Here is a 91,193-nt window from a genome sequence, read left to right on the forward strand (position 1 = left end):
CGACCCGCGTAAAGCCGCGGTGGAAGCCGCTATCGCCCGCGCCAAAGCGCGCAAAACTGCACAGCAGGCCGCGCCGGCGGAAGCCCCGGCGGCCGAGCCGGCCGACCCGCGTAAAGCCGCGGTGGAAGCCGCCATCGCCCGCGCCAAAGCGCGCAAAGCCGAACAGCAGGCCGCCCAGGCGGAAATCGCGTCAACCGCAGCCAATGACGACCCACGCAAAGCGGTCGTCGCCGCGGCGATCGCCCGCGTTCAGGCGCGCAAAGCAACACAGCAGGCAGTTAACGAGGAATAAATGGTTTTCAGAATCGCAAGCTCCCCCTATACCCACAACCAGCGGCAGACCTCGCGCATTATGCTGCTGGTGCTGCTCGCCGCCGTGCCAGGAATTGTGGTCCAGACATGGTTTTTCGGCTGGGGCACCGTCCTGCAGATTGTCCTCGCCGCTCTGACGGCCTGGGCAATGGAAGCCGCTATTCTCAAACTGCGCAAACAGCCTGTTGCGTCCACCCTGAGGGATAACTCCGCCCTGCTCACTGGCCTGCTGCTGGCGGTGAGTATTCCGCCGCTGGCCCCCTGGTGGATGGTGGTGCTCGGCACCGCCTTTGCCATAGTGATCGCCAAGCAGTTGTACGGTGGACTCGGCCATAACCCCTTCAACCCGGCGATGATCGGCTACGTCGTGCTGCTGATTTCCTTCCCGGTGCAGATGACCTCCTGGCTGCCTTCATACGAGATTGCCGCCCATATCCCGGCGTTCAGCGATACGCTGCAGATGATCTTTACCGGTCATACCGCCGCCGGAGGCGACATGGCCAGCCTGCGGCTGGGTATCGACGGCATCAGCCAGGCAACCCCGCTGGATACCTTCAAAACCTCCCTGCATGCCGGACATAGCGTCCAGCAGGTACTGCAGTTGCCGGTTTACGGCGGCGTTCTGGCGGGCCTGGGCTGGCAGTGGGTGAATATCGCCTGGCTGGCGGGCGGACTGTTTCTGCTGTGGCAGAAAGCGATCCGCTGGCATATCCCGGTCAGCTTCCTCGTCAGCCTTGGCCTGTGCGCGACCCTCGGCTGGATCTTCTCGCCGCAGAGTCTGGCCTCGCCGCAGATGCATTTGCTCTCCGGGGCCACCATGCTTGGCGCCTTCTTTATTCTGACCGACCCGGTGACGGCTTCGACAACCAACCGCGGCCGTCTGATCTTTGGCGCCCTCGCCGGCCTGTTGGTGTGGCTTATTCGTAGCTTCGGCGGTTACCCGGACGGCGTGGCGTTTGCCGTTCTGCTGGCGAATATTACCGTGCCGCTGATCGATTACTACACCCGTCCGCGCGTGTATGGCCACCGTTGAGAGAGCGAAGATGTTAAAAACCATGCGAAAACACGGCGTCACGCTGGCGCTGTTTGCCGCCGGCTCCACCGGGCTAACGGCGGCGATCAATGAGTTGACCAAAAGCACCATCGACCAGCAGGCGGCCCAGCAGCAGAAAGCGTTATTCGACCAGGTTTTACCTGCCGACCGCTATAATAACGATCTGCTCAAGAGCTGCTATCTGGTCAGCGCCCCGGCGCTGGGCAAAGGCCAGCATAAAGTGTGGATTGCCAAAAATAACGACCAGCCGATCGGCGCGGTCATGGAAGCCACCGCGCCGGATGGCTATTCCGGAGCGATCCAGCTGCTGGTGGCCGCCGATTTTAGCGGCACGGTCCTCGGCACCCGCGTGACCGAGCATCATGAAACCCCGGGTCTTGGGGATAAAATCGAGCTGCGCCTGTCGGACTGGATCACCCATTTTACCGGGAAAGTCATCCACGGCCAGGGCGACAGCCACTGGGCGGTCAAAAAAGACGGCGGCGATTTTGACCAGTTCACCGGCGCCACCATCACCCCCCGGGCGGTGGTCAATGCCGTTAAGCGCGCAGGCCTGTATGCACAAACGCTGCCTGCGCAACTTCCTGAATTCAGCGCCTGTGGAGAGTAACCATGAGCGAAGTTAAAGACGTCATCGTCCAGGGTCTGTGGAAAAACAACTCCGCTCTGGTTCAGCTGTTAGGGATGTGTCCCCTGCTGGCGGTCACCTCGACCGCCACCAACGCCCTTGGGCTGGGTCTGGCGACGACCCTGGTGTTGACCCTGACCAACCTGACCATCTCCAGCCTGCGCCGCTGGACCCCGGCGGAGATCCGGATCCCGATCTACGTGATGATTATCGCCTCGGTGGTGAGCGTGGTGCAGATGCTGATCAATGCCTATGCGTTCGGTCTGTATCAGTCGCTGGGGATTTTTATCCCGCTTATCGTCACCAACTGCATCGTGGTGGGCCGCGCCGAAGCCTTTGCCGCCAAAAAAGGACCGGCGCTGTCGGCACTGGACGGCTTCTCTATCGGTATGGGGGCCACCTGCGCGATGTTCGTGCTGGGCTCCCTGCGCGAAATCCTCGGCAATGGCACGCTGTTTGACGGCGCCGACAGCCTGCTTGGCAGTTGGGCAAAGGTCCTGCGCATCGAGGTTTTCCATACAGACACTCCTTTCCTGCTGGCTATGCTGCCTCCCGGCGCCTTTATTGGCCTCGGCATGATGCTGGCGGTAAAATACCTTATCGATGAACGTAGCAAGCAGCGGAAGGCGCAGGCGGCCCGGGCCGACTCTGTCGCACCGTCTGACGCGACAGGGAAAGCGTAATATGAACAAAGCCAAACGCCTGGCGATCCTTACCAGGCTGCGGGACAACGATCCCCACCCCACCACCGAGCTGCACTTCAGCTCGCCGTTTGAGCTGCTGATTGCCGTCCTGCTCTCGGCGCAGGCGACCGACGTGAGCGTCAATAAAGCGACAGCCAAACTCTACCCGGTGGCCAATACGCCTGCGGCGATGCTGGCGCTGGGGGTGGAGGGCGTGAAATCCTATATCAAAACCATCGGCCTGTTTAACAGCAAAGCGGAAAACGTCATCAAAACCTGCCGGATCCTGCTGGAGCAGCACAACGGCGAGGTACCGGAGGACAGAGCGGCCCTGGAGGCGTTGCCCGGCGTGGGCCGCAAAACCGCCAACGTGGTGCTAAATACCGCCTTTGGCTGGCCGACGATCGCCGTAGACACCCATATCTTCCGCGTTTGCAACCGCACGCAATTTGCCCCAGGGAAAAACGTCGAACAGGTGGAAGAGAAGCTGCTGAAGGTGGTTCCCGCCGAGTTTAAGGTCGACTGCCATCACTGGCTTATTCTGCACGGCCGTTACACCTGTATAGCTCGCAAGCCGCGCTGTGGCTCCTGCCTGATTGAAGACCTTTGCGAATTCAAAGACAAAGTTTACGCCTGATCGTCTTACTCACGACCATAGCCTAACTTTAGGTTATGGTCCGCATTTACCTATTTAACCCGCCGCTAACACCACATAAACCGCATTTTCATGGGCTATTATCCGGTTATATAACAAACAACCAGCTCATTCATTTTTTAGCGGCGCAAAATTTCTATACATTTGTGATCCAGATCATGCTCGCAACTCGATGTTGAAAGAATGTTATTAAAATGGAAATAAAAGTCAGGCAATACAACGGCTGTTCAAGGATTGCCAGGATAATAAGCCATGAATTTTTAGGATAATGGACCATATCACTACTTTAGTGCGCAATCAGTAGAATATATCGCCTTTACGGGAAAAATGGGCGAATCAAAAAGATAAAAATAGCAGCGATAACGTAACGGTGAAATTTAACTCTGGATAACATTCATATGACCGGAGCATTATACCGCCCTGATTATGTGTAACAGATTATTACAAAGGCCTTGCCTGATGCGCCAGGATAGTGAACATTACCTGCCGTTTTCCCTCCAAGAATAACTATAAAGGCGGCGGTCCAACGAGATTGCGCCCCGAACACCCCCCAGTAAATATGGGATGTAAAAAAAGAGGTATATGTGTCTACTGCAAACAATAAACCAGCAGAAAGCGTGAGTCTGAACGCTTTCAAACAACCACGCGCGTTCTATCTCATTTTCTCGATCGAGTTGTGGGAGCGTTTTGGTTACTACGGCCTGCAAGGGATTATGGCCGTTTACCTGGTAAAACAGCTGGGTATGTCGGAAGCGGATTCCATTACTCTGTTCTCCTCCTTTAGCGCGCTGGTTTATGGCCTGGTCGCCATTGGCGGCTGGCTGGGCGATAAAGTGCTGGGTACCAAACGCGTCATTATGCTGGGCGCTATCGTGCTGGCCATCGGCTATGCGCTGGTCGCCTGGTCCGGTCATGACGCCGCTATCGTCTATATGGGTATGGCGACTATCGCCGTCGGTAACGGCCTGTTTAAAGCCAACCCGTCTTCCCTGCTTTCTACCTGCTATGACAAAAACGATCCGCGTCTGGACGGTGCATTTACCATGTACTACATGTCCATCAACATCGGTTCGTTCTTCTCGATGCTGGCAACTCCGTGGCTGGCCGCGCGTTTCGGCTGGAGCGTCGCCTTCGCCCTGAGCGTGGTGGGGATGGTGATCACCATCATTAACTTCGCCTTCTGCCAGAAATGGGTGAAACAGTACGGTTCGAAACCGGACTTTGCCCCGGTGCATATGGGTAAACTGCTGGCGACCATCGCTGGCGTGGTGGTGCTGGTCGCTATCGCTACCTGGCTGCTGCACAACCAGGGTATCGCACGCATGGCGCTGGGCGTCATCGCGCTGGGTATCGTGGTGATTTTCGCCAAAGAGGCGATGGGCCTGAAAGGCGCCGCGCGTCGCAAAATGATCGTCGCCTTCCTGCTGATGGTAGAAGCGATCGTCTTCTTCGTACTGTACAGCCAGATGCCGACCTCTCTGAACTTCTTTGCTATCCGCAACGTGGAGCACTCGATCCTCGGCCTCGCCTTCGAGCCGGAACAGTATCAGGCGCTGAACCCGTTCTGGATCATGATTGGTAGCCCTATTCTGGCCGCCATCTATAACAAGATGGGCGACCGCCTGCCGATGCCGCACAAGTTCGCTATCGGTATGGTGCTGTGCTCCGGCGCATTCCTCGTCCTGCCTTTAGGGGCGAAGTTCGCCAGCGACGCCGGTATCGTCTCGGTTAACTGGCTGATTCTGAGCTACGCGCTGCAGTCTATCGGTGAGCTGATGATTTCCGGCCTCGGCCTGGCGATGGTCGCTCAGCTGGTTCCCCAGCGTCTGATGGGCTTCATTATGGGCAGCTGGTTCCTCACCACCGCCGGTGCGGCAATCATCGCCGGGAAAATCGCCAACCTGATGGCGGTACCGGAAAACGTCACCGATCCGCTGGTGTCGCTGGAAGTGTATGGCCACGTGTTCCTGCAGATCGGTATCGTCACCGCGGTCATCGCCGCCCTGATGCTGCTGACCGCGCCGAAGCTGAACCGAATGACTCAGGACGACAGCGCGGACGTAAAAGCACGCGAAACCGCGGCAGCCTGACGCCGCAGGGAAAACCAATTATTTTTAAGCCGCTAACGTTAGGTTAGCGGCTTTTTTTTTACCCCTGGCGGGACTAACATACAGAAAACTGCAGCCACGAGGAGTAACGCATGAAACTGTTCTACAAACCCGGCGCCTGTTCCCTCGCCTCACATATCGCCCTGCGCGAAAGCGGCCTGGATTTCACTTTGCAGAGCGTGGATCTGGCAAGAAAAGAGCTGGAAAACGGGGAAGATTATCTGCTGATCAACCCGAAAGGTCAGGTGCCGGCGCTGCTGCTGGATGATGACATCCTGCTTACTGAGGGCGTGGCTATTATGCAGTACATCGCCGATCAGGTGCCGGACCGCCATCTTCTGGCGCCCGTGGGCTCCGTTGCCCGTTACCAGACCCTGGAATGGCTGAACTACGTCGCTACCGAACTGCACAAAGGCTTTACGCCGCTGTTCCGCCCGGACACCCCGGAGGACTATAAGCCCGTTGCGCGCGCGTTGCTCGAGAAAAAACTGCAGTACGTGGATGCCTCGCTGGCGGATAAACAGTGGCTCACCGGCCATCGCTTCACTATCGCCGATGGTTATCTGTTCACGGTGCTGCGCTGGGGCTATGCGATTAAACTGGATATGGCCGCCTGTAGTCATATCGGCAGCTGGATGGCGCAGGTGGCGGCGCGTCCGGCAGTGGCTGACGCACTGGCAGCGGAAGGCTTAAAGTAAGACCAGAGACTGCCCGGCGCTCTGCCGGGCAGAGTCGGAAAGTTACAGTCGGGTGGCGCTGAAGCAGTGCTCCGGCACAGCAATACGATCCTGCGCCGCCACCACCTGCAGTTCATACTCCTGCATGTTTTTGGTGGTCAACATGATCTCGTACACTGCGGCGGTGACGTGCTCAAGCGCGTCGCGCAGGCTGGCGCCCTGCAGCAGTTTCACCAGCAGCAGACCGCTGGTCACATCGCCAACGCCCACCGGCTGACGCAGGCCAAAATCCACCAGCGGCCGGCTGATATGCCAGGCTTCATCTGCGGTCACCAGCAGCATCTCAAAACGGTCCATGCTCATGCCGGCGCGGGAAAGATGCTTAACCAGCACCACCTCCGGCCCCTGGGCAATCAGCTCCCGCGCGGCGGCCACCGCCTCGCTCACGCTGGCGACCGGATGACCGCAGAGGATCTCCAGTTCCACCAGATTAGGCGCAATGATATCGCTTGCCGGCAGCGCATAGCGCACGTGGAACTCCGCCACGCCCGGGGCGACGATGCAGCCCTTCTCCGGATGGCCCATCACCGGGTCACAAAAATACTTCGCCGCCGGATTGGCCGCTTTTACCTGACGCACGATGCCCAGGATTTGCTCGCCCTGTTCAGCAGAGCCGAGATAGCCGCTCAGTACCGCATCGCAGGTCTGCAGCTTATCGATAGCGGCGATGCCCTGGACGATCTCCGTCAGGTGCGAAGGCGGCATCACACAGCCGGTCCATTTGCCGTACTGCGTGTGGTTAGAGAACTGTACGGTATTGAGGGGCCAGACATTGGCGCCCAGGCGGCGCATCGGGAACTCGGCGGCACTGTTGCCGGCGTGGCCAAACACAACGTGAGACTGAATGGCGAGGATGTTCTTCATTTTCTTACCACAACCCTAAAAAGAAAAAGGGCGTGGTTTCCCACGCCCTGGTAGTATTTTTTTATTTCCAGCAGACCAGGCAGTAATTCTTCTTACCGCGGCGCAGCAAGGTGTAGCGGCCGAACAGGCGATCGCTGTCGGCAAAAACATATTCCGGATCGGCCTGTTTTTCACCGTTGATGGTCACTGCGTTAGAGGCGACGGTTTTACGCGCCTGGCCGCGGGACGGCTGCAGTTCGGAATCCACCAGCGCCTGCAGCAGATCGGCGCCCTTTTCCATCTCAATCATCGGCACGCCGTCCTGAGCCAGCTGTTCGAAGTCAGCTTCGCTCAGGTCGCTCAGGTTGCCGTTGAACAGGCTCTCGGTAATGCGTTTCGCCGCTTCCAGGCCCTCTTCGCCGTGCACCAGACGCGTCACCTGCTCTGCCAGCACGTACTGGGCGCGCGGCGCTTTACCGCTGTTTTTATCTTCTTCTTCCAGGGCATTGATCTCTGCGATGTCCATAAAGGTGAAGAACTTGAGGAAGCGATAGACATCAGCATCCGCGGTGTTGATCCAGAACTGGTAGAATTTGTACGGACTGGTCTTTTTCGGATCCAGCCACACGGCGCCGCCCTCGGTTTTGCCGAACTTGGTGCCGTCCGCTTTGGTAATCAGCGGCACGGTGAGGCCAAACACCTGGTTCTGGTGCAGACGACGCGTCAGATCGATACCGGAGGTAATGTTGCCCCACTGGTCGGAGCCGCCAATCTGCAGCGCCACGCCGTGCAGCTTGTTCAGGCAGGCGAAGTCGTAACCCTGCAGCAGATTGTAAGAAAACTCGGTAAAGGAGATGCCCTGATCGTCACGATTCAGGCGCTGCTTCACCGCTTCTTTGTTGATCATCTGGTTAACAGAGAAGTGTTTACCAATATCGCGCAGGAAGGTCAGCACGTTCATGCTGCCAAACCAGTCATAGTTGTTCGCCGCGATCGCCGAGTTGTCGCCGCAGTCAAAATCAAGGAACGGGGCTACCTGTTTGCGGATTTTATCCACCCACTCCTGCACGGTATCCTCGGTATTAAGCTTACGCTCAGCGGCTTTAAAGCTTGGGTCGCCAATCAGACCGGTAGCGCCGCCCACCAGCGCCACAGGTTTATGACCTGCCTGCTGGAAGCGTTTCAGGCATAACAATGGAACAAGATGCCCCAAATGCAAGCTGTCAGCGGTAGGATCGAAGCCGCAATAGAGCGCGATCGGGCCTTGCGCCAGTCGCTCTGCTAACGCTTCCTCGTCCGTCACCTGGGCTACCAGCCCCCGCTCTTGCAATTGTTTAATCAAGTTACTGCTTGCCATCAAATTCTCCATGTATAAACGACTGCACCTCTGCCGGTACACGACTTTTCGCCAGATGCGAAAAGTACATAGAATAAAGCGCCGGCCCTTTCAGCGCCAGCGCTTCGATAACTAATTTCGGCAATTACGGTGCCAGGCGGTCGATTTTCCAGGCGCCGTTATCGCGCTGGTATAAAAAGCGATCGTGCAGGCGATGTTCACCCCCCTGCCAGAACTCCATCTGCTCGATGCTGACGCGGAATCCGCCCCAGAAACTCGGCAGGGGCACTTCACCCTGCTGGAATTTCTGCTTCAGCTCGAGGAATTTGCTCTCAAGGATACCGCGGGCAGAGATCCGGCTCGACTGTTGCGAGACCCAGGCGCCGATCTGGCTGTCACGCGGGCGGCTGTGGAAATATTTGACCACCTCCAGCGTCGACAGGCGTTCCGCTTTGCCGATCACCATCACCTGGCGCTCCAGCATATGCCACGGAAACAGCAGGCTGACCTGCGGGTTATTTTCAATCTGATGGGCTTTGCGGCTGCCGAGGTTGGTATAAAACACCAGCCCTTTTTCGTCGTAATGCTTAAGCAGCACAATGCGCTGATAGGGTTGGCCGCGCTCATCGACGGTGGCAACCACCATGGCCGTTGGGTCGGCGAGTTTCGCGTCGCAGGCCTGACGCAGCCAGCGCTCAAACAGCGGCAGAGGTTCAGCAGGAAGATCGTGGCGACGCAAACCGCCACGGGTGTATTCACGGCGCAAGTGCGCGATTTGCTGGAGTTCGTCGTTATCAGACATGGCCATTGAGGATATAGTCAAAAGGTGGCGTTATTGTGCGCCCCCCGGACAGAAATCTCAACGTTTGGCGGTCTGCAGCTGGCAGTTATCAAGGACGATGCGGTCGCGCTTATAGACGGTGGCGGTATCGCCTTTCGACCAGAAGACATAGACGCCGTCGGTGTAGCGCGCGCCGGAAGCCGACAGCCCCTCTGACAGATTCAGCTGCTGATTGTCATAGATAAAACTAACCTGCTGGCGTTGGTTATTGCGATGGACCGTCAACGGTTTCTGGTCGCATTGATACTCCAGCGTGTCCGTCTGCATCCGCTCGACAAACTGGTTGTAGTAGCTACAGCCCGCCAGCATAAAAGGTACAACTGCGATAAGAATTTTTTTCATTCGTTTGCCTTCGACTTTCCCGGTCACGGAGGGCACTCCGCCCTCCGCTTAACTTGTCCAGTTTACCGGTCGCGTCGTCTTTAAGATTTCAGTTAACTCCGATTCTGCGGCGGGTTAGCAGGGAAAATAGCGCCCAGCACCGTGGCTTCGCTGGCGCCGGTCACGGAGGGCAGATTACCCGGCAGGCCGGCGATCGTGCGCCAGGCCAGCCAGGCAAAGGCCAGCGCTTCCATATCATCGCCGCTGATCCCCGTCTCATCGGTGGTGGAGACTTCGGTTCCCGGCAGCAGGGCCGCCAGACGCGCCATTAACAATGGGTTACGCGCGCCGCCGCCGCACACTAACAAACGCTCGCAGCCGCCGCTTAACAATACCTGCTCACTGATGGTCACGGCGGTTAATTCCGCGAGCGTTGCCTGCACATCCTGCCCGCGCAGCCCAGGATAACGAGCCAGATGCTGCTCCAGCCAGCCGTAATTGAAATATTCCCGACCGGTGCTTTTCGGCGCCGGCAGGGCAAACCATGGATCGCTCAGCATATCCTGCAGCAGCGGCAGGAGCACTTTGCCTTCGCTGGCCCATTGGGCGTCCTTATCGTACGGTTTGCCCTGCTGGCGCCAGATCCAGGCGTCCAGCAACATATTTCCCGGTCCGGTATCATAGCCCCGCACCGGCTGGCCCGGCACCAGCAGCGATACATTAGCGATCCCGCCGATATTGAGCACCATCCGCCGCTCAACGGGGTGCGCCAGCAGCGCATGATGGAATGCCGGCACCAGCGGCGCCCCTTGCCCGCCAAGCGCCATATCCCGGCGACGAAAATCCCCCACCACGGTGACGCCGGTGTGGGCGGCGATCTGGTTGTTATCGCCAATTTGCATCGTATGCGGCGCGTCGCCCTGGGGTTCATGCCATACGGTCTGTCCATGGCAGCCGATGGCAATAACGTCGGTGGGTTTGAGCTTTTCCTGACGCATCAGCGCCAGCACGGCATCGGCAAACAGCCGCCCCAGTCGGGTGTCCAGACGACCTAGCTGTGAAAGGGTCAATGACTGGCCCTGGCAAATCGCCAGAATCTCTTCTTTTATCGCGTGTGGGATGGGCCAGGTGAGACTGGCCTGCTGCGCCACCATGTTTTCATTGATGGCAGCCAAAACGACATCGATACCATCAAGGCTGGTACCAGACATAACGCCAATAAAGCGACCCGATCTCATACGTTGTTCCTTCATTCCATGACCCTTGTATATCCTTCACTCCACCATAAAGTGTCCGCTAATGCTATGTTGTAATAATACTTTTTAACAATAGAGCGACAATTCAGAGAACATCGTAAAGAACCGGCGTTTAGTTAAGGTTGAAGCACCATTAATTATTATTTTTTGTATAGTCCGGAGAGAAGCTATGCCCGCCGACGACTAAATGCCATATAATTAACCGCATGGACGTTCAATTGAACACCTTCGGTGAACAGGAGATTCATAAATGATTTTACGTGTTTTGGCTGTATCGATGATTGGTTTCACGCTCGCAGGCTGCGTGAGCAGCAGCGGCCTGTCCGGCGATGTTTATTCCGCATCTGAAGCCAAACAGGTGCAGAGCGTGACATACGGTACCATCGTGCATACCCGCGCCGTACAGATCCAGAGCGGCGACGACAGCAATGCCATCGGGGCGATTGGCGGTGCGGTGCTGGGTGGGTTCCTCGGGAATACCATCGGCGGCGGTACCGGACGCTCTCTGGCCACAGCGGCAGGTGCGGTCGCGGGCGGCGTAGCCGGTCAGGGCGTGCAGGGCGCGATGAATAAAACCCAGGGCGTGGAACTGGAAATCCGTAAGGATGACGGCAATACCATTATGGTGGTGCAGAAACAGGGCAGCACCCCGTTCTCCGTGGGTCAGCGCGTGGCGATTGCCGGCAGCGGCAGCCAGGTCACCGTCTCTCCTCGATAATCCCTCTGACGATGCGGCCAGTTGTGCCGCATCGTATTATTCCTCTGCATTTATTACCCCCTAATAGCTTCGCATTAGCATTCAGACATCTTAATTTTTGAATTGCATTAATCATTGCGCCTGCGCAATATTTTATCAGTCATCCCCGACTACTCTTCTGCACATTACTCTTTTTATGTCGACGCAATATCGTTGCCCTTGCTTTTCCCTGTGGAATATTGTCTATGCCCAAACACATGAATCATGTCGTTAAACGTCTTATCGTTTATATTTGTATTTGTTTACTGGCCGGGGTCGGCATGACCGGGTTGATGGACTTTTTTCACACCAGATTCAACAGCACTTCATCTACACTATTTCCTCTGCTGACCAGTTTTCTGATGGTGTTTCATATCACTATTGCCTGTTTTATGGGCATGAAATACTGGAGCAGCAAGCGTCGCCTGTATCTGACCCCTGTCGCTTTTGCCTTTGCCTGTTCGGCGTTGCTGATGCTGGGCACGCTCAGCAGCTATCCGGACTGGCTCAGCTGCAATCCCTCTCCGGTGGTGAAACAAAACGACGCCGTCATATATTATTTCTTTCGCAATATAATGATGGCCGTCTTATTCATGTCATCAATTATTTTGTATTACTTCCGCCGGCGCATCATGCATTCCTGGAAAGCCCATGTAATGACTTTCGCGGCATGCATTGTTCTTACATTAACCATTATTTTTTTATCATGGCTGTACTCCAGCCACTCGCCGAAGCTGAGCATCAATTTTATCGACGACCTGAATCATACTTTCACCCCGCTGTGGCAAAGTATTATCAGCTGGCTGCTGATGGCAGTCTGGTTTATCACGCTAATATTAATAATTTGCTTGAGCAAACTGCGCAATATTTTCTGGTATAGCGGCGCTTTTTTTTGCAGCGCATATTTGTTCACCCTCTTCCGGCTGCTCTCTACCGTTGGGGAACTCGATCAGGCCTGGTATCAGGCGCGTTTTTTTGAAACGCTGTGCACCCTGTTCCTGATCCTGGTGCTGCTGGTCGACGTCTTTATCCTCTATCGGGAGTCTAACCACAAGTATGTCAACTCCTACCAGAATTCGATCCGCGACCCGCTGACCCGCCTCTATAACCGCAGCTTCTTCTATGACACCCTAAACCAGCAGCTGGCGAAGGTGAAGGCCCAGCATCCGCTGTCGGTGATTATCAGCGACCTCGACCATTTCAAACGCATCAACGATAACTACGGCCACATCGCCGACGACAAGGTGATCCAATTTGCCGCATCGGTGCTGGACAGCCATTCGCGCAAGGATGATGTCGCCGCCCGCATCGGCGGTGAGGAGTTTGCCCTGCTGCTGGTCAACACCTCAGAGAACGAGGCGCAGGCGATCGCCGAGCGCATCCGTCTGGCGGTCAGCGCCGAGCAGACCGCTCTGCCAGAGCGGATGACCATCAGCATGGGGGTGTATACCTCCCATGACAGAAGTGTGACGGCGGAGGAGTGCGTCCAGCGTGCGGACGAAGCCATGTATGAAGCAAAAAACAGCGGACGTAATCGGGTGGTGATCTGGCGACGCCAGGGTGGGTAAAAAAAGGCCCGGGATAACCCGGGCCGCAAAAGGATTAATCTTTTGCCTGGAGATCGAGGATATTTTGTTCAAGTTTACGAATTAAGTGGAGCAACGTCTCCACTTCCTGCTTCGAGACCCCCGAGAGGATTTCATCGCGGGTCTTGCCTATCACCTCTTCCATCTCATTGATCAGCGGTTCGGCTTTTTCAGTCAACTTGATGCGTTTGGCCCGCCGATCGCTTGCGCAGGTCTGGCGAGAAATAAGCCCTTTCTCCTCCAGCTGATCGAGCGTACGTACCAGCGACGGTTGTTCAATACCGATGGCTTTCGCCAGCTGGATCTGCGACTGCTCAGGCGGCAGCTGGTGGATGTTATGCAGCGTGACCCAGTGAGTCTGCGTTAACTCCAGAGGTTTCAGGCGATGGTCGATTAGCGCGCGCCAGACGCGAACTAAACGTGCCAGATCAGAACCAAGTGGCGATTCCAATTTCATCTCCTTATAATTAGCTTGCTAAGTTATTATACTGATTTTAGAATAGTGTGCAGCATTTGAATAATCAAAACAAATGAATTACTTGATTCAACAAAAACCAAAACAATGATTTACACTGTTAAAGAGTAGCACGTCCTGAGGTTATCCCTGTTATGGCAAAGGATTTTTGCTTGTGAAACTGAGTCTTAATTCATCCGGATTGCCGCTGCAGGACCTGATGTTCGGCGCATCCGTCTATTTCCCTCCGTTGTTCAAAGCCGTCTTGCTGGGCTTCTTTATCTGGCTGTTTTTACATCGCCAGCTGCGTGACTGGATGTATGCGGGCGACATCTGGCATCCCCTGCTGATGGATCTCTCCCTGTTCGCGCTCGCGGTCTGTCTGGCCCTGCTGTTATTGATTGCCTGGTGATCTACCTGCTATGAAAAAATTAAAATATTTGTCAACGCTGTTGGTGGCGGCCATCGCACTGGTTGCCGCGTGGTTGTTATGGAATTTCTACACTCAGTCCCCCTGGACCCGCGACGGGAAAGTGCGCGCCGAGCAGGTCGGGATCACCCCTCAGGTCTCCGGCAGTATTCTGCAGCTTAACGTGGCCGATAACCAGCGGGTCAAGGCCGGTGAAGTATTGTTTACCATCGACGACACCCCCTACCGCATTGCGGTGCTGAACGCCCAGGCGCAACTGGCGAAAGCGCAAGCTGAGGTGGCGAAAGCGCAGGCGGAGCAAAGCAAAGCCGCCAGCGAGGCCCGCCGTCGCAGAAACCTGTCGCAGAATGCCATCTCGGCTGAAGATCTTGAAAACGCCAATACCGCCCTGAATACCGCCACCACCACCCTGGCGGCCGCCAGAGCGGGAGTCGGTGTCACCGAGGCGGCGCTAAAGCATGCGCAGTGGCAGCTCAGCCAGACGGTAGTTAAAGCGCCGGTGGACGGCTGGGTGACTAACCTCTCCACCCGGGTCGGCGATTACGCCACCACCGGCCATCCGGTCTTTGCCCTGGTGGACAGCCATTCGTTCTATGTGCTGGGCTACTTTGAAGAGACCAAACTGCGCCATATTCGCATCGGCGATCCGGCGCAAATCATTCTCTACAGCAATCAGCAGACGCTGCAGGGGCATGTCGCCAGCATCGGTCGCGCGATTGTTGACCAGAGCGTGGAACAGGGAAGCGGGCTGGTGGCCAATATCAAACCGAATATCCCCTGGGTCCGCCTCGCCCAGCGCGTCCCGGTGCGGATTGCCTTTGATAGCTTGCCGGCCGATGTCACTCTGGTCTCCGGCACCACCTGCACCGTCTCGATCGGCGGACAGTGATGAATCTGCAGACCCTGTCATGGCGCACGCTGCCCTGGGTTAAAGCCACCCGACCGCAGTGGCGATACGCGCTGCGTAACGGCATCGCCATGTGTCTTGCGCTGAGCATCGCCTACGCGCTGGATCTGGATGAGCCCTACTGGGCGATGACCTCCGCGGCGGTGGTCAGCTTTCCCACCGTCGGCGGGGTGATCAGTAAAAGTTTCGGCCGCATTGCCGGCAGCCTGCTCGGCGCCTGCGCCGCCCTGCTGCTGGCGGGTCATACGCTCAACGATCCCTGGCTGTTCCTGTTCAGTATCTCCGGCTGGCTGGCGCTCTGTACCTGGGCCTGCGCCCTGTTCACCAACAACGTGGCCTACGCCTTTCAGCTGGCGGGCTATACCTGCGCCATCATCGCCTTTCCGGTGATTAATATCAGCGACAGCTACGAGCTATGGGTGATTGCCCAGTCGCGCGTCTGCGAAGTCATCGTCGGGATCCTGTGCGGTGGGTTGATGATGATGATTCTGCCCAGCACCTCCGATGGCAGCAACCTGCTGACGGCTCTGAAAACCATGCACGCCCGCCTGCTGGAGCACGCCAGTCTGCTGTGGGTACCGGAAACGACGGATGCTATCCGCACCGCCCATGAAAGCGTAATTGGCCAGATCCTGACCATGAACCTGCTGCGCATCCAGGCCTTCTGGAGCCACTACCGCTTCCGTCGGCAGAATCCCCTGCTGAACTACCTGCTGCACCAACAGCTCCGAATGACCAGCGTCATTTCCAGCCTGCGGCGTATGCTGCTGAACTGGCCTGATGCCCCGGCCAATACCCGCCAGGTGCTGGAGTCGTTGCTTGCGGAGCTCGCCACCGCCCATGCTGACAGCTATCACGTCGCCCGCATTCTGGCGCCGCTGGCGCCGCCGCCGGGCGCGGATTACCGCCACCTCGCCTTCTGGGCGCGGTTACGCTATTTCTGTCGCATTTATCTGGAAAGCAGCCGCTGGATCCGCCGGGTTGAAAATGCCTCAGCGATCGCCGAGTTCAATGTTCCTTCCGCACCCGCGCTGACCCGCCACACGGACCAGGCGGAAGCCCTGCTCAACGGCATTCGTACCTTTTGCGCCCTGGTGGCGATAGGCGCGTGGGGGATCAGTACCCAGTGGACCAGCTGCGCGGCGGCCCTGACCCTGGCCTCCATCTGCTGCGTACTCTACTCGGTGTCGGCCTCGCCGTTTCGCTCGCTAACCCTGCTGATGCAGACCCTGGTCCTGCTGTCGGTGTTCAGTTTTGTGGTGAAATTTGGCCTGATGGTGCAGATCACCGACCTGTGGCAGTTCCTGCTGTTTCTGTTCCCGTTGCTGACCACCATGCAGTTACTCAAGCTGCAGTGGCCAAAATTTGCCGGCCTGTGGGGGCAGCTTATCGTCTTTATGGGCTCGTTTATCTCCGTCACCAACCCACCGGTGTACGACTATGCGGCCTTTTTCAATGACAATTTAAGCAAGATTGTCGGCGTGGGCTTTGCGTGGCTGGCTTTTGCGGTGCTCAGTCCCGGCTCGGACGCCCGCAAAGGGCGACGGCACATCAGAGCGTTACGGCGTCACTTTGTCGATCAGCTCAGCCGCCGCCCCCAGCACAGCGAGCACGAATTTGAATCGCTGGTATATCACCACGTCAGCCAGCTCAGTCAGAGCCAGGATGCGCTGGCCCGCCGCTGGCTACTGCGCTGGGGGGTGGTCTTACTGAACTGCTCCCACGTGGTCTGGCAGCTTCGCGAGTGGGAAACCCGCTCCGATCCGCTCGCCCAGGTGCGCGATCTGTGTATCAACCTGCTGCGCGATGTCATGAGCGAGCGCGGCGTGCAGCAGCGGCCGCTGGCCACCACGCTGCAGGAGCTGCTGCGGATCTGCGAGGTTCTGAACCACCATCATCAGCCGGCGGCCCGGGAGCTGGCCGCCGCGATCTGGCGACTGTATTGCGCGCTATCGCAGCTGGAACAGGCTCCGGTCGCCGGAACGATTGGCGAAAAGATTACTTAATCACCCCGCAGGCAAACCGTTCGCCGCCGCCGCCCAGCGGCTGCGGACTGTCGGCCATATTATCGCCGCCGACATGAACCATCAGCGCTTTGCCTTTCACTTCCGCCAGCGTTTTCAGACGCGGAGCGATAATCGGCTGGTCAGCCACGCCCGCGTCGTTGACCACCAGCAGGGGCAAATCGCCAAGATGTCCGGTGCCCAGCGGCCCTTCATGTTTACCGGTATGTTGCGGATCGTAATGTCCGCCCGCCGCTCCGGCGGCTACGGCTTTGCCCTCTTTCATCGCCGGCTGGCAGCTGCCTTCAGCATGGATATGAAAGCCGTGCTTGCCCGGCGGCAACGCTCGCAGATCGGGAGCAAATTCGAGTCCGCGGTCGGTTTCAGTGATTTTTACACTGCCGATGGATTGACCAACGCCCTGGCTGGTCACGAGATTAAGTTGCACATCTTCACTAACGGCCTGCGCGCCAGCGCAAAATGCGAGGGAAAGGATAGCGAGAATACATCGTTGCATAACACCTCCGGATGGCTGTCTCCCTGTTAAGTGTAAACCAGGAACAGGTTTCCGGAGGCGAAATGCCGGTTATGGCACGTCGTAACCGAGCGCGGCTTTGCGGATACGGAACCACTGCTGGCGGGTCATACTCAGCTTTTCAGCCACAATCGCCGAGCGCACGCGCTCAATTTTGCCCGAGCCGATAATCGGCAGCGGTTGCGATGGCAGGCGCAGCACCCAGGCATAAACCACCTGCTCGATGCTGTCGGCGTTAAGCTCGTGGGCCACCTGGGCCAGCTCGTCGCGCAGCGGCTGAAAGCCCTCTTCATTAAACAGGCGGCCGCCGCCGAGGCAGGACCAGGCCATCGGGCGAATACGCAGCTGCTGCAGCTGATCGAGGGTACCGTCGAGCAGCAACGGCTGATGCACCGGCGAGATCTCCACCTGGTTGGTAGCAAGCGTAAACGGCAGGCGCGACTGCAGGAGGGTGAACTGGGCAGGGGTAAAGTTCGAGACGCCGAAATGACGTACTTTGCCGCTGTGATGCAGCGCGAGGAAGGCTTCAGCCACCTCGTCCGCGTCCATCAGCGGATCCGGCCGGTGGATCAGCAGCAGATCGAGATGGTCCGTCGCCAGATTACGCAGCGATTGCTCAGCGCTGAGCACGATGTGGTCCCGGTCGGTAATGTAGTGACCGATGGTGTTTTCAGCGCGCGCCCGGGTGGCAATGCCGCATTTGCTGACAATTTCCATTCGGCTACGCAGATGCGGCGCCAGCTTCAGGGCTTCACCAAAGGCGGATTCGCACTGGTAATCACCATAGATATCGGCGTGATCGACGGTGGTAATGCCTAAATCGAGATGCTGTTCGATAAAGCCGACCAGCTCGCCTGGCGACATTTTCCAGTCCATCAGACGCCAGTAGCCCATCACAAAACGCGAAAATTCCGGCCCCTGGGGAGCCATAGCAATACGCTGAACCATAACCGCTTCCTCAATAAAAAAGTGCTCTGAGTATACGTAATTTTTGGCTTAAAACAGTGAGGGTTGCTGCGGTTCTTCCGCCGCCTCTGGCCTGTTTGCGCGGATTTTGCGCAGCAGGCGTTGACGGCACAGACGCAATACCTCCTGTTTCTGCGCATCGCTCATCGTTTGCCAGTTAAAACGTTCCTCACGGCTACGGAAACAGCCGCGACAGTAGCCGCGCTCATCGGTCTGACAAATTCCCCGGCACGGGCTCTGCACCGGGAAAAACTCTAACTGCTCTGCCACCACACGCCTCCTGTCCCCTCATCTCCTTTCATTGAAGACGTTTCCCCGCGCTGACGCAAATTTTGTTCACTACGTGCTGCGCCAGCTAACATTTTTGCGCCGGGTCTTGCATTAGACCAATCGGTCTACTACAGTGTGCCCCATGAACAGACACAGCGATTGCGATACCCGAGAACATATTCTGGCCACCGGCGAGCGGCTTTGCATGCATCGCGGTTTTACCGGCATGGGCTTGAGCGAACTCCTGAAGACGGCGGAAGTGCCCAAGGGCTCTTTCTATCATTACTTTCGCTCTAAAGAAGCCTTCGGCGTCGCCTTGCTGGAAAACCATTTCGCCGGATATCTGCAGCGCCTGGTCGAGCACTTCGCCCATGGCGACGGCAACTATCGCGATCGGCTGCTGGCCTACTATCAGCACACGCTGAATCAGTTTTACCAGCAGGGAATTATTAGCGGGTGTCTTACCGTCAAGCTGTCGGCAGAGGTCTGCGATCTGTCGGAAGACATGCGCACCGCCATGGACCACGGCGCCAGCCAGATCATCGCCCTGCTGGGCGACGCGCTGGAGAAAGGACGTCAGGAAGGCAGTCTGACATTTAACGGCGAGGCCATGACCCTGTCGCAGGTGCTCTATTCCCTGTGGCTCGGCGCCAACCTGCAGGCCAAAATAACGCGTAGCGCAACGCCGCTGGAGAGCGCCCTCGCCCACGCGAAACAGATTATTGCGGCGCCTGCTGTTTAACAGGCGTTTTTTTCATCAGTTCCTAGACGACCGGTCTACTCAGGAGTCATTATGTCGGAATCAAAATTATTCACCCCGTTGAAAGTCGGTGCCGTCACCGTCCCTAATCGCGTATTTATGGCTCCACTGACGCGTCTGCGCAGCATCGAGCCGGGCGATATCCCTACCCCGCTGATGGGCGAATATTACCGTCAGCGCGCCAGCTCCGGGCTGATCATCAGCGAAGCGACGCAGATTTCCGCCCAGGCCAAAGGCTATGCCGGCGCGCCAGGGCTGCACAGCCCGGAGCAGATTGCCGCCTGGCAGAAAATCACCGCCGGCGTTCACGCGGAAAACGGCCATATCGCCGTGCAGCTGTGGCATACCGGGCGAATTTCCCATAGCAGCCTGCAGCCCGGCGGCGCCGCCCCGGTAGCGCCGTCTGCGCTGAGCGCCGGCACCCGCACCTCGCTGCGCGACGAAAACGGCCACGCCATCCGCGCCGACACCTCGATGCCTCGCGCTCTGGAAACCGAAGAGATCCCGGGGATCGTCGATGATTTCCGTCAGGCGGTGGGCAATGCCCGTGACGCCGGTTTCGATCTGGTTGAACTGCACTCGGCTCACGGCTATCTGCTGCACCAGTTCCTCTCGCCGTCGGCAAACCAGCGTACCGACCAGTATGGCGGCAGCGTGGAAAACCGCGCCCGTCTGGTGCTGGAAGTGGTTGACGCCGTGAGCAAAGAGTGGAGCGCCGACCGGATTGGCATCCGCGTGTCGCCGATTGGCAGCTTCCAGAATGTAGATAATGGCCCGAACGAAGAAGAAGACGCGCTGTATCTGATTAGCGAGCTGGCGAAACGCGGTATCGCCTATCTGCACATGTCCGAGCCGGACTGGGCGGGCGGCAAGCCGTACAGCGAAGCCTTCCGTCAGAAAGTTCGCGACCGCTTCCCGGGCGTGATCATTGGCGCTGGCGCCTACACCGTTGAAAAAGCCAACGACCTGATCAGCAAAGGGCTGATTGATGCCGTGGCCTTTGGCCGCGATTACATCGCCAACCCGGATCTGGTGGCCCGCCTGCAGAAAAAAGCGGCGCTCAACCCGCAGCGCCCGGAGTCCTTCTACGGCGGCGGCGCGGAAGGCTACACCGATTATCCTACGCTGTAATCCCTCCATTGATAGCGGCGACGTATCGCCGCTATACTCAAGGCTCTGATCTATCAAATAAACTGCATAGGGGACATTATGCGCTTACTCCACACCATGCTGCGCGTTGGCGACCTGCAACGTTCTATCGACTTCTATACCAATGTTTTGGGCATGAAGCTGCTGCGCACCAGCGAAAACCCGGAGTACAAATACTCCCTCGCCTTCGTCGGCTACGGCGAAGAGAGCGATACCGCGGTGATCGAACTGACCTACAACTGGGGCGTGGACAGCTATGAGCTGGGCACCGCCTACGGTCACATCGCGCTGAGCGTCGACAACGCCGCCGAAGCCTGCGAGCGGATCCGCCAGAACGGGGGCAACGTTACCCGCGAAGCCGGGCCGGTAAAAGGCGGCAGCACCGTTATCGCCTTCGTGGAAGATCCTGACGGTTACAAAATCGAGCTGATTGAAGAGAAAGACGCCGGCAAAGGGCTGGGCAACTAACCCCCCGACCATAGCGACTTCATTATCCTCGTTCGCCCGGGCGCTGCGGCGCCCGTTGTTTTCACCCCTGCCTGCTGCAAGCCGTGGCAAAATTTGCCATAATGCGCGCTACTTTTTTCCAGCTAAGAGAATCTGATGTCCGAGAACGCTCAACTGAATGGTCTGTGCGACCGTTTCCGCGGTTTTTATCCAGTGGTGATTGATGTTGAAACCGCAGGATTTAATGCCAAAACCGACGCCCTGCTGGAGATCGCCGCCATTACGTTGAAGATGGATGAGCAAGGCTGGCTGATGCCCGATGAAACGCTGCATTTCCATGTTGAACCTTTCGAGGGCGCAAATCTTCAGCCCGAAGCGCTGGCCTTTAACGGGATTAACCCGCACGATCCTGAGCGCGGCGCCGTTAGCGAATACGACGCTCTGCATGCCATCTTCAAAATGGTACGCAAAGGGATGAAAGAGAGCGACTGCAGTCGGGCTATCATGGTGGCGCACAACGCCACATTTGACCACAGCTTCACCATGGCCGCCGCCGAACGGGCGGGGCTAAAACGCAACCCGTTCCATCCGTTTGTCACCTTCGACACCGCCGCGCTGAGCGGGCTGGCGCTGGGCCAGACGGTATTGTCGAAAGCTTGTATTGCCGCGGGTATGCCGTTCGACGGCGCGCAGGCCCACTCCGCCCTCTACGATACCGAGCAGACGGCACAGCTGTTTTGCGAGATAGTGAACCGCTGGAAGCGTCTGGGCGGCTGGCCGCTGCCGGTGGCGACGCCGGAGTGATAAAAAAAGCGACTTCCAGGAAGTCGCTTTTTTACTGACCGCGGGAATTATTCCGCTTTCGGCTCGTCAGTGTGGTATTTCGCCGCTGTCTCTTTGATCAGCTGCTGCAGTTCACCGCGCTGGTACATCTCGATGACGATATCGCAGCCGCCCACCAGTTCACCGTCCACCCACAGCTGCGGGAAGGTCGGCCAATTGGCATATTTTGGCAGCTCGGCGCGGATATCCGGGTTCTGCAGGATATCAACGTAAGCAAAACGTTCGCCACAGGCGGACAGCGCCTGAACGGCCTGAGCGGAGAAACCGCAGCTTGGCAGCTTCGGCGAACCTTTCATGTACAGCAGGATCGGGTTTTCAGCGATTTGGCGTTGGATCTTTTCTAAAGTCGAGCTCATTGTCGTGCTTCCTTAAACTTCTTTCTACGGCAGTAACTTGTCATTGTAGCGTCCCGAGTGCAGGACCGATAATAACATTTTTTTCACTATTCATATTTTATCTTCTGTTGCGCGAAGTTGCCTTAAAAATATCATTTTGCCGTCGCGGGCAGGCGCGCGTTGCGCATTTTCTGTGCGAGGCGGTCAATGTCTGACGCGTTTTCTTGCAATCGTTAACCAATCGACATTTTTGATACAAAAGAATATTAACTTTCCGGGTTTTTATGCTTTAGAATCGTTCCGGTTTGTCATTCATCGTCAGGCATTTGTACATGTCTGTAATTAATCAGGGGATTGCTCAGTGGCGCGGCTAAACAAAATCGCGATATCGCTCTGTGCATTACTGTTCACATCTATCTCATTCACGCCACTGGCTCAGGCTTCAGGGCATACGCACGCCTCCGCCTCGCCGAAGGCGTTGCCCGCGAAAAGCGGCTCAGAGCGCAAGAAAAAAGCAACCAGTCAAAAAAGTAAAACCACCGCTAAAACCACCAGTAAAAAATCCTCGAGCACCCGGCTCCCTACCCGCTCTACCGCAGCAAGCCAAACCGCGCTTCATCGTCAGGCCGCCGGCGCCACGAAAAAATGCGTGCTGCGTAAAGGGTATAAAAAGCAGTGCGCAAAAACGGTGGCCGCCAGCGCCGAGCCGGCCCTGGCGCTGAACAGCGTCAAAAGCAAATGCGTGGTGCGTAAGGGCTATAAAAAACGCTGTAAACCTGAGGCCAGCGAAGCGAATCTGACGATCGCCGACGCGCATAAGGTCCGGGTGCAAAAAGCGCAGAGTACCGCCATGAACAAACTGATGGGCCAGCTGGGTAAACCGTATCGCTGGGGCGGCACCTCGCCGCGCACCGGGTTCGACTGCAGCGGGCTGGTCTATTACGCCTACAAAGATCTGGTCAAGATTCATATCCCGCGTACCGCCAATGAAATGTACCACCTGCGCGATGCGCGTCCGGTCGATCGTGACGAACTGCAGAGCGGCGACCTGGTCTTCTTCCGCACCCGCGGACGCGGCACTGCCGACCACGTTGGCGTTTACGTCGGCAACGGGAAATTCATTCAGTCCCCGCGCACGGGGCGCGATATTCAAATCACCTCCCTGAGCGAAGATTACTGGGTACGTCATTACGTCGGCGCCCGTCGCGTCATGACCCCGAAAACCATTCGTTGATCCCGGTCTGCCGCTACGGCGGCAGCCCTCTTCACCTGCGCGTTCTCCGCCCCCACCGTCAGGGGAAACTGCATATTCGCCTCTGTGACCGGCGCTTCCCGACGATAGCGGGTGGGCGACATGCCAAAGTGACGGTGAAAGGTACGGCAGAACGCCGCCTGCCCGTCGTACCCCAGACGTTGGGAAATACTCTGCATGGAGGCCTCGGTCTGCGTTAAGTAGATTGTCGCGATGGTCATCTTCCGGCGGCTGACGTAGCTCGCCAGCGTGCAGCCGGTCACCATGGCGAATTGCCGCTGGAAATACCAGTGCGAGTAGCCGGACTTTTTCGCTATCGCGCTTACCGGCAGGGTGTCAAAAATATGTTCTTCGATCCAGTCAACGATCCCCTGCACGACCGGGATCATTTTCGGGCTTACCACTTCATCTGTTTTTGCCATCGTAGCCATCCTGTGGAAATTGCTGCCGGCGGCTATATTTGTCATACAAATATCAAAATAGACAATGAATTATTGGCATAGCGGCGATTACCTGAAAGCATATCGTCATTAATTATTTGATTTAAAATGATTATTTTCACTCAGTCGTTTGCGCTGCGGGGGGCTTCAGATGGCCTGCTGAGAAATTAACCATCGCGGCGAGAGGCTGGAGACCCAGCCTCCTTTTACTTATACATTTTTGCAACATCTGCGGGCGTCTTAACGCGCCGCTCCGCAGAAAACGGTTAAGCCTTCGGCAATTGCGCCGGCGATAATAGCCTTTATCGTTGTAAGGCTTTTCACTGCCTGCGGCAAATGTTAACATTCTCAATACAATAACAGGCCCGGGACGCGACAGCGTCGGGCGGTGAGAACGCGATTCAGGTGAAAACCTCATCTTGTCAATGTGAGATAAAACAAAAAAGTTATAAGGAGAGTAGCAATGTCGTTTGAATTACCTGCATTACCATATGCAAAAGACGCCCTGGCGCCGCACATTTCCGCAGAAACCCTGGAATACCACTACGGTAAACACCACCAGGCGTATGTCACTAACCTCAACAACCTGATCAAAGGCACCGCGTTCGAAGGTCAATCGCTCGAAGAGATCGTGCGCACCTCTGAAGGCGGCGTTTTCAACAACGCGGCGCAGGTCTGGAACCACACCTTCTACTGGAACTGCCTGGCGCCGAACGCCGGCGGCGAACCGGAAGGCGAGCTGGCGGCCGCGATTGCCAAATCCTTCGGCAGCTTCGCAGAGTTTAAGGCCAAATTTACCGACGCCGCGGCGAAAAACTTTGGCGCTGGCTGGACCTGGCTGGTTAAAAATGCCGACGGCAGCCTGGCTATCGTCTCCACCAGCAACGCGGGTACCCCGCTGACCACCGACGCGAAGCCGCTGCTGACCGTTGACGTCTGGGAACATGCTTACTACATCGACTACCGCAACGCCCGTCCAAGCTATCTGGACCACTTCTGGGCGCTGGTTAACTGGAAGTTTGTTGCCGCTAACCTGGCCGCATAAACGACAAACCGCAGCAGAGTGACCCCTGCTGCGGTTTTTTTTACACCCTTCCCCACCGTTTATGACTGGCTGGCAAAGGCCTCCTCCGGCTGCGCTCGTCCGCTAAACCAGACCAGCAGCAACGCCAGACCGGCAATAATCGCGCCCATTACCGGCACAAACGCATATCCCAGTCCGCCGGAGATCACCGCACCGCCGGCGGCGGCGCCCAGCGCGTTGCCCAGGTTGAACGCCCCGATATTCACCGAAGAAGAGAGACCCGGCGCCTCATGCGCCACGCGCATCACTCGCATCTGCAGCGGCGGCACTACCGCAAAGGTGGCTGCGCCCCAGACGATCATACTGATGGCCGCCCCCGCCTGGGATTGCGCCAGCAGCGGTATCGCCAGCATGATCGCCATCAGCAGCAGCAGAAAGCCTTTCAGCGTGCGGGAGACCGACCGGTCGGCGAATTTGCCGCCCAGATAGTTGCCCAGCGAAAAACCAACTCCAATCAGCACCAGCATCGCGGTGATAAACAGCGATGAAGCATGGGTCAGCGAATTCAGTACCGGCGAAATGTAGGTATACAGCGTAAACATCGCCCCGGCGCCCAGCACGGTGGTCAGTAAGGCAGAAAGCACCTGCGGCCGTAACAGGACCGAAAGCTCTTGTTTGACATCCGGCCGTTCGCCCGCGCTGCCCTTCGGCAGGGAGAACCACAGGCTCACCATCGCCAGCAGGCCTAACCCCGCGGTGGCGAGGAAGGACATCCGCCAGCCGATGGTTTCTCCAAGCCAGGTCGCGGCAGGCACGCCGCCGATATTAGCGATGGTGAGGCCCATAAACATGGTGGCCACCGCGCTGGCCTGCTTGTGCTTGGGCACCACGCTGGCCGCCACCACCGACCCCAGGCCAAAAAAGGCGCCGTGGTTGAGGCTGGTAATAATGCGCGACAGCAGCAGCGTGGTGTAATCCGGCGCAATGGATGACAGCAGGTTGCCGACGGTGAAGATCCCCATCAGAAAAATCAGCGCATTGCGTCGGGCGCGATGGGACAGCAGCAGGGTCATCAGCGGCGCGCCGACCATGACGCCGATGGCATACGCACTGATCAGCATTCCCGCTACCGGTATCGAGACGTCCACGCCCTTGGCAATCACCGGCAGCAATCCCATCGGGGAGAACTCGGTAGTCCCAATGCCAAAGGCGCCGATCGCCAGCGCGAGTAAAGGAAAGTTGATTTTCATTCAATGACTCCATCAGACCGTCAGGGAGGACGGCGTAACATCAGAAGCCAAAAGCATGACATCAATCACAAAAAAACAAAAGTGAACGAAATGACAAAAGATTTTTGCAGAATTGATAATAATGGCGGGATACGGGGAGGAAGCCGCGCTCCTCCCTCATCGGAACATTAGTGCAGTATGGCGGTCAGGCTGAATGCGACGATCACGCCGAGGGCAATAATCGTGGTGATCAGCGAAAACTTTAAATTGGTATCCATCATTTTTCCCTCTTGTTATCCCCACACCAAAAGTGAGCTTGCTCATTTTTGCACAAAAAATCGCAAAAATCTTCCGGGATTTAGGGCGATGCACATTTTTGCTCTTCCACTTTGCCCCAAGATCGGACAAAATCCCACGCTAATTTAAAAGCGTATCGGCCATTGACCCCTTCCTGTCGTTCTGTGTCGTTTTCCCGACGTGATGCAATGTTGAAAATTGTATTCAGGGTGTGTGTAGGCAAACGTTTACGTATCGATGATCAGGCGATCAGGTCAAGGCATGGAGTGAGATGTAATGGCAACTATTAAAGATGTAGCGAAGCGCGCAAACGTTTCCACTACAACTGTATCACATGTAATTAACAAAACCCGTTTCGTTGCCGAAGAGACGCGCAATGCGGTATGGGCGGCGATTAAAGAGCTGCACTACTCGCCGAGCGCCGTGGCCCGCAGCCTGAAAGTCAATCATACAAAATCGATTGGCCTGCTGGCGACCAGTAGCGAAGCCGCCTATTTCGCTGAAATCATTGAGTCCGTTGAAAAGAGCTGCTTCCAGAAGGGCTACACCCTGATCCTCGGCAACGCCTGGAACGACCCGGAAAAACAGCGGGCCTATCTGTCGATGATGGCGCAAAAACGCGTCGACGGTCTGCTGGTGATGTGTTCCGAATACCCTGATTCCGTCCTGAGCATGCTGGAAGAGTATCGCCATATTCCGATGGTGGTGATGGACTGGGGCGAAGCAAAAGCCGACTTTACCGATGCGGTAATCGATAACGCCTTCCAGGGCGGGTATATCGCCGGACGTTACCTGATTGAACGCGGTCACCGCGAAATCGGCGTGATCCCGGGCCCGCTGGAGCGCAACACCGGCGCGGGGCGACTGGCCGGCTTCATGCAGGCGATGAAAGAGGCGCATATCAGCGTGCCGGAAAACTGGATTGTACAGGGCGACTTCGAGCCGGAGTCCGGCTACCGCGCCATGCAGCAGATCCTGAGCCAACAACACCGTCCAACGGCGGTCTTCTGCGGCGGCGACATTATGGCGATGGGCGCTATCTGCGCCGCGGATGAAATGGGGCTGCGCGTGCCGCAGGACATTTCGCTGATCGGTTATGATAATGTGCGCAACGCCCGCTATTTCAGCCCGGCGTTAACCACCATTCATCAGCCGAAGGATTCGCTGGGCGAAGCCGCGTTCAATATGCTGTTGGATCGTATCGTCAACAAGCGCGAAGAGTCGCAGTCTATTGAAGTGCACCCTCGGCTGGTCGAACGCCGCTCGGTGGCGGATGGCCCGTTTGTCGACTATCGTCGCTAAAGCACTGGCGGGCGCGGATCACTCCGGCGCCCGCAGCCACTCCCTATTCAGCGTGTCGCTGTCCCCCAGGTAGTCCAGCATCCAGTTTAACGCCGGTGAAGCATCATTCTGCTGCCAGGTCAGACAGCAGGCCGCATCCGGAAACGGATTTTCCAGCGCCAGCGCGGTCCACTCGCCGCGATCCACCCATGGCCGGGCGAAATGGCTTGGCACCATGCCGACGCAGAGCCCTGCCGACAGACAGGTTGCCGACGATTCCCAGTCGGGGACCACCACCCTCTTCTGGTTATCCAGCAGCCACGTTGTCCGTTTGGGCAACGAACGCGAGGTATCTTCCCGCACCAGCGACGGCCAGTTGCGCAGGACATCGTCGCTCAGCGGCCCCGCCATCTTCGCCAGCGGGTGATCGCTCGCCACCACGCAGTCCCAGCTCAGCATCCCCATATCGCGGAACGCATAGCGGCCCCCAACCGGAATAGAGCGCGTTGCGCCAATCGCCAGCTCCACGCGGCCGTCGGCCAGCGCATCCCATACCCCATTGAACACTTCCTGAAAAACGATCAGCTCGACGTCGGGAAAATGGCGATAGAAATCCACGATCATCTGGCGCATCCGCGCGGGTTTCACGATATCGTCCACCGCGATCGACAACTGCCCGCGCCAGCCGTTGGCAATTTGCTGGCACTGCTGGCGGGTGATCTGCATTTTTTTGATAACAGAGCGCCCTTCCTGTAAAAACCAGACCCCGGCGGGGGTCAGCTCCACATCACGATGACGGCGCTCAAACAGCGGGACGGCCAGCCACTCTTCGAGCTGACGCACGGTATAGCTGACGGCGGAAGGCACCCGATGGAGCTCCTGCGCCGCCGCGCTAAAGCTGCCGTTACGGGCAACGGCATCAACCACTTCCAGAGAGTATTCAGACCACATTTTCTGCCTGCAAAATTTTTGAATGCATGTGACAAATATTAGCGTTTCACAAGCCACAATGCACTCCCTACACTCTGCGGCATCGTACCTGTACTCCAAAAATGAGAACGTTATGTCACAACCTGGGAAAGGATTTTTAGTCTGGCTGGCCGGCCTGAGCGTGCTGGGCTTTCTGGCCACCGATATGTACCTGCCGGCATTTGCCGCCATGCAGCAGGATCTCGACACCTCCGCCGCATCCATTAGCGCCAGCCTGAGCCTGTTCCTCGCCGGCTTCGCGCTGGGCCAGCTCTTCTGGGGGCCGCTCTCAGACCGCTACGGGCGCAAACCGGTGCTGCTGAGCGGCCTGGCGATTTTCGCGGTAGGCTGCCTGGGAATGCTGTGGGTGCAAAACGCCACGCTGATGCTGGCGCTGCGTTTTCTGCAGGCGATTGGCGTCTGCGCCGCGGCGGTCACCTGGCAGGCGATGGTGACCGATTTCTATCCCGCCCAGCGCACCAACCGCATCTTCGCCACTATTATGCCGCTGGTAGGACTGTCCCCTGCGCTGGCTCCGCTGCTGGGCAGCTGGCTGCTGGTGCACTTCGAGTGGCAAGCCATCTTCGCCACCTTGTTTGCCATCACTCTGCTGCTGATGCTGCCTGCCCTGCGCCTGAAGGCCGCCGCTAAGTCGGCCACAGTGGCTGAAAAGAAAATCACTTTTCTCGCGCTGCTGCGCTCCCGGGAATACAGCGGCAACGTCCTGATCTACGCCGCCTGTTCCGCCAGCTTCTTCGCCTGGCTTACCGGTTCGCCGTTTATCCTTCATGAGATGGGCTACGGCCCGACCGCCATCGGCCTGAGCTATATCCCGCAGACCATCGCTTTTCTGGTGGGCGGCTATGGCTGTCGCGCGCTGCTGCAAAAATGGTCCGGACAACAGATGCTCCCGTGGCTGCTGGTGGTCTTCGCCGTCAGCGTCGCCGCCACCTGGCTGGTGGGTCTGCAAACGCATGCCTCGCTGGTGGCGTTAATGATCCCGTTCTGCCTGATGGCGGTGGTCAACGGCGGGATCTACCCCATCGTGGTCGCTCAGGCGCTGAAGCCTTTCCCGCAGGCAACCGGCCGCGCGGCGGCGCTGCAGAACACCCTCCAGCTTGGCCTGTGCTTCCTGACCAGCCTGCTAGTCTCCGCGCTGATCGCCACGCCGCTGCTGACCACCACCAGCGTGATGCTGGTCTCTATTTTGTTAGCCGGAGTGGGTTATCGCCTGCAGCAGACGCCAGCGCTGGCGGCCCACTCTTCCCACGCCTGACGCCCGTCGCCAGAGCCCGGACCAGTGGTTAGCACGCTAAGATATTTTTATTGAAAGCCAGTACTTAGCGTCCTATACTGGATCCGGGTTCACATAAATAAAAAATATTTAACAGATTAACGGATGCAGGATGCCTCCGTTTCACCATGGAAGGCCTTTCGGCAAGGGTTATCTCCCTTCCTCTGTTCTACGTCGGATAGCGACTTCACGGATTATCCGTGAGATTTCTCACAAAGCCAAAAAAGCGTCTACGCTGTTTTAAGGTTCTGATCACTTGGGCGTGATGGAGAAGCTATGAGTTCATCGTGTATAGAAGAAGTAAGTGTACCAAATGATGACTGGTACCGGATTGCAGCTGAATTGTTGGGCCGTGCGGGAATTGAAATCAATGGCTCCGCGCCGTCAGACCTGCGGATTAAAAACCCTCTTTTTTTTAAACGCGTATTGCAGGAGGGGTCGCTGGGTTTAGGCGAAAGCTATATGGACGGCTGGTGGGACTGCGAGCGTCTGGATATATTCTTCCATAAAGTGCTCCGCGCCGGGCTGGAAAAACAACTCCCTCACCATTTCAAAGACACACTCCGCATCGCAGGCGCTCGCCTGTTTAACCTGCAAAGTAAAAAACGCGCCTGGATCGTCGGCAAAGAGCACTATGACCTCGGCAACGATCTTTTCAGCCGGATGCTGGATCCCTACATGCAATATTCCTGCGGGTACTGGAAAGAGGCGCAGACCCTCGAAGCCGCGCAGCAGGATAAGCTGGATCTCATCTGCCGTAAGCTGGAGCTCGAGCCAGGCATGCGAGTGCTGGATATCGGCTGCGGCTGGGGCGGTCTTGCCGAATATATGGCGCGGAATTACCAGGTGAGCGTTGTCGGCGTGACCATCTCCGCCGAACAGCAAAAGATGGCCCAGGCGCGCTGCGATGGCCTTGACGTGGATATTCGTCTTCAGGATTATCGCGATCTGCACGACAGCTTCGACCGCATCGTCTCCGTCGGCATGTTCGAACACGTGGGTCCCAAAAATTACGCCACCTACTTTGAGGTCGCCGATCGTAATTTGAAACCCAACGGCCGCTTCTTACTGCACACCATCGGTTCCAAAGTCACCGACCATAACGTTGACCCGTGGATCAATAAATATATCTTCCCCAACGGCTGCCTGCCCTCGGTACGGCAGATCGCCGATGCCAGCGAGAAGCACTTTGTGATGGAAGACTGGCACAACTTCGGCGCCGATTATGACACCACCCTGATGGCCTGGTATGAGCGTTTCCTCGCCAGCTGGCCGGAAATTGCCGATAACTATTCTGAGCGTTTCAAACGCATGTTCAGTTATTACCTGAACGCCTGCGCCGGCGCCTTCCGCGCCCGCGACATTCAGCTCTGGCAGGTGGTGTTCTCGCGCGGGATTGAACACGGACTGCGCGTCGCCCGTTAAAAAACACGCCCCCGCTCACCGGCGGGGGATTTTTTGTCAGGCTTCACTGACCTTAGCCGCGACCTCTTTCGCCGCCAGCACGCGTTCAACCGTATCGACAACCGCCTGGGTTTGCGGGTCGATCTCGATATTGACGCGGTCGCCCAGCTTCTTCGCCCCCAGCGTGGTCCGCTGCAGCGTCTCCGGAATAAGATGCACGCAGAATCGGGTTGCCGTCACCTCGCCTACCGTCAGGCTGATGCCATCGATACCGATGAATCCTTTATAAAGGATATATTTCATCAGCGTCGGATCCTGTACTTTAAACCAGATCTGACGGTTATTTTCGGAAGTGAGGATCTTCACGATTTCCGCCGTGGTCATAATATGGCCGGACATCAAATGCCCGCCGATTTCATCACTGAATTTCGCCGCCCGCTCGACATTGACTTCATCCCCGACCTGAATATCGCCGAGGTTGGTAATCCGCAGCGTCTCTTTCATCAGATCGAAGCTGATGCGCGCGCCGTTGATGTCGGTCACCGTCAGGCAGCAGCCGTTGTTGGCTACCGATGCCCCGGTTTCGAGCCCCTCCAGCATATGCGCCGGCAGCTCCACCACGTGGGTGCGAAAATTGGGTTTATCATCAATGGAGACCACTTTCGCGGTTCCCTGAACAATACCAGTAAACATGTTTGGCTCCTGTTGAAAATCATGACGGTATCATTACCGTTTTCGCTATCGGGAACAATAACAGGAGGGCTGAGCGGTTGCCAGCGCGCTTCGTGCCTCGACTCTTTTTTCACTGGCTTAATGGCTAATCCTCGCTACAATAGACTGGAATTTCCTCATTTTTATCCCCTTGCTGCCAGTTACGGCGGCTTTTTTAGTCTCAAAAAAACAACAATACAAAGGTGTTCACGTGCAGAAGTATTTCATTGAAGCGCGTCAGTTATTAGCTCTGGCTATACCCGTCATTCTTGCGCAAGTGGCGCAGACGGCGATGGGTTTTGTCGATACCGTGATGGCGGGCGGCTACAGCGCCACCGATATGGCCGCGGTGGCCATCGGGACCTCCATCTGGCTACCGGCCATTCTCTTCGGCCACGGGCTGCTGCTGGCGCTGACCCCGGTAGTGGCGCAGCTCAATGGCTCCGGGCGGCGGGAGCGTATCGCGCAGCAGGTGCGTCAGGGCTTCTGGCTGGCGGGGCTGGTCTCGGTGCTGATCATGATCGTGCTGTGGAATGCCGGGTATATCATCAGCTCCATGCACAACATCGATCCGCTGCTGGCGGAGAAAGCGGTTGGCTATCTGCGCGCGCTGCTGTGGGGAGCGCCGGGCTACCTGTTCTTCCAGGTCGCCCGTAACCAGTGTGAAGGGCTGGCGAAAACCAAGCCCGGGATGGTCATGGGCTTTATCGGTTTACTGGTCAACATTCCGGTGAACTACATCTTTATCTATGGCCATTTTGGCATGCCGGAGCTGGGCGGCGTCGGCTGCGGTGTGGCGACGGCCTCCGTTTACTGGGTGATGTTCGCCAGCATGCTGTGGTGGGTGCGCCGGGCGCGTTCGATGCGCGATATCCGCTGCGTCGAGGGCTTCAGCGGCCCCGATTTCGCCGTTCTGCTGCGGTTGGTGCAGCTGGGGCTGCCCATCGCCCTGGCGCTGTTCTTCGAAGTGACCCTGTTTGCCGTCGTCGCGCTGCTGGTCTCTCCGCTCGGGATCATTGACGTCGCCGGCCACCAGATTGCGCTGAACTTCAGCTCGCTGATGTTCGTTCTGCCGCTGTCGCTGGCGGCCGCGGTCACCATTCGCGTCGGCTTCCGCCTCGGCCAGGGCTCAACGATCGATGCCCAGGTTTCCGCCCGCACGGGCGTGGGCGTGGGCGTCTGTCTGGCGGTGTTTACCGCTATCTTTACCGTGCTGATGCGTAAGCAGATTGCCCTGCTGTATAACGATAACCCTGAGGTGGTGATGCTGGCCTCTCATCTGATGCTGCTGGCGGCGGTCTACCAGATCTCCGACTCCATTCAGGTGATCGGCAGCGGTATCCTGCGTGGCTATAAAGATACGCGGTCTATCTTTTTTATCACCTTTACCGCGTACTGGGTGCTGGGTTTGCCCAGCGGCTACCTGCTGGCGCTGACCGACGTGATTGTCCCCCGCATGGGACCCGCCGGCTTCTGGTGCGGATTTATCATCGGCCTGACCTCCGCCGCCATTATGATGATGCTGCGGATGCGTTTTCTGCAGCGCCAGCCCTCCAGCACTATCTTACAGCGCGCCGCGCGCTAACCCTGCCAAAGCCCGCCACCCCGGCGGGCTTTTTCTTTCTTCAATTTTGTTCCGGCGTTGTACATTCCGTTACTCCCCGACACCAAAGACTCACTGATGAGCGCCCCGGAGATGCATATAGTGTGGCCAACAGCCCCGCAGTGGGGTTACTCAGGAAACCAATTCGAGGATTTCAGCATGAAAAAAGTATTAGCTCTGGTTGTTGCCGCTGCTATGGGTCTGTCATCTGTTGCTTTCGCCGCCGATGCCGCGACCACCACCCCGGCTGCCGCAGCCAACCACACCACCGTTCATCACAAGAAACACCATAAAGCGGCGGCGAAACCGGCAGCCGAACAGAAAGCCCAGGCAGCGAAGAAACACCATAAAGCCGCAGCGAAACCGGCAGTAGCGCAGAAAGCCCAGGCGGCGAAGAAGCACCATAAAGCCGCAGCAAAACCGGCTGTAGCGCAGAAAGCCCAGGCGGCGAAGAAACACCATAAAGCCGCGGCGAAACCGGCAGCCGCGCAGAAAGCCCAGGCGGCGAAGAAGCACCACAAAGCGGCGCACCACGCAGCCAAACCGGCGGTACAACCGGCGGCATAACGGTCAGAGCGTTAAGGTGATAAACCGGCGCTGAATAGCGCCGGTTTTTTTCAGGAGGACATCATGCTGCAACGCTATCGCTTCGAATTGCTGTTGGTTCTGCTCATCGTCTGCGCGCTGTTTACCCTTCGCTTGATGTTTAAATAGCGGGCTGCTGAACCCATTTACGCGCCGGCGGCGTATAGTCGCGAAAACCGGCGATAATCTCCTCTGCCGAGGCAGCAAACGGCAGCATCTCCGCGTAGCGCGGGTGCATAAACCCTTCCCGCACCATGTTATTGACCATCGCCTGCAGCGGATCGTAATACCCTTTAATATTCAGAAATGCGCACGGCTTTTCATGGATGCCCAGCTGCGCCCAGGTCCACTGTTCGAAAATTTCTTCCAGCGTCCCCGCTCCGCCCGGCAGAGCAATAAAGCCGTCGGCCAGCGCCGCCATTTTGGTTTTCCGTTCGTGCATATCCTCAACCACATGCAGCTCCGTCAATCCGCGATGGGCAATTTCCCGCTCCACCAGGCCGCGCGGCATCACGCCAATCACCACGCCCCCGGCCTCAAGCGCCGCATCGGCAACCGCCCCCATCAAGCCAACTTTGCCGCCGCCATAGACAACAGCCAGGCCCTGCTGCGCCAGCGTGTGGCCAACCCGTCGGGCAGTGTCGAGATACAGCGGATGTTCGCCAGCAGAAGAACCGCAGAAAATACCTATCGATTTCATCTTCGTTATTACTCCTCTCTTCTGGTGGGCGATAATTTAACACAACGGCAACCTTTGTGCGCAGGTTGAGACCCGCGGAGAAAAGAGAGGCGAGGCGCCTGCTGGCGAAGAAATATCCTTGTGGTTCAGTAAAGTATCGCCGGAATGGGTAAAAGATCCGCAATCGCAAGCAATGTACAAGAAAAGTGACGTTTACCTCTTGCCACATCCCCTGCCTGCCGCTAATATGCGTCCCCGTTGTCACCACAACATTGCGTTCGTAGCTCAGTTGGTTAGAGCACCACCTTGACATGGTGGGGGTCGTTGGTTCGAGTCCAATTAAACGCACCATAATGCGTCTGTAGCTCAGTTGGTTAGAGCACCACCTTGACATGGTGGGGGTCGATGGTTCGAGTCCATTCAGACGCACCAATCTTGTTTCTTATCATTCCCTCTCAACATTACCCTGCAGCATCTTGACCGGAAAACGCACGCCTTCTGCGCTTCCCGCCTGAACGTTATTGAACCCTGCCAGCGACAAAGCTAAAGCCGATTATTCGCGACTCCGACTGGCCTGCGCCATCGCCAGGGCATCTTCCCCTGCCGGCAGCCGCGAAGGGGCATCAGGATCGTTCACCATTCGCCAGACGGCCTGAGCCACATCGACAGCCCGCGTCACGCTGGCGTTTTCCTGGATGCTGTCGAGGATCTGCTGGCCGAGCGCCGCATAGCTCTCCGGGAGCTGGCCCATCGTTCGACGCGCGTTTTCCCCGAAGCGGGTTTGGGGATCGCGTCCCGGCAGGATCACCCCGACGCGAATATTGAAGGGCCGCAGCTCCAGCGCCAGGGACGCCGTGAAGGCGTTCACCGCCGCCTTACTCGCGGTATAGACCGCCAGCAGGGGCATCGGCGGTAGGGTGACCGCCGAGGTGATATTCACGATCGTCCCGCTACGGCGCGCTCTGAACCGGGGAAGTACCGCCTGGGTCATGGCGATAGTCCCAAGAGTATTGGTGGCAAACAGGTTCGCTATCGCCTCGTGCGATGCCCCCTCCAGGGCGTTTAGCATCCCCACTCCGGCGTTATTGACCAGAACGTCAATCTCTCCGGCCTCGGCAATCGCCTCGGCGATACTCTGCGCTGAGGTGACGTCAAGGCGCACCAGCCGCAGACGGTCGCTGGCTGGCAACAGATCCTCTCGCAGAACCCGCATCGTGGCGATAACCTTCCAGCCCTGTTCAAGAAAATAACGCGCCGTCTCCAGGCCAAAACCCGATGAACAGCCGGTGATCATAATCGTTTGCATCTCTCTGTCTCCGATTGGCTTCTTCCTTTTCATCATAGACAGCCCGCTCCGGACGATATAGGGTCAATAATCCATCATTCTTTAGCAGGAGTCCGGAAATGAGCGACCCGCTGGCGGAAATCATTGCGATGCTAAATCTCAGAGCGGTGCTGACCAAAACCATTGAGGGGGCGGGAGAATGGCGCGTCATTCGCTCGGACCAAGGCATGTCGTTCTATGGCGTGGTGCTGGAAGGAGGCTGTCGGCTGGAAATAGACCAGCATCCGCCGCAGACCCTGCGCGCCGGGGATTTTATGCTGATCCCGGCGGCGTACCGCTTCGCGCTTACCAGCCTGACCCCGCCGCCTTCACCGGCGCTGGAGACCACCCCGGTGAAACTGGCGGAGGAACACTTTCGCCTGGGAGCCCTCGACCAGCCGGCGGAGATGCTGGCGCTGATTGGCCACTGCGCTGCCGATTCGGATAACGCCAGCCTGCTGACCTCGCTGCTGCCCGCCCTGGTGGTGGTTCGCGACCAGCCGCGGCTGGCCACCTTTGTCGGACTGCTGAAAGAGGAAGCCCAGGCGGATCGCGCAGGTAAATCTTTCGTTCTGGCGCGGATGGTTGAGCTGCTGTTTATCGAGGCCATCCGCTCCTGCGAAACACTCGCCACCCCAGGCCTGGTGCGCGGCCTGAGCGACCCGCGGATCGCCCAGGCAATCCGTCTGCTGCATGAGGCCCCCGCCAGACGCTGGACCGTCAACGCCCTGGCCGCCGACTGCGCGCTGTCTCGCTCGACGTTGTTTGAACGCTTTACCGGCCTGACCGGAATGACCCCGATGGGCTATCTGTTGAGCTGGCGCATGACCCTGGCGATGCGGTGGCTGGGAGAGCCGGGCATCAGCATGGCGGATATCGCCGAGCGCCTCGGCTATGGCTCGGCCAGCGCGTTCAGCGTGGCTTTTACCCGCTATGCCGGGACATCGCCAGGCAAATATGCCCGCCTGCGGGCGGCGCAGCGTACGCCCGGGCCCGCCTTAAGCTAACCTGCCGCAATCGTCGTCTGCAGCCAGCGCTCAAACGCTTGCAGCGCAGGCTCCCCCTCGCCGCCGCCGGGTTTGATCAGGCAGAAGCGCTTGGCCAGCGTCGGGGAGCCCGGCCACGGGGCGACCAGCGTCCCGTTACGCAGCTCGCTCTCCACATACATCTTCGGCACCAGGGCCACGCCCTGCTGGCTGAGTACCGCAGCGATCGCCATCTCATGCAGATCATAGCGCGGCCCCTGCGCCGGGTTATCCAGCGCCAGACCACACTCCCGGGCATAGTGCAGCCAGGCATCCGGATTTTGCCGCCGATGAATGCGCGGCAGCCGATTCAGCAGCCCCGGGAGATCGTTATCCGTCAGCAGCGCAGCATGACAGACCGGCAGCAGATACTCCGCAAACAAAAACGTCACATCCATTCCGGTCCACGCCGGGTGATCAAAATGGATAGCCGCATCAAATCCGCTGCCCGGCAGAATGAAGGGGTCGCTGCGAGCGGCGATATTGACCACGATATGCGGATGCTGCGCCGTGAACTGCCCGAGGCGGGGGATGAGCCAGCGGCTGGCGAAGGTGGGGAGCACGGCGATCTCCAGACTGCGGCCATCGGCCGGCATCCCGCTGACGTCTAGGGTTTCCCGCTCCAGCCTGCTGAGGATCTCGCGGACCTGTCTGGCATAGCGGGCGCCGGCCGGATTGAGCCGTACCCGGCTCCCGATTCTGTCGAATAGTTTGCTGTCGAGGAGCGCTTCCAGACGGGCGATCTGCCGGCTGATGGCCCCTTCCGTTAACGCGAGCTCCGCCGCCGCGCGGGCAAAGTTGCCGTGGCGGGCGGCGGCCTCAAAGGCCAGTAGCGCAGCGCTGCTGGGAATTTTACGACGCATAGCCAATGCTCCTTGTGCGGGCTGACTGAAAGTCAGTGACAGAATATCACTGAGTCTTGAATAAACATCGTTTTTCAGCGCCATTTTCGCCAGATAGGATGAAGGAAACTCACTGAAGCGCCTTATGCGCTGAATCATCTGTCTCTCGAGGTCACTATGCTCTATGTCGTCGAATGCGCCTACACCGACCCGCAAAGCGAAGCGGCGTGGAATACCTTTTACAATCTGGAAAAATTACCGGCGCTGGTCTCGGTGCCCGGTTTTCATGCCTCGCAGCGCTTCTGCGCGCTCAGCGAGGGCTGCCCTCGCTACCTGGCGCTACACGATATCCGCGATGCCGCCGTCATCGACAGCGACGCCTATCGCCGCAACGGCGGCGGTCATTTTGCCCGCTGGCAATCGGCGATCGCCGACTGGCATCGCCACCTCTATCTCACAACTAACGCGCTGCGGGAGGTTGCTCCGGACGAGGTGCTGCTGCTGAGCGATACCGCGGAAGCCCTGCCCGTCGCTGCGCCGGTCGTCCTGCAGCCCGGCGGTCTGGCCACCCGGCATACCCGCTATGCCGCCATCGTCCCGCGTGACGACCTGCATCACCACGCCGCCACGGCCGCCGTCTTTGTCTATCAGCCCATTACCGCCCGGTTGCGTCACCCGGCGGAGCAAGCGTGAGGTCAACATGACACCAGCTCCCTTTTATTCCCTGACAGCAGGCGACCTGACGATAAGCGCCATCAGTGATGGCCAGATGACGGCGCCGCTGACGTTACTGGCGGGGATTGCCCCTGAAGAGGCGGCGCGTCTGCAGCGCCAGGCCGGAGTAATCTCGCCGGAAACCATCGAGATCGGCGCTTACCTGATCCGCGGACGCGGGCACACGGTGCTGGTGGATACCGGCACCGGCGGGGCCAACGGCGTCGGCGGCGCGCTTATCGCCAATCTGGCGCTGCTCGGCGTCCGCCCTGAGGACATTGACACCATCCTCCTCACCCACGCGCACCCGGACCATATCGGCGGCCTGCTGACCGCCGCCGGTACACCGGCTTATCCCAACGCCACGGTGTTCCTGCCCTCGCGGGAAAGCGCTTACTGGCTGGCGCCGTCGACACTGGACAACGCCAGCGAGCGTGGACAACGCAACGTGCTGCTCGTCCGGCGCGTAATGGCGATCTGCGCGACGCAAATTCGTGCTATCGATGAAAATGAGCGGATCGCCGGGATCCGACCATGTCCCCTGCCCGGCCATACGCCGGGGCATACCGGATATCGCCTCGAGGCGGGCGGAACGTCGCTGCTGATCTGGGGGGATATCGTCCACTTTCCCTCGATCCAGAGCGCCCGGCCAGAGGCATCGGTGGCCTTTGACGTCGATCCTGACCAGGCGCGGCGTACACGGGAAAGTCTCCTGCGCCAGGCCGCCAGCGAGCGGTGGCTCGTCGGCGGTATGCATCTTGGCCTGCCGGGATTCGCCAGCGTGGAGAATACCGCCTCAGGCTACTGCCTGCGCCCGGTGTGACCTTCGCGCAGAACACCGATCACAGCAAAACCCCGGTCGTGGCATTAACGCAACCGGGGCGTGGTGTCCGGGGAAGTGGATTAGCCGTTAACCGCGGCGCTTCCAGCCTTTTTTACTTTTGCAGCTGGCGGTGGTGGCGACCCAGGGGTGACGCAGCTGGGTCAACTGAAGATCCTGAGAGGCCGGGCTGGCGGCCCAGCGTTTGTTGCACAGAGGCTTACGAGTTGCAATGACCATAAAAACGCTCCTGAAAAGTAATGAACAGTTCCCTGGGTAATTCCATAAGTTCAGAATCAGCTTATCATCACTTAAACGTTGTTATTTCAATCTTTGTTTTGCTATGTAAATGGTGATTGCCACCTGAAAGGCATAAAATTGATCTATATCAAGGTAAATGCAATTTTTTGTTTCCACCACCTACATTTTCAACCGTTTAACTTCGCACACCTCTTGATTAAGACTTTTCCTATACCACATAATCCAACAGAAGTGAGCGATTTTATCAGATTTTTATTCTAGTTATGTATGCGAATGTGGTTAATTGTTTTGATTATTCTAGCTCATAAAATTCACTTGGTCAGACCGCCGCAGGCGGGTACTCTGCACCGGCAATACGGGGATTTGTCAGGGAGTGGTGGATGACTACAGGCTATAAACTACTTGGCTATAAGTTAGCGGATAATATTTTCTACTGCCTGCATCATCGGGAAATTATCGCGTTACGTGGGACGCGAACGCAAGTTCAGCTGCGCAGCACCATGGCGTGTTTACTGGAGTATTTGCTGGCACATGGCAGAGAACGTCTGGTCAGTGATGAAGAGTTAATGATTAACGTCTGGGAGAAAAATAATCTCCGTCCGTCCGCGCAGCGATTATGGCAGGTCATTCAGACCTTAAAATCTCGCTTAAACCAGGCGGGGGTTGAAAGCGTGTTAATTATCCGCGTTAAGTGCGCAGGGTATTATATTAATCCTGCTTGCGTAGCCGAAATTTATTCCTTCAAACCGCCGGGCATGATGAATTATATAAACACCTCGCCTGCTGATATGAATAAACTTCTGGTTCGCAGCTAATCTCCTTCCCGCGCCGTTTAGATCGCTTGTAACAGGGTTTATTCTTTGAATATTTTAATTCACAGCAATAATATTTATTTTAATATCGGCCTCGCCCAGTGTTTCAGAGATATTCAGGAAACCTTGCCCGGTCTGAACATTATTCATTCACTGCCGCTCAGCCATCTGCCCGATCCGGCCGGGCTGGATGTGATTATTTTAGCGCTGGAAAACTATCACGATTATCAGGCCGCTGCTGAATTAGCCCAGCGCTATCCCGGCCTGGTGGTCGGATTTACCTCCGCCAACAACGTCAAACGCGGACGTGCCTTTTACGCGGATACCCTCCTGTGGGTCAGCCAGCGGGAAAGCGTTCAGGAGATCCGCCGCCTTCTGCTCCGTCTGGCAGATCGCAGCCGCCCTTTCGCGCCGCGCCATCAGCGTCAGAGTCGCTCCTCCCGGCTGCGAGCCCCACTCAATGACCTGGAGATGCAGATGATCCGTGGCGTGGTCGGCGGACAGTCGATTAATCAGATGGCAGACACGCTGGGCGTCAATCGCAAGCGGGTTTACAACGGACTGGAGCGGATCAAAAGTAATTTTCGCCTCGTCAGCCATACCCATTTTCATCATTTTATGACCGCGGAGGCCACGTTTAGCCGCCTCTGCGCCGATCTGAGTTGCTATAGACCAGGGGTACGGCCAGCCCGGCAACGACGTGCTGCATCGCGACCGGCCGAAAATCATTCATATTATTTGAATGAGTTTCGCAAATTGTTTTGATTTAAACCGCCAGGCGTTGCGCGTATTCTTTATCACATCAGGGCGACAAGCCCTATATCAGACACCAGATTAAGGAATATGACCATGAAATCCATCAAAACTTTCGTTGCTGTTGCTGCACTGTCGCTGTTCTCTTCCGTCAGCTTCGCCCAGAGCGTCAGCGCCACCGCTTCCACCCTGGACCGTGCAGAAGCCAAAATCGCCGCCCAGGCCGCTGAGCAGGGTGCGTCCTATAAAATCACCAGCGCCCAGTTTAATAATCGCGTTCATATGACGGCTGAGCTGAGCAAATAATCTCTTCCCTCTTTCGCGATTAAAAAAGCGCCGTCAAAAACGGCGCTTTTTTTTCGCCTCTTTCTCCGGGCAGTGATTTCCTGACCGACGCGCTATGGCGTTCAGCCGATGACGGGCCAATACTTAGCGCATCCCCTGGAAAAGAGAGCCCCATGATGAAAGCCTGGATCGTCAACAAACCCGGTTCGCTGGATAATCTGCAGCTTGTCGATCTTGCCGACCCCGGCGCGCCGGCGGCAGGCGAGATCCGCGTAGCGCTACACGCCACCGCCCTGAACTATCACGATTTGCTGGTAGCGACGGGGGTGATTCCCACTGCCGATCGGCGGATCCTGATGGCGGACGGCGCGGGGGTGGTCGAAGCGGTTGGCGCCGGGGTCAGCGAGTTTCAGCCAGGCGATCGGGTGGTCGCTGGCTTTTTCCCGCAGTGGCTGGATGGCCGTCCGGGCCCGCAGGTGAAGGACTTCAGCCAGACGCCGGGCGACGGCGCCGAGGGGTTCGCCTGCCAGTATGTGGTCAGACCGGCCAGTCATTTTACCCATGCGCCTGACGGATGGCGCTTCAGGGAGGCGGCGACGATCACCACCTCCGGCCTCACCGCCTGGCGCGCGCTGGTGGTGGAGGGGCGGCTAAAAGCGGGCGATACGGTGCTGACGCTCGGCACCGGCGGCGTGTCGATAACCGCCCTGCAGCTGGCGAAAAGCATGGGCGCGCAGGTCATCGTCACCTCCTCATCCGATGAAAAGCTCGCCCGCGCGCGCGCCCTGGGGGCTGACCATCTCATCAATTACCGCACCACCCCGGCCTGGGGCGCTACGGTGCAGGACATCACCGGTCATCGCGGGGCCGATATTATCCTGGAGCTCGGCGGACCGGGCACCCTGGGCCAGTCGTTCGAGGCCGTCAGTGTTGGCGGACACATCGCGCTGATCGGCGTCCTGACTGGCTTCGAAGGTCATGTGCCCACCCATTTGCTGATGAGTAAACAGGCCCGACTGCAGGGGCTGGTGGTGGGTCATCGCCGGCAACAACAGGACTACGTCAACGCGCTGAACCTGCAGGCGTCGCGGCCGGTCATCGATAAAGTGTTTGATTTTGCGGCCTTACCAGACGCCTTCCGCTATCTGCAAAGCGGCGCCCATTTCGGCAAAATTTGCGTGGAGTGGTAGTGGTGAGGAGATGAGTTGAACAGGGCCTCCATGCCCTGGGAACGGCTTTATTCGAAAAAGACGTCCGGATTTTCCGACAGCGAAACAAAGGATTTGGTGTTTTTATCCAGCGCCTGAATCTCGCCGCTTTCAATGTCATAGAACCAGCCGTGCAGGCGCAGGGTCTGGTCGCGCAGACCGACCGCCACCGACGGGTGGGTTTTGATGTTGTTCAGCTGAGCGATGACGTTTTCCTGCACCATGCCGTTGACCTTATCGGTTTCGCTGGCCCAGGTTTTCTTTTCCACCACCGCTTTCGCAGCATCAGCGTAGCGCAGCCAGTGAGACACCGCCGGCATCGGCTCCAGGCACTGGCAGGTGGCGATCGCTTTCATCGCCCCGCAGTTAGAGTGGCCGCAGATTACGATATCCGTCACGCCCAGCGCAACCACGGCATACTCAATGGTCGCAGATACACCGCCCGGCTCCGGCCCGAAAGACGGCACGATATTCCCGGCATTACGAATAACAAAGAGCTGTCCCGGCTCCTGCTGGGTAACCAGTTCCGGCACCAGACGGCTGTCAGAGCAGGAGATGAAAAGCGCTTTGGGATTCTGGCTGGAGGCCAGGCTGCGGAAGAGCTCTTTACGCTGGGGGAAGATCTCTTTCTGGAAGTTGAGGAAGCCCTCAATGATATGTTGCATAGCAGTGTCTCTTCTCTGTAGTTATTACGGTATGACAAAGATCACAGTTATTCAGTTTACCATCGCTGACAGGAATGGGAATCGTTATTCAAACAGTTGCGCAGAAAACGCGCGCCGCGGATGCCCGTTCAGCCTCGCCTTTTCCACAGGGTTTTCACGTGCTTTCCTGAGCCAGTTTGTTACTCTGTTTGCTCGTACCGTCCCCACGTTGCCGACCGCCTGCCGGCGGCGGACATACCAGGAGTTGCTATGTTCTTATCCAGCCTGATGGCCCTTGCCGCGGTGCTGATCATGGGGGTGATCAGTCCCGGCCCGAGCTTTATTTTTGTCGCGCGCAATGCGGTCGCCCGCTCGCGCCTGCACGGTCTGGTGACCGCCCTGGGCACCGGCGCCGGCGCCGCCATTTTTTCTATTATGGCGATGCTGGGCCTGCAGAAGGTGCTCACCGCGGTGCCGGAGCTGTTTATTGGCTTGAAAGTAGCGGGCGGGCTCTACCTGCTATGGTTGGGCTATAAGATTTTCCGCGGTTCGGCGCAGCCGATGGATTTTTCCGCCAGCGGCATGGACGGCAACCGTTCGTTGCTGAAGACTTTCCGCGACGGGCTGTATACTCAGTTGAGCAATCCCAAAACCGCGCTGGTGTTTGCCTCGATTTTTACCGCCGTGCTGCCGGCGCAGATCCCCACCGCCTTCTATTACATCGTGCCGCTGATGAGTTTCCTGATTGACGTCAGCTGGTATTCGCTGGTGGCGCTGGTGCTCTCCGCTGATCGTCCGCGTCGGGTCTACCTGCGGCTGAAGCGGCGAATCGATATCGCCACCGCGACGGTGCTGGGGGCGCTGGGACTGCGGCTTATCGCCACCTCCCTCACCCGCTAGCGGCTACACGGTATGGATGCAAATATCGTGTTGCTGAAAGGCAACGCGATATTCGCGACTGATGTTCTCCTCCACCACCAGCACATCGATATCGCTGCTCGCGGCCACCACGAATCGCGCCACCGCCGGAATTTTATCCGAGGTCAGGCCGATGATAATTTCGCTGCACTGCTTAATCACCGCTTTCTTAAACTCGCAGTCGGCATAGTCAAAGCCGGTCAGGCCCGACTCTGGCGCCATGGCGCAGCCGCCGATAAACCCCTGGTCGAATAACATTCCCTGCACCTGAGCCACCGCCGCGGCCCCAACGCAGCCCCCGCTCGCCCGCTGCACCTGGCCGCCGAGCATCACCACCTCGTAGAGCGGCTTTTTCACCAGTACCGCGGCGATCTCCGGAGAGTTCGTTACCACAGTCAGCGCCAGCTCGGCGGGCAGCGCCTCGGCCATCGCCAGATTGGTGGTGCCGGTATCAATGAAAAGGATGCCGCCGGGTTTCACCAGCCGGGCGCACTGCTGCGCGATCCTGAGTTTTGTTGCTCGGTTTTTATCTTTCCGTTCACTGTAATCTCCCGCTTCCGGCAGGCTCAACACCGCCCCGCCGTAGACTTTTTTACAGACACCTTCGCGGCTAAGCTCATGCAGATCGCGGCGGATGGTGTGCTCAGACACCTGAAGACGCGCCGCCAGCTCCGCACACACCACCCTGCCGTTTTCCTGCAGGATCTGGCAAATCAGCGCTTGTCGCTGTTGAGGAAAAGCAGCATAATCGAGCAAAGAAACTCCTTAAATCATCATAAACGAGCAACAGCAAGCATGATCGTCTGCCCTGCCGTGATTGTCAATGTTCCTGCCCGGAGGTTTACCATGAAAATTGCCCATTTCGCCCTGTGGACCCAACGGCTTGAGGCTCAGGCCCGCTTCTGGGTCGAGTTCTTTGCCGCCAGCATCAATGAAAAATACCTCAGCCAGACCAATCCCGGCTTTGCCTCCTATTTTGTCACCATCGACGACGAGGTGGTGATCGAGCTGATGACCAAGCCTGGCCTGCAGCAGGCCAGCGCCGATAATAACCATACCGGCTGGGCGCACCTGGCCCTCTCGGTGGGCGGCGCAGAACAGGTCGATGCCCTTGCCCAGCGCGCCGGCGCGGCGGGAATACTGGTTTCACCGCCGCGCACCACCGGCGACGGCTATTATGAGGCGGTGATCGCCGATCCCGATGGCAACCTGATTGAAATCGTCGCATAGTCAGCAGACCGCCAGCCATAAGGAGGCATCCATGGCACATTACCGGATCATCGACACCGCGGCCTGGCCCCGCCGGGACCATTTCACCTTTTACCGACAATTTGCCAACCCCAGCTTTAATCTCTGCGTTCCGATAGAGGCGCAGCGCCTGTACGAATGTGCGAAGGACCGTCGGGTCTCGTTTTTTCAGCTCGCGCTCTATGCCCTGCTGCGCGCGGCCAACGGGGTCCCGCAGCTCCGACAGCGCATGCGCAATGGCGAGGTGATTGAATATGACAGTCTGGCGGTCATGACGCCGGTGATGACCGTCGAGGAGGGCTTCCGCCAGGTATGGTGCGACAACGCCCCCGAGTTCACCACCTTCAGCGCCGCGGCAACGCCAAAGATCGTCGCGGCAAGAGAGACATCGCCTGCGCCGCTCATCGTCGATGGCGAACATTTTATCTGCGCCAGCTGTCTGCCGTGGCTCCACTTCACCTCGATGACCCATGCGGAATACGCAGTGGGCGCCGCGGTTCCGGCGCTCACCTGGGGGAAACTGCAGAACGGCGTGATCCCGGTGGCCGGGCGATTTAACCATGCCTTCGTCGACGGTCTCCATGCCAGCCGCTTTTATGCCCTCATCGAAGGGGGGTTTCGCGACCCCGAGCGGCTCTGGCAGCCGCTAGCCGCAACCGCCCCCTCACTGCTTCCCCCTGCGGCGAAGGAGCGTTAACGTCCGCCCGGAACCGACCGTCACGGTGCCTTACGCCGTACACGGCGGTCGGTACGGGTCCACTCTCATCGTTCTCGCCCATCCGGCGGAAACCGCGCAGGTGTGACGCCTGTTCAGAACCTCGCGATGGAAAGGCAGGGTCGCGGACAGCATGCTGGCCCACTCTCATCGGGCAGCGGAAACCACTGCTTCATAGCCAAAGAATGGGATTATATTGCCGAACCTTTGCTAAGGATAATTGGTTATAAATCATAGCGTTTCAGTGTTAGACAGGGCGAAGTGCGCCTCTTATCTTTCGTCATGAATTGTAAATCACCACGCAATCACTTGATGAGGTAGCACTTTTGTCCAGATTACAACAAGGATTAAAAACCAGAAAAACCCGCTTTGCCCTGGCGCTAAAAGTGGCCCTGCTCGGCGGCGTGGTAGCATTTTCTTCTGCCGTCTTTGCTGAGGGTCTCCTGAAAGAAGGCATCACCCCGGCCGCCGACGCCAGTCAGATCCCGGCCAGCGCTAAGTTGCGCAAAGACACGGTAGTGGCCGGGATCTCCGAGCCGCAGGGAATCTTCAACCCCTACTTTTTCGTCAACGGCTGGGATGAAAACGTCACTAACGTCATTTTTTCACGCCTGATCGACTGGGACAGCCAGGGCAAGCTGGTCCCGGGGCTGGCGGAGAGCTGGACGGTCAGCCCGGACAATAAAGTCTATACCATCAAATTGCGCCCTGGCCTGACCTTCAGCGACGGTTCACCGCTGACGGCGGAAGATGTCGCCTTTACCCTGACGGTCCTGCTCGACCCCAAATATGATGGCGATACCGACATCACTCTGGCCAATATCGCCGGCGGCGCAGAATACAAAGCCGGCAAGGCTGACCGCGTCAGCGGTCTGAAAGTCATCGACCCGCTCACGCTGCAGGTGACCACCACCCAGCCAGGCGCCACCACCCTGGCCAAAATTGGCGGGCCGGTGTTGTCGAAAGCCTGGTACGGCAAAGGATATCAGCGGGGAAATCTCGACTATCTGCGCTCACTGCACGGCAAGCCGCTGGGCAACGGCCCTTACGTGTACGATACCTATATTCCCGGTCAGGAAATTCGCTTCCATGCCAATAGCCACTTTTACCGTGGGACGCCGCCAACGCCGCGTTTTATCTATCGCGTAACCAATCCGTCGACCAACTTCCAGCTGTTCCAGACCGGGGAGACCGACTACGACGCCTTTACCTCACGTCCTGACGATATCGAACAGCTGAAGATGCTCGGCTTCGCCAACATTAACCTTTACGGCTCCAGCGACTACAGCCAGGTGGAATTCAACGTTCATCGCCCGGCGCTGCAGGATAAGCGGGTGCGCCAGGCGCTGATTTACGGCCTGGACCGGCAAAAGCTGATCGACGTGGTCTATCAGGGGTACGGCAAAGTCGCCATCGAGCCGATCGCTCCTATCTCCTGGGCCTTTAACGCAGAAGGCGTCAATCCTTACCCTTACGATCCGGCGCAGGCGAAAAAGCTGCTCGATGAGGCCGGCTGGAAAGCTGGCGCTGACGGTATCCGCGTCAAAGAGGGCCAGCGTCTGGAGCTGACCCTGCTGGTGAGCAAGAAGGTGCTCAACGATGCGTTGATCCCCATCGCCAAAGAGAACTGGCGGCAGATCGGCGTGCTGCTTAAGCCGCAGGTGGTGGATTTCAACGCCCTGATGGCGCAGCGCAAAGCCGGAAATTACGATCTGGCCTCGTTCAGCACCAGCACCCTCAACGACCCGCACGATGGGGTATGGGATTTCTACAGCAGCGAAGCGAAAGCGTCCGGCTACCACAACGCGGAGGTCGATAAGCTGATTAACGCCGGCAACGCGGTGCTCGACATCGAACAGCGCAAGCCGATCTATCACCAGCTGTACAAAGTGCTGGCCGACGATCCGCCGGTGATCCTGCTCGGCTATCGCAATATTCTTTCCGCCAGCAGCGCCCGCGTCACCGGCTTTAAACCGGATATCTACAACGGCCTGACCGGCAGCCTGCCGGATGTGAAAATCGTCAAGTAAATCCCCTGGCCGCCGGGTTAACCGGCGGCTGATGCGAGATCGTCATGAAAAATTTCATCCTGAGGCGCCTGCTGCAAACGCTGCCGATGCTGCTGCTGGCCTCGTTCATTATTTTTATGCTGTTTGCCAAAACCCCCGGCGACTTTATCGATGGCAATATCACCCTGACCGCCGCCCGCGCCGCGGAGCTGAAGGCGATCTATGGCCTCGACCAGCCGCTGTTCACCCGCTATCTCCACTGGCTGGGACAGCTGCTGCGCGGCGATTTAGGCTTTTCGCTGCAGTATCAGATCCCGGTCAGCCAGCTGCTCAACCAGTACATCTGGAACTCTTTTCTGCTGGCCAGCGTCGCGCTGGTCTTTTACTGGGGCATTGGCCTGGCGGTCGGCGTGGTGTCAGCCCTGCGACCCGGCTCCTGGTTTGATCATCTGGTGAGCGTCGCGGTGTTTGCCGCCATGTCGTTCCCCACCTTTTTCCTCTGCCTGCTGCTGATTAAATGGTTTGCCGTCGATCTCCACTGGCTGCCGGTAGGCGGGATGACCAATACCGGCAGCGACGAGAGCGGCTGGCAGTATGTGCTGCAGGTGGCGGCCCACCTGGCGCTGCCGGTGCTGGCGCTGGTGATGCTGCAGGCGGGCAGCCTGACGCGCTATGTGCGCGCCAGTATGCTCGACGTGGTGAAAATGGATTTTATCCGTACCGCCCGCGCCAAGGGGTTGCAGGAGCGCACGGTGATCCTCAAACATGCGCTACGCAACGCCCTGCTGCCGATCATCACCCTGCTGGGCTTCGAGCTGCCGGGGCTGTTCTCCGGGGCGATCATTACCGAAAAGGTATTCAACTGGCCGGGGGCGGGCCACATCCATATCGACTCGCTGGCCGCCCGCGACTATCCGGTGCTGATGGGGTTCACCCTGTTTCTGGCGGTGCTAACGATCGTCGGTAATTTGCTCGCCGACGTGCTGTACGCCTGGGCCGATCCGCGTATTCGGGTGAGGTCATGATGATTCTGTCTTACTTTGCTTACCGTCGTCGCCAGCGCCAGGCGGCTATCCCGGCGCTGGCGCACATTACCCCCTCTCCCTGGCGCCAGGGGTGGCGACAGCTGCGCCGTAACCGGCTGGCCATGTTCTGCCTGTTCCTGCTGGCGGTCATGGCGGTGTGGTGCGCGCTGGGGCCCGTCTGGTCGCCGTGGAAAGAGGATGCCACCGACGCCCTGAGCATCAACCAACCGCCCGGTGCCGAACACTGGCTGGGGACCGATTTCCTCGGCCGCGATGTTTACACCCGCCTGCTGCTGGCCGGGCGCATCTCGCTGATTATCGGTCTGCTGACCATGGTGATGTCGGTGTTCCTGGGCTATCTGCTCGGCGCTCTCTCGGGGTATGTCGGCGGGTTAACCGACAGAGTGATCATGCGCGTGGCCGACCTGGTGATGACCATCCCCGGATTGCCGCTGTTGATCGTCGCCGGGGCGATGCTTTCCGAGCTCGATTTTTCTCCGGACTCGCGCATCTATCTGGTGGTGGTGATGCTCAGCCTGCTGGAGTGGCCCCGACTGGCGCGGCTGGTGCGCGGACAATGTCTCTCCCTGCGCGAACGCGATTTTATGCTGGCCACCCAGGTGCTGGGCCTGTCGGCGCGTCGCCGGCTGTTTGGCCACCTGCTGCCGAATACCATTCCGATTCTGGTGGTGATGGCGACCATGGCTGTCGCCAACGCCATCCTCAGCGAATCCGCGCTGAGCTATCTCGGCCTCGGCGTGGTGCCGCCGACGCCGTCGTGGGGCAATATGATGGACGCCGCCAATAGCCTGATCGATTTCCAGCGCCGTCCCTGGCTGTGGATGCCGCCAGGGATCGCCATCTTTATCACCGTGATCGCCATTAACGTGCTGGGCGATGGCCTGCGCGACGCCATGGATCCCAATATGAAACCGAGGCTGAAATGAGCATACCGTTAGTCTCCTTTAATCATCTCTCCGTCTCTTTCGCTGGCGAACGCCATCGCGTGCGCGCGGTGCAGGACGTCTCTTTCACGATTCAGGCCGGGCAAACCGTTGGCGTGGTGGGCGAGTCCGGCTGCGGCAAAAGCGTCACCGCGATGGCGCTGATGGGCCTCCTGCCGCCGCAGGCCGCGCGCATCGACGGCGGCGAGATCCGTTTCGCTGACCGCGATCTGCTGCGGCTAAAAGCCAGACAGATGGCCGACCTGCGCGGCCACCAGCTGGCAATGATCTTTCAGGAACCGATGTCGGCCCTGAACCCGGTGTTGACCATCGGAGAGCAGCTGTGCGAACCAGCGATCCGCCACCTCGGCGCCACGCCGAAAGCCGCCTGGCAGCAGGCTACCCGGCTGCTCAGCGAGGTCGGCCTGGCGCGCGGCGACAGCCTGATGGTCAGCTATCCCCACCAGCTTTCCGGCGGCATGCTGCAGCGGGTGATGATCGCCATGGCGCTGAGCTGTCAGCCCAAACTGCTGATTACCGACGAACCCACCACCGCGCTCGACGTGACCGTGCAGGCGCAGATCCTGCGTCTGCTGCGGGACCGGGCGCGGGCCAGCCAGATGGCGATGATGCTGATTACCCACGACCTGGGGGTGATCGCGCAGATGGCCGAGCAGGTAGTGGTGATGTATGCCGGACGGATTGTGGAACAGGGCGCCACCGCGGAGGTGTTACGCCATCCACAGCACCCTTACACGCGTGGGCTCATCGCCTCCCGCCCGGTGCCGGGCGAGCGGCATCGGCGGTTGTACTCGATTCCCGGGCAGGTGCCGGATCTGGCCGCCCTGCCGACGGGCTGCGCCTTTGCCGGGCGCTGCGAGCGGGCGACGGCGCGCTGCCGGGAGGCGATTCCGCCGCTGCTCGGCGAGCGCCAGCGGGCCGCCTGCTTTTACAGCGAATTTGCGGAGGCGACAGCATGAGCGAACGCTTTGTTATTGAAGTGGATGGATTGAAAAAATATTTTCCGCTGCGCGACGGCCTGTTTGGCCAACAGACCGGCGAGCTTCGCGCGGTGGACGGCGTCAGCTTTAACATCCGTCCGGGCACCATTTTTGGCCTGGTGGGCGAGTCCGGCAGCGGGAAAACCACCGTCGGCCGAACCCTGCTTGGCCTGTACGAGAAGAGCGCCGGCAGCGTGAAATTTCACGGTCAGGAGCTGGCCGACCTGACCGCGCCTGCCCTGCGCGCCATTCGGCCGAAGATGCAGCTGGTATTTCAGGATCCCTACAGCTCGCTGAACCCGCGGCTGCGTATTGGCGAGGCGATAGGCGAAGCTATGCTGCAGCACAAGCTCTGCGCCCGCGATGAGCTGTATGACCGGGTGATTGACGTGATGAAGATCTGCGGCCTGGCGCCGGAACACTACGCCCGCTTCCCGCATCAGTTTTCCGGCGGCCAGCGCCAGCGGATCGGTATTGCCCGGGCGCTGATCCTCAACCCGGATTTTATCGTCGCCGATGAGCCCATCTCGGCCCTCGATGTGTCCATTCAGGCGCAGATCATCAATTTGTTTTCCGACCTGCGCGACGACCGCGGCGTCACGTTTCTGTTTATCTCCCACGACCTCGGGGTGGTGGAGCATCTATGTGACGATGTGGCGGTGATGTATCTCGGGCAACTGGTGGAAAGCGCCAGCCGCGATGCGCTGTTCAGCCGCCCCCTCCACCCCTACACCCGCGCGCTTCTGGCCGCGGTGCCGACCCTCGACCCGCACAGCGAACCGCAGGAGCTGGTGCAAGGCGAGATCCCGGATCCGGTCAATCCTCCCGCCGGCTGCCGTTTTTCATCTCGTTGCCCGCAGGTCGGCGAGCGGTGCCGCAGAGAAGCGCCGGCGCTGCGCGAGGTGGCCCCTGGCCATCGGGTCGCCTGCCATTGGATCGCGTCCTGAGCGCGGTCGGCCGGGTTATTTATTTCTAAACAACCGGCCGATTGTGCGCAGCGGCGCCAGGATTTACTATCCGCTCCGTCTTGTGAGACGCGTTATGAATGAAGCGTAATATTTTTATTCATTTTTGCCCGATGGCTTCGGGCATTTTTTTGCGACACGCCCGGGAGCGATCCTGCCGGCGACACATTTAGCGGGGCGCGGTCGCCCGTCTGTCAAAACGCAGCAATGGAACTGCTCGTCCGCGCCCCGCTATCCCTTTGTGACCTTCCCGTGAAAACCCGGCAAAAAATAAGACTATATGAGATTGCCTGGGGCATAGCTTTATCTTATTTTTTATGCGTGTACTCCACATTAAGGAATCAAGATCATGCTTAAGCGTCGCACTATTAAAACAGCACTGGCGGCGGTTATTTCTCTCGCCGTCATGGCGGCTCCGGCCTATGCCAACCCGGGTAACGGCAATGGCAATGGCGGCGGCGGTGGTAATCACGGGAACAGTGGTAACCATGGCAATAGCGGCAATCATGGTAACAGCGGTAACAGCGGCGACCATGGCAATAAAGGACAAAATAAAGGTCAGTCCAATGACGATCATGGCAACCGCAAAAACTACGGCAAGCCCGACCACGTCGACAGCGATATTAGCTTCTCACGGGCGCGCTCCCTTGCGGTGAACTACGGTCTGGTCGGCTATCAGGCGCTGCCTCCGGGTATCGCCAAAAATGTCGCCCGCGGCAAACCGTTACCTCCGGGTATCGCGAAAAAGACCCTGCCCGCTTCTATGATTAACGACCTGCCCTATTATCCGGGCTATGAATGGCGCGCGGTCGGCGATGACCTGGTGCTGGTCGCCCTGAGCACCGCCATCGTTACCGCCGTGATTAACGGTGTGTTTGACTAAATCACCTGCTGATTAAAAAGCCTCGCCCCGGCGAGGCTTTTTTGTGCCTGGCACGGGAGAGTGACAACTCGCAGGCATCATCGCTAAGATAATGGCTCAACCAACCCGGGACCGACAATGGACAAAGACACCGTAGTGACGCTGTTGAAATACAAGCGCTGGATTGACCTTGCCACCTTGCAGGCGATCCGCGCGATAGACGGTACAGTACATGGCGAAAAGCGTCACCTGACCCTCAGGCTAATGAACCATATCCATGTCGTTGACATGATTTTCCGGGCGAATCTGCGCGGCAAGACACACGGTTACACCGCGCTGAATACCCCCGAGACGCCAACCGTTGATGAGCTGGAAACGGCCATGACCGCCTGTACGGACGAATACATTCAGTACGTCAGCGCCATGACGCCCGCCGATTTCCACGAACGTATCGCCTTCAAATTTGTCGACGGCGGCGACGGCAATATGACCGCGATGGAGATGCTGAATCACATGCTCTTTCACGGCGCCTATCACCGCGGCGCGGTGGGCTGGATGATTGGCGAATGCGGCGGCGTGCCGCCGAAAGAGGTGCTGACCGTTTTCCTGCGCGACCATCATTCCTGAGCAAGCTGTCAGCCGTGGATCGCGCGGATGATCAGCAACAGTTCTGCCTGATTACGGGTGTGGGTTTTCCGGTACAGGGCGCTGAGGTGGGTTCTGATGGTGGCGATAGATACGCCCAGATGTAAGGCGCACTCATCCGGCGTCATGCCCCGCACCAGCAGCTCCGCCACTGCGTTCTCGGCAGGCTTGACGTTAAACAGCTCCATCACGGCGCTGCCGGTGAGAAACGGCTCGGGAATAATCACGCAGGCCACCCCGGCAAGGCGGGCCGCCGGGATCACCAGGATCGGTTTCGGCTGGCGGCCGGCGGTATAGCACAGCCCTGCCCTTGGCGGCTCTGCCGTTCGGGTGGCCTGCTCGATAGCCCGTTTCAGTTTTTTGCTGTCGGTATTAAGGCACAGCGTATCGCCCCCGCTGTACCAGGAGAGGCGGGCGTTGGCGCGCAGGTAGCGTTCGGCATGCGCGCTGGCGTAGAGAATGTTACCGCTATGATCCACCAGCCATACCGGGTAGATCCCATTGTCCATCACCGCGCTCTGGTATTTTATGGTGTCCCGCAGCTGTTCAAACCGGGCGTGTAGCTGGCAGGCGGTTTTTAGCGCCGGGATCAAGCGCCTGAACAGCTCAAACTGCGCCGGCTGCGGATAAGCTGCCGTATTGGCCGTCATCAGTGACAGATAGGTGGCATAGCCATTGAGGGTGCACAGCTTGACGCTGGTAAGATTATTCAGATCGTTGGGGTGATGAAACTCATTGTAATAGACGCTGCCGGCAATAAACTTATCGCCTAAATACTCGCGGTCCCGGTACATCTGCCCGACCGGTAACGCGGTCAGTATTTTTTCGGCGGGATCGATGGCCAGAAACACGTCGCGATAGGCGGTGAAAACCTTCTCCTCCAGCAGGAGTGAATCGGTCAACAGGTGCGCGTTGCCTTTATCGTAGAACAGAAATGCCGCGTACTGATGGCCGGTGAGGAACGCCAGTTTCTGCAGCGCCGATTTCCACAAATCAGGATCCAGGGTGGCCATCAGCACCGTTTCAAGGATCTCGATGTAAATCAGTTCCGGATCGCTCGCCATACCGCCACCTGTGAGTCACTGTTTCCGCTGCCGGAGCGGCGCATGTGGCCGCCCTAATCAGCATAGTTCCGCCAGCGAAACAATGACAGTCCCGGTGCGCTGAGCAGACCGGAAAAGACGATTGCCGGGAGCGTGACGCCAATGCACCGTCATGGGGGTTCAGGATCCGCTGTGGCGGGTCTGGATAGCGCCCCCCTTGCGGCATAGCGTTCGCCAGACCATCAGGGCGCACAGCAGGGTGACGACCGCCAGCCCGCTAAACAGTACCGTATAAGCAGTGTCATAGCTCTCGCGCAGCGCCCGAAGGGAAAAGTCAGGCAAAAGCGCAGCCGCCTGCGGCATATTACCAGCCCCCAGCCAGCCTGCGGCGCGGTGAATCACCTCGGGCGCATACCCGTGAACGCGACTCTGCAGAGTCAGGTTATTGCTTGCCGTTAATACCGCGGTGACGACCGCCAGGGCGATCCCCTCGCCGGCAACGCGAACGGTGTTGAACAGGCCTGCCGCCATACCGGCTTTGGCGACCGGCACTGCGGATATCGCCAGGCCATCCATCAATCCCCAGGGAAGCGCCGCCCCGGCCCCGCACAGGATCAGCGCCAGCACCAGCTGCGGGAGGCGGTGGCTGTGAAAAGCATCACCCAGCAACAGCAACCCGACGGAGGCAATCATCAGCCCCCCCGTGGCCACCTGCCCCGGTGAAAACCAGCGGGTGAGCAGGGCCGCAACGGATGGGAAAATCAGCATCGGCGCGGTCAGCGCCATCAGATACAGCGCGCTCTGCGACTCACTCATCCCCTCTCCGCCCATAAAATGCAGTGGAACGATAATCAGCAGGACAACGTAGCAACAGCAGGTGGCGACAGGCAGCAACAGTACGCCGACAAAACGCGGATGGCGCAGCAGGGAGAGTTCCAGCACCGGGTTGTTCACTCTTCGGCAGCGCACGGCAAACGCAACGAACAGCCCCCCGATACGATGAACAAGGCCAGCGTGGTCAGCGATAAAAAACCGCGGGCCGGAATGACCATCAGCGAGGCAGTGAACAGCATCAGGGCCAGCGTAAACAGGGTTAAGCCGAGATTGTCGGGTGTCCGCGGCTCGCTTTTTTCTGCCGCGGGCAGATACGCCAGACCGATAAGCAGAACCATCGCCGAGAGCAGCGCAAACAGGGCGTATACGCCGCGCCAGCCCACCGCGTCGGTCATGAAGCCGATCAGCAGCGGACCGAACGCCAGGCCGGCGCCGAACACCGTGCCCAGGATGCTGAATGCCCGCGTCCGCTGAGCGCCGTCATACAACTGGGCCAGCGCCGCACTGCCGCTGGCTAAAATCATCGCCGAGGCCAGACCTTGCAGAGCCCTCAGCGCGCCTGACAGGAAGAGATCGTCCGTCAGGCAAAACAGCAGACTGCTCAGGCAAAACAGCGCGGCGCCGGCGAGAAAGATGCGTTTTCTGTCAATGGCATCCGCCGTCACGCCAGCGGCCAGCAAAAAGCTGCCGAAGGTCAGCATAAAGCCATTGGTCAGCCACGACAGCGCAGCGGGAGAGCCGCCCAGCGACTGCTGTATCGCCGGGGTGGTCATGACGCCGCCGGTAAAACTTAACGGCAGCAGCATGGCCGCCATAAAGACAGAAAGCGCGGCCAGGGCGCTGGCGGATCGGCAATGTGTTCTGGCGGTGAGTAACATCAGGCGGCCCTCATCAGTCGGCAAGGAAGGAATGAATAAACTGCCGCCATCCTATTGCGGATGTTAATGCCGATAAATAGACTGAAAATATCTTCTTAAGAGACATAAGGTTTATAATCGATGGACAGCCTCACCTCGCTAACGTCCTTTGTCCGCACCGCCGAAACGCTAAGCTTTGTTCAGGCCGCCAGGCTGCTGGGCATTTCAGCCTCGGCGGTGGGTAAGAATGTCGCCCGGCTTGAGCATAAGCTGGGGGTCCGGCTGTTTAACCGCAGCACCAGAAACGTCAGCCTGACGGCGGAGGGGGCCGCGTTTCTGACCCGCTGCCAGAGTATCCTGGAGCAGATCCAGGAGGCCGAGTCTGAGCTGACGAGCAGTCTCTCACAGCCCTCCGGCAAATTGAGAATTTCACTGCCTGTCATCGGCTACCGCCTGCTGCTCCCTGCCCTCACCGCCTTTAGCCGTCTTTATCCGCAGGTTGAACTGGATCTCGATTTTAGTGACCGGCTGGTCAATCTGATCGATGAGGGATTTGATATCGCTATCCGCAGCGGTGAACTAGCGGACTCCCGCTTGATCGCCAGAAAGCTGGGGGGTTTTCGTTTTGTGCTCTGCGCCAGCCCGGCATATCTGGCGGAATACGGCGTTCCCGGCTCGCCAGCGGAATTGGCGGCGCACAAGTGCATTTTTTTTCGCTTCCCTTCGACGGGGCTGATCCAGCCCTGGGAACTGCGCGATATGCGGCTGACGGGGGATTTCAGGGCCGCTTCCGTGATGAGGGTCAATAACATTGAGGCTGCCATTCGCTTAAGCGCGGCGGGGATGGGTATCGCCTATGTCCCTGATTTTGTTGTGCGTGAGGCCATCAATGAGGGACACCTGCAGGAGGTGTTGCCCGGCTGTTGCGTCAAGGATGGGCATTTCTCCGTCCTGTGGCCTGCCAGCCGCTACCTGTCGCCGCGAATACGCTGTTTTATCGATTTTATGGCTGCGGCAGAGATACCCTTGTCGCCCGCATCGGCAACCCCGACCACGTGAAAAGCCCAGCGCCGGATATCCTGCCGCCGGGCCAGCGAAAGCCGGCGACAGGAAAACCACTCAAGAGTACATCCTACCCTTTGGCGAAATTGGCCTGGATCCGCTGCTGCAGATAATCCTCGGCGCTGATGGGCGGGTACTTCCTCTGCGGCCCAAGGATCTCGACATCTTTATTGGCCTGGCAGAAAAACGCCAGGCTGTAGCGCGGCCCCTGATATTCGTGGGGCTGCGGGTTTCTCACCCGGTGGAAGTTAGACGGCAGCTGGTCGTCGCTCCAGCGCATCAGCATATCGCCGATATTGCAGGTGATGACCTCTTCCCTTGGCTCAATGCTGGTCCACTGCTGGCTTTCGCGGTCCTTGCCAGGGCAGACCTGCAGGCCGCCCTGACCGGGGCGCTGGAACAGCAGCGTCAGGCAGTCAAAATCGGTATGCGCGCCGGCCCGCCACATCCCCTGCTGCGACTGCTCGGTTGCATAGTAGTGCAGCATGCGCAAGGTGCTCTGATAGGTGTCACGCTGCGGATCGTGCGCGGTGGTAAAAAACGATTCCGGAAAACCGAGCTTTAAAGCAAAGCAGGAGAGGATCTTCATCCCCAGCTGCCAGCACTGCGATTCAAATCCGAGCATCGTCTGTCGGAAGCCTGGCAGCTCCCGATCGCTGGGCCAGCGCCCGTCCATCAGCGGACGGGTTATCTGATATGACTCTTTTTGATCCGGCGTGCGGGTCGATGGCCGGACCTGCGCCTTGCTCTCCCAGCCGGCGTTGCCGGCCAGCGGATACTGACGCTTCACCTCGTCGGGCAGCTCGAAAAACGCCTCGGTCGTGCTGAACGCCTGGCGGATCGCCGCCAGCGGAATACCGTGGTGGCTGACCTGGAAGAAACCGATCTCCACCGCCGCCTCCCACAGTTGTTCGGCAATGTCATTTTTTCTTTCGGCAAAGTTAGACAGGTCGATACAGCGCACTTCGCGGGCGAAGGTCTCTTCGCCCTGGGCGCCCATCAGCGCCTCTTTTTCCAGTTCCTGTAAGGCATAGCGTTGATTTTGGGTGGTTGCGTTCATCGTCATTATCCTGTGATCAGTTAAACAGCGGCGCGCTGTTGGAGGGTACGGACTGCCGCCAGCGCGTCGTGGCGCATCGCGTCAAGGTCGAGACCGGGAATGGCGTCATCTTCCACGATGGGCCGGCCATTCAGCAGCAGCGCCTTCAGCGCGGCGCGGCCGCCGCAGGCCACCGGGCCAATCGCCATATCATGCAGGCCGAAGTAGCGCGGATCGTCCAGCCGGTAAATGGCGAGGTCCGCCTGCATCCCGACCTGCAGGGTGCCGCTCTGCGCTAAGCCAAGGATCTGCGCCCCGCCGGCGCTGCCCCAGCGCACCACATCCTCCACCGTGGCCGCATCGGCTCCGCCCTCGAAGGTGCCTCCGGCGTAGCGCGGCTGCGCCAGCATCCCTTTGCGCGCGCGCTGCAGCAGCCATGCGGCATGGGCTTCGCTTTGCATATCCGCCGCTTCATTGGAGGCAGCGCCGTCCACCCCCAGCGAGACCGGGACCCCGGCCTGCTCCAGCGCCAGCAGATCGGCGATGCCGCTGCCCAGCCGGCCGTTGCTTTGCGGACAATGAGCAATACCGGTTCCGGTGCGGCCCAGCAGGGCAATCTCCTCCGGCAGAAGCTTCACCAAATGGGCAAACCACACGTCATTTCCCAGCCAGTCGTGCTCCGCGCAGAACTGCACCGGCGTCATGGCGAATTTCTGCCGCGCGGCGTCAAGATAATCGACGGTTTCCGATAAATGGCTGTGCAGCCGGATCCCCAGCTGGCGGGCCAGCTTCGCCATCTCCCGCAGCTGGGCGCCCGGCGCGGAGTGCAGGACGGTAGTGGGCGCCATCACCACCCGTCGCAGCGAGTCGGGCCGCGGGTCGTGATAGCGGCTGACCAGCCGTTCAATATCCGCCATATAGCCGTCGAAGGTTTCCGGACGCAGCGCCACCGGCAGATCCTGCTCCACCGCCCGGCCCTGGGTCGCCCCACCCCGGCACAGAACGATGCGCATCCCCAGCGATTCCCCTTCGCTGAAGAGAATCTCCGACGTATCGAAAGGCATATCCGGCCAGTACAGGTAGTTGTGATCCGCCACGCTGGCGCAGCCCGAGCGCAGGAGCTCCACCAGACCAATGCGCACCGCCAGACGAAAGGTATGTTCATCGAAAGCCGCGCGAAAGCGGTACGGCGTGGCGCTCAGCCAGGCCGTCAGGCTCTGGTTCAGCCCCTGCGGCTCGCCCTTCAGCAGCGACTGAAAAAGATGATGGTGCGTATTCACCCATGCCGGATAGATCACGCAGTCGCGGGCGTCGATCAGTCGCTCTTCCGGCAGCGGCGTCAGGCTGCCGATGGCCGCAATCTTGCCGTCGCGGATGCGAATATCCGGCCCGGCCAGCCGCGCCGCCTCTCCGGACAGACCGCTGAGGATGGCATGGGCATTTTTAATGATGAATGACATGGCGTCGCTCCTCAGGGTTTTACCTGCATGGTCTGGACAAAGTCGGTGGTATAGGCCTGTTTCCAGTCGGTGGCCGCCGCCAGCAGACCGGCGCTGACCATAAAATCGCGCGTCTTTTGCCAGCGGGCGTCGGTCATCGTCCCCCAGCCCTGGCTGGCGGCATCCCCGCCGTCGATCAGATGATGCTCACGGATCTGGGTCACGCCCCAGGCGAGCAGATCGTCGGTCATTTTCGGGTTGTCCTGCTTAATCAACGCATTTCCCGGCGCCGGATCCTTGAGATAGCTCACCCAACCCTCCATTGAGGCGCGGACAAACTTCGCCATCGCCGCTTTACGCTCAGCGATGGTGTCCGGGCGGGCGATGAGAATGCCGCCATAGGGAGGGTAACCATGCTCAGAAAAGAGGAAGAAGTTCGCCTTCACCCCGGCCTTCTGCACCTGGAACACCTCGGAGCTGACATAGGCCTGCTGGGCGACAGCGTCGTCGACGACAAAGGGTTGAATATTGAAGGTATAGGGGCGAACCTGAGCGTCGCTCAGCTGGTATTGCGCCTTCAGCCACGGCCACCATGTCGCCTGACCGGAGCTGGAGACCAGAATGGTTTTGTCTTTCAGCCCCTGCAGGGAGGTGACATCGGCGTGGGTCAGCAGCCCCTGGGGATCGTACTGAAAGGGCGCGGCAATGGCTTTCGCCTGGAAGCCGCGCTGAATGCCTTCCAGCAGCTGCAGATCGTAACCGATGATCACATCGGCCCGCTTGGACAACAGCAACTGCATGCCGTTGACCTGCGGTCCGCCGGAGCGGATCTCGACGTCGAGACCATATTTTTTGTACAGCCCAGTGGCCTGAGCCTGATAATAGCCCCCCTGCTCCGCCTGAGCGTACCAGGAGGTCAGCAGAACGATTTTTTCCTCGGCCTGAACGGCCAGCGAGACACCGCCGAGGGCCATCAGGCCCAGCCAGCGTAAGCCCCGGGGAAGGCGTGCGCCTGTTTTCATTATCCCTCTCCTCTTTACGCCGGGAGGGGGAGCGAGCGAATATGGCTCAGCCTCCCATCCCGGTCAACATTGAACCGCGACATGGTGACTGAGCAATGTCCCGTATGGATAACCCGTACTGACCGCTTCTACTCACACTCAGCTATACAAAAACAATGCCAGATTTGATGGCCCGCGAGCGGCCGCGAAAAATCGCCTGCGCCGCCGCCCTTGGGCATGCAACCTTTGATTCATGCACACAATAAATGCACCACTTTGGTGCGTTGATGAATGATTTTAGTGCCTGTCCGGTCTCTCACAGCTGGCTGAAGAGCATCTCCAGCTGGTTCAGCATCATCGAGGCGGCAAGGGAAAGCTGGCGGGCGGGCGAGACGCACAGCGCCAGGGTGAAAGGCTTAAGCTGCGGATCGGTTAGCGGCACAAACGCCAGCTGGCCGGACTCGATCTCATCGAGAATATCCAGCCGGCACAGGATGCCGATGCCCATCTGCTCTTTGATCAGGGTGCGGATCATGTGGATGTTATTCGATACCGCCACCTCCTTCACCTCGTTGCCGCTGATGTTCACCAGCGCCTCCACCGGTTCGCTGATCATCAACGGGGCGGATGGCAGGATAAACGGGTAGTCGATGCACTGGCTAAAGCGCACAGCGCTGCGGCTGGCCAGCGGATGGCCGGTCGGCACTACGATCCCCATATTCATTTCGGCAAACGCCCGCACCTGCAGTTCGCGGGAGGTCTGCGGATTGAGCATGATGCCGAAATCCGCCTCGCCGGAGATCAGCGCCTGCTGGATGTGGATATTGTTAATGGTGGTCAATGTAAAAGAGATGTTGGGATAATGTTTGTGCACTTCTTTGAGCATCGTCGAAAAGAAATGCCGGTTAATGGCATCGATAGTGGCGATGCGCACATGCCCCCGCCGCAGTCCGCGCAGGTCATCCAGCTGCTCGCAGACCCGGGTAAAGTCCTTTTTCCAGTTATTGGCCGCGTGCAGCAGCAGCTCCCCGGCGGCGGTCAGCCGCAGCCCGGTGGGATGGCGCTCGAAGAGCGGCATCGCCAGCTCCTGTTCCACGCGCAAAATCTGACGGTCAATAGAAGACGCAGACACATGCAGCGCCTCTGACGCTTTACGAAATGACCCCTGACGGGCCACTTCGGTGAAATAGAGCAGAAATCGGGAGAAGGCAAACATCGTTTGGGTGCTCTCTTTTTTGCAACGGGTTGTGCGAATCAAAGCTCTGGACGCAACAGTTTTATCACAATACCGTAGCATTCATAGCGTAGAAACGATCGTTTCATCCATTTTTGCACGCCGGACAGTCACCGCGAAGGAGCGGGTATCCCTTCGCTGCCCCTGGCCGCCCTGCAGACAGCGGATTGAGGGAGAGAAAACGGTAATGCACAGCCACGATCTTATTTCGGTCTCGGTGGGGGAAATACGCCCCAACGGCGAGGGAAATCTATCTTTAATATTACAGGCGGCAGCCGGGGAAATATTACCGGCCTACTCCGCCGGGGCGCATATCGATATTATTATTCCCGGCGTTGGCCCGCGGCAATATTCCCTGTGCGGCATGCCTGACCGCGGTAATCATTATGAAGTTTGCGTCCGGCTGACGGATGCGTCCACCGGCGGCTCACGCTATTTGCACCAGCAACTCAAACACGGCGATCGGCTCTCCATATCGTCGCCGCGCAACCATTTCCCCCTGCCGGAGGCCGGGCGCTACCTGCTGTTTGCCGGCGGTATCGGCATCACGCCTTTGCTGGCGATGGCCGAAGCGATTGCCGCCAGAAAAGGGGCGCTGGAGCTGCATTATTATGTCGCCAGCTCGCGCCAGACAGCCTTCACATCGCGCCTGGCCCAGCTGGCCGCGAGCGGCACGGTGGCGATCCACTGCAGCGAGGAAGGCGCGTCGTTTCGCCAGCGGATCCCCGAATGCTTAACCACGCCCCACCCTGATACCGCAGTGGTGGCCTGCGGCCCGGAGGGCTTTATTCAGCGACTGCGGTCAGTCATGGAGGAATATCGCTGGTCGCCGTCGCAATTCGTATTCGAGCGCTTTACTCCCGCGGCGGAAAATAATATCGCGGCGAACAACGCATTTTATATTGAGCTGGCCTCCAGCGGGCAGCGTCTGCTGGTCGCCGCGGATCAAACCATTGCTCAGGTATTACAGCATGCCGGGGTGGAGGTGATGCTCTCCTGCGAACAGGGAATGTGCGGATCGTGTATTACCGGGGTTCTCGACGGGCTCCCCGAGCACCGGGACAGCGTGCTGACGGCGGAAGAGAAAGCCGGCAACGACCAGATCACGCTCTGCTGTTCGCGGGCGAAATCGCCGGGTCTGGTTTTGGATCTGTGAGGAGACTGACGATGACGTTCCCCTCCTCTTGCGCGCCGTTCGCTGGCATCAGCCGCGCCCGACTTCCGGCCTGGGCGCTGCCCGACGGCTGGCCGATGCAGGCCAACGATGAACCGCGGCTGGCAGACCTGGCCTTTCGCGATGGACGGATCGCCGCCGTGACGCCGTCCGTCGAGCCGGCTCCCGGCCTGTGGGACCTGGCGGGGACCCTGACGCTCCCCGGCCTGGTGGAACCCCATGCCCATCTGGACAAAACCTTTACCATTGAACGCTGCCGTCCGGCGCAGGCCGGGCTGCTGGCGGCGATCCACGCCATGCACGAGGATCGCCGACACTGGACCAGGGCGGATATTCAACGTCGGGCGTCCGCCGCGCTGGCCCGGGCGGCAGCAAATGGCGTGACCCATTTACGCAGCCATATCGACTGGTTTACCGCCGACGCGCCGGACGCCTGGCAGGAGATCGCCCGTCTCGATACCGGCGGCATCACCCTGGAACGGGTGGCGCTGGTCCCGCTGCCCCTGTTTCGCGATCCGGCGGACGCCGAGGCCATTGCCCGGACGGTCGCCAACAGCGGGGAGCGCTGCCTGCTGGGGGGCTTCATTCACTCCTCCAACTGGGACGCCGCCGCCATGGCAAACCTGCTGCGCAGCGCGGCCCGCTGGGAACTGGATCTGGATTTGCATATCGATGAGGAGCTCAGCAAGGTGTCTCAGGGGCTGACCTGGCTGGCGGATCATCTCTCCCGCCATCCATTCCCCGGGCATATCTGCTGCAGCCACGGCTGCGCGCTGGCCGCCGGCAGCGACGCGCAGGCGGCGCTGATCCTGCACCAGCTGGCGGCGCACGGCGTCACCCTTATCGCCCTGCCGATGACCAACCTGCTGCTGCAGGATGCGACGTTCGGCCGCACGCCGCGCCAGCGGGGGATCACCCTGCTGCACGAGGCGCAGGCCGCCGGCGTGGCCACCCTGCTTGGGTGCGACAACGTGCAGGACGCTTTTTGTCCGGCGGGAAGCTACGACCCGCTGGATACCCTGGCCTGCGGCCTGTTCAGCGTCCAGCTCAGCGACCCGTTCGACCGGCAGTCTCGGCTGATCTGCGATCGCGCGGCGCTGACCGGTTCGCCGGCAGACGCGGCCCCTTTTGCCGTCGGGGCGGCGGCCAGCGTGGTGATTTTCCCGGGTAGCGACCGTTTTACCTGGCCTTTAAACAGCGCCGCCCGTCTGGTGGTTAACCACGGCAGGTTAACCCACCGGCGAGTGTGGCAGGAGGAGATGGCACATGAGTCTTGAAGCAGGCGCGGGGGCGCCGCTGGCGCGGTATGCCGCCTGGCGCAGAGCCGGCGATTTTATTTTTCTCTCCGGCATTATTCCGGTCAATCCCCTGACCGGCACCATCGTCAACGGCTTTCAGGATGTGCCTGAGCCGGTGCGGGAGCTGCTGGGGGCGACCGGGGAATTTTCAACCGATGCGAAACAGGGGCCGATCCTCGCCCAGAGCTGGTACGTACTGGAAAGCATCCGCCGCACCGTGGCGTCCGCGGGGGGGCAGATGAGCGACGTTATCAAGCTGGTGCAGTACTTTCGCAACCTTGACCATTTTCCCTATTACAGCCGGGTCAGGAAGCTGTTTTATCCCGACCAGCCGCCCGTATCCACCGTGGTGCAGGTCAGCGAAATGCTGCCCGACGCCACGGTATTGATTGAAGTCGAAGCAACCGTCTGGTTACCCCAGCCAATTCACTCCGAGGCACCGCGATGATTAACGGTTACATTCCTGCAGCGCGCTTTCTCCCTTTTCTGAGCTGGACGGACGTGGCCGCCCTGCCGGATAAAAGCAATACGGTTATCGTCCTCCCCACCGGAGCGATCGAACAGCACGGCCCCCATCTGCCCTGCTCGGTGGACAGCGTGATCTCCTCCGGCGTGGCGGGCCATGCCCTCGCCCGGCTGCCGGCGGCGATCCCGGCCTACGCCATCCCGCCGATCGTCTACGGTAAGTCAGAGGAGCATCTGCATTTTCCCGGCACCCTGACCCTCAGCGGCGATACCCTGCTGCATACCCTGCTGGAGATCGCCGAATCCCTCTATCGGGCCGGTTTTCGCAAGCTGCTGATGATCAACGGCCACGGCGGCCAGCCGCAGATCCTGCAGATCGCCTGCCGGGAAATGCGCCTGCGCCACGGGGATTTCATCGCCATCCCGCACGACGTGTTCAACGTGCCCAACTGCGAAAAACAGTTCCTCAGCCCGCATGAACAGCGGATGGCAATGCACGCCGGGCATAGCGAAACGGCGCTGATGCTGGCGCTGGCGCCGGAGTGCGTTCATATGGAGCGGGCGGTCGCCAACTTCCCGCCGGAATTCCCCTGTCCGACCCTGTCGAAAGGCCGCCCGGCGGCGGCGTGGGCGTCCTATGACTTTGGCCCCAGCGGGGTGATTGGCGACCCAACCCCGGCGACGCGGGAGCAAGGCGAAGGGCTTCTCGACTCCCTCGCCGCCAGCTGGGCGCAGGCAATCATCGAGATCCACCGCATGGCCTGGGTCGAACGTCGCGAACCGACCTGGGGCAAACAGCACTGGCACGGCTTTGTACAGTCCCTACCACCCTCTTTCGCTGCTGAATCCAAGGAGCCCTGATGAATACCAGATCAACGCCAGTTTTTACCCTGCTGACCGTGGCCGCCCTCGCGGCCTCAGCCTCCTGCGTCGCGGCGGAGAAGTTCACGTTTCTCACCAACTGGTATGCCCAGGCGGAGCATGGCGGTTTTTACCAGGCCCAGGCCACCGGGCTGTATAAGCACGCCGGACTTGATGTCGAGATTAAAATGGGCGGCCCGCAGATCAACGTCATGCAGCTGATGGCGGCCGGTCAGGCGGACTGCACCCTTGGCGACAACGGCCAGGCGCTGGAGACCTGGCAGGCCGGGGTGCATGCGGTAACCGTCGCCACCGTGTTCCAGCACTCGCCGACGGTGTTTATCACTCATGACAAAGTGAGCAACCCGGCGGAGCTTAAAGACAAAACCTTCCTGCTCGCCACCGAGGCCTATACCTCCTTCTGGCCGTGGGCGAAGAGCGAGCTGGGTCTGGCTGGCAGCAAAGTGCGCCCCTATACCTTTAACGTCCAGCCGTTCCTCGCCGATAAAAATCTGGTGCAGCAGGGCTACGTGACCTCCGAGCCGTTCTCCGTCGCCAAAGGCGGGCAGCCGTTCTATGTCTATCCGCTCAGCGACTGGGGCTACCCGCCCTACGGCAACTCGATTATCTGTATGGCGGACACCGTCCGCAAACGTCCGGCGGCGGTGGCGGCCTTCGTCAAAGCCTCCATGGAAGGGTGGAAAAGCTACCTGCAGGATCCTGGCCCCGGCAACAGCCTGATCGGCAAAGCGAACCCGCAAATGAGCGCCGAGCAGATCGCTTTTGGCATTGCCCAGATGAAGCAGTACCAGCTGGTGACCGGCGGCGACGCCATGACCGGCGGCATCGGCATCATCACCGAGCCACGGCTGAAGAAAACCTGGGACATGCTGGTGAAAAACAACCTGATCGACGCCAGCAAGGTGCCGTTTGAGCAGACTTACACCCTGGAGATGGTCAAAGACGCCGGAGTGATGCCATGAATACCGCCCCGAAACTGACCGTGATGAGCGACACCCGCTTTATACCCGCCTCCGCCACGCCGGCCATCGAGGTGCTGTCGGCGGAGAAGATCTATAGCAACGGCACCCGGGCGCTGCTGCCCGTCAATCTGACCATCAACCAGGGGGAGTTCATTACCCTGCTCGGCCCGTCCGGCTGCGGGAAGAGCACCCTGCTGAAGATGGTCGCCGGCCTGGTGGAGCCCAGCGACGGCAAGCTGATGCTGTGGCGGCGCGACAGCCGGGAAAAAGCGCAGCATCCGCTCTCGTTCGTCTTCCAGGAGGCCACCCTGATGCCCTGGAGCAGCGTGCGCAATAACGTCAGGCTGCCGCTGGATCTGGCCGGCGTGCCGCGCGCGGAGGGCAACACCCGGGTGAGTGAAGTCCTTGAGCTGGTGGGGCTCGGCAAGTTCGCCGACGTCCTGCCGCGCGAACTCTCCGGCGGCATGCAAATGCGCGTCTCCATCGCCCGCGGCCTGGTCACCCGGCCAAAGCTGCTGCTGATGGATGAGCCCTTCGGCGCGCTGGATGAAATTACGCGGAACAAGCTCGACAGCGATCTGCTGCGCCTGTGGCAGGAGCAGAATCTGACGGTGGTCTTCGTCACCCACTCGATCCACGAAGCGGTGTTTCTCTCGCAGCGGGTGATCATGATGGCGGCCCGTCCCGGACGGGTGGTGGAAGATATCGCCATCCGGGAGCCGTTCCCGCGCAGCGAGGCGTTCCGCGTCAGTCCGGCATTTTCCCTATATGCCCGTCAGCTGCAGGACAGTCTGTTGCAGGCCAGCCAGTCCGGTATGGAGCCATAATATGAAGACCACAACCTCAACGCCGTGGATCCAGCATCCGCGTTTTCTCAAAATTCTCTATCCGACCCTCGTCGCGGTGGCGGTGGTGCTCCTCTGGCAGGGCGCGGTAAGCTATTTCCGCATCCCGGCCTTTCTGGTGCCGTCGCCGCTGGTGATGCTGGACAGCCTGTGGACGCATCTCACGCCGCTGCTGCTGGCGCTACTGTTCACCCTCAAGATCACCCTGATCTCGTTTCTGCTGTCGATTGTCATCGGCGCCGCCGTGGCGTTTATCCTGGTGCAGAACCGCTTTGTGGAGACCGCCCTGTTTCCCTACATCGTGTTTTTGCAGGTGACGCCGATCGTCGCCATCGCCCCGCTGATCATCATCTGGGTGAAGGACGCCACCCTCTCGCTGGTGGTGTGCGCCACCCTGATGGCGGTCTTCCCCATCATCTCCAATACCACCCAGGGACTGCGCAGCGTCTCCCCCGGCCTGCTGAGCTATTTCCGCCTCAATCACGCCAGCCGCTGGCAGACCCTGGTGCGGCTGCGTATCCCCTCGGCGCTGCCCTATTTCTTCGGCGCGCTGCGTATTTCCAGCGGGCTGTCGCTGATTGGCGCGGTGGTGGCGGAGTTTGTCGCCGGCACTGGCGGGACCAATACCGGGCTGGCCTATCAGATCCTGCAGGCCGGCTACCAGCTGGATATCCCGCTGATGTTTGCCGCGCTGCTGCTGATCTCTCTCGCCGGGATCGCGCTGTTCGGCGTGATGTCCTGGGTCTCGCGCCGGGCGCTCAGCGCCTGGCATGAAAGCGAAGCCGTGCAATCTCATTAATGTTTTGCTGACGAACAGGAAAAAGAATGATGACTGATGAACAGCGTCAACAAGCGGTCGCGGCGATCCAGCAGGCACTCCCGGCGCTGGAGTGGACCCTGCAGCCGGCGAAACTCAAACGGCTTTCCCGCGATTTTCACTGGTTCAGTCCGGTACTCGCCGAGCAGCTGGCGGGAAAACAGGCGGACGCGGTGGTTCGCCCGCGCGATGAAGAGGAGCTGCGCCAGCTGGTCGCCGCCTGTGCGCAGCATCAGCTGCCGCTGACCTTGCGCGGCAGCGCCACCGGCAACTATGGACAGCTGGTCCCTCTCGAAGGAGGGATGCTGGTGGATATGACCGGGCTCAACCAGATCGTCGCCCTCGGCAACGGCACGGTGAGGGCCCAGGCCGGCATTCGCCTGGCGGACATCGAAACCGCCGCCCGCCCGACGGGCTGGGAGCTGCGCTGTATGCCGTCGACCTACCGCCTGGCGAGCCTGGGCGGCCTTTACGGCGGCGGGTTCGGCGGCATCGGCTCCATCAACTATGGGCCGCTGGCGGCGCCCGGCAATGTGCTCAGCGTCAAAGTGATGACCGTCGAGCCGGTCCCTCGCGTACTGACCGTCCCGGCTCCCGAAGCGCTGTTGCTGCATCACGCCTACGGCACCAACGGCATCATTCTTGAGGTTGAGCTGGCGCTGGCTCCCGCGCACCAGTGGATAGAACGCCTGGACGTGTTTGACGATTTCGCCGATGCCCTGAACTATGCCAACGCCTGCGTCCGCTCGCCGGGGCTGGTGAAGCGCCAGGTCGCGCTGCTGGCCACCCCGATCGCTGACTATTTTAGCCACCTCAACGATCGTTATCACGCCGGGCAGCATGCGGTTATCAGCCTGATCGCCGAAGAGAGCGAAGACGTGTGCGCCAGCCTGTTACAGCGCCATCGCGGGGCCAACGCCATCCGCCAGGCCAGCGATGAGGCCCGGGCGCGCAATAGCTCGTTAATGGAATACTGCTGGAACCACACCACTCTGCATGCGCTCAAGGTGGACAATACGCTGACCTATCTGCAGACCGCGTTTGATCCGCAGCGCTATCCGCAGCAAATTTTACAGATGGAACAGCATTTCGCCGGGGAGGTGATGTCCCATATTGAATTTCTGCGCGATATCGAAGGCAACCTCACCGCCAGCGGTCTGCAGCTGGTGCGCTATACCACGCCCGAACGTCTCAACGCGATCATGCAGATATTTCGCGATAATGACGTCAAAATTAACAACCCCCACGTGCTGCAGGTTGAGGACGGCAAACAAGGGGTGATTCGCCCTGACGTGGTGGCGGTGAAACAATCTCTCGACCCCGCGGGATTGCTTAACCCCGGCAAGCTGCGCGGCTGGGCGCTGCGCGACCAGCTGGAACTGGACAGCAACCCGCTGGCGCGGGCCACCCGCGAAACTCCCGCGACCTGATCGCTCCGCTCCGCGTGCGGGCAAACGCGGAGCGGGCCCGTTTCTCTTCCCCCTGCCCGCACGGCGAGTTTTTTTACGCCACTCATTCATATGAATGAGTGGCGTCTCTGTTTCCTCCGTTATACTCATCAAAAAAGCGACGATAAATTTATTATCGCGGGTTAAATTCACGGTTCAATATTGCTCTAGAGTTAAATTGTCATTTCTGGCAGGTACTGGCAAATAGTTTATTATTCGCGATCATTAAATTATCACTTGCCCCTTGCCTACCTGAACAATAAAAAATGACCGTGAAACTTACCCGCCAGGAATTATTCCTGTGCAGTAAACACTTGTTAAAAACGTTGTCATTTATTTTTATTCAACACAGAAATAGTGAGGGTGATATGAGCGATGCCATTTCTTCGCAACTTGAAAACATCATTACGATGCTGATCGCCATTAGTATCGCCTCGGAAAGAGTGGTAGAGATTATTAAAGGATATTTTCCCTGGCTTAATCTGGAAAAGCAGGATCCAGTCATAGAAGGAAAACGCAAATCTGCCCTGCAGCTATTAGCGGTGGTGGCCGGAATTGTGACGGCGTTTTTGACGCAACCCTTCGTCGCCGGCAGTTTTTCAGCCTTTAAACACCCGGATCTGATGACATTATGTATTGGCTTGATGGCGAGCGGCGGGTCTGCGTTCTGGAACGCTATCCTTAATTATCTTTTGCAAGTGAAGAACCTGAAGAAGCAACAAGTCAATAGCGTGAAAGCGGATACAGTAGTCGATCCTCTCCCCCCATCTCCGGTTTATCAGGACATGGTTCCTGGCGCAGAACCGGTCAGCTCAAATCCCTGTTTCAATCCGGAGGGTAAATAACATGGTATGGCGTGTCGCAAAGAGTCTGCTGATACTCAGAGATCAGATTAATCAATATGCTCCGCACCGCAATAAGGCCAGCGATGGCACCATTGGTGATGAACATCATGCCCACACCAACTCGGATCATAACCCGCAGGTGTTGGATGGAAATATTGGTGTGGTTACGGCTATCGATATTACGCACGATCCCGCTCAGGGGTGTGATGCTCAGGCGATTGTCAATGCACTGGTCGACAGCAAAGACAAACGAATTAAATACATTATCTGGAACAAACATATTATTAGCGCTTCTGTCCAGCCATGGGTATGGCGCGATTACCATGGCGCCAGCCCGCACGATAAGCATTTCCACTTATCCGTAGTGCCGGTGAAAGCACTGTACGATTACACCTTACCGTGGCTTTTCTTTAAGCCACAAACCTGGAAGTAAAAATGAGTTAATCCTCTTTCTCCTGTTACTACGAGGCTAACATGACACAACAAACTGATATTGAGAAAATAAAAGCGGCACTCAACGCCATCGAAGAACTCGAACAGATTGCCCGTTCAACGCAGCCAGCCGATGTAAAGAATTTTTGCGTGGAATATAACAAAACATGGAAAAAGAAAGTGGATGCCGCGCTGACGCTGCTTGACGGAACTACGGGCTCACTGCTTGTTAAGTTCGTTCCGTACTTACCCATGCTGCTAATGATTATTAAGATGCTTAAAGAAGGAGTTGAACAATATTGTCAATTGCATCTCGCGGTGGAGCCTCCCGTAGATAAATAAGTGCTCCCCATCCGGACAGGGCCTGCACAGGCACTGGCCTCCTTCCCCACTCCCCCATCTATCCAGGTCTATCTCAGCCCGACGCCGACCTTATCCTGCGCCGGACAGTCCCGCCATATGGACGATAAGGCCCACCGCGGCGGCGGCGGCCAGCACCCAGGTCAGCTTCCACTTATAGCGAAACAGCAGCCCGGCGGCGCCCAGGGCAATGGCCGCAGACCATGGGTCGAAACCGGACGGTCCCCAGACGCTATGCCAGATAAAAAACAGCGCCAGATTCAGGATAACGCCCACCACCGCGGCGGTGATAGCAGTCAACGGCGCGGTAAATCCCACTTTATTATGCGTGGTTTCAATAAACGGCCCGCCGGCGAGAATAAAGATAAACGAGGGCAAAAAGGTAAACCATGTCACCAGGCACGCCGCCGCGATGCCCCCCAGCAGCGCATCATCGACGCCCAATACCGCTTTGGTGTAGCCGCCGACAAACCCGACAAAGGTCACCACCATGATCAACGGCCCGGGGGGGGATTCCCCAAGGGCGAGGCCGTCCATCATCTGCCCTGCGGTCAGCCAGCCATAGTGGGTTACCGCCCCCTGGTAAACGTAAGGTAAGACGGCATACGCCCCGCCAAAGGTCATCAGCGCGGCTTTGGTAAAGAACCAGCTCATCTGGGTCAGCGGATGCGCCCAGCCCAGCATTAGCGTCAGAGCGGCCATCGGCACCAGCCACAGCAGCATCCCGGCGATCAGTACCTGGGCGGTACGCCGCCAGCTGAAAATGGCATGGGCCGGGATCGGCGTCGCGTCATCAATGATGGCGGCCCCGCCGGGATGACTCTGCGCAGGGTGGGCGTCGGCTTTGCCGAATGTCGCCGGCGCCATCCGTCCGCCGATAAACCCGACGATCGCCGCGGTCAGGACGATCAGCGGAAAAGGAACGTTCAGCGCAAAAATAGCGACAAAGGCTGCGGCAGCGATGGCCCAGTAGGCGCCATTTTTCAGCGTCCGCGAGCCGATGCGGTGCGCCGCCTGCAGCACGATCGCCGCCACGGCGGGTTTGATGCCATAAAAAATCCCCGCCACCACCGCGACATCCCCCCAGACGAGGTAGATCCACGCCAGCGCGATGAGTAACGCCAGCGAGGGCAAAATAAACAGCACCCCGGCGATGACGCCTCCCCAGGTTTTATGCATCAGCCAGCCGATATAGGTCGCCAGCTGCTGCGCCTCCGGGCCGGGCAGGACCATACAAAAGTTGAGCGCGTGCAGGAATCGTCCTTCCGAGATCCAGCGGCGGTTATCCACCAGCTCCTGGTGCATCATGGCGATCTGCCCGGCAGGCCCGCCGAAGCTGATAAAGCCGAGCTTCAGCCAGAAGCGAAAGGCCTGCCAGAAGGAGACGGAGGCGACGACGGAAGGACTGTCACTCTGCGGAAGAACCACCGTTTTGCTCATGATTGCCAGACCTCATTTCACAGGATCTCAGTATGCCGTCGAACAGCGAGCAGGCTGCCGCCAGCAGTTGGTCATCGTCCGTAATGGTTTCCCGCAGCTCTGCAAGAATGCTTTCTCCCCCCGCCTCCGGGGTCGGTTCCCCACCGACGTCCAGGAAGTGGATCAACCGCCCCAGGGTATCGGGTATCGGGGATCGCGGCCTCCGGAGCACTGCGTCGGGCCAGAACGTCGAAGGTCACCCGCGTGCCGACGTGCTCTTCAGGGTTCAGCGGCTTGAGACATCGTCAGGTTGAGGGTCAGGAGATGCATTTTCATGCTGTAGACATTACTACAGCATGTCGCGTATGTGACGTTTTCCCACGCGCTGGCTTTGATAAAGTTCGGCAACGCATTTGCGAAAAGCGCAAAAAGACGGCCCGCGCAGCGGCAGACCTGGCGCTAAGCGCGGGGTGGCGATAAGGGGCGCAGCAGCAGGGTGAACAGCGCCAGCCCCACCGGCACCAGGGAGCCCCACAGCACCGCGTTCCAGCCGAAGGCGTTGAGCAGAACGCCTGACGAAAACGAACCCACGATCATCACGCCGAAGACCAGAAAATCGTTGAGCGACTGCACCTGGGTCTTCTCTTCCGGGCGGTGGAAATCGATGATTTTCGCCGAGGCGCCGGTGAAGCCAAAGTTCCAGCCGATGCCGAGCAAAATCAGCGACAGCCAGTAATGATACACCCCGACGCCGCTGAGACCGACCGCCACCGACGCGCCGGTGATCAGCAATCCCGCCGCCGCCATGCGCACGGCGCCGAAGCGCTGGATCAACCGGCCGGTGACAAATCCCGGGCCGTACATCGCCATCACATGCCACTGGATCCCGAGGTTGGCGGCCTGCTGGGAAAGACCGTGCATATGCATGGAGAGCGGCGCGGCGGTCATCAGAAAATTCATCACCATATAGGCCACCGCCCCGCTGAACACCGTGGTGGCGAAGCCCGGCTGGCGGATAATCTCGCGCAGCGGCCGCCCTCCGCGCACGCTGGCCGCCGCGGGCTCTGCCGACGCCACGCCTGCCAGCAGAATGGCGGCGAGCGCCGCCACCAGCGCCTGAGCGAGAAAGGTGAAGGCGAAGGTATGGGTCGGCCAGAGGTGCATGGTGCCGGTGACCAGCATCGGGCCAATGATCCCGGCGGCCACGCCGCCGCCCATCACCAGCGACAGCGCGCGGGCGCGACGTTCCGGAGCGACGCCGTCGGTGGCGGCAAAGCGAAAACTGAGCGCCACCGCGGCATAGGCGCCGCCGAGCATCGCGGCGAAGCAAAACAGCAGAAAAGAGCCCAGCACCACCGCCAGAGCGGCCGCCAGACCGGTGATCACCCCGGCGCCGGTACCGGCCATAAACGCGGCTTTGCGGCCCCACTTTCGCGCCAGCGCGCCGAAAGGCAAAATCGAGGCCGCCATCCCCAGCACAAACAGGGTGATCGGCAGCGTGGCCAGCGACGGGCTGGGGGCGAGGGTATTGCCGACGATAGCGCCGGTGGCGTAGAACACCACCGAGTTGGCGCCGGCCAGCGCCTGAGCGGCGGCCAGGCGGATGATATTTTTGTTCTGCGCCGCCAGCGGCAGCATCTGTTTTGTAGACATCCGTTGTTTTCACCGGTGTGAGAGTGACGCCAGGCTGGCCGTCTGGCATCGCGCCCTGTTTGTTGGGTTCCCTGACCGTTACCTTAGCCGCAAAATACGCTTTTGCACCATAGCGAATAGCAATATTACCCGGCGTTCTGACTCCTCTTCTGCGCCAGATCGCCGGGCCGGGCTTCGCAGCCCGGTTTATTCAGGGGATCAGTCGCGCCGCGCCGCGGCGAATTTAGCCGCAATCATCGCGGCCGTCGGCTGGACGCCCCCCAGGCTCCACTGTTCCGGGTCATGTTCATCAATGCGGATCCACACCGACTGGCGGAACTGCGGATCGCCCTGCCCCTCAATCTCCACCAGCAGATCGGTCATCCGCCGCAGCAGCTCACTTTTCTGTTCCGCTGTCATGATCCCTTTAATGGTTTGCACGTTAACAAATGGCACGCTATGCTCCTTAGCATCTAAGTCTAAAATTCAAACTCAGAGTAGAAGGTCAATCTCGCGATGTCAAAAAATAAATCACTGCCCTACCTCGATCCGGAGCTGTGCGGCCTGGCGGAAGGAGCCAAAATACTCGGCGACCGCTGGGTGCTGCTGATCCTCCGCGAGGCGTTTTACGGTGTGACGCGCTTTGAAACGATGCAGACGCATACCCATATCACCCGCCAGACGCTCACCACCCGGTTGAAAACGATGACCGAAATGGGATTGCTCCGCAAAGTCCCCTACCGGGAAGCGGGGGCTCGCGAGCGCTATGAATATGTTCTCACCGATAAAAGCCGTAGCCTGGCGCTGGTGCTGTTCGCCCTGATGGAATGGGGCCACCAGCAGGTGCTGCACAGCGCGCCGCATATTGCGCTGGTGGATAGCGTCAGCGGCGAGGCCGTCCATCCGGGGTTCGTCACCGCCAGCGGCAGCGTGGCGAATCCCGCCGCGCTGCAGATCGTTAAAGCAGACGAACGCTGATAGCCCCGCGGCGCAGGCTGCGGCGCGGTTGCCCCGTTACAGAACTTTCGTAGACCTCTGGCGGAAGCCGCGACGAGCAGGTATGTTGCATTGCCACGTTACCCGAAGACAGCGGGACATTTTGCTTTCATCGAACGGTGCGATAAAGGATGACGCTCTCTGCCGGGTCCGATCCCGGCCATTATCCGTGGCGCACGCCATGACCGCCCTGGTCCGCCGCTGATCCGCGGATCGCTCATGCTAAAGGTAGAAAATGTCGCTTCGTTCACTGCGGGCTTTATGTTTGACCAGCTTCTTTATCGCCGACGTTCGCGACGGCCTTGGGCCGTTTCTGGGGATCTTTCTCACCCAGCGTCACTGGCAGGCGGAGGATATCGGCCTGTTGATGACCATCGGCGGCGTTGCTGGCCTGCTGGCGACCCTGCCCGCCGGCTTCATCACCGACACCTCGCGGCATAAGCGCGTGCTGCTGGCCGTGGTCTGCCTGGTGATAACCCTGACCACTCTGCTGCTCTGGTTCAGTCAGAAGACCAGCGTGGTGGCCCTTTCGCAAGTCGCCAGCGGGATCTGCGCGGCCTTTGTCGGACCGTTAATCGCCGGGATCACCCTTGGGCTGACCCGACAGCGCGGCTTTAGCGCCCAGATGGGCAAAAACGAAGCCTTCAACCACGCGGGGAATTTCTTCACCGCGCTGATTGCCGGGGCCATCGCCTGGTACTGGGGCATCGGCGGCATTTTCATTCTGATGGCCGGTACCACTCTGTTCACCCTCATCGCCCTGCTGGCGATCCGCGGCAGCGATATCGACGATGACGCCGCCCGCGGCCTCGAGTCGGCCGTTCCGCCCTCTCTGCCTGGGTTTGCCATCCTGTTTCGCCATACGCCGCTGCTGATCGCCGGCGTGACCCTGATGCTGTTCCATCTCGCCAACGCCGCGCTGTTGCCGATGCTGAGCATGCGGATCGCCGCCGCGCCGGGACACCTCAATCCGGGGCTGTTTGCCGCCGCCACGGTAATTATTTCGCAGGTGGTGATGATCCCGGTGGCCATTCGGGTCGCCGGCAGCATCGACAAATATGGTTACTGGCGATGCATTCTGCTGGCGCTGCTGATCATGCCCATCCGCGCGGCGCTGGCGGCCTCCAGCGACGCCCCGGCGATGATGGTCCCGGTGCAAATTCTTGATGGTCTGGCGGCAGGGATTTTGGGGGTGGCGGTGCCCAGCTTTATCGTCTCGCTGCTGCGCGGCAGCGGGCACGTCAACGCCGGACAGAGCGTGGTGATGCTGATGCAGGGGGCCGGGGCGGCAATGAGTCCGGCGTTAACCGGCGCTATCGCCGGACGCTACTCCTTTGCCACCGCCTTCGGGGTGCTGAGCGTTATCGCGCTGGTCGCGCTGATGGTGTGGTGGCGCAGCGCCCCGCTGCTCGCCGCCTCCGCGTCGCCGCCGGTCGGCGAAAACGGCCAGTAAAGAAAGGATTTCGTCAGGCGGACAACAGCCCCCTGCTGTCCGCTTGACGTATAAGAGGCGTTAATTCACCCGCGAACGCAAGGTGATTTGCCGCAGGGCGTTGGCCATATCGAGCTGAATCAGCTCTTTAATGCCTTCGCGCTTAATAAACTGGCTGCGGTGTTTACTTTTCACCTCTTCAATACTTTTTTTGATCTCTTGCGCCGGCAGTTTATACCAGCCGCGAGCCTGTTTCTCACCGCCCATTTCCAGCCACAGCGATGAGTAACTGGCTTTCACCAGATCGCTTTTCACGTGGTAATCGGAATCGATCGCGTAGACCGTGGTGATGTTGAAATAGCCTAAGAAACCATACAGCACGCTCATGATGATATTTTTCGGCCGCGCGCCATGCAGCTCTTTGGTCAGCGCCTTCACCTCTTCATTGGTGATATCTTTCCCGCCCTGAATACCGCCGATATAGGCGCGGCCATCGTCGGTACAGGAAAAACAGACGCTATAGACGCGACGGTCGCCGAGAAACAGCTGCAGCATCAGTTCACCCTCCTCCTGAAACGGCGACGCCAGCAGCTTAACGTCAAGCTTATCGCCATTTTTCAAAGGAATAGCAAACATCGCCCGGCCAAAATCCGCCACGGTATAGAGCTGCGGCAGCACATCCGGCTGAAATGTTTTCTCGATAAAATTCAGCGAACCGTGGGCAATATCCAGCTTGCGCCGTTTTGACATCCGTTTATTAAGATAGGCCTTAAAGGGTTTATCCTCGAAAGGCACCAGCCCCTGGGTTACGGCGGTCAACCGCGCGCACTGATATTTGGCGCAAAGTCCTTGATATTCTCTGTACTTACCTCCTGCGAGCGAGAGCTCTCTGCATTTTCGTAAAATTTTTTTATAGTTTATTTTGACCTGACCGATCACTTTATTATGTTTACGCCATTCTTTGATGGCGCCTGCAACAGTATGTCCCATTGATTAAGATCCATAGATTCATCCATAATCGCGGCCATATTAACATAAAAGATATTCGTCAACGCTTAATTACACCTTCGTTGTCCTTTCATTTAATATTGCGGCAGAAAATTGTTCTGCCGACGATAATTAAAATTAACGCCATCCTGTCAACGGTTAATTATAGTAGGTGATGCCCGCCGCCCAGCGACTTAACGCTCTGTGCGTTCGGCGCGAAGCGCGGGTACATCCGCGGGCGGTTTTGCCCTATACTTGACGCTGATCCAAAACCAGCAACGATAGGTAACTTATGGAAATTGATCTCGACAACCTGGTCTTCAGCGGCCTGGATGAAGCGGAAGAGCGCAACGCGGAGCGTCTGGAAGAAGCGGACAAAAAAGCCCAGGCGATCGTTGCCGATGACGATTGCGGCGACGCCTGCAAAATCTGATTATCAAACCGGCCCGCGGGCCGGTTTTTTTGCCTCCCGCTCCCTCAGCTGGGTAAAAACCCTTTCAGCGTATCCAGCAGCGCCTGCGCCGCCTTCGACAGCGGCAGATGTCCGGCATAAATCGCCCCAACGCACTTTTCAATCGGCGGATCGCTAAGCGGAATGCACACCGCCCCCAGCGAGGCCATCTGCGTTTTGCATAGCGCTGGCACCGCGCTGCCCCCCAGCCCGCTGGCCACCATTCTCCCCACCGTCACCAGCTGATGGCTCTCCAGGGCCACGTCCAGTTGACGCCCGCTGCGCGCCAGCGCCTCTTCCAGCATCAGGCGCACCGCCGAAGGGCGCTGGAGGGTAATAAAGTCGAGGGTTAACAGCTCCTGCCAGGTGAGCTTTTTTTTCTTCGCCAGCGGCGATTGCCGGGGAACGATCGCCACGAAGCGGTCCACCGCCAGCGGGGTAAACAGCAGGTTGTGGCTGGGCGATGGCTCGAAAGCGATACCCATTTCCACCCGCCCCTCGCGCACCATCTCGATCACCTGCTCATTTATCACGTCATGTACCGTGACGTTCACCCCGGCATAGCGGTCGCGGAAGGCTTTCAGCGCCTCCGGCAGAACGTTGGCGGCGAACGACGGCATCGCGGCGACCGAGATTTTGCCCCGCTGCAGGGTAAAGCTCTGACGCATCGCCTCCTCGACGTTATCCCAGTCGGCCAGCAGCTGACGGGCCATCGGCAGAAAGAGTTCCCCCTCCTGGGTGAGGGTCACTTTGCGGGTGCTGCGCTGCAGCAAGGCGCCCCCCAGCGCCTCCTCCAACCCTTTGATGGTCAGGCTGAGAGCTGGCTGCGACAGATTCAGCCTTTCGCTGGCGTGGGCGAAATTGAGAGTGTGAGCTACCGCTAAAAACGCGCGTAACTGTTTGACACTCATTCTCATTTTTCATCCTGTTAACTAATTGAAAGAAATTAGTTAACAGGAAATTAATAAAATTTCCAAATGAGTGGGTCACAAATTCAAAATTATCAAATCAGTCGCCAGCGCCAATGATAAGGCTATCGCAAGGCAGGAGAGACAAGATGGCAGGACTGGATAAACGCGTCGCCAGCTACGAAGCGGCGCTGGAAGGGTTAACGGACGGCATGACGCTGCTCGCCGGCGGCTTCGGCCTGTGCGGTATACCCGAAAATTTGATCGCCGAAGTGAAGCGCCGCCAGGTGCAGGGGTTGACGGTGGTTTCCAACAACTGCGGCGTCGACGGCTTCGGTCTCGGCATGCTGCTGGAATCGCGCCAGGTCAGCAAAGTGGTGGCCTCTTACGTCGGGGAAAACGCGCTTTTTGAACAGCTGGTGCTGAGCGGCGAGCTGGCGGTAGAGCTCACCCCGCAGGGAACGCTGGCGGAAAAAATCCGCGCCGGCGGCGCCGGGATCCCCGGCTTTTACACCGCCACCGGCTACGGCACCCCGGTCGCCGAAGGCAAAGAGGTGCGCCAGTTCGACGGAAAAAATTACATTCTCGAACAGGCCATTCGCGGCGATTTCGCCCTCGTGAAGGGCTGGAAAGCTGACTGGTACGGCAACGTGGTTTACCGCCACACCGCGCAGAATTTCAACCCGCTGATGGCCACCGCCGGGCGCATTACGGTAGTGGAGGTGGAAGAGATCGTGCCGCCGGGCGAACTGCCGCCCTCCGCCATTCACACCCCGGGGATCTATGTCGACCGGCTGATCGTCGGGCAATTCGAAAAACGTATTGAACAGCGCACCCTGCGCGCCGGAGGGCACTGAGATGCTAACCCGTGAACAAATGGCGATGCGCGTCGCCCAGGAGCTGCGCGACGGCGACTACGTTAACCTCGGGATCGGTATCCCGACGCTGGTGGCCAACTATATCCCCGCCGGTATTGAAGTGATGCTCCAGTCGGAGAACGGCCTGCTGGGGATGGGCGAATTTCCCGATGAGGAAACCATCGACGCCGACATGATTAACGCCGGCAAACAGACCGTCACCGCGCAAACCGGGGCGGCGATATTCGATTCCGCCCAGTCGTTCGCCATGATCCGCGGCGGCCACGTCGATCTTACGGTTCTTGGCGCCTTTGAGGTCGACGTCGCGGGGAATATCGCCTCATGGATGATCCCCGGGAAAATGGTTAAGGGGATGGGCGGCGCCATGGACCTGGTGGCCGGCGCGCAGAACATCATCGTGGTGATGACCCACGCCTCAAAGAACGGCGAATCCAAACTGCTGCCGCAGTGCACCCTGCCGCTCACCGGCGTGGGCTGCATTCGCCGGGTGCTCACCGACCTGGCCCTGCTGGACATTGTCGACGGGGCGTTTGTCCTGCGCGAAGTGGCTCCGGGGGTCAGCCCCGACGAGGTGATGCGTAAAACGGCGGGACGGCTTATCGTCGCCGACGACGTGCGCGAAATGCGTTTCAGCTAAGGAGAGACCATGACCGATATTGCCATTGTTGCTGCAGTACGCACCCCGGTCGGCAGCTTTCGCGGCGCCTTCGCCCCGCTTTCCGCCGTCGACCTCGGCGCGACGGTGGTGCGCAGCCTGCTTGAACGCTGCCAGCTGCCCGCCGCGGCGGTCGATGAACTGATTTTCGGCCAGGTGCTCACCGCCGGCTGCGGGCAGAACCCGGCGCGCCAGACCGCGCTGCGGGCCGGCCTGCCGGTGGACACCCCGGCGGTCACCGTCAATCTGGTGTGCGGCTCCGGGTTGAAAGCGGTTCAGCAGGCGGTGCAGGCGATCCGCTGCGGCGACGCCGGGATCGTTATCGCCGGCGGCCAGGAGAGCATGAGCAATGCTCCCTATTTGATGCACGGCGCCCGCGACGGCCTGCGTTTCGGCCACGCCAGCCTGCAGGACAGCATGATCCAGGACGGCCTGTGGGACGCCTTTAACGACTACCACATGGGCATGACCGCCGAGAACCTCGCCGATGCCTTCGATATCAGCCGCGAGCGCCAGGACGCCTTCGCCGCCAGCTCCCAGCGCAAAGCGGCGGCCGCTATCGCCGCCGGACGCTTTCGCGAAGAGATCGTCCCGGTCAGCGTTCCGCAGGGCAAAAAGCCGCCGCGTGTCGTGACCGACGATGAACAACCGCGCCCGGAGACCAGCGAGCAGCAGCTGGCCCAGCTGCGCCCGGCGTTTCGCCCGGCTGACGGCAGCGTCACCGCCGGGAATGCCTCATCCCTGAACGACGGCGCCGCGGCGGTCCTGCTGATGAGCGTCGATAAAGCCCGCGAGCTTGGGCTGCCGGTGCTGGCGCGCATCGTCAGCGCGGCGGTCGCCGGGGTCGACCCGGCGGTGATGGGCATCGGCCCGGTGAGCGCCTGCCGCCAGGCGCTGCAGCGCGCCGGCTGGACGCTGGACGAGGTGGATCTTATCGAAGCCAACGAGGCCTTTGCCGTCCAGGCGCTGGCCGTCGGTCAGCTGCTCGAATGGGACAGCGAGAAAGTCAACGTCAACGGCGGCGCCATCGCCCTGGGCCATCCCATCGGCGCCTCCGGCTGCCGGATCCTCGTCAGCCTGGTGCATGAGATGCAGCGCCGGGGCGCCAGTAAAGGGCTGGCCACCCTGTGCGTCGGCGGCGGCCAGGGCATCGCCATGACCCTTCAACGTTAACAGGAGCCACTATGTTCACACCACGTCTGGCGGTACTCGGCGCGGGACTGATGGGCGTCGGCATCGCCTGCCATTTCGCCCGTCACGGTCACGCCGTCCGCCTGTATGACACCGATCCGCAACGTCTTGCCGAGGTGCCCACGGTGGCCGGGGCGATCCTGCGCGAGCTGGAGGCGAGCGGTCAGCAGGATCCCGCCGACCGCGACGCCGTACTGAGCCGTTTAACCCCCACCCCGGCGCTGCAGGCGCTGGCCGACGCCACGCTGCTGATTGAAGCGATCCCCGAACGGCTGGCGCTGAAGCACGCCCTGTATGCCGAACTGGAAACGCTGATCGCCGACGAGGCGATTATCGCCAGCAACACCAGCGGCCTGCCGCCGGATCGGCTGGCGCAGGGCATGCGCCTTCCGGAACGCCTGCTGATCGCCCATTTCTGGCATCCGCCGCACCTGATCCCGCTGGTGGAAGTGGTGCCCGGGAGCGCCACGCTGCCCCATCTGGCGCGCCAGGTAAGCGACTTTTGCGCCGGCTGCGCGCTGGAAGCGGTGGTGCTCAACCGCGCCGCGCCGGGCTTTGTCGGCAACCGACTGCAGTTCGCCCTGCTGCGCGAAGCGCTGCATATCGTCCACAGCGGCATCGCTTCCCCGGAGGTGGTGGACCAGGTGATGCGCGCCTCGCTGGGCCGTCGCTATGCGATGGTCGGCCCGCTGGAGGCGGCGGACATGACCGGCCTGGCGACAGTCCAGGATATCTGCCAGCACCTGCTGCCGGAGCTGGCCAGCGGTACGGAGATGATGTCGCTGGTGGCGGAGAAAGTGGCGCAAGGCGACACCGGCGCCCGCAGCGGGCAAGGCTTTTACCGCTGGGACGAGGCGCGGCGCCAGCGCATCCAGTCGCGCCGGGAACACCAGCTGCGCTTCGCCCTGAAACCCTAGTATCGCGTTCTGTACCCCTACAATAACAATGAGAGTGAGACGTCGTGATGAGTGTGATAATAGCCCTGGCCGCGCTGGCGTTACTGATGCTGGCAGCCTACCGTGGATACAGCGTGATCCTCTTTGCGCCGATCGCCGCCCTCGGCGCGGTGCTGCTCACCGACCCGGGCGCGGTCGGCCCGGCCTTTACCGGCCTGTTTATGGAAAAAATGGTTGGCTTTGTGAAGCTCTATTTCCCGGTGTTTCTGCTGGGCGCCGTGTTCGGCAAGCTGATTGAGCTGTCGGGATTCTCACGGTCGATTGTCGCCGCCGCCATCCGCGTCCTCGGCCGCCGCCACGCGATCCCGGTGATCGTGCTGGTGTGCGCCCTGCTGACCTACGGCGGGGTGTCGCTGTTTGTGGTGGCCTTTGCCGTCTACCCTTTCGCCGCCGAGCTGTTTCGCCAGAGCGGGATCCCCAAGCGGCTGATCCCCGCCACCGTCGCCCTCGGCGCGTTCTCGTTTACCATGGACGCCCTGCCCGGCACGCCGCAGATCCAGAATATTATTCCCACCAGCTTCTTCGGCACCAACGCCTGGGCGGCCCCGTGGCTGGGGCTTATCGGCTCCCTGTTCATTATCCTCTTCGGTTTGCTGTGGCTGGAGCGCCAGCGCTGCAAAGCGCAGGCCAGCGGCGAAGGCTATGGGACCGATCTGCAAAATGAGCCGGAGACCCCGGATGACATCGACCTGCCGCATCCGCTGATCGCAATCGCCCCGCTGCTGCTGGTGGGGGTGCTGAATCTGCTGTTTACCCACTGGATCCCGCAATGGTACGGCGCCAGCCATGAGCTCACCCTGCCGGGTCTGGCGAAGCCTGTCGTCACCGAGGTGGGGAAAATCACCGCCATCTGGGCGGTGCAGGCGGCGCTGCTCTCCGGCATTGTGTTGGTGCTGGTCTGCGGCTATCGCAATATTCGCGGCCGGCTGGCGGAGGGGAGCCGGACGGCGGTGGGCGGGGCGATTCTCGCGGCAATGAACACCGCCTCTGAGTATGGCTTCGGCGCGGTTATCGCCGCCCTGCCGGGTTTCCTGGTGCTGTCGAAAGCCCTCGCGGCCATTCCCAATCCGCTGTTAAACGAGGCGATCAGCGTCACGGTGCTGGCCGGGATCACCGGCTCGGCCTCCGGGGGAATGAGCATCGCCCTGGCGGCGATGTCCGAGACCTTTGTCGCCGCCGCCCACGCCGCCAATATTCCGCTGGAGGTCCTGCACCGCGTCGCCGCCATGGCCAGCGGCGGCATGGACACCCTGCCGCATAACGGGGCGGTGATCACCCTGCTGGCAATCACCGGCCTGAGCCATCGCCAGGCCTACGGCGGCATTTTCGCCATCACGGTGATCAAAAGCCTCGCGGTGCTGTTTGTCATTGCCACGTTCTATGTGACCGGCATTGTCTGAGACCCGATTGTAGGAGTAATAAAATGAATTTAGACGGTAAAACGGCGCTGGTCACCGGCTCCACCAGCGGCATCGGCTTAGGGATCGCCAAAGTGCTGGCGCAGGCAGGCGCCCAGCTGGTGCTCAATGGCTTCGGCGACAGCAGCCACGCCCGGGCTGAAGTCGCCGCGCTGGGCAAGATCCCCGGCTATCACGACGCCGACCTGCGCGACGTCGGGCAGATCGAGGCGATGATGCGCTATGCCGAAAGCACCTTCGGCGGCGTCGATATCGTGATCAATAACGCCGGTATCCAGCACGTCGCCCCGGTGGAGCAGTTCCCGGTGGACAAATGGAACGACATCATCGCCATCAATCTCTCCAGCGTCTTCCACACCACCCGCCTGGCGCTGCCTGGCATGCGCCAGCGCGACTGGGGGCGCATCATCAACATTGCCTCAGTGCATGGCCTGGTGGCGTCGAAAGAGAAATCGGCCTATGTCGCCGCCAAGCACGCGGTGGTCGGCCTGACCAAAACCGTGGCCCTGGAAACCGCGCGCAGCGGCATCACCTGCAACGCCATCTGCCCCGGCTGGGTGCTGACCCCGCTGGTGCAGCAGCAGATCGATAAGCGCATCGCCGAAGGGGTCGACCCGCAGCAGGCCAGCGCGCAGCTGCTGGCGGAAAAACAGCCCTCCGGGGAGTTTGTCACCCCGCAGCAGCTGGGCGAAATGGCGCTGTTTCTGTGCAGCGACGCCGCCGCCCAGGTGCGCGGCGCGGCGTGGAACATGGACGGCGGCTGGGTGGCGCAGTAGACCGCAGGCGTCGCGACGATCAGAACATCGCCAGAAAGCGTTTCACCGTGCGCGAGCGCTCGAAGCGCCGCCAGGCGATGGCGATATCGGTCTTCAGCGGCGCCCCGCTGAGCGGGTGATAGCTGACGTTCGGCTGTTGAATGCAGGTCATCGACTGCGGGACCAGCGCAAATCCGAACCCGGCATTGACCATGCTCAGCGATGACGAAATCTGCGACGACTGCAAGGCGCGCTCCATATCGATGCCGGCGCGCAGGCAGCTGTTGTACACCAGCTCATACAGCCCCGGGGCCACCTCCCGCGGGAAGAGGATCGGCGCCACGTCGCGCAGCTGCTCCAGGGCCAGGGTCGGCTGCGTCGCCAGCGGGTTATCGCGCGGCAGCGCGATAACCATCGGCTCCTCATCGATAATCCGCAGATTAAAGGCTTTACTGCTCTCGCACGGCAGACGGACGAAGGCGATGTCCAGCTCGGCCTCGCTCAGGGCGGTCATCAGATTGGCCATATTGTCTTCCATCTGGTGCAGGGTCACCCCGGGGTGATCGAGCTGAAAACGGTGCAGCAGCGTGAAGATTTGCGGGTGGAAAGCATCAGAACTGGTAATGCCTAACGACAGGCTGCCGTTCATCCCGCGGGCAATGCCCTTGGCCTTCTCCAGCGCCGCATCGCTCATGGCGAGGATCTGGCGGGCATCCTCATAGAACGACTCACCGGCTTCGGTGAGCTCCACCCCGCGGGTCAAACGCCGAAACAGCGGGGTCCCCACCTCGCGCTCAAGCCGCTGAATTTGCTGACTTAACGGAGGCTGTGAAATACCCAGTTCCTTGGCGGCCTGGGTGAAGTGCCGCGTCCTGGCGACGGCGACAAAATAGCGAAGATAACGAAGTTCCATATCGAAAACGTCTCAAACCAGCATGGTTTCTATATTGGAACTGTGAGCTGAATCGGGTCAACATTTATTTAACCTTTCTTATATTTGTTGAACGAGGAAGTGGTATATGAATCATTCTGCTGAATGCACCTGCGAAGAGAGTCTATGCGAAACCCTGCGGGCGTTTTCCGCGCAGCATCCCGAGAGCGTGCTCTATCAGACATCGCTCATGAGCGCCCTGCTGAGCGGGGTTTACGAAGGCAGCACCACCATCGCGGACCTGCTGAAGCACGGCGATTTCGGTCTCGGCACCTTTAATGAGCTGGACGGGGAGCTGATCGCCTTCAGCAGTCAGGTCTATCAGCTGCGGGCCGACGGCAGCGCGCGCAAAGCCCAGCCGGAGCAGAAAACGCCGTTCGCGGTGATGACCTGGTTCCAGCCGCAGTACCGGAAAACCTTCGACCATCCGGTGAGCCGCCAGCAGTTGCACGAGGTGATCGACCAGCAAATCCCCTCTGACAACCTGTTCTGCGCCCTGCGCATCGACGGCCATTTCCGCCATGCCCATACCCGCACCGTGCCGCGCCAGACGCCGCCGTACCGGGCGATGACCGACGTCCTCGACGATCAGCCGGTGTTCCGCTTTAACCAGCGCGAAGGGGTGCTGGTCGGCTTCCGTACCCCGCAGCATATGCAGGGGATCAACGTCGCCGGGTATCACGAGCACTTTATAACCGATGACCGCAAAGGCGGCGGTCACCTGCTGGATTACCAGCTCGACCACGGGGTATTGACCTTCGGCGAAATTCACAAGCTGATGATCGACCTGCCCGCCGACAGCGCGTTCCTGCAGGCCAATCTGCATCCCGATAATCTCGATGCCGCCATCCGTTCCGTAGAAAGTTAAGGGGGTCACATGGACAAACAGTATCCGGTACGCCAGTGGGCGCACGGCGCCGATCTCGTCGTCAGCCAGCTGGAAGCCCAGGGGGTACGTCAGGTGTTCGGCATCCCTGGCGCCAAAATCGACAAGGTATTCGACTCACTGCTGGATTCCTCCATTCGCATTATTCCGGTACGCCACGAAGCCAACGCCGCCTTTATGGCCGCCGCCGTCGGGCGCATTACCGGTAAAGCGGGCGTGGCGCTGGTCACCTCCGGTCCGGGCTGTTCCAACCTGATCACCGGTATGGCCACCGCCAACAGCGAAGGCGACCCGGTGGTGGCCCTGGGCGGCGCGGTGAAACGCGCCGATAAGGCCAAACAGGTCCACCAGAGTATGGATACGGTGGCGATGTTCAGCCCGGTGACGAAATACGCCGTCGAGGTGACCGCGCCGGACGCGCTGGCGGAAGTGGTCTCCAACGCCTTCCGCGCCGCCGAGCAGGGCCGGCCGGGCAGCGCTTTCGTCAGCCTGCCGCAGGATGTGGTCGATGGCCCGGTCAGCGGTAAAGTGCTGCCGGCCAGCGGGGCCCCGCAGATGGGCGCCGCGCCGGATGCCGCCATCGACCAGGTGGCGAAGCTTATCGCTCAGGCGAAGAACCCGATCTTCCTGCTCGGCCTGATGGCCAGCCAGCCGGAAAACAGCGCGGCGCTACGCCGTTTGCTGGAGGCCAGCCATATTCCGGTCACCAGCACCTATCAGGCCGCCGGGGCGGTGAATCAGGATAACTTCTCTCGCTTCGCCGGCCGGGTCGGGCTGTTTAACAACCAGGCCGGGGACCGTCTGCTGCAGCTCGCCGACCTGGTGATCTGCATCGGCTACAGCCCGGTGGAATATGAACCGGCGATGTGGAACAGCGGCAACGCGACGCTGGTGCATATCGACGTCCTGCCCGCCTATGAAGAACGCAACTATACCCCGGACGTCGAGCTGGTGGGCGATATCGCCGGCACCCTCAGCAAGCTGGCGCAAAATATCGATCGCCGGCTGGTGCTCTCCCCACAGGCGGCGGAGATCCTCCGCGACCGCCAGCACCAGCGCGAGCTGCTGGACCGCCGCGGCGCGCAGCTGAATCAGTTTGCCCTGCATCCGCTGCGTATCGTTCGCGCGATGCAGGATATCGTCAACAGCGACGTCACGCTGACCGTGGACATGGGCAGCTTCCATATCTGGATCGCCCGCTACCTTTACAGCTTCCGCGCCCGTCAGGTGATGATCTCCAACGGCCAGCAGACCATGGGCGTCGCCCTGCCCTGGGCCATCGGCGCCTGGCTGGTCAATCCTGAGCGCAAAGTGGTCTCCGTCTCCGGCGACGGCGGCTTCCTGCAGTCGAGCATGGAGCTGGAGACCGCCGTCCGCCTGAAAGCCAACGTGCTGCACCTGATCTGGGTCGATAACGGCTACAACATGGTGGCCATCCAGGAAGAGAAAAAATATCAGCGCCTGTCCGGCGTCGAGTTCGGGCCGATGGATTTTAAAGCCTATGCCGAGTCCTTCGGCGCCAAAGGGTTTGCCGTGGAAAGCGCTGAGGCGCTGGAGCCGACCCTGCGCGCGGCGATGGACGTCGACGGCCCGGCGGTAGTGGCCATCCCGGTGGATTATCGCGATAACCCGCTTCTGATGGGTCAGCTGCATCTGAGTCAGATTCTGTAAGTCATCACAATAAGGAAAGGAAAATGAAAAAAGTCGCACTTGTTACCGGCGCCGGCCAGGGGATTGGTAAAGCTATCGCCCTTCGTCTGGTGAAAGATGGATTTGCCGTGGCCATTGCCGATTATAACGACGCCACCGCCAAAGCGGTCGCCTCCGAAATCAACCAGGCCGGCGGCCGCGCCATGGCGGTGAAAGTGGATGTCTCCGACCGCGATCAGGTGTTTGCCGCTGTCGAACAGGCGCGCAAAACGCTGGGCGGCTTCGACGTCATCGTCAACAACGCCGGCGTGGCGCCGTCCACGCCGATCGAGTCTATTACCCCGGAGATTGTCGATAAAGTTTACAATATCAACGTTAAAGGGGTGATCTGGGGCATTCAGGCGGCGGTCGAGGCCTTTAAGAAAGAGGGGCACGGCGGGAAAATCATTAACGCCTGTTCCCAGGCCGGCCACGTCGGCAACCCGGAGCTGGCGGTGTATAGCTCCAGTAAATTCGCCGTACGCGGCTTAACCCAGACCGCCGCTCGCGACCTCGCGCCGCTGGGCATCACGGTCAACGGCTACTGCCCGGGGATCGTCAAAACGCCGATGTGGGCCGAAATTGACCGCCAGGTGTCCGAAGCTGCCGGTAAACCGCTGGGCTACGGTACCGCCGAGTTTGCCAAACGCATCACCCTCGGTCGTCTGTCCGAACCGGAAGATGTCGCCGCCTGCGTCTCCTATCTTGCCAGCCCGGATTCTGATTATATGACCGGTCAGTCATTGCTGATCGACGGCGGGATGGTGTTTAACTAATAAATAATAAGCTCTGACATGGCTTGCCCCTGCTGATATGCAGGGGCTTTTTTTGTTTGAGAGTAAGCTTACGGTAAAACGAACCCTCTATTGATAGGTAGAGTCCCCTCCAGGCGCCCCGGGGACGTTAAAGACGTAGACGTTGCGTCAGGCGACTAGTCATTAAAAGTGCTTACTGCTTATTCGCGGGACCGCCGTCTGATTTGGGTGGGATCTTGACGACTAATCTTTGAGCTTTTCCCGGTTTGCCCTTTTCAAAGCGCCATTTTTTAATCATTTTATCAATGATTTGATGTTCCAACTCCGGAGTCGTTGTCGATTCAAGTATCTTTACATTCTGAACTCTGCCATCTGAATCAACATCGTACTGAATCCGCAGGAAACTCGGCAGTAGGTTTCCGTTCTTATCACGAGTGGTAATTGATGTGTTTGCAGAGGAAATGCTGCCTGAAGGTGTGCTGGCGCTGGCCTCTGTGCTGGCGCAGAGTGTCAGTAACAATGACAAAATTAACGTGAATAGTCTGCTAGTTTTCATTAATCGTCTGAGTTCCAAAGTTAACCATGAATATTCACGTTACCAACGGCGCGAGTGACAGGTTACCAGATGAGATGATCCGTGAACACCGCGTCTTCAGTGGCAATCACGTTGACCCCCTGACCCGGCGCTTCGTACTACATCCATTCCCGAGGACGTTTGGCTATCAGGACAAGTGGGCACTGAGCGACTATATCAACGATTCTTTTGCCAGCTGTCAGCAGCGCGACCCGGTTCGCCAGAGAACATGACCGAGCTAACCCCCCAAGTGATTAGCATTTAGTCGCGTCCCGCGCTGAAGACCTTTAGCTAATCCTTTTTAACTTCGGTACTCGGGATCTCCAGCGCTTGCAACGTTAAGAGGGTGTTCTCCGCGGGCTTAGCGGCAACCTGCTGCTGATGCTAAGGGGGATGTACTCCAGTGATTCATGCGACACCTGAAACTTAACACGGAAGCGGCTGAGCATAGCGCCAGCAGGGAGAATCCCGGAGAGCGATGCGTGACGCCTTGTCCCGGCTACGCTGTTGGGCCGTATTTGTGCCGTATTTTTGCCGGGTGGCGGCTGCGCCTTACCCGGCCTGGAGGGTTCGTGCGACCTGTCGTTAATATATTCACCATGGCTACTGAAACTGCCGGTGCTGGCGGCCTCAAAATCGCTGAGACGTTCCCGGAAGGCC

At 59.3% G+C, this 91,193-nt stretch carries 98 protein-coding genes, 2 tRNA genes and 3 pseudogenes; 66 read left to right on the top strand and 37 right to left on the bottom strand.

Features of this window, described 5'->3' with window-relative positions; all coding sequences use genetic code 11:
• The 7 genes from ABLV54_RS02475 to gstA form a co-directional block, all read left to right on the top strand.
• Positions 1-292 (top strand): hypothetical protein (locus tag ABLV54_RS02475; RefSeq protein WP_348813580.1); only part of this gene is annotated, 292 nt, incomplete at its 5' end.
• Positions 293-1,345 (top strand): electron transport complex subunit RsxD, encoded by a 1,053-nt coding sequence (gene rsxD / locus ABLV54_RS02480; protein WP_048335890.1) that lies wholly within the window; start codon positions 293-295, stop codon positions 1,343-1,345.
• A gap of 10 nt (positions 1,346-1,355) precedes the next feature.
• Positions 1,356-1,976, top strand: a complete 621-nt coding sequence (gene rsxG, locus ABLV54_RS02485) for an electron transport complex subunit RsxG (RefSeq protein ID WP_032453110.1) — start codon at positions 1,356-1,358, stop codon at positions 1,974-1,976.
• 2 nt (positions 1,977-1,978) lie between these two features.
• Positions 1,979-2,677, top strand: coding sequence for an electron transport complex subunit E (locus ABLV54_RS02490; protein WP_023289925.1), 699 nt, complete (start codon positions 1,979-1,981; stop codon positions 2,675-2,677).
• A 1-nt stretch (position 2,678) separates the two neighbouring features.
• Complete coding sequence (gene nth / locus ABLV54_RS02495; protein ID WP_023289926.1) at positions 2,679-3,314, top strand: endonuclease III; 636 nt, start codon at positions 2,679-2,681, stop codon at positions 3,312-3,314.
• 602 nt (positions 3,315-3,916) lie between these two features.
• Positions 3,917-5,422, top strand: a complete 1,506-nt coding sequence (dtpA, locus tag ABLV54_RS02500) for a dipeptide/tripeptide permease DtpA (protein WP_023289927.1) — start codon at positions 3,917-3,919, stop codon at positions 5,420-5,422.
• A gap of 110 nt (positions 5,423-5,532) precedes the next feature.
• The gene (gene gstA, locus ABLV54_RS02505) at positions 5,533-6,138 is read left to right on the top strand and encodes a glutathione transferase GstA (protein ID WP_226563955.1); all 606 of its coding nucleotides are present in this window, start codon (positions 5,533-5,535) and stop codon (positions 6,136-6,138) included.
• A gap of 42 nt (positions 6,139-6,180) precedes the next feature.
• Here gstA and pdxY read toward each other — a convergent pair whose 3' ends face one another.
• The 6 genes from pdxY to anmK form a co-directional block, all read right to left on the bottom strand.
• Positions 6,181-7,041, bottom strand: coding sequence for a pyridoxal kinase PdxY (gene pdxY, locus ABLV54_RS02510; protein WP_226563953.1), 861 nt, complete (start codon positions 7,039-7,041; stop codon positions 6,181-6,183).
• A 61-nt stretch (positions 7,042-7,102) separates the two neighbouring features.
• Positions 7,103-8,377 carry a tyrosine--tRNA ligase gene (gene tyrS, locus ABLV54_RS02515; RefSeq protein ID WP_004175868.1) on the bottom strand — a complete coding sequence of 425 codons (1,275 nt, stop codon included), beginning with the start codon at positions 8,375-8,377 and terminating at the stop codon, positions 7,103-7,105.
• Positions 8,364-8,501 (bottom strand): hypothetical protein, encoded by a 138-nt coding sequence (locus ABLV54_RS02520; protein WP_017901085.1) that lies wholly within the window; start codon positions 8,499-8,501, stop codon positions 8,364-8,366. Before ABLV54_RS02520 ends, tyrS begins: the two co-directional genes overlap by 14 nt.
• Positions 8,502-9,158: a pyridoxamine 5'-phosphate oxidase gene (gene pdxH, locus ABLV54_RS02525; protein WP_032428866.1), complete on the bottom strand. Its 657-nt coding sequence runs from the start codon at positions 9,156-9,158 to the stop codon at positions 8,502-8,504.
• A gap of 57 nt (positions 9,159-9,215) precedes the next feature.
• Positions 9,216-9,539, bottom strand: coding sequence for a C-type lysozyme inhibitor (mliC, locus tag ABLV54_RS02530; RefSeq protein WP_032428867.1), 324 nt, complete (start codon positions 9,537-9,539; stop codon positions 9,216-9,218).
• Between the two features lie 92 nt (positions 9,540-9,631).
• A complete protein-coding gene (gene anmK, locus ABLV54_RS02535) occupies positions 9,632-10,756 on the bottom strand; it encodes an anhydro-N-acetylmuramic acid kinase (protein ID WP_226563951.1) in 1,125 nt (374 codons plus the stop codon).
• Positions 10,757-11,024: 268 nt separating this feature from the next.
• Here anmK and slyB point away from each other — a divergent pair, with 268 nt between their 5' ends.
• Both slyB and ABLV54_RS02545 read left to right on the top strand, forming a co-directional pair.
• Positions 11,025-11,492, top strand: coding sequence for an outer membrane lipoprotein SlyB (gene slyB / locus ABLV54_RS02540; RefSeq protein ID WP_002907749.1), 468 nt, complete (start codon positions 11,025-11,027; stop codon positions 11,490-11,492).
• Positions 11,493-11,716: 224 nt separating this feature from the next.
• Positions 11,717-13,078, top strand: a complete 1,362-nt coding sequence (locus ABLV54_RS02545; RefSeq protein ID WP_226563949.1) for a GGDEF domain-containing protein — start codon at positions 11,717-11,719, stop codon at positions 13,076-13,078.
• A 34-nt stretch (positions 13,079-13,112) separates the two neighbouring features.
• Here the strand turns inward: ABLV54_RS02545 and slyA are convergent, their stop codons facing one another.
• Positions 13,113-13,553 carry a transcriptional regulator SlyA gene (gene slyA / locus ABLV54_RS02550; protein WP_004143833.1) on the bottom strand — a complete coding sequence of 147 codons (441 nt, stop codon included), beginning with the start codon at positions 13,551-13,553 and terminating at the stop codon, positions 13,113-13,115.
• 172 nt (positions 13,554-13,725) lie between these two features.
• Between slyA and ABLV54_RS02555 the strand changes: the two genes are divergently transcribed.
• The 3 genes from ABLV54_RS02555 to ABLV54_RS02565 are packed head-to-tail and all read left to right on the top strand — an operon-like array spanning position 13,726 to position 16,893.
• Positions 13,726-13,962 (top strand): DUF1656 domain-containing protein, encoded by a 237-nt coding sequence (locus ABLV54_RS02555; RefSeq protein WP_032453115.1) that lies wholly within the window; start codon positions 13,726-13,728, stop codon positions 13,960-13,962.
• A 10-nt stretch (positions 13,963-13,972) separates the two neighbouring features.
• Positions 13,973-14,869 carry an HlyD family secretion protein gene (locus ABLV54_RS02560; protein WP_226563947.1) on the top strand — a complete coding sequence of 299 codons (897 nt, stop codon included), beginning with the start codon at positions 13,973-13,975 and terminating at the stop codon, positions 14,867-14,869.
• The gene (locus ABLV54_RS02565; protein WP_048335892.1) at positions 14,869-16,893 is read left to right on the top strand and encodes an FUSC family protein; all 2,025 of its coding nucleotides are present in this window, start codon (positions 14,869-14,871) and stop codon (positions 16,891-16,893) included. The genes ABLV54_RS02560 and ABLV54_RS02565 overlap by 1 nt, the downstream gene beginning before the upstream one ends.
• Here the strand turns inward: ABLV54_RS02565 and sodC are convergent.
• The 3 genes from sodC to ABLV54_RS02580 form a co-directional block, all read right to left on the bottom strand.
• Positions 16,886-17,407, bottom strand: coding sequence for a superoxide dismutase [Cu-Zn] SodC (gene sodC / locus ABLV54_RS02570; protein WP_023289937.1), 522 nt, complete (start codon positions 17,405-17,407; stop codon positions 16,886-16,888). The genes ABLV54_RS02565 and sodC overlap by 8 nt on opposite strands.
• Before the next feature lie 69 nt (positions 17,408-17,476).
• Positions 17,477-18,373 (bottom strand): aldo/keto reductase family oxidoreductase, encoded by an 897-nt coding sequence (locus ABLV54_RS02575; RefSeq protein WP_023318436.1) that lies wholly within the window; start codon positions 18,371-18,373, stop codon positions 17,477-17,479.
• Between the two features lie 48 nt (positions 18,374-18,421).
• The gene (locus tag ABLV54_RS02580; protein ID WP_017901094.1) at positions 18,422-18,664 is read right to left on the bottom strand and encodes a DUF1289 domain-containing protein; all 243 of its coding nucleotides are present in this window, start codon (positions 18,662-18,664) and stop codon (positions 18,422-18,424) included.
• A 139-nt stretch (positions 18,665-18,803) separates the two neighbouring features.
• Here ABLV54_RS02580 and ABLV54_RS02585 point away from each other — a divergent pair, with 139 nt between their 5' ends.
• The 4 genes from ABLV54_RS02585 to rnt all read left to right on the top strand — a co-directional run bounded on the left by ABLV54_RS02585 (position 18,804) and on the right by rnt (position 21,821).
• Positions 18,804-19,403: a TetR/AcrR family transcriptional regulator gene (locus ABLV54_RS02585; RefSeq protein WP_226566150.1), complete on the top strand. Its 600-nt coding sequence runs from the start codon at positions 18,804-18,806 to the stop codon at positions 19,401-19,403.
• A 51-nt stretch (positions 19,404-19,454) separates the two neighbouring features.
• On the top strand, positions 19,455-20,552 hold the full coding sequence (locus tag ABLV54_RS02590) for an alkene reductase (RefSeq protein ID WP_044523573.1): 1,098 nt from the start codon (positions 19,455-19,457) through the stop codon (positions 20,550-20,552).
• 78 nt (positions 20,553-20,630) lie between these two features.
• Entirely contained in the window at positions 20,631-21,038 is a 408-nt protein-coding gene (gene gloA / locus ABLV54_RS02595) for a lactoylglutathione lyase (protein WP_032453119.1), read from the top strand.
• 135 nt (positions 21,039-21,173) lie between these two features.
• Entirely contained in the window at positions 21,174-21,821 is a 648-nt protein-coding gene (gene rnt / locus ABLV54_RS02600) for a ribonuclease T (protein ID WP_348813586.1), read from the top strand.
• A gap of 47 nt (positions 21,822-21,868) precedes the next feature.
• Here the strand turns inward: rnt and ABLV54_RS02605 are convergent, their stop codons facing one another.
• On the bottom strand, positions 21,869-22,216 hold the full coding sequence (locus tag ABLV54_RS02605; RefSeq protein WP_002907768.1) for a Grx4 family monothiol glutaredoxin: 348 nt from the start codon (positions 22,214-22,216) through the stop codon (positions 21,869-21,871).
• Between the two features lie 340 nt (positions 22,217-22,556).
• On the opposite strand from ABLV54_RS02605, the gene ABLV54_RS02610 reads away from it, so the two are divergent.
• Positions 22,557-23,429 (top strand): C40 family peptidase, encoded by an 873-nt coding sequence (locus tag ABLV54_RS02610; RefSeq protein ID WP_048297647.1) that lies wholly within the window; start codon positions 22,557-22,559, stop codon positions 23,427-23,429.
• On the opposite strand, the gene ABLV54_RS02615 is transcribed toward ABLV54_RS02610, so the two are convergent.
• A complete protein-coding gene (locus tag ABLV54_RS02615; RefSeq protein WP_050533385.1) occupies positions 23,384-23,869 on the bottom strand; it encodes an AraC family transcriptional regulator in 486 nt (161 codons plus the stop codon). The two genes, ABLV54_RS02610 and ABLV54_RS02615, sit on opposite strands and share 46 nt — an antisense overlap.
• Positions 23,870-24,350: 481 nt before the next feature.
• Here ABLV54_RS02615 and sodB point away from each other — a divergent pair, with 481 nt between their 5' ends.
• Positions 24,351-24,932 carry a superoxide dismutase [Fe] gene (gene sodB / locus ABLV54_RS02620; protein WP_023289943.1) on the top strand — a complete coding sequence of 194 codons (582 nt, stop codon included), beginning with the start codon at positions 24,351-24,353 and terminating at the stop codon, positions 24,930-24,932.
• Positions 24,933-24,991: 59 nt separating this feature from the next.
• On the opposite strand, the gene ABLV54_RS02625 is transcribed toward sodB, so the two are convergent.
• Complete coding sequence (locus tag ABLV54_RS02625) at positions 24,992-26,161, bottom strand: MFS transporter (protein ID WP_023289944.1); 1,170 nt, start codon at positions 26,159-26,161, stop codon at positions 24,992-24,994.
• Positions 26,162-26,328: 167 nt separating this feature from the next.
• A complete protein-coding gene (locus tag ABLV54_RS02630; RefSeq protein ID WP_004152976.1) occupies positions 26,329-26,418 on the bottom strand; it encodes a YnhF family membrane protein in 90 nt (29 codons plus the stop codon).
• 295 nt (positions 26,419-26,713) lie between these two features.
• On the opposite strand from ABLV54_RS02630, the gene purR reads away from it, so the two are divergent.
• Entirely contained in the window at positions 26,714-27,739 is a 1,026-nt protein-coding gene (gene purR / locus ABLV54_RS02635; RefSeq protein ID WP_004202888.1) for an HTH-type transcriptional repressor PurR, read from the top strand.
• An 18-nt stretch (positions 27,740-27,757) separates the two neighbouring features.
• On the opposite strand, the gene punR is transcribed toward purR, so the two are convergent.
• Positions 27,758-28,669, bottom strand: coding sequence for a DNA-binding transcriptional activator PunR (gene punR, locus ABLV54_RS02640; RefSeq protein WP_004202889.1), 912 nt, complete (start codon positions 28,667-28,669; stop codon positions 27,758-27,760).
• Between the two features lie 112 nt (positions 28,670-28,781).
• On the opposite strand from punR, the gene punC reads away from it, so the two are divergent.
• A complete protein-coding gene (punC, locus tag ABLV54_RS02645; RefSeq protein WP_060589467.1) occupies positions 28,782-29,963 on the top strand; it encodes a purine nucleoside transporter PunC in 1,182 nt (393 codons plus the stop codon).
• 294 nt (positions 29,964-30,257) lie between these two features.
• Positions 30,258-31,406, top strand: a complete 1,149-nt coding sequence (gene cfa / locus ABLV54_RS02650; protein WP_023289946.1) for a cyclopropane fatty acyl phospholipid synthase — start codon at positions 30,258-30,260, stop codon at positions 31,404-31,406.
• Between the two features lie 36 nt (positions 31,407-31,442).
• Here the strand turns inward: cfa and ABLV54_RS02655 are convergent, their stop codons facing one another.
• Positions 31,443-32,078, bottom strand: a complete 636-nt coding sequence (locus ABLV54_RS02655) for a riboflavin synthase (RefSeq protein ID WP_023289947.1) — start codon at positions 32,076-32,078, stop codon at positions 31,443-31,445.
• A gap of 229 nt (positions 32,079-32,307) precedes the next feature.
• On the opposite strand from ABLV54_RS02655, the gene mdtK reads away from it, so the two are divergent.
• Entirely contained in the window at positions 32,308-33,681 is a 1,374-nt protein-coding gene (gene mdtK, locus ABLV54_RS02660; RefSeq protein WP_226564133.1) for an MdtK family multidrug efflux MATE transporter, read from the top strand.
• A gap of 177 nt (positions 33,682-33,858) precedes the next feature.
• Positions 33,859-34,266 carry an acid resistance repetitive basic protein Asr gene (asr, locus tag ABLV54_RS02665; RefSeq protein WP_124074002.1) on the top strand — a complete coding sequence of 136 codons (408 nt, stop codon included), beginning with the start codon at positions 33,859-33,861 and terminating at the stop codon, positions 34,264-34,266.
• Between the two features lie 139 nt (positions 34,267-34,405).
• Here asr and ABLV54_RS02670 read toward each other — a convergent pair whose 3' ends face one another.
• The gene (locus ABLV54_RS02670; RefSeq protein ID WP_049013570.1) at positions 34,406-34,984 is read right to left on the bottom strand and encodes a TIGR00730 family Rossman fold protein; all 579 of its coding nucleotides are present in this window, start codon (positions 34,982-34,984) and stop codon (positions 34,406-34,408) included.
• Between the two features lie 253 nt (positions 34,985-35,237).
• On the opposite strand from ABLV54_RS02670, the gene ABLV54_RS02675 reads away from it, so the two are divergent.
• Together ABLV54_RS02675 and ABLV54_RS02680 are read left to right on the top strand one after the other, a co-directional pair.
• A tRNA-Val gene (locus ABLV54_RS02675) sits at positions 35,238-35,314 on the top strand.
• A gap of 4 nt (positions 35,315-35,318) precedes the next feature.
• A tRNA-Val gene (locus ABLV54_RS02680) sits at positions 35,319-35,395 on the top strand.
• Between the two features lie 121 nt (positions 35,396-35,516).
• Here ABLV54_RS02680 and ABLV54_RS02685 read toward each other — a convergent pair.
• On the bottom strand, positions 35,517-36,269 hold the full coding sequence (locus ABLV54_RS02685) for an SDR family oxidoreductase (RefSeq protein ID WP_226564129.1): 753 nt from the start codon (positions 36,267-36,269) through the stop codon (positions 35,517-35,519).
• Positions 36,270-36,367: 98 nt separating this feature from the next.
• On the opposite strand from ABLV54_RS02685, the gene ABLV54_RS02690 reads away from it, so the two are divergent.
• On the top strand, positions 36,368-37,294 hold the full coding sequence (locus ABLV54_RS02690) for an AraC family transcriptional regulator (RefSeq protein WP_226564127.1): 927 nt from the start codon (positions 36,368-36,370) through the stop codon (positions 37,292-37,294).
• On the opposite strand, the gene ABLV54_RS02695 is transcribed toward ABLV54_RS02690, so the two are convergent.
• On the bottom strand, positions 37,291-38,175 hold the full coding sequence (locus tag ABLV54_RS02695; RefSeq protein ID WP_023289958.1) for a LysR substrate-binding domain-containing protein: 885 nt from the start codon (positions 38,173-38,175) through the stop codon (positions 37,291-37,293). The genes ABLV54_RS02690 and ABLV54_RS02695 overlap by 4 nt on opposite strands.
• Positions 38,176-38,331: 156 nt before the next feature.
• Here ABLV54_RS02695 and ABLV54_RS02700 point away from each other — a divergent pair, with 156 nt between their 5' ends.
• Positions 38,332-38,847, top strand: a complete 516-nt coding sequence (locus tag ABLV54_RS02700; protein ID WP_023289959.1) for a hypothetical protein — start codon at positions 38,332-38,334, stop codon at positions 38,845-38,847.
• A gap of 7 nt (positions 38,848-38,854) precedes the next feature.
• The gene (locus tag ABLV54_RS02705) at positions 38,855-39,691 is read left to right on the top strand and encodes an MBL fold metallo-hydrolase (protein WP_023289960.1); all 837 of its coding nucleotides are present in this window, start codon (positions 38,855-38,857) and stop codon (positions 39,689-39,691) included.
• 87 nt (positions 39,692-39,778) lie between these two features.
• Here ABLV54_RS02705 and ABLV54_RS02710 read toward each other — a convergent pair whose 3' ends face one another.
• Positions 39,779-39,928 (bottom strand): hypothetical protein, encoded by a 150-nt coding sequence (locus ABLV54_RS02710; RefSeq protein ID WP_023289961.1) that lies wholly within the window; start codon positions 39,926-39,928, stop codon positions 39,779-39,781.
• 401 nt (positions 39,929-40,329) lie between these two features.
• On the opposite strand from ABLV54_RS02710, the gene ABLV54_RS02715 reads away from it, so the two are divergent.
• From ABLV54_RS02715 to ABLV54_RS02730, 4 genes are all read left to right on the top strand, one after another.
• Positions 40,330-40,764: a winged helix-turn-helix domain-containing protein gene (locus tag ABLV54_RS02715; RefSeq protein WP_023289962.1), complete on the top strand. Its 435-nt coding sequence runs from the start codon at positions 40,330-40,332 to the stop codon at positions 40,762-40,764.
• 45 nt (positions 40,765-40,809) lie between these two features.
• Positions 40,810-41,526 carry a hypothetical protein gene (locus ABLV54_RS02720; protein ID WP_049014267.1) on the top strand — a complete coding sequence of 239 codons (717 nt, stop codon included), beginning with the start codon at positions 40,810-40,812 and terminating at the stop codon, positions 41,524-41,526.
• Positions 41,527-41,610: 84 nt separating this feature from the next.
• A complete protein-coding gene (locus ABLV54_RS02725; protein ID WP_004202908.1) occupies positions 41,611-41,820 on the top strand; it encodes a YdgH/BhsA/McbA-like domain containing protein in 210 nt (69 codons plus the stop codon).
• 152 nt (positions 41,821-41,972) lie between these two features.
• Positions 41,973-42,989: an NAD(P)-dependent alcohol dehydrogenase gene (locus tag ABLV54_RS02730; RefSeq protein ID WP_226563615.1), complete on the top strand. Its 1,017-nt coding sequence runs from the start codon at positions 41,973-41,975 to the stop codon at positions 42,987-42,989.
• 47 nt (positions 42,990-43,036) lie between these two features.
• On the opposite strand, the gene ABLV54_RS02735 is transcribed toward ABLV54_RS02730, so the two are convergent.
• On the bottom strand, positions 43,037-43,672 hold the full coding sequence (locus tag ABLV54_RS02735; protein WP_023289965.1) for a carbonic anhydrase: 636 nt from the start codon (positions 43,670-43,672) through the stop codon (positions 43,037-43,039).
• A 249-nt stretch (positions 43,673-43,921) separates the two neighbouring features.
• Here ABLV54_RS02735 and ABLV54_RS02740 point away from each other — a divergent pair, with 249 nt between their 5' ends.
• Positions 43,922-44,551, top strand: a complete 630-nt coding sequence (locus tag ABLV54_RS02740) for a LysE family transporter (RefSeq protein WP_032453132.1) — start codon at positions 43,922-43,924, stop codon at positions 44,549-44,551.
• 3 nt (positions 44,552-44,554) lie between these two features.
• Here the strand turns inward: ABLV54_RS02740 and ABLV54_RS02745 are convergent, their stop codons facing one another.
• Positions 44,555-45,325, bottom strand: coding sequence for a DeoR/GlpR family DNA-binding transcription regulator (locus ABLV54_RS02745; RefSeq protein WP_226563617.1), 771 nt, complete (start codon positions 45,323-45,325; stop codon positions 44,555-44,557).
• Between the two features lie 90 nt (positions 45,326-45,415).
• Between ABLV54_RS02745 and ABLV54_RS02750 the strand changes: the two genes are divergently transcribed.
• The 9 genes from ABLV54_RS02750 to ABLV54_RS02790 all read left to right on the top strand — a co-directional run bounded on the left by ABLV54_RS02750 (position 45,416) and on the right by ABLV54_RS02790 (position 53,965).
• Complete coding sequence (locus ABLV54_RS02750) at positions 45,416-45,799, top strand: VOC family protein (protein WP_032453134.1); 384 nt, start codon at positions 45,416-45,418, stop codon at positions 45,797-45,799.
• A 31-nt stretch (positions 45,800-45,830) separates the two neighbouring features.
• Positions 45,831-46,514: a CatA-like O-acetyltransferase, family 1 gene (locus tag ABLV54_RS02755; protein ID WP_049014265.1), complete on the top strand. Its 684-nt coding sequence runs from the start codon at positions 45,831-45,833 to the stop codon at positions 46,512-46,514.
• Between the two features lie 344 nt (positions 46,515-46,858).
• A complete protein-coding gene (locus ABLV54_RS02760; RefSeq protein ID WP_065881484.1) occupies positions 46,859-48,562 on the top strand; it encodes an ABC transporter substrate-binding protein in 1,704 nt (567 codons plus the stop codon).
• Between the two features lie 44 nt (positions 48,563-48,606).
• On the top strand, positions 48,607-49,566 hold the full coding sequence (locus tag ABLV54_RS02765; protein WP_008804589.1) for an ABC transporter permease: 960 nt from the start codon (positions 48,607-48,609) through the stop codon (positions 49,564-49,566).
• On the top strand, positions 49,563-50,513 hold the full coding sequence (gene opp4C, locus ABLV54_RS02770; protein ID WP_072413296.1) for an oligopeptide ABC transporter permease: 951 nt from the start codon (positions 49,563-49,565) through the stop codon (positions 50,511-50,513). Before ABLV54_RS02765 ends, opp4C begins: the two co-directional genes overlap by 4 nt.
• A complete protein-coding gene (locus ABLV54_RS02775) occupies positions 50,510-51,490 on the top strand; it encodes an ABC transporter ATP-binding protein (RefSeq protein ID WP_348813595.1) in 981 nt (326 codons plus the stop codon). Before opp4C ends, ABLV54_RS02775 begins: the two co-directional genes overlap by 4 nt.
• Positions 51,487-52,458 carry an oligopeptide/dipeptide ABC transporter ATP-binding protein gene (locus ABLV54_RS02780; protein ID WP_135718765.1) on the top strand — a complete coding sequence of 324 codons (972 nt, stop codon included), beginning with the start codon at positions 51,487-51,489 and terminating at the stop codon, positions 52,456-52,458. The genes ABLV54_RS02775 and ABLV54_RS02780 overlap by 4 nt, the downstream gene beginning before the upstream one ends.
• 367 nt (positions 52,459-52,825) lie before the next feature.
• Complete coding sequence (locus ABLV54_RS02785; protein ID WP_023289974.1) at positions 52,826-53,359, top strand: anti-virulence regulator CigR family protein; 534 nt, start codon at positions 52,826-52,828, stop codon at positions 53,357-53,359.
• Between the two features lie 117 nt (positions 53,360-53,476).
• Positions 53,477-53,965 (top strand): DinB family protein, encoded by a 489-nt coding sequence (locus ABLV54_RS02790; RefSeq protein WP_065805034.1) that lies wholly within the window; start codon positions 53,477-53,479, stop codon positions 53,963-53,965.
• Between the two features lie 8 nt (positions 53,966-53,973).
• On the opposite strand, the gene ABLV54_RS02795 is transcribed toward ABLV54_RS02790, so the two are convergent.
• From ABLV54_RS02795 to ABLV54_RS02805, 3 genes and pseudogenes are all read right to left on the bottom strand, one after another.
• Entirely contained in the window at positions 53,974-54,777 is an 804-nt protein-coding gene (locus tag ABLV54_RS02795) for a LuxR C-terminal-related transcriptional regulator (RefSeq protein WP_306054320.1), read from the bottom strand.
• Between the two features lie 156 nt (positions 54,778-54,933).
• Positions 54,934-55,047: pseudogene (locus ABLV54_RS02800) on the bottom strand (LuxR family transcriptional regulator); the annotation flags it as partial.
• 159 nt (positions 55,048-55,206) lie between these two features.
• Positions 55,207-56,738, bottom strand: a pseudogene (locus ABLV54_RS02805) (MFS transporter).
• A gap of 120 nt (positions 56,739-56,858) precedes the next feature.
• Here ABLV54_RS02805 and ABLV54_RS02810 point away from each other — a divergent pair.
• Positions 56,859-57,776, top strand: coding sequence for a LysR family transcriptional regulator (locus ABLV54_RS02810; RefSeq protein WP_226563620.1), 918 nt, complete (start codon positions 56,859-56,861; stop codon positions 57,774-57,776).
• 73 nt (positions 57,777-57,849) lie between these two features.
• Here the strand turns inward: ABLV54_RS02810 and ABLV54_RS02815 are convergent, their stop codons facing one another.
• The 4 genes from ABLV54_RS02815 to ABLV54_RS02830 form a co-directional block, all read right to left on the bottom strand.
• On the bottom strand, positions 57,850-58,839 hold the full coding sequence (locus tag ABLV54_RS02815; protein WP_226563622.1) for a 2OG-Fe(II) oxygenase family protein: 990 nt from the start codon (positions 58,837-58,839) through the stop codon (positions 57,850-57,852).
• Positions 58,840-58,859: 20 nt separating this feature from the next.
• On the bottom strand, positions 58,860-60,278 hold the full coding sequence (locus ABLV54_RS02820) for an amidohydrolase family protein (RefSeq protein ID WP_226563624.1): 1,419 nt from the start codon (positions 60,276-60,278) through the stop codon (positions 58,860-58,862).
• Positions 60,279-60,289: 11 nt separating this feature from the next.
• Positions 60,290-61,279 (bottom strand): ABC transporter substrate-binding protein, encoded by a 990-nt coding sequence (locus tag ABLV54_RS02825; protein ID WP_023289990.1) that lies wholly within the window; start codon positions 61,277-61,279, stop codon positions 60,290-60,292.
• A gap of 295 nt (positions 61,280-61,574) precedes the next feature.
• Positions 61,575-62,474 carry a LysR family transcriptional regulator gene (locus tag ABLV54_RS02830; protein ID WP_004202952.1) on the bottom strand — a complete coding sequence of 300 codons (900 nt, stop codon included), beginning with the start codon at positions 62,472-62,474 and terminating at the stop codon, positions 61,575-61,577.
• 205 nt (positions 62,475-62,679) lie between these two features.
• Here ABLV54_RS02830 and ABLV54_RS02835 point away from each other — a divergent pair, with 205 nt between their 5' ends.
• The 11 genes from ABLV54_RS02835 to ABLV54_RS02885 all read left to right on the top strand — a co-directional run bounded on the left by ABLV54_RS02835 (position 62,680) and on the right by ABLV54_RS02885 (position 72,002).
• Complete coding sequence (locus tag ABLV54_RS02835) at positions 62,680-63,648, top strand: PDR/VanB family oxidoreductase (protein ID WP_050533360.1); 969 nt, start codon at positions 62,680-62,682, stop codon at positions 63,646-63,648.
• 11 nt (positions 63,649-63,659) lie between these two features.
• Positions 63,660-64,943 (top strand): amidohydrolase family protein, encoded by a 1,284-nt coding sequence (locus ABLV54_RS02840; protein WP_226563626.1) that lies wholly within the window; start codon positions 63,660-63,662, stop codon positions 64,941-64,943.
• Positions 64,933-65,412, top strand: coding sequence for a RidA family protein (locus ABLV54_RS02845; protein WP_016161230.1), 480 nt, complete (start codon positions 64,933-64,935; stop codon positions 65,410-65,412). The genes ABLV54_RS02840 and ABLV54_RS02845 overlap by 11 nt, the downstream gene beginning before the upstream one ends.
• Entirely contained in the window at positions 65,409-66,290 is an 882-nt protein-coding gene (locus ABLV54_RS02850) for a creatininase family protein (protein ID WP_032453162.1), read from the top strand. The genes ABLV54_RS02845 and ABLV54_RS02850 overlap by 4 nt, the downstream gene beginning before the upstream one ends.
• Complete coding sequence (locus ABLV54_RS02855) at positions 66,290-67,273, top strand: ABC transporter substrate-binding protein (RefSeq protein WP_109547244.1); 984 nt, start codon at positions 66,290-66,292, stop codon at positions 67,271-67,273. Before ABLV54_RS02850 ends, ABLV54_RS02855 begins: the two co-directional genes overlap by 1 nt.
• Entirely contained in the window at positions 67,270-68,100 is an 831-nt protein-coding gene (locus ABLV54_RS02860; protein ID WP_023289995.1) for an ABC transporter ATP-binding protein, read from the top strand. The genes ABLV54_RS02855 and ABLV54_RS02860 overlap by 4 nt, the downstream gene beginning before the upstream one ends.
• 1 nt (position 68,101) lies before the next feature.
• Positions 68,102-68,917, top strand: coding sequence for an ABC transporter permease (locus tag ABLV54_RS02865; protein ID WP_023289996.1), 816 nt, complete (start codon positions 68,102-68,104; stop codon positions 68,915-68,917).
• A gap of 26 nt (positions 68,918-68,943) precedes the next feature.
• Positions 68,944-70,365: an FAD-binding oxidoreductase gene (locus ABLV54_RS02870; RefSeq protein ID WP_226563628.1), complete on the top strand. Its 1,422-nt coding sequence runs from the start codon at positions 68,944-68,946 to the stop codon at positions 70,363-70,365.
• A gap of 386 nt (positions 70,366-70,751) precedes the next feature.
• Positions 70,752-71,228: a hypothetical protein gene (locus tag ABLV54_RS02875; protein ID WP_032453165.1), complete on the top strand. Its 477-nt coding sequence runs from the start codon at positions 70,752-70,754 to the stop codon at positions 71,226-71,228.
• 1 nt (position 71,229) lies between these two features.
• Entirely contained in the window at positions 71,230-71,661 is a 432-nt protein-coding gene (locus ABLV54_RS02880; protein WP_032453166.1) for a hypothetical protein, read from the top strand.
• Between the two features lie 41 nt (positions 71,662-71,702).
• Positions 71,703-72,002 (top strand): hypothetical protein, encoded by a 300-nt coding sequence (locus ABLV54_RS02885; RefSeq protein ID WP_048335920.1) that lies wholly within the window; start codon positions 71,703-71,705, stop codon positions 72,000-72,002.
• A 90-nt stretch (positions 72,003-72,092) separates the two neighbouring features.
• Here ABLV54_RS02885 and chrA read toward each other — a convergent pair whose 3' ends face one another.
• From chrA to ABLV54_RS02905, 4 genes and pseudogenes are all read right to left on the bottom strand, one after another.
• On the bottom strand, positions 72,093-73,460 hold the full coding sequence (chrA, locus tag ABLV54_RS02890; RefSeq protein WP_226563629.1) for a chromate efflux transporter: 1,368 nt from the start codon (positions 73,458-73,460) through the stop codon (positions 72,093-72,095).
• Positions 73,429-73,714: pseudogene (locus ABLV54_RS02895) on the bottom strand (chromate resistance protein ChrB domain-containing protein); the annotation flags it as partial. The pseudogene ABLV54_RS02895 and the gene chrA, both read right to left, overlap by 32 nt.
• 184 nt (positions 73,715-73,898) lie before the next feature.
• The gene (locus ABLV54_RS02900) at positions 73,899-75,092 is read right to left on the bottom strand and encodes an MFS transporter (RefSeq protein WP_226563633.1); all 1,194 of its coding nucleotides are present in this window, start codon (positions 75,090-75,092) and stop codon (positions 73,899-73,901) included.
• Positions 75,093-75,290: 198 nt separating this feature from the next.
• Positions 75,291-75,527 carry a tautomerase family protein gene (locus tag ABLV54_RS02905; protein WP_004202976.1) on the bottom strand — a complete coding sequence of 79 codons (237 nt, stop codon included), beginning with the start codon at positions 75,525-75,527 and terminating at the stop codon, positions 75,291-75,293.
• A 60-nt stretch (positions 75,528-75,587) separates the two neighbouring features.
• On the opposite strand from ABLV54_RS02905, the gene ABLV54_RS02910 reads away from it, so the two are divergent.
• Together ABLV54_RS02910 and ABLV54_RS02915 are read left to right on the top strand one after the other, a co-directional pair.
• On the top strand, positions 75,588-76,049 hold the full coding sequence (locus ABLV54_RS02910) for a helix-turn-helix domain-containing protein (RefSeq protein ID WP_023290003.1): 462 nt from the start codon (positions 75,588-75,590) through the stop codon (positions 76,047-76,049).
• A 253-nt stretch (positions 76,050-76,302) separates the two neighbouring features.
• Positions 76,303-77,520, top strand: a complete 1,218-nt coding sequence (locus ABLV54_RS02915) for an MFS transporter (protein WP_226563634.1) — start codon at positions 76,303-76,305, stop codon at positions 77,518-77,520.
• A 60-nt stretch (positions 77,521-77,580) separates the two neighbouring features.
• Here ABLV54_RS02915 and ABLV54_RS02920 read toward each other — a convergent pair whose 3' ends face one another.
• A complete protein-coding gene (locus tag ABLV54_RS02920; protein ID WP_032453173.1) occupies positions 77,581-78,489 on the bottom strand; it encodes a DUF535 family protein in 909 nt (302 codons plus the stop codon).
• A 289-nt stretch (positions 78,490-78,778) separates the two neighbouring features.
• On the opposite strand from ABLV54_RS02920, the gene ABLV54_RS02925 reads away from it, so the two are divergent.
• Positions 78,779-78,919, top strand: coding sequence for a hypothetical protein (locus tag ABLV54_RS02925; protein WP_002908189.1), 141 nt, complete (start codon positions 78,779-78,781; stop codon positions 78,917-78,919).
• Positions 78,920-78,963: 44 nt separating this feature from the next.
• On the opposite strand, the gene ABLV54_RS02930 is transcribed toward ABLV54_RS02925, so the two are convergent.
• Positions 78,964-79,854 (bottom strand): LysR family transcriptional regulator, encoded by an 891-nt coding sequence (locus ABLV54_RS02930; RefSeq protein WP_023290006.1) that lies wholly within the window; start codon positions 79,852-79,854, stop codon positions 78,964-78,966.
• Positions 79,855-79,994: 140 nt separating this feature from the next.
• On the opposite strand from ABLV54_RS02930, the gene ABLV54_RS02935 reads away from it, so the two are divergent.
• The 6 genes from ABLV54_RS02935 to ABLV54_RS02960 are packed head-to-tail and all read left to right on the top strand — an operon-like array spanning position 79,995 to position 85,719.
• Complete coding sequence (locus ABLV54_RS02935) at positions 79,995-80,702, top strand: CoA transferase subunit A (protein WP_023290007.1); 708 nt, start codon at positions 79,995-79,997, stop codon at positions 80,700-80,702.
• Between the two features lies 1 nt (position 80,703).
• Entirely contained in the window at positions 80,704-81,360 is a 657-nt protein-coding gene (locus ABLV54_RS02940) for a CoA transferase subunit B (RefSeq protein WP_021312467.1), read from the top strand.
• Positions 81,361-81,369: 9 nt separating this feature from the next.
• Positions 81,370-82,551 (top strand): acetyl-CoA C-acetyltransferase, encoded by a 1,182-nt coding sequence (locus ABLV54_RS02945; protein ID WP_226563638.1) that lies wholly within the window; start codon positions 81,370-81,372, stop codon positions 82,549-82,551.
• A gap of 11 nt (positions 82,552-82,562) precedes the next feature.
• Entirely contained in the window at positions 82,563-83,486 is a 924-nt protein-coding gene (locus tag ABLV54_RS02950) for a 3-hydroxyacyl-CoA dehydrogenase family protein (RefSeq protein WP_049014245.1), read from the top strand.
• A gap of 44 nt (positions 83,487-83,530) precedes the next feature.
• Positions 83,531-84,925 carry a GntP family permease gene (locus tag ABLV54_RS02955; RefSeq protein WP_348813605.1) on the top strand — a complete coding sequence of 465 codons (1,395 nt, stop codon included), beginning with the start codon at positions 83,531-83,533 and terminating at the stop codon, positions 84,923-84,925.
• Between the two features lie 23 nt (positions 84,926-84,948).
• Positions 84,949-85,719 (top strand): 3-hydroxybutyrate dehydrogenase, encoded by a 771-nt coding sequence (locus tag ABLV54_RS02960; protein ID WP_023290011.1) that lies wholly within the window; start codon positions 84,949-84,951, stop codon positions 85,717-85,719.
• A gap of 19 nt (positions 85,720-85,738) precedes the next feature.
• Here the strand turns inward: ABLV54_RS02960 and ABLV54_RS02965 are convergent, their stop codons facing one another.
• Complete coding sequence (locus ABLV54_RS02965; protein WP_226563642.1) at positions 85,739-86,611, bottom strand: LysR family transcriptional regulator; 873 nt, start codon at positions 86,609-86,611, stop codon at positions 85,739-85,741.
• A 106-nt stretch (positions 86,612-86,717) separates the two neighbouring features.
• Here ABLV54_RS02965 and budA point away from each other — a divergent pair, with 106 nt between their 5' ends.
• From budA to ABLV54_RS02980, 3 genes are read left to right on the top strand one after another with little or no spacing between them, the layout of a single operon-like run.
• The gene (gene budA, locus ABLV54_RS02970; protein WP_002908205.1) at positions 86,718-87,497 is read left to right on the top strand and encodes an acetolactate decarboxylase; all 780 of its coding nucleotides are present in this window, start codon (positions 86,718-86,720) and stop codon (positions 87,495-87,497) included.
• A gap of 9 nt (positions 87,498-87,506) precedes the next feature.
• Positions 87,507-89,186, top strand: a complete 1,680-nt coding sequence (gene alsS, locus ABLV54_RS02975) for an acetolactate synthase AlsS (RefSeq protein WP_023290012.1) — start codon at positions 87,507-87,509, stop codon at positions 89,184-89,186.
• Between the two features lie 23 nt (positions 89,187-89,209).
• Complete coding sequence (locus tag ABLV54_RS02980) at positions 89,210-89,980, top strand: (S)-acetoin forming diacetyl reductase (RefSeq protein ID WP_004151179.1); 771 nt, start codon at positions 89,210-89,212, stop codon at positions 89,978-89,980.
• Between the two features lie 172 nt (positions 89,981-90,152).
• Here ABLV54_RS02980 and ABLV54_RS02985 read toward each other — a convergent pair whose 3' ends face one another.
• Complete coding sequence (locus ABLV54_RS02985; RefSeq protein ID WP_226563643.1) at positions 90,153-90,515, bottom strand: TonB family protein; 363 nt, start codon at positions 90,513-90,515, stop codon at positions 90,153-90,155.
• Between the last annotated feature and the right edge of the window lie 678 nt (positions 90,516-91,193).

It is taken from the genome of Klebsiella sp. JB_Kp042 (assembly GCF_040065275.1).
Taxonomy (GTDB): Bacteria; Pseudomonadota; Gammaproteobacteria; order Enterobacterales; family Enterobacteriaceae; genus Klebsiella; species Klebsiella quasipneumoniae.

What these genes read in the sequence shown, in the direction of transcription:
- ABLV54_RS02935 (WP_023290007.1), top strand. Translation starts at nt 79,995, where the DNA reads ATGGCAGGACTGGATAAACGCGTCGCCAGCTACGAAGCGGCGCTGGAA.
- ABLV54_RS02605 (WP_002907768.1), bottom strand. Translation starts at nt 22,216, where the DNA reads ATGAGCTCGACTTTAGAAAAGATCCAACGCCAAATCGCTGAAAACCCG.
- budA (WP_002908205.1), top strand. Translation starts at nt 86,718, where the DNA reads ATGAATCATTCTGCTGAATGCACCTGCGAAGAGAGTCTATGCGAAACC.
- ABLV54_RS02625 (WP_023289944.1), bottom strand. Translation starts at nt 26,161, where the DNA reads ATGAAAATCAACTTTCCTTTACTCGCGCTGGCGATCGGCGCCTTTGGC.
- ABLV54_RS02985 (WP_226563643.1), bottom strand. Translation starts at nt 90,515, where the DNA reads ATGAAAACTAGCAGACTATTCACGTTAATTTTGTCATTGTTACTGACA.
- ABLV54_RS02775 (WP_348813595.1), top strand. Translation starts at nt 50,510, where the DNA reads ATGAGCATACCGTTAGTCTCCTTTAATCATCTCTCCGTCTCTTTCGCT.
- ABLV54_RS02780 (WP_135718765.1), top strand. Translation starts at nt 51,487, where the DNA reads ATGAGCGAACGCTTTGTTATTGAAGTGGATGGATTGAAAAAATATTTT.
- ABLV54_RS02875 (WP_032453165.1), top strand. Translation starts at nt 70,752, where the DNA reads ATGAGCGATGCCATTTCTTCGCAACTTGAAAACATCATTACGATGCTG.
- ABLV54_RS02740 (WP_032453132.1), top strand. Translation starts at nt 43,922, where the DNA reads ATGTTCTTATCCAGCCTGATGGCCCTTGCCGCGGTGCTGATCATGGGG.
- ABLV54_RS02755 (WP_049014265.1), top strand. Translation starts at nt 45,831, where the DNA reads ATGGCACATTACCGGATCATCGACACCGCGGCCTGGCCCCGCCGGGAC.
- ABLV54_RS02630 (WP_004152976.1), bottom strand. Translation starts at nt 26,418, where the DNA reads ATGGATACCAATTTAAAGTTTTCGCTGATCACCACGATTATTGCCCTC.
- pdxY (WP_226563953.1), bottom strand. Translation starts at nt 7,041, where the DNA reads ATGAAGAACATCCTCGCCATTCAGTCTCACGTTGTGTTTGGCCACGCC.
- ABLV54_RS02590 (WP_044523573.1), top strand. Translation starts at nt 19,455, where the DNA reads ATGTCGGAATCAAAATTATTCACCCCGTTGAAAGTCGGTGCCGTCACC.
- ABLV54_RS02940 (WP_021312467.1), top strand. Translation starts at nt 80,704, where the DNA reads ATGCTAACCCGTGAACAAATGGCGATGCGCGTCGCCCAGGAGCTGCGC.
- ABLV54_RS02900 (WP_226563633.1), bottom strand. Translation starts at nt 75,092, where the DNA reads ATGTCTACAAAACAGATGCTGCCGCTGGCGGCGCAGAACAAAAATATC.
- ABLV54_RS02825 (WP_023289990.1), bottom strand. Translation starts at nt 61,279, where the DNA reads ATGAAAACAGGCGCACGCCTTCCCCGGGGCTTACGCTGGCTGGGCCTG.
- ABLV54_RS02860 (WP_023289995.1), top strand. Translation starts at nt 67,270, where the DNA reads ATGAATACCGCCCCGAAACTGACCGTGATGAGCGACACCCGCTTTATA.
- ABLV54_RS02560 (WP_226563947.1), top strand. Translation starts at nt 13,973, where the DNA reads ATGAAAAAATTAAAATATTTGTCAACGCTGTTGGTGGCGGCCATCGCA.
- ABLV54_RS02565 (WP_048335892.1), top strand. Translation starts at nt 14,869, where the DNA reads ATGAATCTGCAGACCCTGTCATGGCGCACGCTGCCCTGGGTTAAAGCC.
- ABLV54_RS02575 (WP_023318436.1), bottom strand. Translation starts at nt 18,373, where the DNA reads ATGGTTCAGCGTATTGCTATGGCTCCCCAGGGGCCGGAATTTTCGCGT.
- ABLV54_RS02915 (WP_226563634.1), top strand. Translation starts at nt 76,303, where the DNA reads ATGTCGCTTCGTTCACTGCGGGCTTTATGTTTGACCAGCTTCTTTATC.
- ABLV54_RS02710 (WP_023289961.1), bottom strand. Translation starts at nt 39,928, where the DNA reads ATGGTCATTGCAACTCGTAAGCCTCTGTGCAACAAACGCTGGGCCGCC.
- ABLV54_RS02920 (WP_032453173.1), bottom strand. Translation starts at nt 78,489, where the DNA reads ATGGGACATACTGTTGCAGGCGCCATCAAAGAATGGCGTAAACATAAT.
- ABLV54_RS02700 (WP_023289959.1), top strand. Translation starts at nt 38,332, where the DNA reads ATGCTCTATGTCGTCGAATGCGCCTACACCGACCCGCAAAGCGAAGCG.
- ABLV54_RS02765 (WP_008804589.1), top strand. Translation starts at nt 48,607, where the DNA reads ATGAAAAATTTCATCCTGAGGCGCCTGCTGCAAACGCTGCCGATGCTG.
- ABLV54_RS02870 (WP_226563628.1), top strand. Translation starts at nt 68,944, where the DNA reads ATGATGACTGATGAACAGCGTCAACAAGCGGTCGCGGCGATCCAGCAG.
- ABLV54_RS02725 (WP_004202908.1), top strand. Translation starts at nt 41,611, where the DNA reads ATGAAATCCATCAAAACTTTCGTTGCTGTTGCTGCACTGTCGCTGTTC.
- ABLV54_RS02855 (WP_109547244.1), top strand. Translation starts at nt 66,290, where the DNA reads ATGAATACCAGATCAACGCCAGTTTTTACCCTGCTGACCGTGGCCGCC.
- ABLV54_RS02950 (WP_049014245.1), top strand. Translation starts at nt 82,563, where the DNA reads ATGTTCACACCACGTCTGGCGGTACTCGGCGCGGGACTGATGGGCGTC.
- gloA (WP_032453119.1), top strand. Translation starts at nt 20,631, where the DNA reads ATGCGCTTACTCCACACCATGCTGCGCGTTGGCGACCTGCAACGTTCT.
- ABLV54_RS02690 (WP_226564127.1), top strand. Translation starts at nt 36,368, where the DNA reads ATGAGCGACCCGCTGGCGGAAATCATTGCGATGCTAAATCTCAGAGCG.
- opp4C (WP_072413296.1), top strand. Translation starts at nt 49,563, where the DNA reads ATGATGATTCTGTCTTACTTTGCTTACCGTCGTCGCCAGCGCCAGGCG.
- sodB (WP_023289943.1), top strand. Translation starts at nt 24,351, where the DNA reads ATGTCGTTTGAATTACCTGCATTACCATATGCAAAAGACGCCCTGGCG.
- punR (WP_004202889.1), bottom strand. Translation starts at nt 28,669, where the DNA reads ATGTGGTCTGAATACTCTCTGGAAGTGGTTGATGCCGTTGCCCGTAAC.
- ABLV54_RS02490 (WP_023289925.1), top strand. Translation starts at nt 1,979, where the DNA reads ATGAGCGAAGTTAAAGACGTCATCGTCCAGGGTCTGTGGAAAAACAAC.
- gstA (WP_226563955.1), top strand. Translation starts at nt 5,533, where the DNA reads ATGAAACTGTTCTACAAACCCGGCGCCTGTTCCCTCGCCTCACATATC.
- ABLV54_RS02615 (WP_050533385.1), bottom strand. Translation starts at nt 23,869, where the DNA reads ATGGCAAAAACAGATGAAGTGGTAAGCCCGAAAATGATCCCGGTCGTG.
- ABLV54_RS02750 (WP_032453134.1), top strand. Translation starts at nt 45,416, where the DNA reads ATGAAAATTGCCCATTTCGCCCTGTGGACCCAACGGCTTGAGGCTCAG.
- slyA (WP_004143833.1), bottom strand. Translation starts at nt 13,553, where the DNA reads ATGAAATTGGAATCGCCACTTGGTTCTGATCTGGCACGTTTAGTTCGC.
- slyB (WP_002907749.1), top strand. Translation starts at nt 11,025, where the DNA reads ATGATTTTACGTGTTTTGGCTGTATCGATGATTGGTTTCACGCTCGCA.
- ABLV54_RS02655 (WP_023289947.1), bottom strand. Translation starts at nt 32,078, where the DNA reads ATGTTTACTGGTATTGTTCAGGGAACCGCGAAAGTGGTCTCCATTGAT.
- ABLV54_RS02715 (WP_023289962.1), top strand. Translation starts at nt 40,330, where the DNA reads ATGACTACAGGCTATAAACTACTTGGCTATAAGTTAGCGGATAATATT.
- nth (WP_023289926.1), top strand. Translation starts at nt 2,679, where the DNA reads ATGAACAAAGCCAAACGCCTGGCGATCCTTACCAGGCTGCGGGACAAC.
- ABLV54_RS02845 (WP_016161230.1), top strand. Translation starts at nt 64,933, where the DNA reads ATGAGTCTTGAAGCAGGCGCGGGGGCGCCGCTGGCGCGGTATGCCGCC.
- ABLV54_RS02695 (WP_023289958.1), bottom strand. Translation starts at nt 38,175, where the DNA reads ATGCGTCGTAAAATTCCCAGCAGCGCTGCGCTACTGGCCTTTGAGGCC.
- rsxG (WP_032453110.1), top strand. Translation starts at nt 1,356, where the DNA reads ATGTTAAAAACCATGCGAAAACACGGCGTCACGCTGGCGCTGTTTGCC.
- ABLV54_RS02925 (WP_002908189.1), top strand. Translation starts at nt 78,779, where the DNA reads ATGGAAATTGATCTCGACAACCTGGTCTTCAGCGGCCTGGATGAAGCG.
- chrA (WP_226563629.1), bottom strand. Translation starts at nt 73,460, where the DNA reads ATGAGCAAAACGGTGGTTCTTCCGCAGAGTGACAGTCCTTCCGTCGTC.
- anmK (WP_226563951.1), bottom strand. Translation starts at nt 10,756, where the DNA reads ATGAGATCGGGTCGCTTTATTGGCGTTATGTCTGGTACCAGCCTTGAT.
- ABLV54_RS02965 (WP_226563642.1), bottom strand. Translation starts at nt 86,611, where the DNA reads ATGGAACTTCGTTATCTTCGCTATTTTGTCGCCGTCGCCAGGACGCGG.
- mliC (WP_032428867.1), bottom strand. Translation starts at nt 9,539, where the DNA reads ATGAAAAAAATTCTTATCGCAGTTGTACCTTTTATGCTGGCGGGCTGT.
- tyrS (WP_004175868.1), bottom strand. Translation starts at nt 8,377, where the DNA reads ATGGCAAGCAGTAACTTGATTAAACAATTGCAAGAGCGGGGGCTGGTA.
- cfa (WP_023289946.1), top strand. Translation starts at nt 30,258, where the DNA reads ATGAGTTCATCGTGTATAGAAGAAGTAAGTGTACCAAATGATGACTGG.
- rsxD (WP_048335890.1), top strand. Translation starts at nt 293, where the DNA reads ATGGTTTTCAGAATCGCAAGCTCCCCCTATACCCACAACCAGCGGCAG.
- ABLV54_RS02820 (WP_226563624.1), bottom strand. Translation starts at nt 60,278, where the DNA reads ATGTCATTCATCATTAAAAATGCCCATGCCATCCTCAGCGGTCTGTCC.
- sodC (WP_023289937.1), bottom strand. Translation starts at nt 17,407, where the DNA reads ATGCAACGATGTATTCTCGCTATCCTTTCCCTCGCATTTTGCGCTGGC.
- ABLV54_RS02730 (WP_226563615.1), top strand. Translation starts at nt 41,973, where the DNA reads ATGATGAAAGCCTGGATCGTCAACAAACCCGGTTCGCTGGATAATCTG.
- ABLV54_RS02850 (WP_032453162.1), top strand. Translation starts at nt 65,409, where the DNA reads ATGATTAACGGTTACATTCCTGCAGCGCGCTTTCTCCCTTTTCTGAGC.
- ABLV54_RS02885 (WP_048335920.1), top strand. Translation starts at nt 71,703, where the DNA reads ATGACACAACAAACTGATATTGAGAAAATAAAAGCGGCACTCAACGCC.
- ABLV54_RS02545 (WP_226563949.1), top strand. Translation starts at nt 11,717, where the DNA reads ATGCCCAAACACATGAATCATGTCGTTAAACGTCTTATCGTTTATATT.
- purR (WP_004202888.1), top strand. Translation starts at nt 26,714, where the DNA reads ATGGCAACTATTAAAGATGTAGCGAAGCGCGCAAACGTTTCCACTACA.
- ABLV54_RS02790 (WP_065805034.1), top strand. Translation starts at nt 53,477, where the DNA reads ATGGACAAAGACACCGTAGTGACGCTGTTGAAATACAAGCGCTGGATT.
- ABLV54_RS02795 (WP_306054320.1), bottom strand. Translation starts at nt 54,777, where the DNA reads ATGTACCGGGACCGCGAGTATTTAGGCGATAAGTTTATTGCCGGCAGC.
- asr (WP_124074002.1), top strand. Translation starts at nt 33,859, where the DNA reads ATGAAAAAAGTATTAGCTCTGGTTGTTGCCGCTGCTATGGGTCTGTCA.
- ABLV54_RS02735 (WP_023289965.1), bottom strand. Translation starts at nt 43,672, where the DNA reads ATGCAACATATCATTGAGGGCTTCCTCAACTTCCAGAAAGAGATCTTC.
- ABLV54_RS02685 (WP_226564129.1), bottom strand. Translation starts at nt 36,269, where the DNA reads ATGCAAACGATTATGATCACCGGCTGTTCATCGGGTTTTGGCCTGGAG.
- ABLV54_RS02865 (WP_023289996.1), top strand. Translation starts at nt 68,102, where the DNA reads ATGAAGACCACAACCTCAACGCCGTGGATCCAGCATCCGCGTTTTCTC.
- ABLV54_RS02835 (WP_050533360.1), top strand. Translation starts at nt 62,680, where the DNA reads ATGCACAGCCACGATCTTATTTCGGTCTCGGTGGGGGAAATACGCCCC.
- ABLV54_RS02815 (WP_226563622.1), bottom strand. Translation starts at nt 58,839, where the DNA reads ATGAACGCAACCACCCAAAATCAACGCTATGCCTTACAGGAACTGGAA.
- ABLV54_RS02960 (WP_023290011.1), top strand. Translation starts at nt 84,949, where the DNA reads ATGAATTTAGACGGTAAAACGGCGCTGGTCACCGGCTCCACCAGCGGC.
- pdxH (WP_032428866.1), bottom strand. Translation starts at nt 9,158, where the DNA reads ATGTCTGATAACGACGAACTCCAGCAAATCGCGCACTTGCGCCGTGAA.
- ABLV54_RS02930 (WP_023290006.1), bottom strand. Translation starts at nt 79,854, where the DNA reads ATGAGAATGAGTGTCAAACAGTTACGCGCGTTTTTAGCGGTAGCTCAC.
- ABLV54_RS02945 (WP_226563638.1), top strand. Translation starts at nt 81,370, where the DNA reads ATGACCGATATTGCCATTGTTGCTGCAGTACGCACCCCGGTCGGCAGC.
- ABLV54_RS02980 (WP_004151179.1), top strand. Translation starts at nt 89,210, where the DNA reads ATGAAAAAAGTCGCACTTGTTACCGGCGCCGGCCAGGGGATTGGTAAA.
- alsS (WP_023290012.1), top strand. Translation starts at nt 87,507, where the DNA reads ATGGACAAACAGTATCCGGTACGCCAGTGGGCGCACGGCGCCGATCTC.
- ABLV54_RS02840 (WP_226563626.1), top strand. Translation starts at nt 63,660, where the DNA reads ATGACGTTCCCCTCCTCTTGCGCGCCGTTCGCTGGCATCAGCCGCGCC.
- ABLV54_RS02585 (WP_226566150.1), top strand. Translation starts at nt 18,804, where the DNA reads ATGAACAGACACAGCGATTGCGATACCCGAGAACATATTCTGGCCACC.
- ABLV54_RS02670 (WP_049013570.1), bottom strand. Translation starts at nt 34,984, where the DNA reads ATGAAATCGATAGGTATTTTCTGCGGTTCTTCTGCTGGCGAACATCCG.
- ABLV54_RS02785 (WP_023289974.1), top strand. Translation starts at nt 52,826, where the DNA reads ATGCTTAAGCGTCGCACTATTAAAACAGCACTGGCGGCGGTTATTTCT.
- punC (WP_060589467.1), top strand. Translation starts at nt 28,782, where the DNA reads ATGTCACAACCTGGGAAAGGATTTTTAGTCTGGCTGGCCGGCCTGAGC.
- ABLV54_RS02810 (WP_226563620.1), top strand. Translation starts at nt 56,859, where the DNA reads ATGGACAGCCTCACCTCGCTAACGTCCTTTGTCCGCACCGCCGAAACG.
- rnt (WP_348813586.1), top strand. Translation starts at nt 21,174, where the DNA reads ATGTCCGAGAACGCTCAACTGAATGGTCTGTGCGACCGTTTCCGCGGT.
- ABLV54_RS02830 (WP_004202952.1), bottom strand. Translation starts at nt 62,474, where the DNA reads ATGTTTGCCTTCTCCCGATTTCTGCTCTATTTCACCGAAGTGGCCCGT.
- ABLV54_RS02880 (WP_032453166.1), top strand. Translation starts at nt 71,230, where the DNA reads ATGGTATGGCGTGTCGCAAAGAGTCTGCTGATACTCAGAGATCAGATT.
- ABLV54_RS02705 (WP_023289960.1), top strand. Translation starts at nt 38,855, where the DNA reads ATGACACCAGCTCCCTTTTATTCCCTGACAGCAGGCGACCTGACGATA.
- ABLV54_RS02910 (WP_023290003.1), top strand. Translation starts at nt 75,588, where the DNA reads ATGTCAAAAAATAAATCACTGCCCTACCTCGATCCGGAGCTGTGCGGC.